Origin of the sequence: Halocatena marina (genome assembly GCF_023276375.1) — an archaeon.
Taxonomy (GTDB): domain Archaea; phylum Halobacteriota; class Halobacteria; order Halobacteriales; family Haloarculaceae; genus Halocatena; species Halocatena marina.
On sequence record NZ_JALLPK010000001.1, the window covers coordinates 2,757,735 to 2,871,953 of the forward strand.

Sequence of the window (114,219 nt, forward strand, 5' to 3'; positions counted from 1 at the left end):
ACCGTGAGCAGACAAAACGAGCAGCACTCCGGGCGTTCCACGCATCGAACGCCTATCTCGGATTGGTTCTTATTGCTGTTGTCGTCGATATGATTGCACTCTGACACAGAGAGAGGCAACACAGGCATGAATACGAGTATAAACACCGTGTTCCGTGGGTTGGGGATCCGTCAGGAGACGATCATCGGTGGCGCCGCACTCGTGAACATCGAATTTCTGTTTGTCGCCATCTATCTTCTCGTTGCGCCGGTCACACCGACTGGAATCGCGGTGTACATCTACCCGTTTGTTTGGATCAATGTTGCGCTGTGGGCGCTGTGGCGGGTCGAATCGCCGCCTGCTCGCCTGAAACGGCGCTCCATTGCTGGGCTGATCGCAGTCGGATACATCCTCGTTCTTGGCTATCTCGGTGGGTTATACGGGTTCGGATCATCGGAGATAGCAACTGGACTCCGATTGGAGTTCGTGAGCCTTCCTCCGGGATGGGGACCAGCCCTCCTGTACAGTGGAGAATCAGTCAGGTTCGCACTGCTCCCATTCAAGGTCATCGGGTACGCAACGCTTGCGTATCTCGTCTACGTGACCATCCTCGACACCGCCACGAGTGCAGCGGCAGGGCTGCTCGGGCTCTTCTCCTGTGTCTCGTGTGTTCTTCCAATCATTGCGGCCGTTGTCAGCGGATTCATCGGTGCCGGTGGCGCGCTGGTCGCGGTCGCCTCGGGACAGTCGTACGCTCTTTCGACGGTCGTGTTCGTCATCACTGTCCTGTTGCTCGTGTGGCGACCGACGGCGGGGAGCTTTTCACGGCTGCGTGCCAAGCTCGGATCATGACAACAGTCAATATTGAGTACTGTGTTCCCTGTGGATTTCTCGAACGAGCAGAGGATATCCAACATCAGCTTCTATCGAGCTTCGGACAGCAACTCGACAGCGTTGCGCTCGTCACCGGCGACCACGGCGTGCTCACAGTGACAGTAAATGGTGAAACGATCTACGACAAACAAGAAGACGAATACGATGTCGACGAGATCGTTCGTTCCGTGCGTAACCACCTCTAACGTCACTTTTGCTGTGCGATTGATTTGTTGGCCATTACTCGGTGGTTCGGTCGGTTGAATCGAGTCTTGTGCTTCCAAATCCGAAGCCTTACGCAGGGACACACCGCAGTTCTGGTATGGTCCTGAAGGCCGAGAACGTCCGGCGGGAGTACGATGACACCGTCGCGCTGGACGGCGTCTCGCTGTCCGTCGAAGCGGGGACGGTGTTCGCGCTTATCGGTCCGAACGGCGCTGGAAAAACCACGCTTATCCGTTCGCTCACCGGCACGACCGACTACGAAGGCGACATCGAACTGTTCGGTACAGCTCCGGAGAAAACGGATGCACAGCGGATTGGCTTACTCCCCCAGTCGTTCTCCCCTCCGGCACGTCTCACTGCCCGCGAACTCCTCTCGTACTACGGTGGTCTGTACGATCACGCTCGGTCGGTCGATGCAGTACTGGAAGACGTCGGAATGGCAACGTCTGCCGACACGTGGTACGAGAATCTCTCAGGAGGGCAACAACGCCGGGTCTGCGTTGGAATCGCGCTCATTAACGATCCAGCGCTGCTCGTGCTCGATGAGCCAACAACAGGGATTGATCCTGCTGGTCGACGTGATCTCTGGCAGCTCCTCGAAGCCCTCACTACGGACGGAACAACCGTCTTCCTCACGACACACTACATGGAAGAAGCAGAGTATCTCGCAGACCGTGTTGGACTGCTCGCAGATGGTTCCCTCGTTGCAACGGGAGCACCCACAGACCTCATCAGCGAATACGGTGGAGAGAGCCGTCTGGAAGTCGACGTAACGGAGGACGTCGAACCAACCGAGGCAGCCCGCGCGGTCGAGTCGCTCGGAACAGTTGAGACGGCCGGGCGAATGGTCAGCATTCACGGAATCGCGCCTCGGGAGATCGGTGACGTACTCGATGCGCTCGACCTCGCAGGCATCGAATACGACGCGCTGTCGTGGCAACAACCAAATCTGGATTCAGTGTATCTCACACTGACAGGCACCGATGTGACCGGAAGCGAACAGAGCGAACCGGAAACGAGAGAGGCAGAGACCAAAGTTGAAACGGAAACAGAAACGGAAACTGAGGCCGAGGCCGAGGCTGAGACGGAGACGGAGGTTGCTCGACATCAATGACGACGATCGGCACAGGACGCATTCGTTCGGAAACTGAATCGGCGTTACGGTCGTTCCTTCGTCGACGGACGGCTGTCTTCTTCACGTTTTTCTTTCCGGTTATCATTATCCTCATTTTCGGTGCGCTTGTACAGACACAGCCAACTGGTGGTGGGCTGTTCGCCAGACAGCCTGCCTACTACGTGCCCGGGTATCTCGCGGTCGTTGTCTTGTTCACGCCGCTCTCTCGCGTTGGGAGCACCGTCGCGCGCCACCGCGAGGGGAATCGCTTTGAAAAACTAGCGACGACGCCCCTCTCACGCGCCGAGTGGCTGCTCGCACAGACGCTTGTCAATGTCGTTATTATCGGTGTTGCAAGTCTCATTATTCTCGCACTGGTGGTGCTGGTCACAGGGGCGAAAATCACGTTTTCGCCGCTGCTCGTCCCGTTCATTGGTCTCGCTGTCGCGTTGTTCTGTGGTCTCGGTGCGCTTCTCGGACGCATTGCCGATTCACAAGACGGCGTTATCGCCGCGAGTAACGCGATTGCTCTCCCGCTGCTGTTTCTCTCCGAAACGTTCGTCTCGCCGTCGTTGCTCCCGTCGTGGTTCCAACCCGCGCTTGCGTTCTCACCACTGACGTATTTCGCACGTGGTGTGCGGGCAGCGACGACAGGTGGTGGCGACGCGCTCTTCAATCTCCTCGTTCTCGCTGTGCTAACCGTTCTGTTCTTCGCTGCGGGTGCGGCCTCGATTCCACGGACGGATTAAACCGCGCTGGAACGCGCTCACCGGACGGGAACGTTCGGTCCTCGGCGGGGTGTCGGACGCGGGCGTTCTGCGAGTGTGACGTGCTCGGTCAGTGAGGCGCCGTCACGAATGATATCGACGGAGACCGTGTCGTTGGGTTGTGTTTCGAGTAAGAGATGGCGCATTAGCTCCTCGTGGGAATCGATTCGCCGGCTATCGATGTGCGTGATGACGTCACCGCCGACGGGAACCTGATGGCCATTCATCTGGCGCTGTCCACGACATCCGATCAATGCACCGCTCGCGGGACCAAGACTCACATCGACCACGAGCACCCCGCGCGATTCATCGAGACCGTTGGCCGCTGCGATCGTGGGAGAAATATCGATCGTCTGGATCTTCAGATACGAATGCCGGTACGAGCTGTGCTCGATGAGTGTCGGGACGACTCGGGCGGTGATCTCTGCAGAGATAGCAAAACCGATGTTATCTCCACCACGCGCGCGATTGACGCCCACGACTTTACCATCGGTCGTGACCAGTGGCCCGCCACTGTTCCCGGGATTGATCGGTGCGTCCGTCTGCACCGTATCTGGGATGGTGAAACCCTCTTGTGTCGGCATCGATCGGTTTGCTCCGCTGACGACGCCAGTTGTGAGTGATCCGTCGAGTCCCATCGGATTCCCGAGCGCAGCGACACGTTTTCCGGGAGCAGGATTCTCGCTCGCAAGGGAAAGCACCCGTGCGTACTCGGGCCGGTTCGCAACGCGAACAACAGCGAGGTCGGTGTATGCATCCGTGCCAACGATCTGACCGACACGCCAGTCGCCGTTACTGAACCGAATATCTACTTCATTGTCTGTCCTGACGACGTGCTCGTTCGTGACAATGTAGCCCGCTTCGGGAGACGCCGCTCCAGTATCGTAGACGAACCCTGAGCCCGCCCCACCCAGACGATCCGATGTCACATAGACTGAAACGACAGATGGGATCGTCGATTGATACAGCTCCTCGTAGATGTATTCTTCATTCATTGCGTGTTGCCCGGATCGGATCACACACTGTGTGAGCCCATCGGACTTACTCGAAGTTAGGGGATTGACGGATATAGGGTGTGCGGTGTTTTAGCAAGGTAACTATTGGCATGTTTGTTAGACACCGATGACACCATTAGTGTCTATCGGTGCGGTCGTCAGATTTCGCTGAGTACCAGAGCTGTCGCGCGGGAACCGCGAGGAACATCAGAAGGGCTTCTTCGCGTGGAACCCACCCGTACACGTGGTTCAGCAAGAGGTACGTGACGATTCCGAGGGCGAGGCTGATAGACCACGAAGCGACGGCGATCCGACCGACGCGAGCGTGGGCGGTTTCGGCGAGTTCGGTTGGCGTGTGCGTAAGCCCGAGGACGACTGCGTAGAGAACGACAGGCACCGCGAGAACAGAGAGTCCGATGTGAATTGCAAGCATGAGAAGATAGATTGGCTTGATGATAGATGCGAGGAACTGGCCATTCTCAACGACGAAGCTCTTCTCGAATCCACCGCCGACTTTCCACAAATACAGCACGAGGAAGACACAGATGAGCGCGAACGCAGTCAACATTGCCACGCGGTGCTTTTGCACTTCCCCGCGACGGATGAAGCGCCAGCCGATGAGAATGGCAAACAGCGCCAGCGAGTTCACGATCGCAATGAGATCGGAAAAGAGGATGACAGTCTGTTCAGAAAGTGGCGGGAACAACGGAATAACACCAGCGAATGCACCCAGAACGAGCGCATATCCCACGAGAGAGAGCACCCCAGTGATTGCTTTGGGATGCTCTTTCACGAGGCGACGCTGTGTCGTGGTAGCCATACTATCAGTTGCAGGAGCAAGGTTTTGGCCGCTTCGCTTTGCGTCGATCGTCACCAACGCTCGTGCGATCATCCAGGACGAAATCAGTGGGGATATGTGCGGTCTGGCAGTACTTGCCGCTATGCTCCCACCCGTAGCCAGACAATTTGTCGCTGGTGAAACCGAGGCGGAGGCGCTCGAACACGCTCGTCAACTGCGCGAACAGGGGGTGTACAGCATACTCAACGTACTCGGTGAACATTATGACGAACCGGATCCCGCTGCCGAGGACGCTGCTGCCTACCGCCAGCTTGTCCGTGACATCGGCGGGACCGACCTCGGAGCGTGTATTTCTGTCAAACCGTCACAGATCGGACTCGGACTCGACGGATCAACGTTCAGGGACAATCTTGGGACAATCGTGGAGACAGCGCGCGAGAACGACGTCTTCGTCTGGATTGATATGGAAGATAGGACAACAACGGACACGACTCTTGATGCGTTCGAGCAGCTCAATACGAGCTATCCGAAGATGGGTGTCTGTATTCAGGCGAATCTAAAGCGCACTGGCGAGGATCTTGAACGGCTTGCTTCACTTCCGGGGACAATCAGACTCGTGAAAGGTGCCTACGATGAACCCAGCGAGGTCGCACACACCGAACGATCAGCGGTCAACAACGCCTACGAGGACCATCTCGAATATCTGTTCACCGAGTCGGAAGGGGCGGTCGCCGTCGGGAGCCACGATCCACAGATGATCGACCGGGCGATTGCGTTTCACGAGCTGTACGGCACTGACTTCGAGATACAGATGCTCATGGGTGTCCGCGAGGACGCACAGATCGAACTCGCCCAAGAGTACGATGTCTATCAGTACATTCCCTACGGCAACAAGTGGCTCTCGTACTTCTCACGACGCGTGATCGAGCGCAGAGAAAATCTCGCATTCGCGATCCGAGCAGTTCTCGGACAGTAAAGAACGCTCGACGGCCAAACGAAGAGCGCAATCGAAGATTGGATCTCACGTTTTGCGAACCACAACGTACACCGTCTTCTCGTTCAAACGCTTGGTATGAAACTAGGTGTCGTTGGTCTCGGACGGATGGGACGAATCGTCGTCGATCGAGTCGTAGAAGGCGGCCACGACGTGGTGGCGTTCGACGTAGACGAAACAGCGGTTGCGGACGCGAGCGATGCTGGTGCGACTCCGGCTGACTCACTATCAGAGCTCGTCGAGCAGTTAGGAGCACAAAAGCGCATCTGGCTCATGGTTCCCGCTGGCGATGCGGTAGACGCTGCGCTCACTGAACTCGAACCGCATCTCGATAGCGAGGACATCGTCATCGACGGTGGAAACTCCCATTTTGAAGCGTCGCTTCGGCGCGAGCGGGAAACAGACGCTGCGTATCTCGACTGTGGAACAAGTGGTGGTCCGGCAGGAGCAGAGCATGGCTTCTCACTCATGATTGGCGGCCCAGAATGGGCGTATGAGACCTGTTCGCCAGTGTTCGATGCAGTCGCTACCGGACCCGATGGACACGGGCGAATGGGACCGGCTGGCTCCGGACACTATGTGAAAATGGTCCACAACGGCGTCGAATACGCGCTGATGCAAGCTTACGGGGAAGGGTTTGATCTGCTCGCAAACGGTCGCTACGATCTCGACCTCGAACAGGTGGCACGAACGTGGAACAACGGTGCTGTCATCCGCTCGTGGCTCCTCGAACTTTGTGAGGAGGCGTTCCGTGAAGAAGGCTCCAATCTGGGCACCGTCGCAGACTACGTCGCAGGGGGATCGACGGGAACGTGGACAGTCGAAGAGGCGCTCACACAGGAGGTTCCCGTACCGCTCATTTATGCAGCGCTGGCAGAACGATTCGGGAGTCGATCGGATCGGTTCTCACGACGGCTGGCGAACCGATTGCGGTACGGATTCGGTCGCCACGAAGTTGCACGGACCGAATAGCGCGAACAGAAACCAGACGTCTCGGAACGGTCGTGCTCGTCTATTTCTTTCCGACATTCTGCTAGCGCCGACCGCATCCGATCACCAATCCCATATAAAATCCACGTGTAGTACCCCAAGCAGACGAGGAGGATCTGGGGAGTCACAGCGCCGGCAGAGTAACAGTCTCGCCGAGTGAGCGATGCACCCAGCACATCCGAACGTGAAAAAGGTGGGTGGGCCGAATCACAACGCTGTTAAACGCTTGCTTCTAAGCGATTTGCATGGTAGATGCACTGGGTCTCGGGCTGGGGATCATGCTCACGCTCACCGTGGTCATACTGCATTTTTCGAAAGGGACAGCGTGGCAGCCCGCAGAGGACATCGTTGACGATGTGCTCGAACACCGCGCTGCCACGGTACCCGAAACGGACTTTCCCGAACCGATGAGTCGCTCCATCGGTGGCGGTGGAGGTGGCGTCGGGGCGGTTGTCAGCGGCGAAGCCGAAGCCGAAGGTGAACTCGAAGAAGGCGAAGAGACCGTAGATGAGGACGACCCATCCTCGATTCCCGACGACGAAGCCGACGTGTACGAAGTGGAGTTCGTCAAGGAAGGAGAGACGATCGAGGTCAAAGAAAACGAGACGCTCCTCGATGCTGGTGAGGACGAAGGATGGGACCTACCCTACGCGTGCCGTGAAGGACAATGTATCTCCTGTGGCGGACTCATCACCGACGGACACGCAGAAGAATACGTCGAACATCACACGAATCAAATGCTCGGTGAAGAAGAACTCAGCGACGGGTACACACTCACCTGCGTCGCCTACCCGGTCGCTGACCTTACCCTCGAAACCGGCGAATCACCCTAATCAAGTCAAAGCTAAGCTAAGCTAACCTGACCTGACCTGACCTGATCTAATTTTAATCTAATCGTTATTACTCTCTCAGTTCGAGTAGAACAACGAGAGACTCAAAACCGTTATATCCGCTGATGAAAAATGATATGTTGTGACGTGAGCCTGTAGCTCAGTGGACAGAGTCCTTGGTTCCGGACCAAGATGTCGCGGGTTCAAATCCCGTCGGGCTCGTTTCCTCACTTTTTACTCCGATCCGGCACGGCTCTCATCGCTGTTTGTCGAGCTATCGTGAGCGGTGTATGGATCAATCGGTTCGAGCCGAGTTGTTTCTCGAACTACGGGCAGCAAGTATTAGCTCATTCAACGACGGTGTCTGGTTCCCCACGTTTGGTCAAGGTTTGCCCGAAGCCGCGTGCGGCAGAGGGGAAAGCTTGGCGGGCTCGTTCCCCTACCCTTTTATTCGACTCAGCCGACTATTCGTAGGATGACCGGTCTCTACTACGAAGAGTTCGAGGTGGGAGAGACGATCGAACACGGAAAACGTCGCACGATTAGCGAAAGTGACAATCAGCGTTTCTGCGACATGACAATGAACCAGCAGCCGCTGCATCTCGATCAGGAATTTGCAGCTAAAACACAGTTTGACCGCCGGTTGGTCAACGGCCTGTACACCATGTCGCTCGCAGTGGGATTGACCATTCCAGATACCACCGACGGCACCATCGTCGCCAACCTCTCGTACGACAACGTCGAGCATCCGAACCCGGTGTTCCACGGGGACACTATTCGAGTACAGTCCACGGTCACTGACAAGCGCGAAACCTCTGATGGGGAACGTGGCATCGTCACGATGCACGTCGAAGTCTTCACAATCGATGGCGAAGACGAAACCCTCGTCTGTGAATTCGATCGGACGACGCTCTCGTTGAAAAAACAATAATAGTAGTTCGATATACACATCTAATAAAATATATTAATCAGCATCATATGATAGTTAGATGTGATTAGAAACAGGATATTTAGAGTAGGGTTATTCGGACTGATTGTAATTCTGGCTGTTGTGTACTGGATTCTGGAGAAGGTAGGGATTGTACTCGCGATCTCTCCCGCGCTTGAGGGATTGGCAGCAATACTATCGTTTCTCACTAATCCGTTTGCGCTAGCGATTTTTCTTTTAGTTATCGGCGGTGCTGCTGTTGCGGGGTGGTATCGAGTCGATGACGTTGGGACAGTAATCGTGGAAGGATTAGCACGGTGTAAGGAATGGCTCATCAAGAGCCCAGTCGTTGTGCGCGGGTCCCTCGAGCAGGGTGGTGTTCGTTGGGTTGGTCATCACACCCGCGATGGCGTGACGAATGTGGAACATCGAGCCTGTCTCCGCTGTGCCGTGGAACTTGAACAGGAACCGACTCCACACACGGAAGTCGACCGACCGAACACCCCAATCGAAGCCGACAAAGAGACACGAGAGCGCGAAACGAAGGCGTGGGAAAACGTATTCGAACAAGAAAAAGCCGATCCAGAGGAGTACATCGAAGCGCTCGTCTGTCCCCGCGAGACGTGTAGATTTTCGATACGGGGAGAGAAGTACGTTAAATCCGGTGAGAGCGCCGCGAGGAAACAGCTACGAGCGCATTTTGATCGGATGCGCGCTGGTGGCAGTGATCCGTTCGGGAAGTGGCACCGGCGCGCCGGTGAACGCCTCGACTACGACCTCGACCCGACGCCAGCAGATCTCTGGGACGCCTACGCACGCGAATGTAACGACGACGAGGCCGTGATGCAGAACCAATCGTTCGGACAGGGACTCCCGGACGCGGGCAAGAGCGTAACGTGTCCTGCACTCGAAAAGCACAAAGCAGACGCCGAGGGCGTCGATCAACTCATTGAACGAGCGCCGGACGGATTCGATAAGATACTCGCGTGGCTCGCTCGCTCCGGATATCTCGAAAAGAGGAGAGAGATAACGAGGAAGATGAACGAAGAGGAAGAGAAATGTTCGGAAAAGCTCCAATCCGTCGAACAGAACTACGGGACGACCATTGAACAGGTTTTGAACGATCGGTACAATCGAGAGGAGCCAGAGATTGATCTCAAATCGGCAGAGCACAGGCTAGACACGGCGAATGAGACCGTCCGTGAGCTACGCGATACGCTCGATTTCTACCACCTTTCCTCGGACAAACGCCGGTGGCTCTCGGCGAGTACGAACAGCGTTGCCGATGCGTTCGAATACGTCAGAGAACTGCGTGCGTTCAACCAACATCGTGGAGAGATCAAGCCGACGATCGATGGATTCGAGGAACGCTTCGAACCCTACAGCGAGGGTGAGAACTACATGATCACACCGGATCAGGAATTCCTCGAACAAGGATGTTCGACGATCTGTCAGCAGCTAACCGATCTCCACCGGGAGGTACAACTCGAACTGCTTCCACTGGAGATGACGGAGTGGGCCGAGAACGAGAAAGCCCGCTTCACCGAGCTCTCACGACGGCTGCCTGCCTATAACGAAGAATTCGTTGAGCGCGACCGTGAACGGTTCGCAGACCTTTTTGAAACCGAACATGGACCGCTGAACGACGAACAGCAAAAGGCCATCGTTCGCAACGACTTGCACAATCTCGTGGACGCAAGCGCCGGAACGGGAAAGACGCTTACGCTCACCTACCGCTTTCAGTACCTCTATCAACGGGGAATCCCCTTGGATGACATTGTCGCGATTACGTTCACAAACGACGCCACCAATGAGATGGAAAAACGCATCGCGGATGCACTCGACGGCGTCTCACGTGATGACCTGAATATTTCGACATTCCACTCCCTCGCACAGAGCATTGTTGAAGATTCGATAATTGGCTCCATCGATGACGATTGGGATGAAAAAGCAGCCAGAAAACGCTACGTTGAAGGATTCATCGATGGGTCACACGAACTCGAATCACGGCATCCGGAACCGATGGAGTCGTTCAAGTACCATCACGATAGATTCATCCGGTCTGATGAAGATTACATCAAAGATACGAAGTCGTCAAGGGAAACAAACTACGAATTCTTTGCCCGAAAATACGGAGAGTTCATAAAGAAAGCTCGTGATTTCGACCAGACGCCCGACGAGATACGCAAACAGCTCACGAAAGCGAACCGGACACAGTATCACTTTGGACAAGCAGGGTGTGCCATACTTGAGGCGTATATCGATCGTGCTCGATCGACCGACGAACCGGTTGACTATCACGATATGATAAAGAGTGCAACCCGACTCGGGCAGGAAAATCCCGAGTATTTCAGCGGGGAGTATCGGCACATTCTCTTCGATGAGTTCCAAGACGTTTCAGAGCCCATTCTCGAATTCATTGAAACGTTCCTCGAAGAGCCAGAAGACACCCACCTGTTCGCCGTTGGCGACGACTGGCAGAGCATCTATGGCTTCCGAGGATCTGACCCCCGGTATTTCACCGAGTTCGACGACCGTTTCGACGGGACGGAACACACACAACTCGCGATCAACTACCGCTGTCCGCCGACGATCGTGGAGGCTGGCGCGGAACTCATGGCACACAGCGAAGAACAGCAAAACGAGAAAGCCGTCGAGGCGTTTAGCGGTCTGCCGGAGATTCCCGTGATGCATAAATTGGGCGGTATTTCTGAGAGTCGCGTCGGCGCGCATGCCGCCGATCTGGTCGAGAAGACGCTCCACGAAGACGGCATCGACCCCGCAGACATCATGATCCTTTCGCGCACGAAGGACTCTCTATGGGACGTTACCTCCCCTCTCGACAAACGCGGGATTCTTCGGACAGAAGTAAATGAACCCGATGATGATGGCGTCCAACTACTGACAATTCACCAATCGAAGGGTACCGAAGCCGAATGCGTGATTCTCCTGAACGCAACCGATGGGACACCTAACGGATTGCCCTCCAGTGACAAGACAGACGAACTACTCGAACCAGCCATCGCAAACACGGTCGATTATTCTGCAGAGGAACGCCGTCTTTGCTATGTCGCACTAACCCGATCAGAGCGCTATTTCCATGCCATCACAGATGGCAACAACGTATCGAAGTATCTGAAAGACATAGATGAGTTCTTCGAAGAGCGTCGATCGAACGTGTGGACCCCTATAGGCATTCCCGGGCCGTGGGACCCTCCCGAGCCGGGCAGTGATCAACCATTCGAGACCACTTTCGCGTGCGAAGGATACACAGTGACACTCAAAACGTGGGACGAAGCGTTCACCCAGAAACTCGATCCGGGACAACGCTATCGGCTCTCGAACTTCGAGGCCACAAACGAGGGCTTTGGAGAAGAGATCAGACTCAACGAATCGGTCGAAGTCAAGCCACTCGACGCAGAGGAATCGAGCACTGCCGAATCATAGTGCGCGATTCAGCCCATCAGACAAACCGACGTTTGCCCCCTCATAGAGCCACCCAACAGTTACCAACCACGAAATAAATATCAGAGATATGAACACGCCACCAACCGATGGACAGTTCGAGTGGTTGACGCTCGATGAGGACGAGGAGATGTTGTGGGGAGAGACGCCACATCGATTCAGTCTCGTATCGTCGCTGGTCATCGGTATTCCGTTGTGTCTCGTTCTCGTCGGCATTCCGATTGTCGTCTCCGCGTATCTGCATCACACGAACACGAACTATGTCGTCACGACCGCTGCGGTGTATAAGAAGACCGGGATCTTCTCGCGGAACGTTCAGCGCATCGAATTCGATAAGGTGCAAAACACGTCCTACCAACAGTCGATGATGGGGTCGTATTTTGGCTACGGAACTGTCGATATCGCCACTGCTGGCACTGGTGGCGTCGAGATGCGTTTTCGAAGCGTCGCAGAACCGCGAGAGGTGCAGACGCTCATCAACGAGCGGAGTAGCGAGGCACACGGCGGATCGAGTGACGAAGCCGACGTTCTCGATGAGATTCTCGCGGAGCTACGGGCCATTCGCCGGACTGTCGAAACCAATGAGAGCGTTCCGCAAATCGAGCGTGGCCGCGACCGCGCTGATGAACGTATCCCGGAGAGTGAGAAGGAGAGTGAGAATCGAACGGAGAACGACAAAGAGCCATGAGTTCGAACGTGTTGGGACTCGCTCCTGACGAGGTGGTACACTGGTCGGGCCACCCGCGTCTGATGATCATTCTCCCAGACGCCGTGCTCGGGGTCCTTCTCATCGTGGTCGGCGTAACGAGTGTCGTCGCTCCGGGACTTGGAGACCAGTTTCTCCCGAGAGGAATCATGCTGTGGCTGGGCGTGTTAATTCCCATCGGAATTGCGATACCAGTGTGGACGTACCTCGTCATCACGAACACACAGTTTGTGATTACGAATCGGTCGCTGTACATCAAGCGGGGGATACTCGGTAGACGAGTTGAACAGGTCGATCTCAGCCGTGTCCAGAATAGTTCAGTTTCACAAGGTCTCCGAGGAACACTCCTCGGCTACGGGACGGTCTCCATCGACACAGCAGGCGTAAACAGCACCATTCAGTTCTCCACCATCGAGAACCCACAAGAGGTACGATCGATCATCAACCAACAAGCGTCCGAAGACGACAGTCCGGGCTCTCTCGAACAGTGGATGGCAGTACTAGCAGAGGTACGAGCACTCCGGGAGGCACTCGAAACAGCCCGCTGATTCGTAGACGCAGAATGGAAATTCATAACGACGGTACGAGCACTGCAGCGTAAGAGCCGGTTACAGCACTGTGCCGTGTTTTTTATCAGGAAGGCTTTTCTCGACGGTTTCGTAGAATGAGAATCTATTCGAAAGTTCCTCGCGGAGCATGCTTGGGGGGACGATCTCGTCGATGACCATCTCGCTCGCCATCCGATGAATGTCGATGTCTTCGCGGTATTCTTCGCGGAGTTCCTGTTCTCGTTCGGCCCGCTTTTCTGGATCGTCGATGGCGTTGAGTTTGTTCGCATAGACGGCGTTGATCGCCGCTTCGGGCCCCATAATCCCGATCTCTCCCGATGGGAGACCGATCGTCGACTCTGGACCGTACGCCGGACCGGACATGGCGTAAATGCCTGCGCCGTAGGCTTTTCGGACAACGACAGACTGTTTCGGAACCGTGGCTGATGAGGTCGCATAGATCATCTTCTTTCCCTGTTCGAGAATGCCCTCCTTCTCGACCTGTGAACCAGCCATGAATCCGGGCGTATCGCAGAGATACAACAGTGGGATATCGAATGCATCGCACTTCCAGATGAACCGGGCGGCCTTCTCTGCCGAATCAGGGAAGATTGCACCGGCGCGCTGGGTTGGCTGATTAGCGATAATGCCGATCGGCCGTCCGTCGATGCGCGCGAATGCTGAGATAATCTCCGAACCGAACTCCGGTTGGAGCTCGAAGAGGGAGTCCTCATCCACGACACAGTCGATGAGGTCGTGCATGTCGTATCCCTTGTTCGGATGCTCAGGAATGATCCGATCGATATTCGTCGGCGAGTTCCGAGGTGCGACTGAAGATGTTTTCGGCGGAGATTCATCACAGTTGTTCGGAAGGTACGAAATGAGCTGAGAGACGAGCTCACGGGCGTGTTCTTCATCTTCAGCGATGAGGTCGGCACTTCCCGATTGGGTCGTATGAACGTCTGGACCACCCAAATCTTGCATGTCGATCGTCTCGCCGGTAACCATTTCGACCATCCGTGGGCTGGCAATCGCCATCGCCGACATGTCCTTGACCATAATGGTGAAGTCGGCGAACACTGGCGTATACGCAGCACCGGCGATACAGGGACCGTAGAGCACACAGATCTGTGGAACCCGCCCCGAGAGCATCGAGTGGTTGTAGTAGTACTTCCCGATACCTTCGCGGTTGGCGAAAAATCCCGTCTGTTGGTCGATGCGCCCGCCGGAAGAGTCCATGAGATAAAGGACGGGACGGCCTGTTTCGAGGGCGCGTTGTTGCATCCGCAGGAACTTTTCGACGCCCTTCTCGGCCATACTCCCCGCTTTCACGGTGAAATCGTTGGCCATGAAGTGAACATCCCGGCCTTCGAACTCGGCAGCGCCGGTCAGGAGTCCATCAGCCGGAAGCCGATCGTCCGCGTCGAATTCAGCGAACTTCCCGTCTTCGAACAACACATTGGAAAACCAGAGATCGAGACGATCTCTGACGAAGAGCTTCCCTTGATCGGATAGTCGCTCCTTGTACTTCTCTGGCCCACCTTGCTTGATACGGGAGATTTCCTCGATGAGTGTGATTTCCCGTTCTGTTGGACCGATATCGTCACCGGGAACAGCATCACCAACCCGATCGCCGGTGTGAATGACGGCTGGTTCGTCCTCATCGCCGATGTACACCTCGACCTCCTCGACGGTGTGGCGGGCGAGTGCAGCAGCAGTGGCGCTGGCTTCGTCCTCGCTCGCGTCCGCATCGATCCGGACCTTCATACGGGGAATTCGCCAGACTGGGCTAATAGGACTTTCTAATAATTGCCTCAATCGTTACCATCTCGCTCGATGAATCTCTGCGACACCATAGATGTCTTCGATCTCCCGGTTGCCAATGGTTCCGTGCCAGCGACCGATCGGCATTCGTGTTTGGAGATCGAATGGCCCGAAATCGACATTCTGACAGCGGACTCCCTCGGTTGTGAGAGCGACAGAGAGTTCACCGTCTGCGGTTTCAATCCGCCACTCCGAATCGTCCTCGAACAGCGTGTGTGCGCTTTCGATCGCTCGGGGACTGCCGTCGATCCAGACGACGTTTTCCAGTCCCTCGTTGAATCCATCGACGACGTTGAAGCCGACTGACGTGCCGTCAGTGGCGTAGCCGCTTGCGATGGCCCAGCGCCACACCGTTTCGCGTCCCAACAACCCGTGAGAGTAATCGAGCATCCCAACGGCGTCCTCACCCAGTCGATGGCTCCTGTCACCAGCGTTGATCCACCCGGAAACCGGAAGGCAGGCCGATTTCTGTGTGATATTGACGCTTGCTACTGGTTTGGAGTCATCCTTCCGACCGGTATCGACCGGACAAACCGCCGTTATGGGGTCAGCCGCTGGAACCTCGTATCCGAGTGCGAATTTCGTCTCACCCAATCGGCTCGAAACGTGACGCCGATCACCACGCTGACCGACAGCAAATCGACAGTCTAAGAACCGCGCGGTTGCCGTCGTTGCCGCTGTTGGATTGTCGTCGATCCGGACAACAAACGGTGGGAGCATCGACGACGAATCGACTAACATCTCGCGCTCGACGCGGTCGAACGCCCAAAGCGAGGCGATTCCCGCAGGACCAGTGGCGATGAGTGCGCCACCGAGAGCGATCGCATCATCCGCCACCCAGAACCGCTGCCAGCGCTTTTCCCGACGGAGTCGGGTGAGTCGTCTGAGACGGGACTCGAAACCGAGATCCGTGGTCGCACACGAACCCCGATACGTACCGAAATCGATGTCTGCACTGGTCACAGGAGTAGCGGGAGCGGACCCGAGACTCATATTTCAATAGAGAACACACTATGAATTAGATGTTTTGCTCGAAGCTACCAGCCACACCATTAGTCGTAATCATCGAATCACATCGTAGCCACTACCGGCCAACATTGTTGTCGCCATCGCTCTACCAATCAATAGTCGTGTCACATCTCGATGGCTAACACACGTCGTCTCACTCTATGATAAGGAAGAAAACGGATTGCTATCCTATCCTTTCATTTCCGGCTCTGATTCCGGTTGCCGTACATCAGTTCGAACCGATGTGAGACACCAATGAAGTTCGATTACGTTCCCAGTGACTCTTCCAGTCGGGTTACGTATTCTGTGTTGCCGACGTGGACAGGAACACGCTGGTGAATTTCGGTTGCCTCAACATCGAGAAGCGAGCGCTCACCGTTCGAGGATTGTCCACCCGCATTTTCTACGATGTAAGCGATAGGAGCACCCTCGAAGAGCAGACGAAGTTTGCCCTCAGGACGGGATTCGAGCGCTGGATACGCGAAGATACCGCCGTAGGTCATAACTTGATTCACGTCCGCGATCATCGCGCCGCCGTAGCGCAACTTGAGTTCGTGTTCGACCTCGTGGACATAGTCTGTGAAATCATCGGTCCACGCCGGGACACGCCCACCGAATCCGTAGACGAGTGGATCATCGGGAAGCGTTATATCCTCCTGAACCAGTCGTCGAACACCGTCTTCGATGATGTACTCAGAGACCGTCGCATCGTGTGCGGTCACCATGGTTGTGAGCGGACCATAGAGAACGTACGCTGCTGCTATGAGAGATCGGCCAGTGGTCGGGAGCGGGTCGTCGTAAACGCCGACGATGGTTCCCATCGCATTGTTCGATTTTACGTTCGAGGAGCCATCGAGCGGATCGACAGCAATTGAATACCCGTCTCCGTTGCTATCAGCACTATTGTCGACGATATCGTCGCGCTCTTCGCTTGCGTATGCGCTAACAGCGTCGATGGCGAGGAGTCGTTCTTCGAGCAACTGGTCGGCGTACACGTCTGCTTCGAGTTGCTGTTCGCCGCTCGGATTCTCCTCGTCTTCGTATGTGCGGCGGCCGACAAGGCTGTCGCGGATGTCGCGCGCGCTCGCCGCGACGACATCGAAGACCTCCTCAACTGCGCTCATTTTTCGAGTGCAGTGTCGACGGACGCACCCTCGTAGATCACTTTCTCGAGTGCATCGAGGATTTGTTCCGGATTCTCGCGCTGCCAGACGTTTCGGCCGACAGCGAGACCCTTCCCGCCCGCGTCCATGACGGCTTTAACGCTCTCTAAGAAGTCGCGGTCGGAGCGCTTTGACCCACCGCTCATGATGACCTTCGTTTTTCCAGCCATTCGAACAGCGTCCTTCATTCCCTCTTTCGAGCCGGGGTATTTCACCTTGGCCACGTCAGCCCCGAGTTCGAGCGCAAGACGAGACGCGTAGGCGATGACGTTCGACTTCGTATCGTTCTTCAGCCCCTGACCACGCGGGTAGGACCACATAACGACAGGGAGGTCGTATTCGCGCGCGCGTTCCTGCGCTCTGCGGAACTCTTCTGCCATTTCGATCTCGTAGTTCGAACCACCGTACAGCGTGAAGCCGACTGAGCTCGCGCCAATTTCGTGTGCATAGTCGACAGAGCAGTTGACAGCGGTGTCTGGCTCGCCCATCCACAGATTGGACGTCCCGTTGAGCTTCAGCAGAAGGTCAACGTCGTCCGAGTAAGACGGGTAGTACGCTTCAGCGATCCCCTTCTGGACGGCAAGTGATGTGACCGCCGGATGGGTCGCCGCCTCGAACGTTCGCGTGGGATCAGCGCTCTCCGGGATGCCGGTGAAATCGCTTGGACCGTGTTCAAGCCCGTGATCGTACGCGAGGACAAGCACCTTACCATCCCGTGTAAGTGGCGAATCGTTGATCGGGATCATAGGTCGAATGTCGACAAGGGCAGTAATTAGTGTAACGACCTACGATTTGAAAATATTTATTCGAATTTGAGTAACATTCCCCCAGAAAGTTGCATATTACTCTCACTATCTTCTCCCGGCAGGTTTAGGCTTCCTGACAGCGCAACGGTGTATATGCGTGAATTCGACTGTATCGACAGCATCGGTGTAGTGGGAGCAGGAACGATGGGCAATGGTATTGCACAGGTTGCAGCGACAGCAGGGTACGACGTGATCATGCACGACATCGAACAAGATATCGTCGATCACGGGTACGAGACTGTCGAGGACAGTCTCTCTCGACTCGTTAGTAAAGAGGCAATGACCGAGTCGGAAGCAGACGACATTCGCGACCGCATCACGGGAACAACCGAGTTTGACGATCTTTGTGGGTGTGATTTTGCCATCGAAGCAGCTGTCGAGGACATGGATATCAAACAAGATATCTTCGAGGATCTCGATGAGACCGTCGACGATGAAGTCGTGCTTGCGACGAACACGAGTACACTTTCGATTACTACAATCGCCAGCGCGACCGAGCGAGCAGAACTCGTTGTCGGGATGCACTTCATGAATCCAGTTCCGCTCATGAAAGGTGTCGAAGTTGTCGTCGGAGAGAAGACCACAGCCGATGTTGTGTCTCTCGCCCATGATCTTGCAGAGTGTTTCGGAAAGGAGACGTGGACCTCGGACGATAAGCCTGGGTTCGTCTCTAATCGCATACTCATGCCGTGGATTAACGAGGGAATCCGCGCCTACGACGAAGGTGTCGCTTCGATGCAAGACATCGACCGAGGGATGAAGCTCGGTACAAACGTTCCGATGGGGCCACTCGAACTCGCAGATCACATCGGACTCGATGTCTGTTTGGATGCAACAGAGACCCTCTACGAGGAACTCGGTGATCGTTACAAACCGGCGTATCTTCTGAAGCGAAAAGTGGCAACCGGCGACCTCGGAAAGAAAACCGAGGCAGGGTTCTATCGATACGACTGAACCCGTCCAAATCACGTACTGAATAACGCGGCTGCGTACATCGCGGCAGATTCACTCGACGAGCGTTTCGGATCGATATTTCAGCGGGACAACTGACAGCATATGCTAACAATCAAGGTCGGGTAGTACCCACATCGATCATGGACTTTAGCCTCACGGCAGAACAAAAACAGATCCGTGGGATGGTTTCCGAGTTCGTTGACGAGGAAGTCGTGCCCGTTGCAGCGGAGATTGACGCCGAGGATGAGTTCCCTGCTGATCTCGTGCGAGAGATGGGGGAATTGGGTCTGATGGGAATGCCGTTTCCCGAAGCGTACGGAGGGGCGGGGCTCGATTATCATTCGTATGCGATCGGTTTAGCGGAGATCAGTCGTGGGAGCGGTGGACTTGGGACCATCGTGGCCGCGCACACTTCGCTCGCGGGGAATATGCTCTATGCGTTCGGGAATGAACAGCAAAAGGAGGCGTATCTGACGCCACTCGCAGAAGGGCGAGATATCGGAGCGTTTGCGCTCTCAGAACCACAGGCCGGAAGCGACGTGCCCGCAATGGAAACGACTGCCGAGCGTGATGGAGATGAGTACGTTATCAACGGTGGCAAACTCTGGATTTCGAACGGGTCGGTTGCTGACACCGTCACGCTGTTCGCCAAGACTGACCCAGAAGCCGGATCGAAGGGAATTTCCTCGTTTGTTGTCCGTCCGGACGAGGACGAGGGTTTTCACGTCGAAGGAACCGAGCACAAACTCGGTGACAAGGGCTGTCCGACAGCCGAGCTCCGATTTTCAGATATGCGGCTCCCGGAAGAACGATTGCTGGACGAAGAGGGTGATGGATTCATCCACGCGCTCAAAACGCTCAACGGTGGACGAATTACGATCGCCGCAAGAGGGGTTGGGATCGCACAAGCCGCACTCGATGAAGCACTGCAGTATTCTCAGGAACGTGAGCAGTTTGATCAGTCTATCTCCGAGTTCCAATCAATCCAGCACAAGCTGGCGGATATGGACACGAAAGTAAACGCTGCTCGGCTGTTGATGCACAAGGCTGCCGATCTGAAAATCAGAGGCGATTCATTCATCAAAGAAGCCGCACAGGCGAAACTGTACGCGAGTGAAGTGTCCCGCGAAGTCGCCAACGAGGGAATACAAATTCACGGCGGATACGGCTACACAAAGGACTTTCCTGCCGAGCGGTTCTATCGAGATGCCAAACTCAACGAAATCTACGAGGGAACGAGCGAAGTCCTCCGGAATACGATCGCACAACAGCTCCTCGACTGATATATATTCGTAGCAGTTTCACTTTCACCTTACACACTAGGATTCAGCATTTATCCACACAGGTCGTTTCTCCGATGAGGTACGTGAGATGATACCGGACGTAACACACGTGACGGTTCTTGTCGACGACCAGTACGAAGCGCTTCCGTTCTATACAGAGACTCTCGGATTCGAGATCAGAGAGGATATTGGAACAGGTGACGATCCTCGGTGGGTGACTGTCGCTCCTGCTGGCGCGGCATTCCCACAGATCGCGCTGATCGAGGCAGGCACCGCACGAGAGCGAGTACGGGTTGGAACACAGGCTGCCGATCACACAGTACTCGTCCTCAGAACTGAGGATTGTCAGCAGGCGTACGAACGATTACGAAACCGTGGAGTGACATTTCGAGACAAACCAGCCGAAAAGCCATGGGGAACGGAAGCGACGCTCGAAGATCCATCCGGAAACGTGCTCGGTCTCTTCGAACCGAAGACAGTGATTGGTGGTTCGAACGCAGGGTAACAATCCAACAATCGGAGAAATCGTTTTGTTGTTATTCTCCAAGATGGGACCTAATGTCAGAAGACTCACTCGCTGAGGCCCAACAGTCGCTTGGTAATCCGGAAACGACGTATCCGCTGTGGCCGCCCCAGACGCTTGGCTGTCCCGAAACCAGTACCGAGGAGGTGCAGTATCCGCTCGAAGTGACGTACGACTACGAGAGCGTCGATCGTGGATTGTTCGAGAGCGAACTGACGAAATTCGATCGATGGAGTCCTCTGTTGCCCCCGCTCGCGGATATTGGACTCGGAGAGGGACAGACACCACTGATCGAAATGCCATCGATTGGTGACTGGCTCGATCTCGATACGCCGGTATTCGTCAAGGACGAGAGTCAAAATCCGACGTGGAGCCACAAGGATCGCTTGAATCGGTGTGTTGTCAGTGCTGCCGTTCAGACGGACGCGCGTGGGCTCGTTGTTTCCTCCTCGGGTAATCATGGCGCATCCACCGCGGCGTACGCAGCGCGTGCTGGTCTTCCTTGTATCGTACTGACGGCCCCCGAAACGCCACCAGTAGTTCAGCGGTTTCTCCGTGCGTACGACGCGGCAGTGATTGCAATGGACGACTGGCACGACCGACAGGAAATACTCGATCTCATCACCGAGCGACTCGGTTACCATCCGGCGAGCACTCGGACGGCAATTCACACGGGCCACCCGTTCGGGCCGGAAGGCTACAAAACAATCGCCTATGAGATAGTGACACAGTTGAACCGATCGCCAGGAACGGTATTCGTCCCAACCGGTCACGCAGAGCTTCTTTACGGCGTCTGGAAGGGGTTTCGTGAGCTTGGTGATCTGGGTGTCATCGAGGGGACACCACGGATGATTGCTTGCGAGCCAGCAGCCCGTGGCCCGTTAGCGACAGCACTCGAAACCGATCGTGAAATTGCCACAGTCAAGGCAAATCCGACAACGGCGTCTGCGATCAAGACGCAAACGAGCACCGTTCGCGGCCGGCGAGCAATCGAAGAAAGCGACGGTGCAGCGTGGACGTTCACCGAAGAGCAACTCAGTGCTGCCCAGACGCGGACCGCTCGCGGGGGACTATGGCAAGAACACTCCGGTGTGGCAGGCATTGCGGGCCTTCTCGCTGCTATCGATGCCGGACAGACTGTCGATGGCCCGATCGTCTGTCTCGCAACCTCAAGCGGGTTCAAAGACGGCGAAACGTGGACAGCTCCGAGGGTCGATCCTCCATCGATCTCTGAGTCGGATTCGAATTCGAGTCAAGCTCCGATGACAGCACGTTGGGCAGCGGTGCGAGAAATACTCTCGACACAGTACGGACTCGATGTTTGAGAATCCGACGGTAGTAACCGATAGTTACGACAGGTTACCGTTCCAATGAGGTGTATGAGTGATACAAAGAAGGGTATTGCTGGAATCACGGCTCGATATTACGAGACCGAAAACGAACGCGTCCTCACGTTCGAACGCGAGGAAACAACAGCAGCCATCACACAGAATATCGACGGCTACGCGATGGTAACGGTTCGAAGGACAGTCGAGAGCGAAGAACTAGAGCGATACTACGGCTTCGATATGGCGCTTGATCACGCCGCCGAACGACTCGATATCTCAATGAACGAGCTACCGATACCCGAACAAGCGAAAGATATGGGGATGTGAACGTTCGCCACCCAGTTGATATATTGGTGATAATACTTGTCTCTCGCTATCGGAGGTCCGCGAGAACAAATGGGGAGTTCTCTTTATCGAATGATGAGCAATGTTCATATTATTGTTGGCTAAAATTTCATTCAACAATGTACGACAGTTCGAGACGGAATCCGACAATCCTGCAGCGATTTCAATAATTAAATATTTCATCCTGATTTGATACCAACTGGATACAAGTAAATACCCAAACGTTATCCCGATGTGCAATATTGCCCCAATATGAATATTCGTCGAATAACTACGCTTGTACTGGTACTTTCGATCTTACTCGCCGGTTGTAGCGCGATCGATCCGCCAGTCGATCCTGGAAAACCAACGGCGACACAAACAGACGCAAACGAGACACCAGCAGAGAATGAGGATGAGTCGACACCAACAGCAACGTCATCCGATGAATCAGAGGATTCGGATGATCCGGAAGATTCGGAGGAATCGACGACGACTACGACGACAAGTGCTGAGACTACCACGACTACGACAACCACCGAAACGACGGTGAGTATTGAGGGAACATCGACAGTAGCCAGCAGCTCAACGGCAGCACAGAACACGTCTACGCAGGCGGATTGGCCGAAGCCGAAGCCACCGACACGGCCGACAGAGTCAAAGATCGAACAGCGCATCACGAATACGAAGTTCATCAACAAAGAACAAGCCACGAGCAGTAGCGGGTACAGCAATTTCGACGTTCAGATTTTCGCAGACACCCGCCTCAAGAACGTTGACCCAGAGGGAGACGTAGACGGTGAGCCCTACTTCATCATCGAGATCAACAACAAACTGGTCGCACGCGCATCAGTGACTTACGAAAAGAATGGATCGTTCGCCATTGAGGTTCCAACAGCGGCGCTCAAACAGTTCGCTTCCGGAACGCTTAACGTTCGGGTCTCGTTCCTCGATCAGGACAGCCAGTCAGATGATCTCTACGACACGTGGTCGGGGACCATCGAATACAGCGCCTCTTAAAACCGGATCTGACGAGGGCAATGACTCGTACATTTCGATGAAATACGGCTACTGCTCATAACTCGCTACCCTGTTCGCTTGCTGTGGAACAAATCGTGCGCTATTGGATCGGTGAGCTGCTGGCCGAGGTAACCAACTGATCCTCGCACTTTTCGATAGAGGCCTAAGCTTCTTTCCAGTGAAGTCCACTCCGTCTAATCCTCGTTCATTTCTATACGAATCGCATACGAACTCATGTGGGTTCGACCATGCTTTCTTTGAATACGAATGTGAACCCCTCTTCGGAGCGTCCACTCGATCTTCGTGATGACAAGAAACACGTGTACTAAGAGTCGATGCCAAGAGGTGACAATACTGTCGGGCTCACACTGATAGAACATCTCGCTCCTCTGCGTACTCAGGAGTGCCACGATACTCATCTAGTGGGACATGATACAGTAGATCAACTCACACCGTATTCGTCGTTCGAAAGGCGTGTCAGCCGATACACGCCAACAAATCATCCTACTAAGGGAAATGAGACGCACGATGTATGACTCGGTACACTGTACACGATCGGTCCCAGACTAGATCACACATCAGATTGGCAATCTAGCAAGACAGGAATACGTGTAACCGACACCGCTACTCGATGGCTAAAAAATAACGTGTCCTGAAGACGAGCGTGAATTAAACTGCGATGAATTAGATTGTGGTGGTATCACCGGCGGCACGCACGTGCTGCAGAGAGCTGGTGACTACTAATCTCTGTGTTCTGTTGCTTCTTATCAGAGTCCTTGCTCGCCTTGACATCAAGGGTATTCGACTTGACCTCAGCGTTCAGCTCATCGAGATCGACAACCGAACCGTCGACGAGAACGTCAATCGGCTGGGAGAGGGAGAGATCAGTGACCTTCCCCGAGAACGTGTAGGTGTCCTTCCACGGACCGACGCCACCTTTGGCGGTGGAACCTGAGATCGAGTCTCCTTTGTCAATCGATGCGCTCATCGTGCGAGTCTGCTCGAATTCGCCCGACACCGTGAACTCATAGTGTGCCCAGCCCTTAGCCGAGCCTCCGTCGAACGTGATCGACGTTGTTGAGGAGCCTTCACTCGAGCCCTTAGCGCTCTCCGAGGAAGCATCGGACTTTTGCGTGTCTTCTGAGTCTTTCTGTGGCAGGTGCGAAACCGTCGACGAAAGGTTGCTGTCGACAAAGTCAAGGAGATTCTTGACCTCGTGACGCGGGTTGACGATCTTCTCGGCCATTGCCAACCGGGGCGTGTTCGGCACATCGAGCCCTCTCGCGATTTTCGTGGCTTGTTCGACGAGATCCGAGTATCGACCTTCTTCAACGCGTGCGAGGATCTCATCGCGGTCACTAACAGCTGCTTTCTTCATTCTGGACTCGAGGTCGTCCAGTGTTACTGTTCCCGAGGGGAGCTCGGAGAACATCGTGAAGAAGTACTGCCAGTACGAATCTGGATCGATTTCCCAAACAGCGAGCGAGGCTGCGCCGAGTCGGGGGTCACTAGATGAGATGAACACTCCTGACTGACCGTGCGTCGGGTTATCCGGATCCGGCTCGTAAGCGAGCGGAAGGTATCGGATGTTCATCTTGCCCTCATTGACGTAGTCATTGATGACATCTTGGAGGTTGTTGAACGCGAACTCCTGCGTAAACGGACACTTATCAGCCCCGATAAGTGACGCAGTCGGATTATCCGCCTTCGTCCCCATTGTGGGGAACATCATCGATGTATCATCTGGGACGGGTATGTCACTTGGAGAGATCGCGCTTGCACTAGCAGAACCAACTCCGGCTACACTCGCAACAGCCGCACTACCTGTCACTGTTAGGAATTTGCGACGTGATGGCTTCATCCGAATAGCATTGCATGGAACAGGGTTAAAAAGCAAGTTGGTCGTTCATGGAATCTCTCAAACCGTTTTGACTGTTGCAACTGTTTTACTGGACCGTTCAATCGCAATACGGAGGCGGTTTGATGCCTCCTAAATATCAGACCGTGCGGTATCATTGCACGGCTCGTGACGGAGGGAGTTCCGACGATAGCTACAATCTCCGTCATATTATTACTTTTGGTTACTATATTGAATGAATAGAATAGTGATATGGGAAAGTGTCGTGTTATGGTAATACATGACATGGGGTTATTCCGTTGCTCTTTGAGTTGACGTGTGCGCGAACAAGGACAATAGTGTAACAGTAAACTAAGAATCAGTACTCACTCCTACGTTTAGAAATTGTTGAGAAAGCGCCCGAGGCGGGATTTGAACCCGCGTCACGACCGTGACAGGGTCGTATGATGGGCCACTACACCACCCGGGCAAGCGACATCTGACTCTACTGGGGTATCACATTTAAGTCTTTCCAAACGTCACCCCAAAGGGTATGTTGTTGTATAGCGTATTGACGAGTATCGCTGTACCTTCACGATAGCATGCCCGCGGTCGCTGGGAGCAGCGCCGCCATTCGGTAGTAAATCTTATCAGGATAGACCGGCTACGAGACTGTAGTATCTCGTGACAACCTTCTCCACCACTGGCCAGATACACACATGGTAGACGCAACCGAACACGAGCTCGTCCCAGAGCATTCCATTGTCGACGAGGACAAACTCGAACGGGTGCTGGACGAGTACAATATTGACCGAACCGACCTACCGAAAATAAAACGAAAAGACCCGGCACTTGCTGCTCTCGATGTCGAGAGTGGCAATGTCGTTCGTATCGAACGCGATTCGCGAACCACAGATACGGCAGTTGTATACCGACTCGTGATAGAATGAACAGAGAAGACCGACGTACGATCTCTCGCGAGTATTTCTCCCGTGACCGCCTCGCTGCTCACCATTTCCGCTCATTCAATGGATTTCTTGAACGCGGGATGCAGAACGTCGTCGACGAAAAGGAGCGTATTAACACCGATATAGGCGACAAAGAGGGACAAGAGCCCGTGTGGGTAGAACTCGGCAACGTTCGAGTTACTACACCGCGGGTACGCGAAGCAGACGGAAGCGAAGAATTACAGTATCCACAAGAAGCCCGGCTCAGAAACATCACATACGCCGCCCCTGTGTTCATGGAAATGACTATCGTCCGCGGTGGCGTGGACGAAGAAGAACACATTGTCGACCAATCCGAGACGAAAGTCGGCCGGATGCCGATCATGGTCGGCTCGAATAAGTGCAATATCACCGGCTTCTCTGATGAGGAACTCATCGAGATCGGGGAAGATCCTGCTGATCCAGGCGGCTACTTCATCGTCAATGGTTCAGAGCGCGTGCTGATGACCTCAGAAGACCTCGCGCCCAATAAGATCCTCGCAGAGTACGATACGAAGTACGGCGATGAGATTCAAGTCGCAAAAACGTTCTCGCAACGCCGAGGATACAGAGCCCTCGTTCTCTGTGAACGAAACCGCGAAGGGCTGCTTGAAGTGTCCTTCCCGTCTGTCTCCGGTAGCATTAATTTTGTTACATTAGTTCGAGCACTTGGATTGGAGTCGGATGAAGAGATCGTCCACCGAGTGAGCGACGACCCCGAGGTCGTGAAGTTCATGCTCGAAAACTTAGAGGCCGCAGAGGTCCAATCGACGATCGAAGCCATCGAAGCGCTCGGTAAGCGTGTCGCGCAGGGACAGGGGAAAAACTACCAGCTCAAGCGTGCAAACTACGTCATCGATCGATATCTCCTCCCTCACCTTCACGAAGACGGTATCGAGGAAGAGGAGGTCCGATTGAACAAGGCATTTTACCTCTGTCGGATGGCTGAGGCGTGCTTCGAACTCGCGCTCAACCGACGCGAGGCTGACGATAAAGATCACTACGCGAACAAGCGACTCAAGGTGTCCGGCGACCTGATGCGCGATCTGTTCCGGACGGCGCTAAACAAGCTTGCTCGAGACGTGAAGTACCAACTCGAACGAGCAAACATGCGTAATCGAAGACTCTCAGTGAATACCGTCGTTCGATCTGATGTCCTTACTGAGCGGCTGGAGCATCCGATCGCAACGGGTAACTGGGTCGGTGGACGGTCGGGCGTCTCACAGCTCGTCGACCGAACAGATTACATGGGCGTTCTGTCACACCTTCGCCGACTTCGAAGTCCGCTTTCGCGGAGCCAGCCTCACTTCGAGGCGCGTGACCTGCACGCGACCCAGTGGGGACGTATCTGTCCCTCTGAGACACCAGAAGGACCGAACTGTGGACTCGTGAAGAACTTCGCGCAGGCGATGGAGCTCTCACAGGATATCGAAGACGAACGAACATTGAAGCGAGAACTTTCTGCAATGGGCGTACGAGGAATCGCTGGTCTCGATACGCTTGAGCGAACTGCTGGTGATTAAGATATGAGTCAAGGACGAAACGCCAAAGTTTACGTGAATGGAAGTTTGGTCGGGACACATCCCGAGCCTCAGAAGCTTGCAAGCGACATCCGAGAGGCGCGACAGCGTGGAGACGTCAGCCAGATGGTCAACGTCGCTGTCAAAGATCGCACAAGTGAGGTCATTGTCAACGCTGATGCTGGGCGTGCACGAAGACCACTCATCGTCGTCGAAAACGGGATTCCTCGAGTAGATGATGAGGATATCGAGGCAGTCAAACAGGGACAACTCGACTTCGAAGATCTTCTCGCAAAAGGTGCGATTGAGTTCATCGACGCCGAAGAGGAAGAAGATATCTACGTTGCTGTCGACGAAGACGATCTCAACCAAGAGCATACACACCTCGAAATCGACCCACAGCTGATATTCGGAATTGGAGCAGGAATGATCCCCTACCCAGAGCACAACGCGTCTCCGCGTATTACGATGGGATCGGGGATGATCAAACAGTCGTTGGGGTTGCCATCGGCGAACTACCGAATTCGACCGGATACGCGCCAACATCTGCTTCATTACCCGCAGCTTTCGATGGTCACAACCCAGACCACAAGCCAGATCGGCTACGACGACCGACCTGCCGCACAGAACTTCGTCGTCGCCGTGATGTCGTATGAAGGGTTCAACATCGAGGATGCGCTCGTACTGAACAAGGGAAGTGTTGACCGAGCGCTCGCACGGTCACACTTCTTCCGCACCTACGAAGGTGAAGAGCGTCGATATCCTGGTGGACAAGAAGACCACTTCGAGATACCGAACGACGAGGTCCGTGGTGCTCGCGGTGAGGAAGCCTACACCCACCTCGACGAAGATGGACTCGTCAACCCAGAGACCGACGTCGACGAAAACGACGTTCTGCTCGGAAAGACGAGCCCACCCCGGTTCCTCGAAGAACCCGACGACATGGGAGGACTGGGCCGCCAAAAGCGCCGTGAGACGAGTGTAACGATGCGCTCGGGCGAAAACGGCGTAGTCGACACTGTCACCCTGATGGAAGGGGAAGACGGCTCGAAACTCTCGAAAGTGAGCGTTCGTGACGAACGTATCCCTGAACTTGGCGATAAGTTCGCGTCACGACACGGTCAGAAAGGAGTCGTCGGTCACATCGCTCCACAGGAAGATATGCCCTTCACCCAAGAAGGAGTCGTCCCCGATCTTGTCATCAACCCACACGCCCTGCCGTCGCGGATGACCGTCGGTCACGTGCTAGAGATGCTCGGCGGAAAAGTCGGTGCGCTCGAAGGACGACGTGTCGACGGGACCGCATTCCAGGGTGAAGACGAAGACACACTTCGCTCGGCGCTTCAAGAGCACGGCTTCCAATCGAGTGGTAAGGAGATCATGTACTCGGGCGTGACTGGTGAGCAGATCGATGCCGAAATTTTCGTCGGCATCATCTTCTATCAGAAGCTCTACCACATGGTCTCGAACAAGATTCACGCGCGCTCGCGTGGACCAGTACAAGTGCTCACGCGCCAGCCGACCGAAGGCCGTGCTCGAGAAGGTGGTCTCCGTGTTGGTGAGATGGAGCGCGATGTGCTCATCGGCCACGGCGCAGCAATGGCACTGAAAGAACGACTACTGGACGAATCGGACCGAGAGCAAGTGTATGTGAGCGCTGAGACCGGGATGGTTGCTGTCAACGATGTCAACCAACGCCGGGTGTACGATCCGCTCACGAAAGATGAAGGCGACATTCACGAAGTCGAGATCAGCTACGCGTTCAAACTCCTGCTCGATGAGATGATGGCGCTCGGAATCAGGCCACGACTCAACCTAGAGGACGCAGTATAATGTCGATGCAAACACCCAAAGATATCAGTTCGATTAACTTCGGGCTGATGGACCCCGAGACGTATCGTGATATGTCAATAACAAAGGTGATCACAGCAGACACCTACGACGACGACGGGTTCCCCATTGATATGGGATTGATGGACCCTCGACTCGGAGTCATCGATCCCGGACTTGAGTGTCCGACGTGCGGTCAGCGATCAGGTTCCTGTCCCGGGCATTTCGGACATATCGAACTTGCGGCTCCAGTCATTCACGTCGGGTTTTCGAAGCTGATTCGCCGTCTGCTGCGCGGTACCTGCCGAGAGTGTTCGCATCTACTACTCACGACAGAAGAGCGAGGTGAGTTCCAAGATAGCCTCAAGCGAACCATCGAGCTGGGGGACGATCCAAGCGATGTGATGAAGTCCGCCATCCGACAGGCTCGAAAGAAAGACCGCTGTCCGAGCTGTGGTGAGAAGCAATTCGACGTCAAACACGAGAAGCCAACCACCTACTACGAGGTACAGGACGTTCTCACGAACGACTACCCAGAGCGGATCGCAACCGCGATGGAAGGAAAGGCGCTCGAAGACGAGGATCCCGATAGCGTCGATCGTGATCCGATGGCACCACAGGAACTCGCTAATAAGACCGGAATCGAACTCTCGCGCATCAACGAGATCATCTCCGGAACGTTCCGACCGCGCCAAGAGGACCGCGAGGCGATCGCGAAGGCACTTTCGGTCGATCTGACCGAGGAGGACATGAACAAGCTGATGGCCTCCGACATTCGGGATTGGTTCGAGGATATTCCGGATGAAGACCTCGACGTGTTGGGCATCGATCCCGACCATTCCCGTCCAGAGTGGATGATCCTCACAGTCCTCCCGGTTCCACCGGTAACAGCACGACCATCGATCACGTTGGACAACGGTCAGCGATCCGAGGACGACCTGACACACAAGCTGGTCGACATCATCCGCATCAACCAGCGGTTCATGGAGAACCGCGAGGCAGGTGCTCCACAGCTCATCATCGAGGACCTGTGGGAACTCCTCCAGTACCACGTGACGACGTTCATGGACAACGAAATTTCGGGCACACCCCCGGCCCGCCACCGTTCGGGACGACCGCTGAAGACGCTTTCACAGCGGCTCAAAGGCAAGGAAGGTCGCTTCCGAGGGAGCCTATCCGGGAAACGTGTGAACTTCTCGGCGCGGACTGTCATCAGTCCGGACCCGACGCTTTCGTTGAACGAGGTCGGCGTGCCGCGGCGTGTCGCTGCCGAGATGACACAGACGATGAACGTCACCGAGCGAAACGTAGAGGAAGCGCGCCAGTATGTCCGTAACGGACCGAACAGTCATCCCGGCGCGAACTACGTAAAGCGACCAGACGGACGTCGTCTCAAAGTGACAGAGAAGAACTGCGAGGAGCTCGCAGAGAAAGTCCAACCGAGCTGGGAAGTGAATCGTCACCTCGTTGACGGTGATATCGTTATCTTCAACCGCCAGCCGTCGCTGCACCGGATGTCCATCATGGCTCACGAAGTCGTGGTGATGCCGTATAAGACGTTCAGACTCAACACGACGGTCTGCCCGCCGTACAATGCAGACTTCGACGGAGACGAGATGAACATGCACGCACTCCAGAACGAGGAGGCACGCGCCGAGGCGCGCGTGCTCATGCGTGTCCAAGAACAGATCCTCAGCCCTCGCTTCGGTGAGAACATCATCGGGGCAATTCAGGATCACATTTCGGGAACGTATCTTCTCACCCACGAAAACCCCGAATTCAACGAGACACAAGCACTCGATCTGTTGCGTGCAACGCGTGTCGACGAGTTGCCTGCACCAGATCGAGTCGATGGAGAGACGGAGTACTGGACCGGACGAACCCTCTTTTCGGAGCTGCTTCCGAGCGAACTCAACCTCGAATTCACGAGTTCGACCGGCGATACGGTCGTCATTGTCGATGGGCAACTCATCGAGGGAACAGTCGATGAGGATGCAGTCGGTGCGTTCGGTGGTGAGGTCGTCGATACGATCTGCAAGCAGTACAGCACGACACGAGCTCGGATGTTCATCAACGAAGTCTCCGCGCTTGCAATGCGTGCGATCATGCACTTCGGATTCTCACTCGGCATTGACGACGAGTCGATCCCGACCGAAGCCGAAGAGGAGATCGACGAAACCATCGATAACGCCTACGACCGCGTCGAGGAACTCATCGAAGTGTACGAGAACGGTGATCTCGAATCGCTGCCGGGCCGAACAGTCCACGAGACGCTGGAGATGAAGATCATGCAGGCACTCGGGAAGGTTCGTGACACTGCTGGTGACATCGTCGGGGAACACTTTGGAAGCGACAACCCTGCAGTCGTTATGGCAAAATCCGGCGCACGTGGGTCAATGCTGAACCTGACGCAGATGGCCGGGTGTGTCGGACAGCAGGCAGTTCGTGGCGAACGAATCAATCGTGGATATGAGGGACGCACGCTGAGTCACTACCAAGCGGACGATCTGGGTGCAGACGCCCACGGGTTCGTCGAATCGTCCTACCGGAGTGGCCTCACGCCGCGTGAGTTCTTCTTCCACGCTGTGAGTGGTCGTGAAGGACTGGTCGATACAGCAGTTCGGACGTCGAAATCTGGATATCTACAGCGTCGCCTCATCAACGCACTTTCAGAGCTCGAAACGCAGTACGACGGAACAGTCCGAGACACGAAAGACACGATCGTGCAGTTCGAGTTCGGCGAAGACGGCACCAGCCCCGTGAAGGTTTCTTCCTCGGAAGATGTCGAAATCGATGTCGAGGAGATCGCCGAGTCGGTTCTGTCTGCCGAATTCGAGGACGAAGGCACTACGTTCCTCGATCGGGACACCCAGACGAATCTCTCAGAGCGCATGGACAGCATGATGGTCGAAGGTGATGACTAATGGCAGTGAGTGATGACATCGAAGTCGTCGTCGAAGATACGAGACTTCCACGGCGGCTCAAAGACGAAGTGTACCGCGTTATCAACGAAAAGGGAGTAGGCGACATCGAAACCGCCGACCAAATTGCGAATCAGGTCGAACGGAAGTACCTCGATACGCGCGTTGACCCGCTCGACCCAGTCGGGACGGTCAGTGCACAAAGCATCGGTGAGCCGGGGACGCAGATGACCATGAACACGTTCCACTATGCGGGCGTTGCAGAAATCGACGTCACGCAGGGACTACCGCGTCTCATTGAACTGGTTGATGCCCGGAAGACGCCCGACACGCCGACGATGCAGGTCCATCTCGAAGACGAGTATGCAACTGATCGTGAGCGGGCTCACGAAGTCGTCTGGAAGATCGAGGCGACGCGCATTCTCGCGCTTGGTGATGTCTCGACGAACGTAGCGGACATGCTCGTCAGCATCGACCTCAACGAGGAAACGCTCCGCGAACGGTGGCCAACAACTGGATCTCTCGAAGCGATCGTCTCCGAGATCGCAGATACCATCGAGAGCAAGCTCGGCGTCGAGACGTATCACAATAATACGACAGTCGAGTTTGGTCCCGAGGAGCCGAGCTACCGTGATCTCCTCCAACTCGTCGAGGAGCTCCGTGATATCGTGTTCAAGGGTATTGGTGACGTTTCTCGTGTCGTTATCCGGAAAGAGGATATCGACGAGAGCGAAGAACAAGAGTTCGTGTTGTACACCGAAGGAGCAGCGTTCGGGAAGGTACTCGAAATTGAAGGTGTCGATGCCTCGCGGACGACCAGCAACAACATTCACGAAGTGTATCGTGTGCTCGGTGTCGAGGCAGCCCGCGAGCGCATCATCGAAGAAACGATGAACACCCTCGAAGAGCAGGGGCTGGGAGATGTGAATATCCGCCATCTGATGTTGGTCGCAGACATCATGACGAACCGCGGAACGATCGAGTCGATCGGTCGCCACGGCATCTCAGGGAACAAAGAGAGCGTTCTGGCCCGCGCAGCGTTCGAAGTTACGGTGAACCACCTCCTCGATGCCGCCATTCACGGTGAATCGGACGCACTGGACGGTGTGACCGAGAACGTCATTGTTGGCAAACCAATTAAGCTCGGAACGGGTGATGTCACACTCAGGATGGGGTCAAATACAAGCAGAGAGTAAAATACAGACACATAACACATCCCATATAGATCAAAATAGTCTGATTGGAGTCGGATAGATTGAAATATGATAAGCATAAAGTAGGGACAAATGTCTGTCGAGTTCTCCGATGAAGCGCGCCGATATCTTGCGCTATTCGACAGGGAGACCGGCGTTCCTGCCCGTGATTGTCTCATCGATGATGAGGACGATCGGATCATCTTTCTCATTCCACCAGGAGAGATGGCTGATGCGATCGGTCCCGGCGGTCGAACCATTCGAGCCTTCGAATCCCTCGTCGATCGTCGGGTCGAACTCGTTGAGGACGCGGATACACCAGAGGATTTCGTTGCGAATTCACTTGCTCCCGCTGCAGTCTACAACGTCACAATAAGTGAAAATCAGGACGTCGTCGCCTACGCCGAAGTTGCACACGAAGACCGAGGGATTGCTATCGGTTCGGATGGGCGAACGATCCGTCGCGCTCGTCGCCTTGCCAAACGACACTTCAATATCGATGGTGTCGAGTTAGCTTGACACTCGTTACCGTTACTGTCGTCCCGTATCCAACACAAAATGTCAATTTTTCACTCTGTGACTTATTTGATGGCTAAGACAACTGCCACGATAGCACCAACGAGGACAATGACTCCTGCGAGACTGTAGGACATACCGACAATGACACTCATCATCGCTGTATCAGGGGTGGCAGCATCGACAAGAGTGCCGAAAACGAGCAGACCGACGATAAGTAAGAGCGTTTTCCCGACGACACCGGTAAGCAGTCGCTTGATTCGGAAACCGCTCTGTCCATCGGTTTCAAGCGTGTTCTCGGTCTTCGAAGCGTTGACCATACCGGGCCAATAGTGAGTCATCAAGTATGAACGTTTGGTGATTGGCTGGCAGACACACTTGATAGGGCTAACGTGTGAGAAACGAGGGTAAAAAGGGAGCCTTAAGTAGCTTGGTCGGGTAAACGGTCCTACTATGGCGAACGGCAAGTATGCCGCGCGGAAGTTAAAGAAGGACCGCCAGCACCATCGGTGGTCCGACTCCAAGTACGCGCGACGCGCTCGCGGACTCGGGGAGAAGTCCGATCCGCTAGAAGGCGCTCCTCAGGGTCGTGGTATCGTTCTCGAAAAGGTTGGAATCGAAGCCAAACAGCCGAATTCGGCGATTCGAAAGTGTGTTCGAGTCCAGCTCATCAAAAACGGAAAGCAGGTAACCGCGTTCTGTCCGGGTGACGGCGCGATCTCGTTCATTGACGAACACGACGAGGTCACCATTGCCGGGATCGGTGGTGCAAAGGGACGCGCGATGGGTGACATTTCGGGTGTGAACTACAAAGTCGAGAAGGTGAACGGCGTTAGTCTGATCGAACTCGTCCGCGGGAACGCGGAGAAGCCAGTGCGGTGATACAATGAGCGAATCAGACGCACCCGAACCGGACCAGCCTGCCGGTAGTGACGATGTCGACGTCGATGCGCTGCTTTTCACGCGGTGGGACGCCTCCGATATCGTCTACTCAGATCCGTCCACCGAACGATACATCAACACGACCCCGGTCGCTCACACGATGGGACGACACTCCTCGAAGCAGTTCAAAAAGAGTGAAATCAGTATCGTTGAGCGGCTCATCAATCGGTTGATGCGAACCGAAGAGAACACCGGGAAGAAGCAGATGACGACGAAGATCGTCCGCAATGCGTTCGAAATCGTCAACGACCGCACTGACGAGAATCCAGTTCAGGTTCTCGTCGAAGCAGTTGAGAACGCTGCCCCACGCGAAGAAACGGTCCGGCTCAAGTACGGTGGAATCTCTGTTCCGAAGGCGGTTGACGTTGCTCCACAGCGCCGTGTTGATCAGGCGCTCAAATTCCTTGCCGAAGGAACGTATCAGGGATCGTTCAAGACATCGACGCCCGTCGAAGAGGCGCTTGCCAAGCAGCTCATCGGCGCAGCGAACTACGATGTCCAGGCCTATGCCGTCAATCAGAAAGAAGAGAAAGAACGCGTCGCGGCAGCAGCACGTTAAAGTCTCACTTGCCGCCTCGATTTCGAGATACTGGAGATACTGATCATTTCTGTGACTGTCTGCGACAGTATCACCGTACTCGAAATGATACGAGAGTAAGAGAGGATACGAAGTACTGTTTAATCGGCCGCCCACGTCGTGTTTAGTGCGTATCTTCGAGTAATGTCAACGAGCGCCTTTCGGTACTCAGTTTCGTCCGGGTCGGTAGTGAGTGTCCGAAACTGTGATTTGAACGCATCCAATCGGACGTTGGGAGCGTCCTTCGCTGCTGCGTGTGCGAGGTCATAGAGTTGGTGATCCTCGCCGACGAGATCGTGTCGCTCGCACAGCGCGAGTGCGAACGCCGCATTAACGGCGGTGATCTCTGGATCAGCGGTTGCAGTGAGCTGTCGCCACGTGTTCGGAGCGGTACTCGGGCGATTCACGATCGCACTGGCGAGACTCGATTCGAGAAAAGAGACGAGCTTATTCGACGGCGTGACGGTGAGCGTGATGTCATCCGCATAGATATCTTTCATGTGGTTTGCGATCTGATAGCAGTGAGTGAGCGTCCGCTGCTCAACAGTCCGGCCAGAGAATGCGAGACAGATCGCTTCTGTCGTCGATTGTGTGTGTGAGGGATGTTCCTGCTCGTTGCGATGCATATGCGAGTACTCATGAAGCACCAGCTCTCGGGCCATCGCGCTCGTGGCCGCTGCTGTCGATATGTTCAGTAGGTGATGATCGTCGTAGTGAGCTGTCCACGTTCGCTCGTCCGGATCTGGTCGGACCTGTACGCAGACTTCTTTTTCGAGATCGTACTCCGTTTCGAACACATCCCGAGCGCTCAAAAACGGACCTGTCGGTCCACCACCCTGCACTCGTATGTCCATGCGTGTGTATATCACGCTTCGAACGAGTATGACTCTTATGACGGTAACGAGACCAACTATTTGCCAGTGAGAGAGCTCGTGCGAAGGGACAAGACACACACAACGGAGCTCATTTCGTTGTTTTATTCGTTCAAATCGTTTCGGTGTTATGTTGCGCCCATCGGAAACACTATGCTTTTCACTCCGCTGCCGATATAGCGCGTTAATGGGCCGACGTAAAAAGATCGTACAAGAGTGCGAGCGGCTGATGGATCACCCGGAGAACATCCGGAATATTGCTATTGCCGCCCACATCGATCACGGTAAGACGACGTTGACGGACAACTTGTTGGCTGGAGCGGGGATGATTTCCGAAGACCTCGCGGGCCAGCAGTTGGCGATGGATACAGAAGAGGACGAGCAAGAGCGCGGTATCACCATCGACGCCGCAAATGTCTCGATGACACACGAGTGGGAGGAGACGAACCACCTCATCAACCTCATCGATACACCGGGCCACGTCGACTTCGGTGGCGACGTAACCCGCGCGATGCGTGCCGTTGATGGTGCGCTCGTGGTCGTCGACGCTGTCGAAGGGACGATGCCACAGACCGAAACCGTCCTTCGGCAGGCGCTGCGCGAAGGCGTCAAGCCAGCACTGTTCATCAACAAGGTCGACCGCCTCATCAACGAGCTGCAGGAGGGACCGCAGGAGATGCAAGAGCGCCTCCAGCATGTCATTCGTGATGTGAACGAGCTGATTCGTGGGATGGCAGAAGAGAAGTACGAGGAAGAAGGCTGGCGGGTCAGCGTCGAGGACGGAACCGTCGCCTTCGGATCGGCACTGTACAACTGGGCAGTCTCCCTGCCATCGATGCAAGAGACCGGCATCGACTTCGGTGACATCATCGAGTACAACAGACGTGGTGAGGACGGTATTGCAGAACTCAAACAGCAGTCACCGCTGTCTGACGTCGTGCTCGATATGGTCGCCGAGCACTTCCCTAACCCGCTCGTGGCCCAGCCCGACCGTGTCTCGACCGTCTGGCGAGGTGACGACGAGAGCAACATTGCGATGACGATGCGCGATGTCGACGAGGAAGGCGAAGTCGTGTTCATGGTCACCGACATCGCTATGGACCCCCACGCTGGTGAAATCGCCACTGGACGGCTGTTCTCTGGCACGCTCGAACGCGGTCAGGACCTGTATGTCTCCGGTACCGCCGGGACGAACCGCATCCAGTCAGTCGGGATCTTCATGGGTGGCGAGCGTGAGGAGGTCGAACGCGTTCCCGCAGGTAACATCGCTAGTGTGACTGGTCTACGCGACGCTATCGCCGGATCGACAGTTTCCAGCGTCGAAATGACGCCATTCGAGTCCATCGAACACATCTCCGAGCCGGTCATCACGAAATCTGTCGAGGCACAGCACATGGACGACCTCCCGAAGCTAATCGAGACGCTTCGGCAAGTCTCCAAGGAAGACCCAACGATCAAGATCGAAATCAACGAGGACACAGGCGAGCACCTGATCAGCGGACAGGGCGAGCTCCACCTCGAAGTCATCACCCAGCGTATCGAGCGCAATCAGGGCATTCCGGTCACGACTGGTGAACCGATCGTTGTCTTCCGCGAGTATCCACGGCGGGAAAGCGAGGTTGTCGAAGGCATCTCACCGAATCGGCACAACCGATTCTACATCCACGTCGAGCCGCTTTCGGACGACATCGTCGAGCTGCTGAAGATGGGCGAGGCGACGATGGACATGCCGGAACTGGAGCGACGAGAGGCGCTCATGGACGTCGGGATGGACAAAGACACTGCTCAAAACATAGAGCACATCTACGGGACGAACATCCTCATCGACGATACGAAGGGTATCCAGCACCTCAACGAGACGATGGAGCTCGTCATCGAAGGAATCGAAGAAGCGCTCGATGACGGACCGCTCGCAGCCGAGCCCGTTCAAGGTGCGCTCATTCGCCTCGAAGACGCTCGACTCCACGAAGACGCTATTCACCGCGGACCCGCACAGGTCATTCCCGCTGTTCGTCAGGCAGCCCACAACGCCCTCATCCGTGGGAAGATCTCGCTCCTCGAACCGATTCAGGACGTCCGTATTGACATTCCCAACGAACACATGGGATCTGCATCCGGCGAGATTCAGGGCCGACGTGGTCGTGTCGACGACATGTACCAAGAAGGCGACCTGATGGTCGTCGAAGGTGTCGCACCCGTGGATGAGATGATCGGCTTTGCGAGCGATATCCGCTCTGCAACGGAAGGCCGAGCCTCGTGGAACACCGAGAACGCAGGCTTCCAAGTTATGGCAGACAGTCTGCAGAGCGAAACGATCATGGAAATCCGAGAACGCAAAGGCATGAAGCTAGAGCTTCCACCGGGTGTGGAGTACTTCTAAGCCAGACTGCCGAAATTTCGTAGTATGCGGCGCTGAAGTTATCAACAGACGGTGCATGCCGTCGTTCTTCGCGGATCTCTTTCTCTCTTTACGACGAAGTCGACACGGTACAGTACAAACAGAGAACGAGCGGAAAACGACGAGAGACAATTCACCATTCGTCTATCATATACACTAACAAACACACATTCCGTGTATTCGGATGATGGACTCGGAGAAGCGTTGTCCGGACTGTGGTGTATCGATGGAAGCAATGAAACTACGAACTGAAGGATATAGTAGCAAGCTCTCATTGATCACTAATGAGTCGCGGGAAGGGTTATTCGGTAGTCTAGGAATGAAAGAAAGGCTCGATGTTTCCCCATACGTCTGTCCAGAGTGTATGCTTACACGGCTGTACGCCACCCCGTAATGTCGTACACGGATGGTATCGGTACAGACTACCTTGCGCACCGAATTCTTGTATCAATGACGCTCGACGAACGATCAGAGATAGAGAGACATTTCGGTAGCTCATCAGAGAACCGAGAAACAGCCACCAGCAAACAAACGTTGACAAACACCACCAAAAGGAACGTACTATACTGGATTCGGTCGCTGGCTGCGCCACCGGCAAACATGCGTGGGGAACGAGTCGGTTAAGACGCTATCGTGGTTGTTCACGACAATGCGAACTTCCGTCTGTCCGTGGAGGTGGTGTGTCGATGAGCGACCATGAAGTGGTACGAGCGTACACTGTGCGCCTCGAACTCGTCGATGAGCCGGGCGAACTCCTGAACGCGCTCGATCCGATCGCCGAGCATGGTGGGAATCTCTTATCGATATTCCACGAGCGTGGAAACCGCACGCCGCGGGGACGGATCCCCGTCGAAGTGGACGTAGAAGCGACGCCTGAGCGCTTCGACCGGATTGTCGAATCACTCCGGGAGACGGGCGTCAACGTCGTTCAAGCTGGCGCTGAGCGGTACAGTGAGGAGCTGACCGTGCTTCTCATCGGTCATCTCGTCGAGACCGATTTCTCGGATACACTCAGTCGGCTGGAGACCTGCGCGAGTGCATCAGTTGCGGATGTCTCACTCACGGTCGCCGACGATCCTGAGGATGTCTCCAGCGCTCGGCTTCGCTTGGCAACACACGCAGGCGAAGCCGAACGGACGCTCGACACTCTCCGAGACGTAGCGGCAGAGAAAGATCTCACAGTCATCGAGCCACTCACGGCGGGTGAGGGCCGATGAAACTCGCAATCATGGGATGTGGTGCGGTCGGGACGTCGGTCGCCGAGCTGGCTGGTGAGTACGGACACACAGTGACAGCGATCTCCGACTCGACCGGCGCAGCAATCGACTCGACGGGACTCGACATCGAAACGGTGCTCTCGGAAAAGCGAAGTTCGGGAACCGTCGGAGAGAACGATCCAAACAGCGCACTCGAATCCGAATACGACGTTCTCATCGAGGCAACGCCGACGACGCTCAACGACGCTGAGCCGGGATATGGCCACGTTGTCGGTGCACTCGAACGCGACCGGCACGTCGTGCTGGCGAACAAGGGACCGGTTGCAGAGCGTTACGACGATCTGCGCGAACACGAGACCGAAAGCGATGGGCGAGTGCTGTTCGACGCCGCCGTCGGAGGAGCGATTCCGGTCCTCACGACCATTGACAACCTCGGTCGAGACAACGTCACTGCCGTCCGCGGCGTCCTGAACGGCACAGCGAACTTCATCCTCTCACGGATGGGTGCCGAGGGACTCGATTACGAACACGTTCTCGCCGAAGCACAGGACCTCGGCGTGGCAGAAACCGATCCGACGTTCGATGTCGATGGAACCGACGCCGCACTAAAATGTGTCATTCTCGCAAACGTGCTCTTTGACGGCGGATACGCTCTGTCCGATGCATCAGTCGATGGCATCCAAGACATTCCCGGGCCGGCGCTCCATCTCGCTGCCGAGGATGGGCGCACGATCCGTCTCATCGGAGAAGTCATCAACGAAGAGGTTCGCATCGGACCACGACTCGTGCCAGACAACGGAACGCTCGCCGTTTCTGGGACACAGAACATCGTCCAGATCGAAACCGAACACGCAGGCCGACTGAACATCAGTGGACGCGGAGCAGGTGGTCCCGAGACAGCAACCGCAGTTCTGGCTGACATCGGACGGTTGGAGTAAAAGCGCAAGCCGGAATCGATCAAGGAAATAGAGTCTGGAGTCTGAGAGGTTTCGGAGATTTGAAACACTCTCTCAGAGACGACCGCCACTCCACCGTCAGTGTCATAGTGAAATCGTGGTACAACCTATCAAACCGCTGTACGTGAAGGCGATCGTTGGATTGAGCTTTCGAAATCGTTTTATGAGTTTCACCCGGTAGTAACCCCTACAGCGCTTTGCGCGTGAGATATCAATGGCAGACAAACCGCACCAAAACCTAGCGATTATCGGACACGTCGATCACGGGAAAAGTACGCTCGTCGGTCGATTGCTGTTCGAGACGGGGAGTGTCCCCGAGCACGTCATCGAGCAGTATCGTGAAGAAGCAGAAGAGAAGGGCAAAGGCGGCTTCGAGTTCGCCTACGTGATGGATAACCTCGCCGAAGAACGCGAGCGCGGTGTAACCATCGACATCGCCCACCAAGAGTTCGACACGGATGATTACTACTTCACGATCGTGGACACGCCGGGTCACCGCGACTTCGTGAAGAACATGATCACCGGCGCGAGCCAAGCCGACAACGCTGTGCTCGTCGTCGCGGCTGATGACGGCGTCCAGCCTCAGACACAAGAGCACGTCTTCCTCTCGCGAACCCTCGGCATCGGCGAACTCATCATCGCCGTCAACAAAATGGACCTCGTCGATTACGACGAAGACGACTACGAGAGCGTCAAAGACGAAGTCTCCCAGCTTCTCAAGCAGGTCCGATTCGACGCCAGCAACACGACGTTCGTCCCAACATCGGCGTTCGAGGGCGACAACATTTCGGACCGCTCGGACGAGACCTCGTGGTACGATGGACCGACGCTGTTGGATGCACTCAACGACCTGCCGGAGGTCGAGCCACCGACCGACGCGCCGCTGCGCGTCCCCATCCAAGACGTCTACACCATCTCGGGCATCGGCACTGTCCCCGTCGGACGCGTCGAAACCGGTCTCCTCGAGACGGGCGCAAACGTCTCCTTCCAGCCAAGTGACGCTGCAGGCGAGGTCAAGTCGGTCGAAATGCACCACGAAGAGGTGCCACAAGCCGGCCCAGGTGACAACGTTGGATTCAACGTCCGCGGCATCGGCAAGGACGACATCCGTCGCGGTGACGTCTGTGGCCCAGCTGAGGAACCACCGACGGTCGCCGAAACCTTCCAAGCACAGGTCGTCGTGATGCAGCACCCGAGCGTCATCACCGCCGGCTACACCCCTGTCTTCCACGCACACACCGCACAGGTCGCGTGTACCATCGAATCGATCGATACCAAACTCGACCCCGCAAGCGGTGATGTCAAAGAAGAAAATCCCGACTTCATCAAAAGCGGCGACGCTGCTGTCGTCACCATCCGTCCGCAGAAACCGCTCTCGATCGAACCATCCTCGGAAATCCCCGAACTCGGGAGCTTCGCCATCCGCGACATGGGTCAGACCATCGCCGCCGGCAAAGTCCTGAGCGTCGACGGGCGGTAATATAGATGCAACAAGCACGCGTTCGGTTGGCGGGAACCAGCCCCGACGATCTGGACACCATCTGTGACGATGTCCGGGACATCGCAGAGAAGACCGGCGTCAGTCTGTCCGGCCCAGTGCCGCTCCCAACGAAAAAGCTCGGCGTTCCGTGTCGGAAGTCACCCGACGGCGAAGGCACGGCAACATGGGAACACTGGGAGATGCGCGTTCACAAACGGCTCATCGATATCGACGCCGACGAACGCGCGCTTCGACAGCTGATGCGGATTCAGGTCCCAAACGACGTCAGCATCGAGATCGTACTCGAAGACTGACTGGGACGAGTTCGAAAGACGATCGAGTCGTTCAAAACGACCACCAACAATCTCACGCGTCGATTTTACGCGTGAACGGAAACGGTTAAAAGCAACCAAAGGCTTGGTCGTAGTAGCGGGCTCGTAGATCAGTGGCAGATCGCTTCCTTCGCAAGGAAGAGGCCCTGGGTTCAAATCCCAGCGAGTCCAGTTTTGTTCTGTTTCGTTTGCTGAATGTGGATCACACCATTATCCGGCAAAGAACTTTACCAGAGACAGACCCATCTCCGTCGATGTCTGATACTGCGGTCGCTTCGGACGAAGCTGAGTTTTGGGAGCGACGCCACGAATTGGTTCTTTCTCCGACGACGGCTGAAGACGTAGAACGACGGTCAACTGAATCTGCCCGTCATCTCGTCCTTCTCGCTCACATCACGGACGAGGCAATCATTCGCTGTTTCGAATCTATCGTAGCAGACCTCGACGAGTTCGACTGCATTGTGCCAATACCAGTGAGAGATCTCCACATTACTGTCAAAGTGTTTGGAAATGTTGTGGAAGAACCGGACGGTAACGCTGAATTTTCTCAACAGGATGAAAAAGAACTAGCCACGTCGCTTCGGTCTGCTCTCGGTGCGGTGCCGTCGTTCCCGGTTCGCTTCCCACGATTCAATCTCTTTCCCAGCGTAGTCTACGCTGAGGTGACGGACGACGGTCGCTTCTCGCAATTGAATCAGCGTGTTTGTGCCATCCCCGACGTACCCGTCTGGGACCGTGACGGAGATGGCTTCATACCACATCTAACGCTTGGCGAGTTCACCCAACGAGATGGCTACGAGCAGCTTCTTCAGTATCTCGAAGATAATCACTCGTTGGATATCCCACCTACAACCATCTCGGAGCTCGAATTCGTCGCTTTGGACCTCTCTAACGGGCGGTTCCCACCGTACGAAACGATAGAGACGTATAGCCTCGCACGACGATCCGACTAGTACGCCGTCCGACTTGGAGCCTCGCGGTGGGTACTCCATTCAACGCTGATGGAGCGGAGGCAGTCGCAATCGAACCCACGTTAGCCGGTCATGGTGACCGCATCAACGCACTTGACATCCTCCGCCGAATAAACGGACGTGAGTACCAGAGACGGACACAGCTATCCGTCTATCAGACAGTTATTCCCAGATGATGTCTGTTCCGCCCTCGTGGCCGTGGATAGACTGCACATCATTGATATTGTCGTACACGCTGATACTGCCAACATCGGTAACCCATGCGACGACACACTTCCCGTTTGGCGGTGGGAACTGGACACCGTAGGCAACGACACCCGTTCCGGATACCCCCGAAGCGTCCTCGTGACGATAGAGGGCGAACTTCCGGAAGTTTGGGTTCTGAACGAAGGGATCAGGCATACTGTCCTCCAGTCACTGTCACCATCATATCCGAAGTGATACCGGCGCGAACAAGCCCCTTGCGTTGTTCGACGTCAGATTCCACCGTACAGCAGGCACAACATGATTCACTACACTCGTGAGCTGTGCTCACCTCAGTCTCCGAACGCTCTAGCTACACAACAGAGCCGCAGAATCAGAGATCAGCACAGATGCCAGTACTCATCTATCACACATCACACGATCAGTCTCGCTTCCATACACCCTCCCACTTTCACTCGTTTGCGAGCCGATGACTCCAAACCACCTCTTCCAGCGTTTCTGCGCTCTCATCGTCGTACAGAAGCGGAACTGTCGGTGCCCCCGTGTTCTCAGTGTCGGTATATCGCTCCATTGTGATCTACTCCGCGCCGCTCTCGGCGCGTACTGTTGCAACGTCGCTCCCCACCATAAACATAATTATTAATAATACTAAATACGCTAAATCCCCTAAAGGATCGGTGAAAAACAGAGAAGGAGTTGACAACGGTGACCACCTGATAACTGATTCGCCGCGTGAAGTCCCGGACAGTGTCCTGTCCTCGGTCTCTTCCGTCGGTTTCGACCGCCACTCCTTTATGAACCCACACGAGAGATCGGGTAGTATGGCGAACCGCAAGGGGGAACGTCGAGAACGCGAACTCGTTAATCTCCTCGACGAGCGTGGATTCGCGGTCATGCGCGCGCCAGCGAGCGGGAGCGCAACAGAGCGCGAGCTGCCGGATGTGCTGGCTGGGAATGGTGAAATATTCTATGCTATCGAGGCAAAATCGAGTGCCGGAGATCCGATCTATCTCACTGGTGAGGAAGTCGAGAGTCTCGTCTTTTTCGCACAAAACTTCGGCGCGAAGCCTCGGATTGGCGTGCGATTTGACCGCGAAGATTGGTACTTCTTCCATCCCGGCGATTTATACGTCACCGACGGTGGGAACTACCGGGTGAAGCTGGAGACAGCGCTTGCGAGCGGTACTGATATTGCCGAACTCACCGGTGCATCGAAAAAGACCAATCTCGGCGAATACGCTACTGAGTGAGCGTCGTCTGGTGTGCAGGCCGTGCTGGGCGCCACTCGCGTTCGAGACGTGAATGAGGGAACGCGTATCGGCGCCGTTCTTCGAAGGGTAGATCCGCCGATCCAGAAAACGGATAGACGCATCTGACGACAGGATCGCCGTGAGGATAGCCGGTATTGGTCGGATACTCCGCGACTGTACTGTCCTGAATGAGAATACAGTCGGCTCGCTGTCCGGTCTGTTCGACTACGACGAGTAGATCTCCTGTTTCCTGGTCACGGACCGTTGTGCCCGGTGTGAATCGACACGATTCACACACGGCTGGTTCCTCGTCGCGAACAAACGAGCGCTCGCCACAGGCCATACACGTAACTGCTCGATAGTCAGGAGCAGGAATTCTGCCCCCGGTTATTTCGAGTGCAACTCTGCGAATGTGCTTACACCGCTCACCGCGGTACGTGTGATCAGGACAGCTACACTGACCCGCTGTAAGGTCAACGTCGTATATCGTCCCGCCTTGACCAAATACGACGTATTCTCCATCTCCAATCGCTGTGACAGCCATCTTCTCGGTCCATGCTCTCGCGGCACGTGGATCGAGTCGACTCACATCTGGTGCAAGAGCGGTTGGCGATGACGCTGGTGTGTGTGCTAGGTGCGTCATGATGATTCTGGAACGTCCTGTTCCACACGAAACATAGGTTCTGCAAGAGTATGAGTCCCACGCTCGTTCAAGAATTAATACCACGACCCGCGAAAGATGGGGTATGACTATCGAACGAGAGATGGTGGTCCAGATCGCCGTCTCCACGACCATCGTTGTGCTGTTCTCGCTCGCTATCGTTGCTGTTGGGGTGCTATATTACTCCGATGGGTTCACGTCGCAAGGAGCGATCGCTCTTGTCGGCACGATCGCAGGCTTTATTGTCATTATGTCACTCGCTAGCTACTTCATCATCGGAAGATAACCGAGATGCGTACTCTTCGAGTGGATGGGCGTGATCGTGATCTTCTGCACAGATGCCGTAGGTTTTCATCGTCTCAAAGCTCGGCGGCGGGTACGGAGATCCATTACCGGTGAGGCGCTCTGTGGTGTACGTGAACTGGTCACCGTGCTTCGAGCAGAGATCTTGGATGTCATCAGCATCCATTCCGACAGCGGCAAGGAATGAGATGAGCGTAAACTGTTCTGTTGATTCGAGGGGGTCACCATCTCTTGATTGCTCAATCAGAGCAGTGACACAGTCGGGAAACTCCTCTGGTTCGATTCGGTCGATGTTCTGTGGATACTCGACGCTTGCCAGCACGCTTTGAATCTCTCTGACCACAGGAAAGAGCGGTTCCGAAATTTCGTCTGGGACCTCGAACGGTAGTCCGGCAACAACGCGCTGTTCAATCGCTTCACAGAGCAACTCGATCACTTCAGACCGACTCACAGGCACGTATCCGTCCGCTAGCTCACGAGTAACGAGCGTCCAGTTCTCACCAGCGGGAGCGAACCGGAGATAGGGGCCAACTGCAATACGGTAACTGTCGTCCGTTTCTTCTACATCGGAATCCAGACCGAACTCCTGTAACAACGGATCGAGTGCTGCGTGCTCTCGGGTCTGTCCATCGATGTCTTCCTCGAACTCTTCAGCCAATCGGACGTGAGCCGACTCAGCCTCGGCAGCAGCGTACTTTTCGATTGCACCCGGTGTATCGAGCAGCGAGACGAGCACTCGTGCGATCGGATACGACAACAGTTCGGTGCGAGGAGACACGCGCTGGTTAGTCCCGACCGTTCCCTCGGTGAGTGCGCTCTCGACGCGCGCCCGTCCTCGCTCAATCGCCGTGTGATCGCTCGTCACGAGCGTCACGAGATCCACGTCCGCTGCTTCGACTGTCGCCCGAGCCTCATCGAGGAACGGGTAGCGGGCGTGGTACGCGTCCATGTCACTGTCTCCCCGCGCTGGTGAATAAGCCCGGCGGTCTGACGACAGAGTGTGGGCGAAAGCGTTTAACCCGTTGTGTCTCAGAGTGACGGCTGAGAACAAGCGATCTGATCCGCACTTTGAGTTGGTCTTCTGCGAACTGGAGGATTTTCAGAGCGGGACGTGTTCGATGAGTCTGCCATCTCCCTCATCATTCCTCACGAACATCCGAGCGACCCCCAACACGTTGTGCAAGGCGTAGAACAAGTTCATCAAAATTTAGTGGAACTCAAAAATATCGAAAGTATTCCGATCTCCCTGAACCCGAACGGACTAGTATACATCGCCCCAATTCGTCGTTTGTGGTGCAGTTTCACTATCCCTGCCCCGACTGTCGGACGACCACGAGCCTACACGCACCCGATTGTCGCTTTGACGGGACGCCGTGGCACGAGATCGAGCTAGCGTACACCAACATCCTCAGTACGCTTGCGACGGGGGCAAAGCGCGAGGGGCATCTCCGCGAGCAGTCGCCTGACCGGTGGGACCGCCTGCACTCGGCCGCACTCAGTCGACTCCGACACGATCAACGCGTCCGTGAAACGGCCAGCGGTGCGCTCGAACTGCTCTCGCCCGCGGCATTCAGAGAACAGGTCGCAGTCCCAACACAAGAGCCACTGCAAACAATCTACGAAGAGGGGAGTGTCCCGGGCTGTCACGATCACGCGCTCTTTGCGCTCATCGCGTACTACGAGATGGTTGGATTTTCGTGGGGCGATACGCGCGAACGGGTCGTCGATTGGCTCCGCGAATCGGGAACGTGGGACCGGGGTGGATTCGAAGAAGGCTCACCAGAAGCGGTGGTTGACAGCAAACGCCACGTCTACATCCGTGGATACGGCTGGCGGCAAGCAGCCGAGGAAGCAGCCGCTGTGATCCGACGGAGAAGATGAAACCGAACCAAGCTAACAGACCGGAGCAGATCAGAAAAGACAACGCATCGACCGGCAAACGTTGCCTCTGTGTTAATCGGGACCGAAAAACTACGCTCCAGAACCAATTTCATGCATTCACGAGCGAATCAGTCGGTTCGCTGTTTCGAGATCATCAGGCGTATTGACGTTCACGACCCAGTCATCGCACTCGACGGCAACCAACCGCCGTTCGCTTGCAATCAGGATATCGATCGTATCGCTAAGTTCGTACTCACCACGTTCAGATCGTTGAACGAGTCTCGAAGCATCGAACGCTGCTGGTGTGAACGTGTGAAATCCTGCGGCGACAAAACTCTGTTCGGGCGGATCGTCGGGTTTGTTCAGTATTCCCGTGATCGTTCCGTCGGCGTCGATATCGACGATCGCCTTCTTCTTCGCGGCTGCTCGTGAGACCTCATGAACAAGGAGTACTCCATCGACATCGTCCGCTTGGTGACATCGAACGATTTCTTCGAGATGTGTCGACATAACGTTGTCACAGTCCATGAGCATGAAATCGTCATCAACAGCGTCCTCGGCCGCTAACAGTGCGTGTGCCATCCCAAGTCGTTTCTCTTGAACTCGGTATTCGATTGGGACGCCGGCGAATTCGTCGCCGTAGAAGTCCATAATCTGCTCTCGTCGATATCCAACGACGACCACCAACCGATCCACATCGAGCGTGCAAAGCTGTTCAAAGCAGTGAGACAGCATCGGAATGTCTCCGACTTCGACCATCGCTTTCGGTCTCGTCTCTGTAAGCGGTTTGAGTCGACTCCCTCGACCGGCTGCAAGTACGACGCCATCCATACCGAAAGTGGATGGCGTCGAGTGATGTGAAAATTGGTGTATGAAAACGTACACCATCGATTTTATTATGGCAAACTGCTGGTGTATCCCGGCGTATTTCCCCGCTCGCCGTCTACGAGAGGTATGCATCAGTTCGTGGACGGTGAGTGGGTGCCCGGCTACGAAGCGACGAACGAGAACGGTGAGTTCGACCGTCAAGTGACGACGTTTCGAGATCGGATCGGAGACGAAGGCACAGACGCCGAAGCTGGTCGGTATCACTTGTACGTCTCATTTGCGTGCCCGTGGGCGCACCGGACGCTCATCACACGTGCGCTGAAGGGTCTCGAAGAGGCGATCAGCGTCGATGTGGTCGATCCGTATCGAGATGAGAATGGCTGGCAGTTCACGCCCGAGAAGGCTGGCTGTACGCCCGATACGATCAACGGATTCGACTACCTCCGAGAGGCGTACACCGAGGCAGATCCGAACTACACCGGGCGCGTGACCGTCCCCGTGCTGTGGGATAAAGAACAAGAGACGATCGTGAACAACGAATCAGCGGAGATCATGCGAATGCTCGACACCGCCTTCGACGAATTCTCGACGCAGGATGTCGACCTCTATCCCGCTGGCTACCGAGAAGAAGTCGATCGGATTATCGATTCAATCTACGAGCCGATCAACAACGGGGTCTACCGCGCTGGGTTCGCAGAGACCCAAGACGCCTACGAGCAAGCAGTCAACGAGCTGTTCGACGCACTCGATCACTGGAACGAAGTGCTCTCCGAGCAGCGGTTCCTCGCTGGTGACAGGCTCACAGAAGCGGACATTGCGATGTTCACAACGCTCATTCGCTTCGATGATGTGTACCACACGCATTTTAAGTGTAACCGACGGAAGGTGAGCGAGTATCCCGCGCTCTGGAATTACCTGAAAGAACTCTATCAACTTTCAGGCGTCGCGGAAACAGTGAATTTCGCACATATCCGCGAGCACTACTACACGACACACACGGACGTCAATCCAAAGCAAATCGTCGCTGTCGGGCCAAACCACGCGTTCGATGCGCGCCACGACCGCGATAGGCTGTCCGGCAATCTCCCCGAAGGACTCATCGGATCGTCCGATGGCTACGAAGACGAGTAGTCCATCGGTATCGGTGTGTTGATGAAGCAGCACCGAATACGTCCAGCTATGAACAACCTCGGACGTGCTAGCGCCGGGTCTGCGCCAATCTTAGAAATGTATCGAAGCAATGAGTGATAATCGTTCGACACTCAATAGAGACCACCTCCGAAAGAGGATCGATAATGAGACGCGTAGTCGGGTTGCGAGCCGTGTCCGCACGGATCCGGGGATCCATTTCAACGAGCTCGTTCGAACGCTTGATCTCGCACCAGGACAGGTGCAGTATCACACACGAAAGCTCGTCAGTCGGGAGATACTCGTCGAGGCACCACTGTACGGCAAAACCCACTACTTTCCCCCGGAGTACGACGGGTGGGAACGCCAAGCAATTGCTCTCCTCCGGCGAGAAACCGCAGCGGACATCGTCGCTTGTCTCATGGAGGACGGTCCACTGAGTCCGGTTGCTGTGACTGAACGGATCGGAATCGCTCGAAGCACGCTCTCATGGCACGTCGACCGACTCGTTGCTGCCAACATCGTCGAAAAACAACGGGACGAAACGCACCTCCTCGTGCTTGTCTATCCAGAGCGAACGGCCAGACTCGTCCGCGAAGCTGACCCGTCGCTGTCGGCTCGGCTTGTCGATCGCTTTACTCGCCTTGTTGACAATCTCCTCGCGGAGTAAGAGCACCCTAAGCTTATGTTCCGTGCTGCCAGCTATTCGTGTACTCGTCCTGCTCGTCGGTCAGTTCGTCGATCGTAATCCCTTCTGCGTCCAGTTTGATGCTCGCAACCTCGCGATCAAGCGCGTCGGGGACCTCATTGACACCCGCTTTGTAGCCACGGTCGGCAACGACTCGTGGGCCATCGGCCTGACCGATTCGATTCCGGATCGTTGATAGGAGTCGATCCGGGAGTCCTGTCGAGTGAGCCCCGACGAGTTCACGGACACAGACGGCCTGCACGCCGAAACTCTGGTCCATCACTTCGACAGGATGTCCGAGCGAAAGTGGTCCTGCGAGGTTGACGAGTCGTCCCTCCGCAAGGACGTTCAGGCGGCGGCCGTCTTGTAGTTCGTACTCACGAACGCCATCGCGGACCGTACTGACATTCGTTGCGAGGTCGGAGAGCTCATCGAGATTCACTTCCACATCGAAATGGCCCGCGTTAGCGAGCAAGACGCCATCGTGCATCTGTTCGAAGTCCTCACGTGTGATGACATCCTTATTACCAGTGACGGTGATGAACACATCGCCTTTCGGAGCGGCTTCGCGCATCGACATGACCTCGTATCCCTCCATGTGTGCCTCAAGCGCGCGGCGGGGATCGACTTCACAGACGATGACGTGTGCGTTCTGACCGGCTGCCTTCTTTGCGATTCCACGACCACAGTCGCCATATCCTGCTACGACCACGGTTTTACCGGCAAACGAGAGATTCGTCGTCATGGCGATGTTAGCAAGCGAGGACTCGCCCGTTCCGTGGACGTTGTCGAACAGTCGCTTCATCGGCGTGTCGTTCACCGCAAAAACAGGGTACTCAAGCGCGCCGTCGGCATCCATCGAACGCAGCCGGTGAACACCAGTCGTCGTCTCCTCACAGCCACCGATGATATTCTCGATGAGATCAGGGTGTTTGTCGTGGATACGGAACACGAGATCGCCGCCGTCATCGACAGTGATGGTTGGTTCGATGGCGATGACGGTCTCGATCGCGTCGTAATACTCCTGGTCAGAGATGTCGTGTTTGGCGTACGACGTGATGTTTGGTTGCGCATCGAGTGCGGCGCTCACATCGTCGTGAGTCGATAGCGGATTGCAGCCAGTGATAGCGATCTCCGCGCCGCCAGCAGCGAGCGTCTCGACGAGTGCGGCCGTCTTCGCCTCGACGTGCATCGCCATTCCGATTCGTTGTTCGTCGAATGGGCTGCTCTCCTCGAACTCTTCTCGAAGCGTTTCGAGGATGGGCATGTGCTGGCGCGCCCAGTCAATCTTTCGTCGACCTTCTTCTCGGGCCGTTTCCGGGTCATCAAGCTGTTTGCTGATCCGAGGATACGTAGCGCTCATCGGCGTTCGTTGGCCAAGGAGTCAGAAAACGGTATCGAAGACGCCAGTGCTGGATCAGTGCTCTGTGGTCTCGAGATCGTAGGTCACACCGGTCAGTTCCTCCGAAATTTCCCACAGACGCTCGGCGGCCTTCTCGTCGTGCGATCGATCGGTAGAAGACTGTGGTTTTGGAGGACCGCGCATGTTCATGAATCCGCCGGGACCGATGTACTCACCGCCAGTTATGTCCGGCGCGGTAGCGGCATAGAGAAGGGGGAGTGCACCCGTCTCGGCATCTTGGGCGATAATCGTGTTCGCGATTTTCGTCATCCACAACCGAAGCGTCGAACCGGACAGTTCGGGCCCCCGCCGCTGGAGATTCGTTGCCGCATAACCCGGATGACACGCAACACTCAGCACGTCGCTGCCAGCACTACTGAGACGTCGCTGGAGTTCGTAGGCAAAGAGGAGGTTGGCAAGCTTGCTCTGGCTGTAGGCGTCCCACTCGTCGTAGGAGTACTCTCCTTGAAGATCGTCGAAATTGATCTCACCGCGTTCGTGAAGACCGCTGCTCTGTGTCACGACGCGCGTCTCGCCATCGGTCTTGCGGAGAACATCCAGAAGATTGCCTGTGAGTACGAAATGGCCGAGATGGTTGACGCCAAACTGCGTTTCGAAGCCGTCGACCGTCTCGCTCCGTGGAAGTGCCATCACACCTGCGTTATTACAGAGGATGTGCAATGCATCGTGTGATTCTTTGAACGCCGTTGTGAACTCTTCTATCGACGTGAGATCCGCGAGATCGAGTTCTAATACCGTTGTGGATGCGTCAGGGGATGTCTCCTGAATGCGCTCGATCGCCTCGTGGCCCCGGCCAGTGCTTCGACAAGCGAGAACGACGTGTGCACCGTGATGAGCGAACGCCCGCGCTGCCTCGTAGCCGAGTCCGCTGTTGGCTCCAGTTACGACGATCGTCGTTCCACTCAGATCGCCCATCTGCTTGGCGCGCCATCCCGAATCCTTCATGTGAAGAACGTATGGTTGGCTGATACAGAAGCGTACCGGGATCCCCACTCACACAGATGGTCGTCACATTATTACTGGGTCGAGGATCGATCAATCCGATAGCAACAGCAACGACTACTCGGCTCTGGCGACGAGGTCGGCCGCTCTCGTTGCTGCCTCTGCTCTGACTGTGGCTGCATCGATGGTGAGCAGTTCGCGCTCGCGCATGAGGACGCGTCCGTCGCAGACAGTGTGGCGTACATCTGCGCCAGTCGCGGCGTACGCGAGGTGACTCACGAGATCGTGTGCGGGCGTGAGGTGTGGACGGTCGAGGTCGAGGACGGCAAGATCGGCGGGGGCACCGGGTTCGATCTGTCCGCTCTCGAAGCCGACACAGTCGGCACTCCCTTGGGTTGCCATCCGCACAACATCGGGAGCGGCGACAGCACTTGCATCGTCGGCAGCGATCTTTCCGACCATCGCTGCGTCGCGCATCTCACCAAACATATCGAGGTCGTTGTTCGCAGCCACGCCGTCGGTTCCGAGTCCAACTGTAACGCCAGCGTCGAGCATCGCCTGCACGGGAGCCATTCCGCTTGCGAGCTTCATGTTCGAAGCCGGACAGTGGACGACACCGGCACCAGTCTCTGCGAGGATATCGATTTCGGACGTATTGAGGTGAACGCCGTGTGCGATGTAGTCCTCTGAATGAAAGAGACCGCACGAACGAGCGTACTCGACCGGACGAACGCCCTGTTCCTCGACGATCGGTTCGACCTCGTCTTTCGTCTCGTTGACGTGGGTGTGAATCGGAACACCGATATCGCGGGCGCGAGCAGCCATCTCGGACAGCGATGACTCCGAGACAGTCGTAAGACTATGTGGCATGACCGCTGTCGAGATGCGATCACTATCAGCGACATCGCGCGCAACGCGAAGGCCCTCCTCGATATCAGCTTCGACCGCAGCGTCAGCCTTTCCGACAGTAACGACGCCGTGACCGAGCCGTGCACGCATTCCCGCTGCTTCGACGGCAGCGGCGACCTCGGGCACGTAAAAATACATGTCGGTGAAGCCAGTTGTTCCAGAGCGGATCATTTCCGCCATCCCGAGTTGGGTTCCGACTCGGACATCTTCGGGCGTGAGTTCAGACTCAATGGGCCAGATATCCTCACGGAGCCACGTTTCGAGCGGTTTGTCGTCCGCGTAGCCACGCAAAAGCGTCATTGCGAGGTGGGTGTGTGCGTTGATCAACCCGGGAATGACGAGCGAATCCGTTGCGTCCAGTTGCTCGTCGCCACTCATCCCGATCTCTCGATCGACATCGATTATCTCGCCGGTTGATTGATCGATGAGTACGTCCGCCTCAGAGACGGACATATCGGGGTGAAGGACGTTTCCGTCGGTGATACCGAGCGTGGTCATAAACGCCGGTTTTCCCCGGAACAGTGTCAATCCATCGGGTCAACCCGATCGTGAGAGTGTGCTCTATTGATGGGTGAAGAAATCACCGAGACGATGGACATCTCGGCTCTCTCAATCGAGATATCCGTCTTGATCACCGTCCTCTTTGATGAACGTCGAGCCGAGCCATGCAGCCAGCGCGAAGATCGCATAAATAGCCATATCCGAGCGAGCGCCTTTGAGGACGATCTGAATGGCGACACCGATTCCCAGCGCAGGAATGACGAGGAGAGCGGTTCGGATCACACGGGGCAGTCCGCGTTCTTCAGGAAGCGGTGAGAGCACGCTGAATCCGATACCGAGCCACGTGCCAGCGAACACGAGACCAAGGATCGTGACGATATCACTGGGCGTGAGAAACCGATAGCGCCCGAGGACGTGCAACGAGAGGTAGAATGCGAACAACACAATCGAGACACCGAGTGCTCTCCGGACAGAGAGGATCACGAGTTCGCGCGGTTCTGGCCGCTTCATTGACTCGAAATTCCTCCGTCTCGATATTCAGTCGTCACTCGTCGTTTCGGAGCCACCGTCGGCCGCAATGGCCTCTCGGGAGCCGCGCGGGTATCGGATCTCCTCAACCAGTTCGATGACATCGTCGGGTGGGGCGGGAGTGAACCGTGAGATGATGAGCGCAACCGCGAAATTGAGGATCGAACCGTAGAGTCCAATTCCGAGCGCACCGAGTCCGAGGAAGCTATCGAGCAGCGGTTCCTCGAATCCGAGCACCACGTTGGCACGCATCAAGACCACCATGACGAGGGTGAAGATCAGGCCAACGAGCAGACCGGTAATCGCGCCCTCCCGGTTCATCCGGCGGTCGAAGATCCCGAGTAGTATAGGTGGGAAGAGACTCGCAGCCGCGAGACCGAACGCAATCGCAACCACCTCTGCAACGAATCCTGGCGGATTGATACCGAGATACGCCGCGACAACGGCCGCAGCGAGAATGACGATCCGTGCAACGAGGAGCCGTTTGCGCTGGGAGGCCTCCTCATTGAAGATCTTGTAGTAGATGTCGTGGCTGACCGCACTGGACATTGCGATGAGGAGTCCGTCGGCGGTCGAAAGCGCCGCGGCGAGACCGCCTGCGGCAACCAGTCCGATGACGATAGGAGCGAGACCCGCAACCTCGGGCGTCGCAAGCACGATGATATCTGGATCGATGAAAACCTCACTGGCTTCCGAGGTTAAGCTCTGGGTCATCTGGATGACGCCGTCGCCGTTCTTATCATTTATCGTGAGTAAGCCAGTCTGGGACCATCGTTCAACCCATGGAATGTTCTGAGCCGTTGAGACTGACTCGCCGTTGAGCGTCTGAATCAGGTTGAACTTCGCGAAGATCGCAAGCACCGGAGCGCTGAGGTAGAGCAGCGAGATGAAAAACAGCGCGTATCCGGCCGATCGACGTGCGTCTGATGCGCTCGGGACCGTGTAAAAGCGCATGATGACGTGGGGAAGCCCAGCCGTTCCGATCATGAGCGTGAGCGCGATGGCAAAGACCTGTAGCTGAGAGTATTCACGGAACGGAACAATATATCGTCCCATCTGAATATCGGCTTGAAGCTGTGTTAGCCGTGCACCGATGTCGCTCGTGACGAGCGCCATCTGTGGGAACGGATTGCCCGTGAGGTCAAGTGAGATTGCCGCAGTCACGATCAAGAAGGCGAGTATCAACACCGTGTATTGGATCGCCTGCGTCCACGTAATCGCCTCCATCCCGCCGATCACACCGATGAGAGCGACGAGACCGAGCGCGACGATGATCCCAATCGTGATGTCCAATCCTAAAAATCGACTGAGAACGATCCCGACACCGCGCATCTGTCCGGCGATGTAGGTGAGCGAGACGAACAGGGTCGCAAGCGCGGCCACACCACGCGCCGTATCCGAATAGTATCGATCACCAATGAAATCCGGAATCGTATACTTGCCGTACTTTCGCAGGTAGGGCGCGATCAGCAGGGCGAGTACCACGTACCCACCAGTCCATCCCATCAGGTAGATGGTTCCGTCGTACCCGAGGAACGAGACGAGACCTGCTAATGAGATGAACGACGCTGCAGACATCCAGTCAGCAGCGACCGCAGCACCATTTACGATCGCCGGAATCGATCGGTCTGCGACGTAGAACTCGTCGGTATCGGTGACGTGGGTTGCGATTGCGACGACGAAGTAGACGATCACTGTGCCGACGATCAGGATCAGACTCCACGCATCGACACCAAGTCCGAGTTGTGCAATGACGGGCGCAAAAAGAGCGAGCATCGTTTCGAGCATCATGTTAGTCCTCCACCCCAAATTCGCGGTCTAATTTGTTCATTTGTCGTGCATAGACGAAAATTAGGATGACAAACACGATAATTGAACCCTGCTGGGCGAACCAGAAGGGGACCGGGATGTTTCCGATGTAAACGTTCGACAACGGCTCTGCCAAGATGATCCCAAAGAGAAACGAGACGATGAACCAGATGACGAACAGTCCAGCAATGAGCTTGAGGTTTCGTCGCCAGTACTCTTTCAGATCAGATTGTGTAGGTGTTGAATCCGACTCCGATGTCTCACTTGTCTGATTCGACGCTTTCGCTTTTCCCGCACTCATCTGCGCATACACCTCTTGTATGCGGTACAATTACTGTCAGTATATTCCCAGGGATATTTGTTACCCACAATCATGATAGTCACGGTGTAGGCAACATTAATAAACTTTCCGCATGTTAAACAGATGATTCACAAATTGATGTGGATTGCGGAGAACGAGGACAAAAGCAAAAGCAATTCATTCGTGGGCGTGAAGTGCCCGTAATGCGTATTGCCGTGCCCAACAAGGGACGATTGCACCAGCCAACCATCGACCTCTTAGAGCGGGCCGGCCTGCATCTTATCGACGGGGCGGACCGGAAGCTGTATGCAGAAACCGTCGATCCCGATGTGACCGTTCTTTTTGCGCGTGCAGCCGATATCCCGGAATACGTCGCTGATGGCGCAGCTTCAGTGGGTATAACAGGTTTCGATCAAGCACGCGAATCTGGGACTGACCTCGTTGATCTGCTCGATCTCGGCTTCGGTCGCTGTCGCCTCGTTCTCGCTGCTCCCGAAGACGGCAACATCGAGTGTGTTGAAGATCTCGCCGGAGGAACAGTCGCAACCGAGTTCCCAGAAATTGCCCGTTCGTATTTTGCCGAGACTAGTGTTAGCCCGACCATCGCTGAAGTGTCAGGGGCAACAGAGCTGACACCGCACGTAGACATCGCCGATGCGATCATCGATATTACCAGCACAGGCACGACTCTTCGAATGAACCGACTTGCGACTATTGAAGAGGTAATGGAAAGCTCGGTCCGGCTGTTCGCCCGTCCGGACACCGCCGAGGATCAGAAAGTCAATCAGATTCAGACCGCGATCCAGTCCGTTCTCGCCGCCGATGGAAAGCGCTACTTGATGATGAACGTCCCTCATGAGCAGCTTGAGGACGTGAGAAGCGTCATTCCCGGTCTCGGTGGCCCGACTGTGATGGACATCGCCGGACAGGACGCGCTTGCTGTCCACGCTGTCGTCGACGAGGGTGACGTATTCGAGACGATCTCGAAGCTACGCGAACAGGGTGCAAGCGACATCCTCGTCACTGAAATCGAACGGCTTGTGGCATGACTGGTGGAACCTGAATCACCGCTCGTAATCAAACAGACGAACGGTAATCGAGAGAAAGCGGGATCATCAGGTGAGAGCGAGGAGGGTAATGATGTTATACAGCGCGAACCCGATGATGGCGGCGATGGCGTAGTGAGCAAGTGTGAGAACGAGCGTCATCCGCGCGTACAGCTGGTAGACGAAGTGGATAGCGACGGCGTCAGTGAGAAACAGAATCGGAATGACGACGAGCGGTTCGTACTGCTGTATAAAGAGAGAAACGAATGCAGGAACCGCCGCGGCGAGCGTCGCGCGCTGGTGTGGCGTATCACCGATGACGTACAGAGCGGCGAGATGCAGCGTTGCGGCGTAGAACACCCACGCGATCAGGAACGTAACGAGATACGCCAACAGTCCAGCGCCACTCGCATCAGCCTGCATCGGAAGACCCATACAATTCGTTGATCCGTCGGGTGCTTGTACGCTACGAAGAGAGTGAACTACAATTAATCCAGCAGTCCGAGTTCGGACAAGCGAGAAACGATCTTATCGACTGCTTCTTCTGCGTCTTTTGGCTGTTTGCCGCCCGTGATGACGAGCTTGCCCGAGCCAAAGAGCAGCGCGACGACATCCGGCGCATCGAGCCGGTAGACGAGACCGGGGAACTGTTCTGGCTCGTATTCGATGTTCTCAAGACCGAGACCGATCGCAATTGCGTTCAAATTGAGCGTGCGTCCGAGGTCGGCGCTCGTAACGATATTCTGAACGACGATCTCCGGACTTTCGTCCACCTGAATATTGAGATCACGAAGTTTGTCGAAAACGATACGAAGACTTTCATGAACGTCGTCTGTTGATTTTGCGCCCGTGCAGACAATCTTTCCAGAACGGAAGATGAGTGCCGCAGATTTCGGGTTCTGTGTGCGGTACACCAGCCCCGGGAACTGCTCCGGATCGTAATCAGCCCCCTCCAAATCCATCGCGACGCTTTGTAAGTCGAGCTCTTGGCCGATGCCCGTGGAAGCAACGACGTTCTCGATGTTGATTGTTTCCTTTGGATCGGTCATCGTTCGACTTAAAGATCGTATTTAAGGCTTATAAAGGTACGGGGGTTGAACTGATAGGTCGATACATCGATCAATCGGTAGGCTCATTGGTCGTGGCTGGTGAATCTGTGTGTGTACGTCCTGGAGCTGGCCGGCGAGGACGACGCGTTTGCCGCACGCGAGGCAGCGAGTAGCTGTTCAGGAGTCTCAGAACTCGCACCGGGGCTTGTGAGTGCTCGTAGTGTCTCTCAGATCGAATCCCTCGCGCTTACTCGGCGCGCAAGCGTGCTCATCGGCCACACCACAGCAACTGTTGCGGACGCGCGATCACTCCTCGAACAGGCATCCATTGATCGTACGGGGACGGTTGCGGTTCGTGCGCGCGATGTTCGCGGAACATCAGAGGTCGATACACAACGCATAGAGCGTGCACTTGGGCGTGTTCTCACACGCCGAGGCTTTGCCGTCGATCTCGATGCACCGGATCACGAGCTGCGAGCGCTATTTTCGGCAGACACCTGCGCGCTCGGCTGGCTCACCGCACGAAGCGTCCGCAACTTCGGGGATCGAATGCCCACGAAGCGACCGTTCTTCCAACCGGGAAGTATGGATCCATTGCTTGCTCGCGCACTCGTTAATATCGCTGGCGCTCGACCCGGCGTCCGTATCCTCGATCCGATGTGCGGAACCGGTGGTATTCTCGTTGAAGCTGGACTGGTTGGTGCGGACGTGATTGGCCTTGACGTTCAGCCGAAGATGGTCCATGGCGCGGACAAAAACCTCAATCGTTATCTCGACACTGGCTCAGACTCCGATACAGAGACTGGATCCGGCGATATCCTTCAAGGAAATGCAACGCGATTGCCGTTTCGGGACGGTGAGATCGACGCTATCGTGTTCGACGCTCCCTATGGCCGTCAATCAAAGATTGTTTCCAGTGAAGACGAAGGGAACGCGAACGAAAACGGCCTCCCATCGCTCGTGAGTGCGTCGCTCGACGAGGCGAGGCGCGTCGCCTCTCGAACGGTGCTCGTTGCTGATCGTCAGTGGGACGAGGTGGCAGAAGCGACTGGTTGGACCATCGAGGGCTCCTTCGAACGGCGCGTCCACAAATCATTGACGCGATACATCCTCGTCTTAGAATAGAGACGCCAATAGTCAACAAATCCCTACAGCTATATTTCATGTGCAGTGGTAACACTTATCATCAGTTATCTCGTGTTATCTATCATGCCACACGACCCTGCCTCAAAGAGTAAGCCGTATTATGAGTGTGTTGACTGTGGCAAGCGCGTGATGACAGACGAGGACGGACGGCTCTGTTCTCGGTGCGGTGGGTACCTCCAAAACATCGGCGTACCGCGACAACAGTAATCAGTCATTCATTCGCCTGTTACAGCGTCTATCATCGCTAGCTACAGTACCTACACATCATTTTATTTTTATTTTTACATCTACTTTTATTTGATGACTATCCTCAAGCTGCGACGGGGCCGTCTGCTATTAAATAAGTGTTGTGCGTGATTGCCGTCTCAGCGACCGTGCTGTTTGCATTTTGAACAAACGGGGCCACAGATGTAGACAGAGGTTGTATGAAACTACAAGACGTGAATAGACGACAGATCTCGTTTGTGTTCAGCTTAGTGTATGTGTGGGTAGTACTGCTTCATCTCGGTGCCCTCGTCTTCGAGACGTTGATCATCTACCCAGACATTTTCCACGATGTCCCTCACTCCCTCGAAGTTGCGATGGAGTTCATGGTCATCAGAGGTCCAGGAGACTTCTTCCCTCCCGTCGGTATGCTTGGGTTGCTCTCTGGCGTTGCGACCCTGATCTTCGGCTGGCGAGTGAAGTCGGCTCGTTACTGGATACTGGGGAGCGTATTGCTCATGGTAGTAGGCGAATTTCTCCTTTCTGTCATTTATTTCTGGCCCCGCAACACGATTATGTTCACAGAGGGAACGGCTGTTCACTCCGCCGCATACCTACAGCAGACTGCTCAGGAGTTTCAGATGGGTCATTGGCTTCGGGTTGGAGCGAGTGCAGTCGCTTCGATGCTAGCATTCACCGGCTTCTTACGCCTCTATCGAGATCGGATTTCAGCACGTATCCGTAGAGAGATCTCACCGACCGATTTCCGCGAGGAGCCGTGAGAGATGGAGACGGTCACTCGTTCCCTCGGTGAGATTCATGTCGACCTCGCCAGCGAGACGGTGGAACGATGCGAGCTTTCGACCCGAGTAGCGCGAGCGTGCAACCGCAAGGAGATCGGTCAACACTTCGGCTCCGCTGTAGCCTTCTTCGATGAGAAGCTCATCAAGCGTCTTCCGTGCATCCGAGAATTCACCGTCTTCGGCAGCGGTGAGCATTTCCTCAGTCGCATCCGTCAGCTTGATCGTCCCGAGTGCTTCGTAGGCAGCAGACATCGTCACCTCCCCTGTGTCCTCGTATGTCGTTTGTGCACCGAGCATTGCTCGGCGGAGATCGCCACCAGCATAGCCTGCGACGTACTCGACACCCTCATCATTGTAGTCGACGCCTTCCGCGTCGAGTACTCGCACGAGTGCCGTCACAATCTCGTCGTGGCTTGGCGCGCGGACCGGCACGGTGAAACACCGCGAACGGATCGGCGCGATTAGTTTCGAGGGCTGGCGCGTGGCGATGACGAACTGTGTTGTCCGATAGTATTGCTCCATGACCCGGCGGAGCGCTTGCTGAAAGTCTTCGCGGATGGATTCGGCGTTATCGAGCAGTATGGTCTTGTACGTGCCCGAAACGGGAGCATAACCCGCAGATTCCTTGATCACGTGGTTGATCATGTCACGCTTTGAGAGCCGGCTCCGTCCGACGAGAAATGGGGCGAACCGGGGATCATTCTTGATCTCCGTTTTCGTCCGGGAAAACACGTCATCGATGTTCAGCTCAATGAGATCATTCTCCGGGTCGTTGTGTGCTTTTTGAGCGAGCGCGCGGACAGCAGCGGTCTTGCCAGCACCCTGTGGACCAGCAAGGATGAGGTTCATCGGCTCGTCAACAGCGAGCGTGAGCGCATCGCGTACCTGTTGCTGTGGAAGCTCCTCTACTGTCGGTAAATGCGATTCAATCCACAGCGGGGCGTCCATACACACACCTCGAACCAAACGGGTAAGAATCGGTCGGTTCTTCGTCTCTCCATCTCACTCCAGACCGACCAGCACCCATCTGACGCTCACTCAAACTCAGTTTCAGTTTCGGTTTCAGTTTTGTCTTCGATATCACGCGTTGTTCGTTTGCGCCACTCGGCCGCGGTTTCGGGCGTCTCTGTTTCGAGAAGTCGATCGAGCTTTCGTTCGAACTGTTCGTCGGTGAGATCACCACGTGCGTAGCGCTCGCGGAGCGTGGAGAGAGCGTCGGTCGTCGTTGTCGAGGATTGTTGATCGGTCGCGGGACGCTCGTGTTCTGTTTCGTCCTGTGCGTCCGAGCCATTCCAATCAGAGTCATCCGTATCCGCTTCGCCCGTGAGAATAGAGATAATCGGGAGGAGAACGACGTATCCGATAATCCAAATGAGAAAGAAGTAATCGAATCCTGCAAACAGAGCGACGAATCCGCCACCGAGGATGAGGAGAGACACGATACGCGTCACATTGTCCGAAACACGTCTACGGAGGGTACTGTCCATGCTTATCCTGTTGTATCCACACGAATCGAGAAAAACCTTCGCTGGTGTTTCGAAGCGGATATCCGACCAGCACGGGGAATAGGAATATGCACGTGACGTTTCTCGGGACGAGTGGTGCCATCCCGACGACCGAACGCAACACCAGCGCAGTGTTCCTCCGACGGGCTGGCAAGCGGTTTCTCTTCGATTGCGGTGAGGGCACCCAGCGCCAGATGATGCGGTACGGGACCGGGTTCGACGTTTCGCACGTTTTTCTCACACATCTTCACGGCGATCACGTCCTCGGTCTCCCCGGACTGTGCCAGACGTGGGATTTCAACGAACGGGAGCTGCCGCTCGCAATCCACACGGCACCAGGAACGAAATCGCAGGTTGAGGCTCTCATCGGCGTCATCGGCACGCGACCCTCGTATACAGTCGCTGTTCACGAGGCCCGTCCAGGATCAGTCGTCGTTCGCGGTGACGGGTACGAAATCCGCGCGTTCGAAACTGAGCACCGGACTCGATCGGTCGGCTACGCTCTCATCGAAGACGATCGAAAGGGACGATTTGACCGTGAAAAAGCAGAGAAGCTCGGCGTTCCTGTTGGGCCGAAGTTCAGCCAACTTCACCGCGGCGAGTCTGTCGAACTGGACGACGGGAGCGTTGTCCATCCAGAGCAGGTCGTCGGTCCGTCCCGTCCGGGGCGGCGATTCGTCTACACAGGTGACACGAGACCGACAGACACGACTGTCGAAATCGCACAGGACGCCGACCTGTTGATACACGATGCGACGTTCGGGGACGACAACGCCGAGCGAGCACGACCCACAGGCCACTCAACTGCAGCCGAGGCGGCGACAGTGGCAGATCGGGCCGGAGCGAGACGACTTGCGCTCACGCACGTTTCAACCCGGTACGGCGGTCACGTCGCTCCGCTCGAACGCGAGGCTCGTGAGGTGTTCGACGGTGAACTCTACACCCCAGACGACGGAGACGAATTCGACATCCCGTTCCCTGACGAGTAACGCTCATTTCCCCATCAAAGACGTGTGATCATTTCACACGGTTCGCCAATGCTTTTCATAGCTCGTAGAGAGGGCATTGTATGCGCTTTCACTTGGTTGACGTGTTCGCAGAACGCGCGTACGCCGGAAACCAGCTTGCGGTCGTCGAGAGTCTCGGAGAACTGACAGAGGAGAAGATGCAGCAGATTGCTGCTGAGATGAATTACTCCGAGACGACGTTTATCGAGTCGTTCGACGAGCGAGATGTGCGAATTTTCACGCCAAACGAAGAAATTCCGTTCGCCGGACATCCGACGCTCGGAACAGCCTCGGTAATTCAAGAGCAAACTGATGTGGACAACGAAATCGACCTTCGGCTTCCTGTTGGACGAATACCGGTGCGAGCCGAGCGTGATGGCGATCGAGAGCACCTTTGGATGACACAACAATCACCCGAGTTCGGCGAGCGCCTCGATCCTGAAACGCTCACAGAAGTCCTCTCGCTCACGGCGGATGATCTCGGTGATGATGAAGAATATCCCATACAGGTCGTCTCGACAGGACTCCCGACGATCATTGTTCCCCTCGCACATCGAAGCGCGCTCGAACGGATCGAAATCGATCGACAAGCCTACGATTCGATGGTCGAAGACCGAGAGGCAAAGAACGTGCTCGCCTTCTGTACCGAACCGAGCGACGACGCCGACCTCGCAGTGCGTGTGTTCGCGCCATACTACGGTGTTCCCGAGGATCCGGCGACGGGAAGCTCAAACGGCTGTCTCGCAGGCTATCTCGCTTCCCACGGCGACAGCGAACGCGTGGATCTCCGTGTAAACCAAGGGCACGAGATGGGCCGCCCGTCCCGGCTCCATCTGCGTGCAGACAGCTCAGGAACCGTCGAGATCGGTGGACGAGTGATTCCGGTCGCTCGTGGGGAGTTGGTGTAGAACCAATTTCCAGACATTTCTATCGTGATAGTGGCATGATCGAATGTGCGTACCGGGAGCGATGTCGACCGACACGATCCCGTATTCATCACAAGAGAGAAACGAGACGGCAAGCGCGTTTCAGTGGGGTAGTCCTGCAATTACTCTGCAACGACGCCTGTTTGCACAGGTACATCGAGGCTGAGGAGTGTACGGGGTGTCGTGCGAACTCGACAGGAAAGAATCATCCATTCGATTCAATTATATATCAATCGTCCAGTTCGCAGTCCACCACACAGACTGATACCCGATGACGCCATGGATTTATGCCCGTCGTATACCTAGCAAACGGTGTGAATACCCGCGCGGATGCACTTGATGCGGTCGTGTTCGGGGTTGACATCCAGAGTGGCGACGTGCGTGGGGATGCCCCATCCTACGCGGTTGTCGCATTCGACGGCGAGCAAATTGACCGTGATGTCGTCTCGTTTCGCAAGCTCCGTCGACTCATCGAACGCGAAGAGCCAGCACTGATCGCGACGGACAACATGTACGAACTCGCGTCCGATAAGGACGCGCTCATTCGGTTTCTCCGCGAGCTACCCGCAGGCACGAGGCTCGTACAAGTAACGGGCGCACAGCGCCCCGAGCCACTCTCTCGGGTTGCCTCTCGTCATGGGGTTTCGTACGGAAAGCAGCCCATGAAAGAAGCCGAGGCTGCAGCCCGTCTTGCTGCCGCGAACGTCGGCTACGTGGTGAGTGCGTTTTCGGATACGACGACTGTAAAGGTCGCTCGTGGCCGCTCGACCGGTAAGGGAGGCTGGAGTGAGGACCGCTATACGCGACGCATTCATGGCGCAGTCAAGACCACGTCTCGGGAGGTCGAAACGAGCCTGAAAGAGGCCGGACTCGACTTCGAGGTCGAACGGACCGAAAAGTATGGGGGCCTGTCTCGTGCGATGTTTGCCGTCGAAGCACCACCAGCAAAAATTCCGGTCTCACGGATGCGTTCGGGCGATGTGCGCATCGAAATCGAACGCGAACAGCGCGATGGAATCGAGTTCCAGCCGCTTGCAAAGCGGCGCGATCACATTCTCGTCGGAATCGATCCCGGAACGACAACCGCAGTGGCCATCGTCGACCTCGGTGGAACAGTGCTCGACGTGCTTTCGACACGCACTGCAGACACTGCAAGCGTCACCAAGTGGATCATCGAACGCGGCCAACCAATCGTCGTTGCAGCGGACGTGACGCCCATTCCCGAGACGGTCGAGAAGATCCGCCGGAGCTTCGATGCCGCTGCGTGGACTCCCGAGCGTGATCTTCCGATTGACAGAAAACAGCATCGCACACGAGAAGCGGGCTACGACAACGATCACGAACGGGACGCAATGGCGGCTGCGCTGTTTGCGTTCGACGACCACGAGGACCAGTTCGAACGCATCGCAAAGAAAGTGCCACCGCAACTGAATCGTGGCGAGGTGACCGCACGAGTCGTCGCAGGCGATGAGTCTGTCGAAGCAGTCGTCTCGGATCTGACCGAAGACGATGATACCGAATCTGAGTCCGAAACACACGAACCGCGCGAACCGTCTCCCGAAGAGAAGCAGATTAAACGACTGAAAGAGCGTATTACTCGGCTCGAATCGCACATCGAGACGCTCGAAGAAACGATCTCATCGAAGGATGAGCGCATCGACGAGTACGAACAAGAGCTGAGCGATGCCCGACGGGAGGAGCGACGAGAAGCAAGAGAGCGACGCGAGGTCGTCAGACTCGAACGGAAAACAAAGCAGTTCGAGCGAACGATCGAAGAACAGCGCGAATCGATTCAGTCACTAGAAGATAAACTCGAACGACTCAAAGAACTCTGGAAAATCGATCACTCGAACTTCGCCGATGTCTCGGAAGAAAAGAAAGGTCTCGTTCCGGTGAAGGTAATTGAGCAGTTCACGAGCCGATCGATCGAAGACGCTGATGATCGCTTCGGACTCGTTTCTGGTGACGTCATTCTCCTCCGAGACGCAAGCGGTGCGGGAAAGAGTACCGCAGAACTGCTTGCTGCGTGCGACCCTCGCGTCGTCCTCCGGAAAGGTGGGCTGAGCGATATCGCTGACGATGTACTATTCGAACACGAAATTCCGATCGCACCGGCCGACGGTGTGACGATCCAAGAGATAGACGAACTCGCTGTTGCACGAGAACGCGAAGTCGAATCGGCTATCGATGGTTGGCGTGAACGGGCAGCAGAACGCCGGCGTGACCAGAAATCGGAACTAGTCGATAAGCTCATCAGCGAACACCGTGCAGACCACGATCCCGAGCGCGGCGAATCGACCAGCGGATAAATTTCAGAGCATCCCACCCATTCCTAGTGCGTTCAGTGCGAATTTGAGCAGGCTATGAACGATGAGACCAACGCCAACAAGCACGAGCACGAGACCACCAGCGATCATCGGATTGGCGAGTGCGATCAGCGCAAGTCCACTAAGTATCACAAGCACACCGACGATACCGCTACGGCCGAGTTTGTCGATCATACCACACGTACTAATGAAATTCGGATAAAACCTGAGAAACGACTCGGAGAAATCCCAGAACTGCCTTAGAACTCAGTACAGACAGGGATACCGACAGTGTCGTACTCACCCATCGAAGCGACCATGTCCGGCACGTCCTCGAGTGAAATTGTTTCGCTGACGATCTTCCCGGGATTGATCGTCCCTGCTTCCATCATACTGAAAATCTCGTCGTATTCGTGCGGTGGCATTCCATACGACCCGTAGAACTCCCGTTCATCGTAGACCATCGTATCGACGGGCAGCGATACCTCGCCTTCCTCTTCGGAGGTCGTGAGCCCGATCTGGAGGTGTTGACCACCCTTACAGAGAGAGTTAACCGAGTTTCGACAAGTTTCGGCGATACCGAGCGCATCGACGCTCACCTCAACGCCACGGCTGTTTGGGGTGAACGCTTTGACCGACTGTGGCACGTCCTTAACTTCAGAGACGTTGACTGTTTCCTCCGCACCGAGTTCTTCGGCCATCTCAAGGCTGCGATCGTCGAGATCGATCGCAATGACCCGACCACCGAGCGCGTTCGCGGTCATGATCGCTGAGAGACCAACACCACCACAGCCGTGCACTGCAACCGTATCGCCGGGATCGACACTGACTCGATGGGCAATACCATGGAAGGCGGTCGCAAATCGGCAGCCGAGACCGGCAACGTCGACTGCATCAAGCCCATCGGGTACCGCGATAGCGTTCTGGTCTGCAACACGCACCGGGAACTCTTCTGCGTATGCCCCAGACTGAAACGGGAGAAAACCCATCGGAACTGACCGCTTGCAGATGTTCGCACGGCCGCTCATGCAGTGACGGCACGTCCCGTCGCTCATGTTGAACGGAGCGGTAATACGATCGCCTTCTCGAACGTTCTCGACCTCATCACCGACTTCGACGACAGTCCCACACGGCTCGTGTCCAAAAACGAGTCCGGGTGTCATCATCAGGCCGATCCAGCTCCAATCACCCTTCCATGCGTGCCAATCAGAGCGACAGACACCACACGCCTCTGTTTCGACGACGATGCCGTCGTCGTCGCAGTCGGGACGGTCGACTTCCTCGACCGTCATCGGTTCCTCAGGACCCTGAAAGACCACTGCTTTCATTGCGGACGTATTCACCACGTACATCCGTATAAATCATTGGTGTAGAATATCATACACCGTGCTGCTCCGGTCGAGCGTTTATGCGATTATTGAAGCGAGCGCTGGGACATTCCAGAGACGTTCGCCGCGCGACCCACGTAACTACAGCAGTCGATATCGCCCACCACTCTCGGTTACCTCCCCGTATCGGACGAGTTTATCGATGCTCTTCTCGACGTAATCGGCAGATACGCCCGCGCTGTCTGCGTATTCGGCGATCTCCTCTCGTGTCGGGTGATCGAGTTCACGGAGCGCATCGAGGACAACTTCCTTCTGACTCCTGCTTGCTCCGGTTCCAGTTGTGAGTCGTTCGCCCGCGTCCGCGATCGATGCAGGATCGAGACCCGCGTGTTCGAGATACTCTTCTGTACCCACGACCGCCTCGTCGGTTTCGAGTTCGGCGAATTCATCGATCTCAGCGTACGCTTCCCCGTGACCGCTTTGCTCGGCGAACAGCCGGGCACGAATCTCGCGGGCAGCGTCGATCTCCTCGGACTGGTAGAACGTCCGCAGCTTCTTGAATTTCGTTTGGCGACCACAACGGGGACACTGTGTCGTCTCCGGTCGGTCCTCGACAATCTTGAGCGCCGAACACTCCGGACAGCCGACCACGCTGTACATACCCTCACGTTCGAGAATCCAGTACTTAAATCATCGAATCGTGCGACAGCATCACGTCCTATCTATGAGACGAGGAGAGTCGAAGTACTAAAAGAGAGAAAAGGGAGAGGGAGAAAGATGATTCCAAGTTGAGAGATGATGGGTGGAATCAATAGAGTGTTGACTTATTCGTAGATCGCCTCTACGCGAGATCGTGAATCTTCTCGGCGACGTGTCCCGCGAAGTCGCTCGTCGAGAGTTTGGTTCCGCCGCTGATCTGGCGTTCGATGTCGTAGGTGACTTGTTTGGAAGCGATCGTCTCCTCAAGCGCGTCACGGACGAGGTCGGCAGCGTCGTTCCAGCCGAGGTATTCGAGCATGATCCGTCCGGAGAGAATCATAGCCGTCGGGTTGACCTTGTCTTGTCCGGCGTACTTCGGTGCGGAGCCGTGAACGGGTTCGGCAAGGAACAGGCCGTCACCGATGTTCGCGCCGGGAGCAATGCCCAGCCCACCGATCTGTGCTCCACAGGCATCAGAGAGGTAATCACCGTTGAGGTTCGGAAGCGCAAGCACGTCGTACTGAGCGGTGCGAGTGAGGATCTGCTGGAGCATGTTGTCGGCTATGCGGTCGTTGACAACGACAGCGTCTTCTGGTGGCTCACCGTCGCGTTCCTCCCAGAGCGTATCCTCAGTGATGACTTCGTTTCCGTACTCCTCGTCAGCGACCTCATAGCCCCAGTCGCGGAACGCGCCTTCGGTGAACTTCATGATGTTCCCCTTGTGGACGAGCGTCACCGAGTCGCGGTCGTTTTCGAGCGCGTAGTCGATGGCCTTCCGGACCAGCCGCTTGGTTCCAAATTCGGTGATCGGCTTGATACCGATACCGACCGGTCCGTCGTGGATGGTGTCTCCGTAGCCCATCTCCTCCTCGATGAATTCACGAACTGCTTCGACTTCATCAGAACCAGACTCCCACTCGATGCCCGCATACACGTCCTCTGTGTTCTCCCGGAACGACACCATATCCATCTGGTCGGGTCTGCTGACCGGTGACGGGACGCCCTCTAGGTGGAACGTCGGTCGCATGTTCGTATAGAGGTCGAGTCGCTTGCGCAGCGCGACGTTCAGACTCCGGAATCCAGCTCCGACCGGCGTCGTCAGTGGCCCCTTGATTGACACCTTGAACTCTTTCATCGCCTCGATGGTGTCTGCCGGAAGATTCTCGTCGTACATCTCTCGGGCCGATTCACCGGCGTAGACGCGCATCCAGTGGATCTCACGTCCGGTTGCCTTCGCTGCTGCCTGCAGGACGGTTTGTGCGGCAGGTCCAACATCCTGCCCGATTCCATCACCGTGAATAATTGGAATGATCGGATCCTCGGGAACGTCTAGCTCGTCGGACTCGGGATCGACTACGTCAATAGCTGCACCTCCCTCCGGTACGTCGACTCTATCGTAAACGAAAGACATATAGAAAAATTTCGTCGTCGGGCTAAAAGTTCTGCCGTTATTAACCCACAAACGTGGATGAACGATGAAGAACAATATTCTATGAGATATATATTCATCCGTCGAGATTAAATAACGAACTGTTGTAACTTCTAATCGCTGCGTAGTACCATCAATTGTAGGGAAAGTAATATGCTTCTGAATGTTGAGGGAGGGATAGCTGATCCTAAACGAGGCGTAATTGGTTGTTCTGTCTACGATTATTGTCGTGAGGAATTCCGTTGGTCCGCTCGTTCAATGTGATGAAGAGAGGACAGACGAAGATTCGCTTCTTAGTGAGGACATCTACGTCGACGCTGACGGTGACGGTGTGAGGTCCGGTTTACGATTTGTTCGACGACGCGGCGCTGGATGATCGCGGGCCGTACACGAATATGGAATGAACGAGCCCGATCATGGAGAACAGAAGGGCGAACAGCATACTCCACGTAAGGATATCTCCTGTGCAATGGTCGAACAGATCGTGCTGCGCTATTACAGTGAAGAATGTCGCTAGCCCCGAAAAGAGGTTTATGCGGCCGAATGTATCCATCACTTTCTGTTTATATACGATCACGAGAATGAGAAATGAACTGCCAACGAGTGCAAACAGCGTGATCATATCGGTGGACGCAACAATGGACGCTGCATCACAAGGATTTCCACTCATCGAATTTTTCTCTCGTAATACGGAGATGTCTACAGTCCTAACTCTTCTGGCACCTAGCACTTGGCGGTGGGATACCTCATTCTCCGGTTCTGTAACTGCACCGAGTGCAGTTTGGGCCTCATTGAAAACCAAAACGGAGTACACAGGATACATCGACACACGTGCCGAGGTCGTGGAGGAAGTACCTGTTCTCCGGCAGGCACCTCTGATCGGAAAGTGTGAATGTGTCGAAAATTGCCATTGTGGCTGCTGGCAGCATCATACAGTATGCACGGATAGCGATTCAACAGTTCACAGGTCAACCCGGGAAAACCACCAATATCCAACAGAGACTGGAACGACTGCCCACACGATGAGAATCAGCGACATCATCGGGGGTGCAAGGAGTGGCCCAGAGACGGATTCGGCGTAGATCGCCCGAGGCGGGGTGACGATCTGACTGTACGCACCGAACGGACTCAGTGTCCCGACGAAGTGAGCGATCCGCTCAAGAGTCGTTAGTTCTCCGTACGGCGGTCCTTCTGACTCAGCGATCGTACTGACAATGTGCGGCCAGAGAGCCGCCCAGACGTAGAAGCCGAGAGCCACCCCAACTGCCCGCAATCGGGTCGAGGAGACGGCCGATACAGCGATGCCAACTGAGGTGTACGCCACACAGAGCAGGAGTGTGAACGCGGCGAGGCCAAACAGCGAGCTCGGACTCACATCGGCAGGGAGCAACAACACGATCAAACCAACCAGCACGAATCCAACGACGACCGACGCAGAGACGGTGACGACACGGGAGGCGAGTGTCCCCACGTAGACGTCTGTTTTCGTCAGCGGCGTTCCAAACAGAAGCCTGAGACGACCGGAGTCGCGGTCGGCGGCGATCGTCACTGCGGTGGTCAGCAACGCACCGAACGGGACTACTGTCCCGACAATGAGCCATAGCGATAATGCAAGAAAGTCAGCGGTCAGTGGCCCGTTCGACAGCACGTGTCCGGCGATGATGCCACCGAACATCGCGCCGAGCGATAGGGCAAGCAGGAGTTTGCCGGCGATCGTCCGTCGAACCACGGTGAGATCGTGACGCAAAACATCGATGGTCGTCATTCGACAGCCTCCGTGGCGTCGCCCGTCATATCGTCGCTTGATCGATCGTGTTCGACTGTTGCATCAAACACGGTCTCTAAGTCCGTCCCATCGAGTTCGAAGTCACGGACTGAGCAAGTGTGGTTGACGAGCTCAATCACGTCGGCTTTCGCCGCCGGAGCGGTGCAGTCCAGCGACAATGTATGACCGTCCTCGGTGACGTTCCTGACGTCATCGACTGATCGCACTCGTTCGAGGAGCTTCGCAGCCGGTGCATCATCGACGAACAATCGAAGCCGTTCCGAGCCACTGGACCGGTCGGCGAGCGCATCGACATCATCGATTGAAACGAGACGACCGTCGTTGACGATTCCAACGCGATCACAGACTGCCTCGACCTCAGCGAGCCGGTGGCTAGAGAAAAAGATCGTTGTGCCATCGGCGGCACGGTCGCGGATACACTCTCGAACGAGCGCAATTCCCTCCGGATCTAATCCTGATGTCGGCTCATCGAGGATCAGGAGATCAGGATCACCAGCGAGTGCCGTCGCCAGCACGAGCCGTTGTTGCATCCCCTTCGAGTAGTCGCCGGCAGGTCTGTCACACGCTTTTCCACTGAGACCCACTGCATCGCAGAGTCGCTCTGGATCATCGTCAGCGTCCTTCAATCGCAGGAACGTACGGATATGCTCTCGCCCGCTCATCCCATCGTACACGTCGTACTGTTCCGGCAGGACGCCGATCCGGTGGCGGGCTGGCCGCGGATCGCTCGTCATGTTCGTCCCGAAGACGGATACCTGACCCTCAGTCGGCGTCTTTAACCCGAGGACGAGATCAATCATCGTCGATTTGCCGGCACCATTCGGGCCGAGGAGTCCGAACACCGATCCAGACCGGACAGCGAGGTCGACCCCATCAACGGCAGTCACCGAGCCAAACCGCTTTGTCAAGGCCACCATCTCAATAGCGTTCTGTGTACTCACAGTGCTACGTCCGTATATCACTCCGTAAATTTGTCTGATATATTCTTTAATATCGGATGATGAATTGGAGAGACGGCACTGTCTCGATGAACAATTCAGCTTCGATAATCACCGACTGCTCAACCTGATAGTGTGTTCTGATGCAACGTTCCAGACAACGGTTAAATAATCGTGAGAACAAGTCGTTTTTATTACCTACCTGAACACATATTAGATGTCGAACTTGTTAGAAGAATTCCAAGCGCCGGATCTCTCTTGAACGACACGTGTTGGTAGAACACCAGCCACAAGGAGTGAAATTCCAGTCCCCGTAACCACCACAAACGAACGACAGTTTCAATCCGTATTCAATCGACAAACACCACAATGACTGCAGCGGTGCACAAAGCGAACCCGTGGGTACTCATCATCGGAGGAAGTGCTGTCATCGCCGCCGTACTCGGTCAGGCAGCGATCCTCGGCCTGATTCTCTCACCAGAGAGCCAAGGAAAGTGGATTCTCTTCGCGATCTCTGCACTCGGCCTGCTCGGATTCGTAGGCGTCGGGACGATACTCACAGGATTCCTCGATCGGTGATGTTATGCGTCGACGACCGCATCCGCTTCGATCTCAACGCACAACGCTGGATCGATGAGGCGATCGACTTCGACCATCGAGGCCGCTGGTCGAACGTCGCCGAACACCGCTTCGTGTGCGCGACCGATGGCTTCCCAGTCGTCGATGTCGGTGACGAACAGTCGCGTTCGGGTTACGTCCTCGATTCCCGCACCAACCGCTTCGAGCGTGCTCGCAATGGTCGCAAGTGCCTGCTCGGTCTGTTCGTACGGTCCCCCATCGATTGGGTCTCCGTTCTCGTCCGTTGCGGTCGTTCCTGCGACGTGGATGATATTCCCAGCACGGACAGCACGCGAGTAACCAACCTTCGATTCCCACGCCGTACCACTCGAAACGGTTCGTCGTCGCATACCCGACACTCTGTGGGAGATGCGATAACTGCTCGGGAGTGAAACTCCTGAGGAGAGAAGAATTAGCTTCCAGCGTAGTGTTTTCCAGTGCCCTCGAGATCCGCACCGCCAACCGACGAACGAAGGCTGTGCATGCCATCATCGTCCGTAACGCCGAAATTCGTCTCGGTGAGTCCCTGAACGCGTTCTTCTTCCTCGGGGCTGAGTGGCGGAGTATCCGGGGCTGTTGCCCACTCGTCGATGTCGTCTGTCGTACGGAACGTCGGCGTAACAGCTGCCACCTCATCGTGGCTGAGAAGCCACTGAATGGCTGCTTGGCCCATCGTGCGCTCGCCATCGCGTTCGAGGAATCGCAGCGATTCGACTTTCTCCCAGCCGGTTTCGTACCATTCGTCGGGCCGGTACGCGCGGTGGTCGTCTGAATCGAGTTCGATATCCGGTGTGACCTGCTCGTTCAAAAGGCCCGAGGAGTGTGGAACGCGAGCAACAATGCTCGTGGCAGCGTCGTGTTCTCGGATCGTATCGATGAAGTGCTGTCCAGGCACCTGCTCGAAAACGTTGAAGACGGTCTGGATCGCGTCGAACTCGTTCTCGATGGCGCTATCACCGTCTGCGAGCCATCCGATAGACGGCCCGAGCGCCCAGCCGACGGCCCCGATTCGACCCTCTTCGCGGAGTTCATCGATCGTTTCGAGCACGTCGGGCGTGACTTCATCGACGTTCGCGTTGTGCAGTTGGAGGAGATCGACGTACTCGACACCGAGACGATCGAGCGATCGTTCGACGGCAGTACGGAGATACTCGGGCGAAAGCTCTTTTGGGAGTTCGCCGTGACCGGCCTGCGGGTTGTTGTAGAAATCGTAGCCGACTTTCGTTCCGAGCGTGATCTCATCGCGGACCTCATCGAGCGCACGCCCCACGAGTTCCTCGCTATTCCCGTGACCGTAGACGTCACCAGTGTCAAAGAACGTAATACCGCGATCAACGGCGTGCTGGACCATCTCAATCGCTTGTTCCTCAGTCCGGTCACCCCACCAGTCGGTGCCGACGACCCACGCCCCGAAGCCGACTTCACTGACCTCGATACCGCTGTCACCGAGCGTTCGATACTGCATAGTTCGACTAGTGTGTCGGGTCACTTATCGAACGCGGTCTGCCGACACTACACCGACAGCATGGCTGATGATGGTCGAATGGATCAAACGACGCTGGTTCGGATCAACCACCGCGTAGAGCGGTCCGTGACGGATATTCCTCTTGAGCTGAAAATTGTGGCACGACGGAAACTCCTATAGTTGACCCACACGAACAGCGGGCCATGACGAAACGTCACGTGTCGCTTCCCACGGGTGCAGAGAGTGGGTTGCGCGCGTTTATCAGCGAAGTTGATGAGCGCTTATCAGGTCCGGAGGAAACCTGTGATGTCGTCGAAGACGTTCTCATCGACTTGTACGGGGACCGTCAAGCCTACGAACGGTGGCAGTCTGGAGAGTCAGTTTCGGCCGCGACTCGGGTTCGATTACAGGGCTACGATCCGTGTAACTCGACGCTGGAGAGCGAATACTACGCGGAAAAAGATGAAGAGAAATTTGAGCGATCGAAACACCTCCAGTGGCTCTGGCGGCAGTTCGACGCGACCCCGATGGCCGACAACATCGAATTTGCGCTGCGTTTCCGGCAGATGCTTGCAAACCATCTCTTCGAGGATGCTGGGGACAATCTCCGCATTTTCAAAGGGGTGACGTTCTCCTATGGACACAATATCTCCGTCGGTGATAGCACCGTCATTCACGACGACGTTCACCTCGACGATCGCGGCAAGCTCACCATCGGCGACCGCGTGAGTATCTCGGATGACGCTCACATCTACTCGCACGATCACGACGTTACCGACCAGACTGATGTCACAAATTTCCACACGATCATCGAGGACGACGCCCGTGTCACCTATGACTCGATGATCCGTGCAGGCGTAAAGATCGGTGAAAACAGTATCGTTGCAGCGAAGAGCGTCGCACAGCGCGACGTGCCTGCACATCACATCGCAGCAGGGACGCCTGCAAAGAGCATTGCAGTGAAACCCGACTGGGAAGATGTCGCAAAGCCGGTCGGAGAAGGGGCCGACAACCGCGAAGATCGGATGATTCCTTACGAGCTACCAGACGACCTTGATCCATTCGACGAGTTCGAACGCGAGCGTTCAGCCGACGAACAGTAGGTCTGTACTCTCCCCGATTCTCGAACGGACCGATGGTTTTTCCATGGTCACACCAATCGTTGGTCAATGAAGCGACGGACCTATCTCGGGCGTGTGGCGGTCGGTGTGGGTATTTGTGGTGGACTATCTGGGTGTATGGAAGACCGCGCTGGCGATGAAACCCAAACACCTGACGCTGGCCAGTCCGAAGCAACGGCGACACAGAACGGCTCGATTACTGAATCAACGTCCAACGGATCACAGTCCATCGCGGTCGAGACTGTCGTCGAGAATCTCGAAGTTCCGTGGGGGGCCGCGTACCGGGGTGGGACGCTCTATCTGACCGAGCGACCGGGACGAGTCGTGCGCGTTGTCGATGGAGCGAGCGAGGTTGTTGCTGACTTCACCGGAAGCACGCAGACTGGTGGCGAAGGGGGACTCCTCGGACTCGTTTTTCATCCCAACGATTCCGCCATTGCCTTCACGTATCAGACCTACGACGACGGGAGCGGCCGACAGAACCGTATCGTTCGTCACAACGTTGCGAACGGCTGGACGCGCGAGCCTCTTCTCGACGGGATTCCAGGAGGAACGATTCACGACGGGGGCCGCCTGTTCATTCACAACGGATCACTTTTTGCCACGACCGGTGATGCAAGCGAGTCAGAAGACGCACAGGATACGAGCGTGTTAAACGGCAAGGTGCTCCGGCTAACCCTCGATGGACGTCCACATCCGGACAACCCGTTTGGGAACGCTGTTTTCACGTACGGTCACCGGAATCCGGAGGGTCTTGCCACCCGTGATGGAGCGCTGTACGCGATTGAACACGGTCCGAGCAGTGATGACGAGGTCAATCGACTAGAAAAGGGAGGAAACTACGGCTGGCCCGAGGTAACCGGCCCGAGCGACAATCCCGAGTTTGTGGACCCAGTCCAGACGTACGAGGATATCATCGCGCCCGGTGGTGGCGTGTTCTACGCCGGTCCCATCGAACAGTGGCAGGGCGATCTCTTCATCGGGACGCTCGCCGGGGAGCATCTCCGGCGCGTGCGGATACGCAACGGAACTGTCACCGAAGACGAGCCGCTGTACGATGAGTATGGTCGTCTGCGCACGACGTTCGTCGGACCCGATAACCATCTCTACGCGACGACGAGTAACCGCGACGGCCGCGGCACGCCGGAATCAGGAGACGATAAAGTCCTCCGGTTCCGCCCAGCATGAGAGCCATTGCGATCAACGTTGGCGCGAACACGAACACACCGGGATTTCGCGGGCCAGTGTATCCGAACGGAGAGTTTGAGTACATCCCGATTCCGGAGTCGAAGCCGACGAGGACTCAGATTCCGACGTACGGCGATCTCGATCTCAGAAGTGCCATTCCCGACGATCTCCGGGATGTGTCGGTGCATCTCGATCCGGAGTTTGCCGAGTACTCCTGTTGTGAGAGGTACACGTACGGCGACGATCACGGGGTGAAGGCTGGACCACTCTCGACACTCGAGTCGGGAGATTGGTTGCTGTTCTACGCGACGCTCTCGACGGCCGACGCACCGGCACCAGAGCAGCCACCCGGGTGGGGCGCATACTGTATCGGTGGGTTTCGTGTTCAGAGTGTTGTGAGTGGACAGGAGTACGCGACGGTATCCGAGACCGAACGGGCACCGTTCCAGAACAACGCGCACGTCAAACGCGAGGAGTTCGACGCGCGTGTGCTCGTGTTGGGTGATCCGGAGGATTCGAGATTGTTCGAGCGAGCAGTCCCGTTGAGCGGATCAAAAGGGACGGCTCCGAATGAAATTGTGACTGAACTGTCGAACGACTCCGGAAAGGGTCCGTGGTGGCGACGGCCGTTGCGATTCGATGACGGAGCGTGTGAGGAACTGCTGGAGATCATCGAAGATGAGAATGTGGAGTAGGAGTTTATCAGACAGCCAATATTTGAGATAAGAGTGTGAAGACGGAGTCTCATTCAGAAGTCGTCGCTGGCCACATATATAAGATTAAAAACATTTATTGCACTTCTATGATGAGGTAATACATGCGTTTTAAACTTCTTCAATTCTCAATAGAGAGTCGACTATCTGAACAGACTACGCGTTCCAGTGTCGTATCCAACTACGATATCAAGGTAATTATGAGCTTGTATAGATATGTCTGTAAGAAGAGGTATATCCCCCTCTTCGGCAACCTCCCCTAGCTCAATATTCCGCCTCATTTTTGCTTCACCCTTTGTAATCGAGATTGTTTCTTCAGAATTGTTTTTCTCGATAGTTATTTTCACGTTGTTATACGAAACACCATCTATTGTCTCAAACGACCGCTCAGAATCGTTGAACCATGCTTCAAGTTCGTTCACATCAACATCCATATCGCCCCCATCCTGCGGACGAAACTCGATCACTTGCTTCATTTCGTCATCGTCAAAGACTGGGTCGAATTCATCATGAACCTGATCTGGTAACCCATCTTTTTCAAGTCGAAATCGAACAGTTCTATCAGCTTCTCGAAGCTTCGGAAAGATGTCGCTCGTCTTGACTCGATCTATCTCCACAATAACATTGGCTGAATATCTTTGTACCCAACTCTGTAGCACGACTTTGAATGGCTTTTTCGCACCGTATCGCTGAGAATGCTCTAGCAGAAGATATGCCTCAGAAGCATTCCCCGATGGCATATAGATCAGAAAATAGAGAGGTCTTTCTTCTGAATCGTCGAGATCTCGTCCTCGCTCTTGTCGCTTACCATCCTGTGTATCGACGATGTTTCGAACGACTCCAAAGTTACCGAGATAAAGATTCCCTTCGACAATCCTCTCTGAAGGCTTCCAGTCTGGACTGAGAGCAAAGGTCACATTCGCCAACTGATCATCCTTATCCTCTAACTTTTCAAGATTGGATTCATAATGTTTGCAGAATTTGCAGAGGAGGTCCATGAAAGTATCAGAATCCGATATTTTTACTTCGGCACTTAATTGTCCGATTCGACTCTGAACAGAGTCGATATATTTCTGAAATTCTGACAAATTCCAACGATCGGCTTCGCTAGCTTCTCCCTTCGGATGAATTCGAATCGTGTACGGCATGAGTTTTATTGCAGACATTTTCTATTTACCATTTTTATCTTCAATTGTAATATGATAAGGATTATATTAAATGTAATGATTGAGAGAGTATGGGAAAGTAGGTTGACTATGTACGCAATAATGTATACAATCCTTGAGCCGGCTGCGGCCACCACAGAAATATCGTCTGTCCTATCTGAGCAAAATAGTAAATAGTGCAATTAATAGAAATATTGGAAATGTATGCGCCGACCGGGAATTGAACCCGGGCTATGAGCTTGGGAAGCTCATGTCCTACCACTAGACCACCGGCGCATGCCAGCAGTTCTCTTTCTCTCGTCGTCCCACTTGAACGTAGCGACTTGTCGGTTCAGCCGGGGACTCTCCCAATTGCTGCTGTACATTCCGTTGGGATGAGCTGCAACTCAGCCAAAAAATTATTCGCTCGATTCCCGTTCGTCGTGTATGGAACCGGTTAACGAGTCGGAACTGGATTGGACCGAGTACGAACACGGGAAAGCAGCATTCAAACGGAAGCAGTTGGGGGAAGCTGCTGGTGGCGACCGTCTCGGCTGCAGTCTGTACGAGCTACCAGCCGGTCGTCGATCGTGGCCGTATCACTACCATACTGCGAACGAAGAAGCGATCTACGTGCTCTCTGGACGTGGAACGGTCAAACTCGGCGGTGAGACGCAGCCACTCCGCGAAGGCGACTACGTCGCGTTACCAGCGGACGAATCCGGTGGCCATCGTGTGATCAACGATTCCGACGCGCCACTCCAGTACCTCGTCGTTTCGACGATGAACGAGCCAGACGTTTCAGTCTATCCCGAGTCGAACAAGCTGGGGGTGTTCGCCGGTGCTCCACCCGGCAGTCGAGACGAACGGTCCATCCATGGATACTACACGATCGACGACGATGTCGACTACTGGGACGGCGAATGAGTTATGATCCAGAAAAGGCTCGTTGAGCCATCGATATGCGTATGAGAAAATAGTCGAATGAGCGTTATCAGAGGCGACTTCGATTGGTGGACGTGCCCAGCTCGAACGTTACAGTAATCGGACACTCGTCCATCTCTCGAATACAGCCGGGCAGCTATTTGTCGCCAGCGAACCATGGTTTCACCATGAGTGATGTCACGACGCTTCCTGACGAAGGACTCCCGATCGAAATCCACCTTTCGGACGATGAACTCGACGCTCACCGAGAGCATATCACGACCTTCATCGAAGAAACGATCGACGACGCCGGGGTCGATGGCGCTGTCATCGGTCTCTCAGGTGGAATTGACAGTACTCTGACTGCGTATCTCGCTACGGAAGCGCTTGGGACGGATCGTGTCTACGGGTTGGTGTTACCGAGCACAGTGAATCCGGATGAGAGCATGAGCGACGCAGAGCGTGTCGCAGAGACACTCGACATCGGATACGACGTGATCGAGATTAGCCCCATCGTGGACGCATTCTTCACGGCCTATCCGACTGGTGAGGATGACCAGATGGCGGCTGGGAACGTTCGGGTGCGAACGCGTGCGGTCCTGAACTATTTTGTCGCCAATACGAGGAACGCTATTGTACTCGGAACCGGCAATCGAAGCGAAGGACTGACAGGCTATTTCACCAAGTATGGTGATCAGGCAGTTGATTGTAATCCCATCGGGAATCTCTACAAGCGGCAAGTCAGACAGTTGGCGCGGCATATCGGAGTTCCGGACGATCTCGTCGAGAAAGCGCCGAGCGCGGAGATGTGGACGGGACAAACTGATGAAACGGAAATGGGTGTGACGTACGATCTCCTTGATGCAGTGCTCGTCTTACACATCGATGGACCACTCTCGAAACACGCAACAGCAACGACGCTCGCTATCGAGGTATCGGCAATCGAGCGTGTCGAGGAACTGTACCAACAGAGCGAACACAAACGACACATGCCGCCCGCACCCGAGCCGCTCTGAGTCGAATCTGATACGAATTCGATTAGGAAACTGAGTTTTACTTCGAGTTCGAACTGGCAGGTCGGTCAACTGTGTCGACTATTTTCCGCGATCGCTGAGCGACTCTGCGTGCGTCTCGACGAGCGCTGCGAACGCTTCGGCTTCCCGTTTTTCTTGACTTCTGATGGTCTCTGTCGCCGTTCCAGCAGCACTCATGAGCGAATTCAGTTGTGAGAGCGTTTCCCGATCTGCTGTTGCGATTTGCTCACAGACCGACCGAGGCGTCTCGACGACGCGAGAGACGAGACCCATACGGAGTGCTTCTTCGCTATTGATCACCCGTCCAGAGAGCGTGAGGTCAGCCGCGTAGCTTTGGCCGATGATGGCAGGAAGACGGTGTGTGCCACCCCACGCTCCGAATAGCCCAAACGTGACGCCCGGTTCGCCGAACGACGCAGCAGGCGTGGCTACTCGAATGTCACACGCGAGTGCAAGTTCCAATCCTCCACCACGAGCAGGGCCGTCGATTCCCGCAACGACAACCGCATCACTCGCTTCGATAGCACGGGCAACGCGCTGGCCGTGGCGGGCAAATGCAGCCGCTGGTTCGGAATCACCCGCCATCGCTTGGGTTGCAAGATCGGCAACGGCATCAAGATCGGCACCAGCACAGAATGCGCTGCCCGCGCCGTGGAGATACACAACCGGACAGTCGGCTTCACTCACCGCTGTTTCGAGCGCATCGAGTGCGGTAGGTGTGAGGGCGTTGCGCCGCTCCGGTCGATCGATCGTTACTGTGCGAATAGCATCACCATCAGTCGTCCGAATCACGGTCACGGGACGTCGGGCGTTTCCAAAGGTCTTTGCCCATTGCGAGTAAACCTTTCAATGATGGAGGAAGCCGCTGCCGTGCGCCGGGCCGCGCGGGCAACAGTTGATGATATCGAGCCCGCGCGACTACGAGACGACCTGTTGGCGTTCATCGACGACGTCTCGCTGGCACCGGGGGTGCTGACGCTCTTTACTGCCCGGATCTGTTCTGGATCGACCGATGGTCTCGAAAAGCGTGCTGCCGGTGTGCAACTCATCTACAACGGACTCCGACTCACCCGACAACTGGCTCGAGAGGAGCCGTGGGAGGATAGCGATCGAACGAGCGCAGACATGCACATTCTCGCAGCCGACGTTCTCGTCGCGCGTGGCTTCTATCTCCTCGCACGTACTGAAGCCGCCGAAACTGCCGTCGATGTGGTGCGCGCGTTCGGGCAACATCAGACCAATCGACGTGAGCAGAACGACTCATCTCTCGATGCACAACTCGAACACGACGTGCTCGAACTCGCGCTGGCCACAGGCGCAAGCGTAGCCAATGCTGAGGGCGAACCCGAAGCAGACGTCGATGGAGGCACTAATGCTGGTACTGGTACTGATGCTGATGCTGTTGGCATTACGCCAGGGCTTCGTGCTATCGCTGATGATCTCGCGGCTGTCTGTGGCGATACGACCGGATTTCCAGCACCCGAAACGTTCCTCTCGGAGGCAGTTACGACCCAACTCACTCGATCGGTCGCGGAAGCCTCACCCGACTCGTGAATCGAAACGCCTAAAGACAAATCGCGGATAGAGTGAGGTACGCAACGCACCAAGCGCACTGCGCCTGGGTAGCTTAGCGGTAAAGCGCGTCCTTGGTAAGGACGAGAGCCCGGGTTCAAATCCCGGCCTAGGCTGTCAACTTTTTGTTCACAATCCCATAGAAAAAAGTATCAAAACCACCAGACAGCGGAGGTGGTGGCGTGATCCACTGCATTCGGTGCCGTTCCTGCGGCAAACTGTCGAAGTGGAGTAATCGACGCTCCGAGTGTGATTTCGACCTCGCCGATCTAAATCGGGGCGCCGGTGATCGCGGTGGTCAACAATGACACCCACACCCACGCGGGCAGAGTGTCCTTGCCCGAGCTGCGGTCGGATCACGACCGCCCGCAATACGCTCGAAGGGACGGAACAAACGCGTGAGTGTCCCCGCCGTCGTTGTGGATGTCTCTTCTCGGCAGTATTGGAAGCGACGCAAACTCAGCGCAGTGGAAACAGAGGGGTGATTGTGGATGACTGACGCACAGTTCGAGTGGATGCTCGGGATGGCTGCCGCTTATCGGCCGACACCAGAGGACGAGGCCGATGATCCGGATCCGGTGACGGGGCTCATCGAGGAAGTCCGTGACGACTCTCCCACGCCGAGCGAGCAACACGTCCGCGTTGTCCTCGAGACGGATGACGGACTCGTTGATATTGGCCACGATCGCGTGGAGGTGGTCTGAATGGCCGACACCGAACTCGGCGCGCGGCTTGAGGCGTTGGAGACACGCGTTCACGAGCTGGAACAGCAATTGGGTGAGCAGTCGGCTGGCAACCATAGATGGCCCAAGAGGGACGACAACACTGTCGTTACAGAAGAATTCGGCCCCGAGGATGCGATTGCAGCCACCGAACGGAGATCTATCACGAGACAAACGGTGGATTGCATCAAACACTTCGAATCCGCGTATGGTGCTCCTGCATCGATCGAACACATTCTCGAAGAGCTGACCGAACGGGGCTACGAGACCGGTGACATCCTGGACGTGATCGATACCCTTCAACGACAGGGCAACATCTACGAACCCGAATCGGATCACGTGAGGGTGGTGTGATGAGTACCGATCACTCCCATCCAGATGCGGCAGGCAACCGGACCATCCCTGTCGAACTACGTGGCGTTGACGCTCTCGAGGAGGTTTCGTTAGGTGACATTTGGGTGGCGGGGCAGCCGATCGGCATTCTCGTCGAGAAAAGTCTGGAACGGTCAAAGGAGCTCGAACAACGATACGAAGAACTCGAAGCCGAGAACCAGCGACTGCGCGAACGAATCGCTACGCTTGAAGGCCGCGTTGTGCCCGATCCCACCACGAAGGACTACGAGGAGAAAACGCGTGATGAGAAAGTCCGTGAAGTGCGGCTCTCGTGTGCTCGAAAGGCGACGAACAACAGCGGCAAGGCGTCGATCGATTACAACGACGTGATGACGCTGTTTGATCACCATCCCTCCGTCGGACACACCTACACACTTCTCAAACGCGCCGCTACACTCGACGGATTCGACTACGAAAAACGAGACGATGGAAACGATCGGTTGTGTGTGAATCTCGACGACGTGAAGGACGAGTCGGTGTTTCACGCCGTGAATAAACCAAACGGAGGTGACCCCCGCTAACCATGGATTTCCACGCACTCACTAAACCACCACCCTTTCACTAACACTCTCTAACAGCAAGTGTAGTTGTGTAAGTAAGAAAGCGTTAGCGACGGGTACGCTGCCTCAACGCTGCCTCCGCAGGCGTTAGGGAGCGTGAAGAGCGCGATATCGTTTATTCACGCCGTGAAACACTCCCTGATGGGGCCTGGTGGTACCCTCATCTGAGACAATCGCACGACGCAGCGGTTATTCACGGTGTGAAAGACTCCATGCCAAAGCAAACGACGATCAAGATGTTAAAGCACGAGATCGAGATGGACGAGGGGTTCTGTGACGAATGGAGGAAAGCGATCGGTGGTGAGCCGCTCGTTACTGTCTGGGAATGTGACAATGACGTTCTTTCGATTTGGCCAGCCACGTCGGCGTGGATACCGTCGATGGGAGATATCAGTTCACGATTCTAACCAATGAGTAGCACCGATCCAACTGATGTAACACCGCTCATGAGCCCAGCGGTTCGTGATCTCCCGCCGAGCTGCAAACTCATCTGGTTCGTACTAGATCGTGAGGGTGAGGTCACCCAACAGGCCCTCATCGAAGCGACGGAGATGAGTCCACGCACGGTCCGTTATGCACTGAACCGACTTCGCGAGAACGGGTTGGTCAGTGTCCGTCCATATCCAATGGATGCTCGCCAATGTGTCTATTCTCTCTAGGAATGTGTCATAGAACGGTTCCCATACCTCTACCGCAACCACCGAACGAGACGTACAGAGGATATATCCAGTGTCCTTTGTTCCATGGTGGCATTTAACACAGTTTGAGTAGTAGATCAGGTAACGCTCTCTGTGCTCGGAGTTGGAAACGCAGGGGGGTCGAGAGAGATACAAGACGGAGGCTACAATGACACCAACGGAAAGAGACGCTGATCGAACAGTCGTCGAAGATTTCCGAGAAACGCTCCGGGGCGATCTGATCCAGCCAGACGACGAGGGCTACGACGAGGCTCGTACGGTCTGGAACGGAATGATCGACAAGTATCCGACCCTCATCGCCGGGTGTTCCGGTGCCGCCGATGTCGCGAGTGCAGTCCGCTTCGCCCGCGAGCACAACCTCGAAATCGCAGTGCGCGGCGGCGGCCATAACGTCGCCGGCACCGCCGTCTGCGACGACGGCATCGTCATCGACCTCTCAGCGATGCGGGCCGTGTGGGTCGATCCGCGTGCGCGGACCGTCCGGGTACAGGGCGGTGCCCTGTGGAGTGACGTTGACCACGAGACCCAGGCCCACGGACTTGCGACTCCGGGCGGCATCGTCAGCCACACCGGCGTCGCCGGGCTCACCCTCGGCGGCGGAATCGGCTGGCTGATGCGCAAACACGGCCTCACCGTCGACAACCTGCTCTCCGCCGATGTGGTGACCGCCGATGGCGAGTTCATCCGCGCCTCGGAAAACGAGCACTCGGACCTGTTTTGGGCGTTGCGGGGCGGTGGTGGAAACTTCGGGATCGTGACCTCCTTCGAGTTCGCTCTCCATCCGATCGGTCCCACTGTACTCGCCGGCCCCGTGTTCTGGGCGGCGGACGACGCTGCCGACGCGCTGCGCTTCTATCGCGACTTCGTACGGGATGCACCCGACGAGCTTGGCACCGTCGTCAGGCTCGGAACCATCCCCCCCCCCCCTCCCGGTCGTCCCCGAGGAGCTTCACTGGCGACCCGCCGTGGCCATCAATACCTGCTACGCGGGTCCGGTTGAGCAGGGTGAACGCATCCTCCGCCCGCTACGCGAGCACGGCACACCACTTCTCGACCTGATCTCCCCCACGCCGTATGTGGCGCACCAGAGCGGGCTCGACAGCACCGTTCTCCATGGATGGCACTACTACTGGAAGTCGATCGACCTCCCCGAGCTGTCCGACGACTTGGTTGCAGTTCTCGTCGACCATGCCTTCTCGGCGGAGTCACCCCGCTCGTACGCAGTGATATTCCACCTCGGCGGAGCGGTGAGCCGTGTCCCTGGCGACGCCACCGCCTACACCGGTCGGAACGCATCACACAACATCAACATCAACGGCGTGTGGCGTCCCAACGAAGAATTCGCCGAGTCGGAGATCGCGTGGACCCGTCGATTCTTCGATACCCTCAAACCCTATCGAGAGGGTGTCTACGTGAACTTCCTTGACGTCGACGACGGCACTCGACGGGTCCGTGAAGCCTATGGTGAGCAGACCTACCAGCGACTCGCCGAGATCAAAGCCGAATACGACCCCGACAACGTGTTTCACCTCAACCAGAATATCGAGCCGACAGGCTGAACATCTCTCTTTATTCGTCGAAATGGCCGTTCGTTGTTCGTGAACGGCGATAACGCGAAGGTTACGATCGATTCGAAAGCGTGTGGAGTGTTCAGATGAATCTGACGGATATGCAGAACTACGTGCCAGTAGATCCATCAGAAATTCTTGTGCAAACAAGACTGTAGTACGAGTTCTATGACACGCTCTCTAGTTGAGATAGATAGCGACAAGATCGCAGGCTACCACTTCGTTTATCCATCTCATCGAACGAATATCGAGTATCCTTCACCCGCTGCTGGAGCGGACGGGGTCCCGTGTACCAGCGGCGCGTCTCGAAGCGCTTCTTCAACTCTTTACATCACTCATGAGCCAGAGCGATCACCATTCACACACCGAAAAGCCGTGGGTACAGCGACCGTATCGATGGGCACCTGACGACCGAGATACATCGAATCCCTACGTCCCGATCGACACCGATCGACCGTTCGACGACGATCCAGAGCGACCGGACCATCCTCACGCCGAGGACGACGAGCAACTCGACTCATCGCTGTTCAAGGAAGAGATCCAGCGTGATCCGGAGATCTGTTCATCGTGTTTTCTGAAGAATTACGATGTCGTCCATCCGTACAGTCATCGCACATCGCTCCGTCGTCGATTCGTACGCTACTTCGTTCCGTCAGGAGATACGACGCAGGCGATACCACAGGCAGGAATCCCGACGCGAAACCCGCCACGAGCCTGCGAATGTGGTCGTCTTGGCCCACTGCGGTCTCGTCCTTTATCCAAAGAGCACGCAATCGAAGCGGCGTGGCACCTCTCACGGACACTCGCCCAGAAAGGGATCGAACATGACCCACTACTCTTGGTCGCGACCGTTCTCTCTCGGAAGACTGCTGGCGGGAACCAGTCGATGCGAGATGATTCCAATTTCGCTGTCGCGGTAGAACGGTCACTGCTCCATACCGAGTACTCGATGGACGACTGGCTAACTGAGTCAGGCACACAGCCAGCATTACCATCCGGAGAGTAGCCCCATGACTGATTCCATCAGCCTCGACGATCTCCCGCAATCCGAGTGGGAGGGAACCGTCCCCCCAGATGATCTCTCCGTCGATGGGGACAACCCCAACGAACAGTCTGAGGAGATGTTCGGCCTGCTGTGTGAGAATCTCCGATCTCACGGTTGGCTCGGTAACGCGATCGTCGTCGACGAGGACTACACGATCGCCGACGGCGAGCACCGGTGGCGGGCTGCTCAGGAGATTGGACTCGACGAAGTCCCGGTCAAGCAATACGATCTCGACGAGCCAACGCGCCGGTTGTGGCGACAAGAGCTAAACAAAATCTCTGGTGAACACGATACCAAGCGGGATGCGCTCGAGTACGATTATCTCCTCTCGAACGGGAAGGCTGACGACGTCCAGGCGCTCACGAACGCGGCTGGCGAAGACCTCGACGAATTGCTCGCAGAAATTACACTCAATCAGGAGCAGCGCGTTCCCTACGAGTACGACACGGAGCATACCATCTATTTCGAGGACTGTGTCGAAGGGATGCGTGAACGGATTGCCGATAATAGCATCGACTGTGTGATTACGGATCCGCCGTATGGCTTCGACTATAGCGCTCGTGGCGAGCAAGACTTTGACAGTTTAGCGAATTTCGATGACTGGGAGTTGTTCGAAGAAGCGCTCGATGAGCTTCGCCGCGTTGCCACGGAGAGCGCCCACGTGTACGTGTGGTGGGGATGGCAGTTCTACGGGTGGATGGAGTCGATGTTCCGCAATCGCTTTGATCATCTCGATACGCTTGTCTGGGTAAAAGACAACTTCGGGCTCAACGCAAATCATCGGGATCGGTATCGACCACAGTACGAAGTCTGCTTTCACGGAACGCAGGGTGATGATGCGCGGGAGTTGAACAACGCGAATGCGCTCTCGAATGTACTGGAATATCCCAGAGATGCAACCGCAGAATACGAGCATCCGACCCAGAAGCCGGTCGCTCTTCTGTCGGAGTTGATCTACAATAGTACCAAACCCGGCGATGTCGTCCTCGATGCGTTCGTTGGGAGTGGTTCGACTGCCGTCGCAGCAATCCAGTCGAACCGCGATATCATCGGCTTCGAGATCGATGAGGAGTATCGACCGGTCATCGAACGGCGGATCAGCGAGGCACAACGGCAGGTTGAGAGTGATGCCAATAGCAATAGTTAGTAATACGATTTCTATTCAGAATAAGTGTAAGAATCAGATCCTTATCCAAATTACCATATTTGATCTTTTACTATGTAGGATTATGGTAAAAGTGGACTCGAAAGGGCGAATCGTTCTCCCACAGGGGATACGGGAGGACCTCGGTATCACCCCCGGAACTGAAGTCGAAATCTATGAAAAAGACGGGAAAGCCATCGTTGAACCGGAAGACGACCCCGAACAAATTATCGAACGAATGGAAGAACTCATCGCGGGAATATCCGCTGACAGACAACCCATACCATACGACGAACTCGACCCGCAATCGAAAGACCACGTAGATACGATTTGCAGACGACAAAGATGAGCAGTGCAAATCAAGCGAAATGAGGGTTCCGATGGGTTCCGATATAGACTACGGCGCCGTTGATCCACCTCCAGAAAAGTCACCGACGGAGTACAGTTACGTCGAACGGCGAGCCGAGATAGCGAAACTCATCGAACAACAGGGTCATCCGCACGGCTTCAACAAGGCAGAACTCGGTCGTCGGTATGGCGTCTCGCGGACACAAATCCGGAAAGATCTCGATCGGCTGAAGGACTACTATACTGATCGACTTGGGATCGACGCAAAGGTTGAAAGCGAACTCGCGTATCGCAAGATCGTCCGCGAACATCTCGATAATGGCGACTACGAGAAAGCTCGTCGAGCGCTGGATTCTTGGAATGGATGGCTGTTCGACGTTGGCGCACAGGAGAAGGCACCCGACAAACACGAGCATCAGCATGGGAGCCTCGAAGAGGCATTCATGGCCGATCTCCGGAACGCCGCAGGTAAAGACGAGTGAGTACAACGAAGCCATCCAGATCGGTGTCGTCACCGAAACCCCCGTCGCACTACTACGACCGGGCAACCAGCGGCGACGTCACGTGGCTCGAGGACGCCATCGAGGACTACCTCGGGCTGTTCGTTACGCCCGCCCAACAACAGATTTGCCGGGCTCTCCTCCAGAACGAGAATCTCCTCGTGATCACCGCAAATGGGCTCGGCAAATCATACATTCTCGCCGCCATCACGAACGTCTGGCTGTGTTGTCTCTACCCAGCGGTCGCGTTTGCGACGTCGGGGACCGAGAAAAAGATGCGCCGGACGTACTGCCGGCCTGTCGAGTCCCTCCATGACAACGCTCGGATCCCGCTACCGGGGACGTATAAGAAACAGCCTGACCGAATCGATTTCGAGGAGGATCCGGAACAGTACTTCGAGGCCAGCTCGCCAAAGGATGCTGGCGAGCTCGAAGGTGTCCACTCGGCGTATACCCTCGCGATCATCGAGGAGGCCGACAAGGACGACGTCGACCACGACGTGATCGAGGCGATGGAATCGCTGGTCACGGATGAGCGCGACCGGATCATTGCGATCGCCAACCCTCCCGATGATGAGATCAACTGTGTGTACGATCTGATGCAGGATCCGGAATGGGAGACGGTCCAGTTCAGTTCCTTCGAGAGCCATAACGTACAGGTCGAGGTCGGGGAGACCGATGGTGAGATGATTGACGGGCTCGCGACGTTGCACAAGATCAAGAAAGACTGGCGGAGGTACAACACGCGGCCTTGGCCAGGCGTCGACGAAGCTCGCCACTCCTACGGTGAGACTGGTCTCGGAAAGTGCTGGTATAAGCGCAGGCTCGGTCGCATCCCTCCGGGCAACGCAGCTGTTCACCGTCCGTTTGATCGCGATGCAATCGAGGCGGCATTCGATCGCGATGACGTTGAACCCATGGGCCCGCCGCTCGGGATTGGCGTCGACGTCGCTCGGAAAGGTGGAGATAAGAACGTCATCGCACTCGCCTACGAGAACCAAGTGAGCATTCTTGATTTTTGGCAAGGTCTCGATCACAACGAGAACGAGGCCCGGATTCGTCGACGGCTCAAGGACAACTGGGAGCCACGGCTCGCGATCGACTCGACCGGCGAGGGCTCGGGGCTGGCAGACCGTGTTGACAATTTCTATCCCAACATGTACCGATTCGACGCCGGTCGCAACGCCACGCAGGAAACCAAATGGGACGACTGCTGGGCAGAGGGGCTCAACATGCTCGGGTCGTTCATGAAAGAAGGTGGATCGATCTCGAACCGGCTACTGCGAGAGGAATTATTCGCAGCTGCTCGGACCGTCGAGTACTCACAGAAGTTTATTGGATCTCGCGGAGCGGATGGCGCGACGGTCTACACAGCGACGTCGAAGGAGGCAGTCAAGGATCATCTCGAGCGGTCGCCGGACTATCTCGACGCTGCCTACATGGCTGTCTGGGCACGAGACGCGGAGCCGGAGCAAAACGAGATCTCCGGAACATGGGGAGGTACCTGGTCTAGCTTTTAGTCATGAGTGACAATACCGAGGTCGTCGACGAACCAGAACCGGAAACGTACGAGCTGACCGCTGGTCAGATCGAGGATATGGGGGCCCGGTTCGCGATCATGGGAGCGCTCGGGCAGCAGTTCGGTGGCGATCGCGACCTCTACGATACCTTCGGGTGGATCAAAGATCCCGACATCGACGACTTTTATGCCAACTATCTTAGGAACCCGTACGCCCGTGCCGTCGTCGATGCACCGGTCGCGACGTCATGGCGGGGCGCTCCGGAGATCTTCGATGATGCCGAGACCGACGAACAAACCGAATTCGAGAGCGAGCTCGAAACGCTCGTAGACGAGCATCGACTCTGGCACTATGGAGAGCGCTCCGACAAGCTCTCAGGGATCGGAGAGTACGGAATCCTCATCATCGGGTTTGATGACGGTGCTTCTAACTTTGCTGAACCGGTTCAACAGTCGAATATCGACGTCGGAGGGCTCAACTGGCTTCGTCCTCTGAGTCAGAAATCTGTAAAGAAAATCCGATTCGGCGAAATGGGATCGGGTCGGTGGGGACGTCCGATCGCCTATAAAATCGATCTAACAGATGAAAACGACGAGGAGGCGGTCTGGGTCGACGATAAGGAGCGCTGGATTCACTGGTCTCGGGTAGCTCATATGGCTGAGGAGCTCCTGGACGACGAAGTCCGAGGGACGCCCCGACAGGAGCCAGTTTTAAATCCGCTAACTGACATCGAAAAGACGCTCGGCAGCGCAGCGGAGCTCGCCTATCGCGGGGCGGACTACGGTCTCCATGCGAACGTCGATCCTCAATACAAGCTTGAAGACGGGGGCGAGAATCTCGATGCGGAGCTGTTCAAGTTCGTTCACGATCTACAGCCCGTTATCCGGACGGAAGGCGTCGACATCGAAAAGCTCGAAGGGGCGGACATCGATCCTTCGCCGATCATCAACGCCGAGATCGAGGCGATCAGCGCTCAGACCGGTCTCCCTCAGTCGGTGCTGAAAGGCAACGAGACTGGCGAGCGTGCCACAACGCAAGATCTCAAGGAGTGGTACGGGAAGATCTCCGAGCGTCGCGAGCAGTTCGTCACGCCTACGATCGTCCGCCAGCTCATCGATCGACTCGTGAAATTTGGGGTGTTGCCAGCACCGCAAGGGGGCCAGCGCGCCTACACGGTCGAGTGGCCTCCGCTCGAGGAGGACAGCGCTCAGGAGATCGCAGACGTGCAGGTCTCGCGAGCGGAGGTCATCGATTACATCGCAAACTACGTGCCCTCGATGGACTCCGGTGATATCGTCGAATTCGTCGAGGAGGGTGACTTTCCCGAGATTGAGTCGGAGGAGGTGGTCACGGATGTCGACGAGAGCGACCCACAAGTGCAGCAGTTTATGCAGCAGGCATTCGGGCCCCAGGAACCGCAACAGAACGGCGAAGGGCAGCAGCCGGTGGAGGCTGATGATTGATGTCCAGTAGCACATACGCTGGCAATGAATCCCAAGACTTGACAAAAACCACTACATTGCACAGACGGGAATTTGCCCCCGCACTGACCAAGCGATTCCGACGGCTGAAGGGACTGATCCTCGCGACGATCGGCTACGAGTATGACGCCCTCCGACTCAAGCAATCCGAGGTCGGATCAGTCACCGCGGCAGAGCCGGCTCGATCGTTCAACTTCTCATCACGCGCCGAGGCAGAGGAGGAGTTCATGCGGTGGCTGCAGCAGGCGATCGATGAGGACGTCGTCGAGCGCCTTGATCAGGCACAGATCCGTGACGGTCAGCACTACACAGCTCGCTATATCCGGAGCGCATACGATCGCGGTCTCGACGACGCAGCTCGCCGGCTGCAGGAGGCTGGCTACAATGTCGACACAGAGCAACTCCAACAGACATTCCAGATGCCGATCCACGAGGAGGCTGTCCGCGATCTCTACACGCGCACGTTCAACGAGTTGGAGGGGATCACGGACGACATGCAAGAGGAGATCCGCGAGACGCTATCGGAGGCGTTCGTTGATGGCTGGAATCCCAAGAAAGCGGCCTCAGAGATCAACCAAAATGTCGATAATATTGGTCTCACCCGCGCGCGTACCTTATCCAGGACGGAGCTCTCGAATTCCTATAACACGGCCTCAGCGAAGCGATATCAACGTATGGGAATCCGACAGGTCCGAGTGCTAACCAAGAATCCGTGTCTGCTCTGTACTGCAGTCGCTGCAGACGGGCCCTATTCGGTGCAGGAGGCTGTAGGGCTCATTCCCATACATCCGAACTGCGTATGCACCATAGCTCCACTCCCGCTTGAGGCTCGTGCCAGCTGGAATCCTCGGCTCGTCAGTCGTCATGGCCGACTTAAAGCTCGTCTGTGCCGCCATAATCACGTGAATGAACTGGATTCACGTCAAAATCGCACCATAGTATAAATGTAGAGGCGTTTCGGAGGGGTGCAACGTGGTGATGCCGTGGAATCCGTGGAATCGGTGGCTCTGTTGAAATCCTATTTATTCAATTTGTTATATGGTGGATTATTCAGGAAGTATTGTGCCTAATTATCGATACTCTCGGCTTCGTGAGCTTGGCCGTGTGGACCTCACAATTTGGTTTCCGGAGATCAGCGAAAATTATCGAAGTTGGTGAGTTAGATCCGAAGAAAGTAGCCCACCGGCAGACTTATCTATACATGCAACCGTCTAGTTGCATGTTGTCCCATGACCTCTAACGACGACGTGTTCCGGGCGCTCGCCGACAGTACCCGGCGGTTGATCTTGGTGGAGCTGACGGACAACAGTGAACAGACGCTTTACGAACTCTGTACGCGCCTGACCATGAAGCACGACGTCGATATGTCTCGGCAAGGAGTGAGCAAGCACCTCGACGTTCTCATTGAGGCCGGGCTGGTCGCCTCAACCCGGCGGGGCAAGTACAAGGTCCTGGAGTTCGCGGGCGCAGACCAGCTCAAGACGGTAGCAACCTGGCTGGACCGCCTGGCCGAGAACAACACAGACACGGAAACTGAGAAGAGATAAAAAATGGAAATCACCGTAACAAGCGTACCCGTAGACGACCAGCAGAAGGCCTTGGAATTCTACACGAATGTCCTCGGCTTCGAAAAGAAGACCGACGAACCAGTAGGCGAGGCGAGCTGGCTGACCGTTGTCGGACCTAACTCGCACGATGGCGTTGAGCTGCTCCTAGAACCCACACAGAACCCGATAGTAGCAGAGGAGCTTGAGGCCTACCGCGAGGCACTCGTCACCAACGGCATACCCTGGACCACGTTCGGCTGTGAGGACGTAGAGGCCGAATACGAACGCCTGAGCGAGCAAGGCGTCGAGTTTACACAGGAACCGATGACCGCTGGGGGCGTCACGACGGCCGTCTTCGACGATACGTGCGGGAACCTTATCCAGATCCACCAGCAGTGAGATGGACGTGGTGGATCACGCCAACCACCCGATGCCGACAGTGGCACGAAACTTCTAATGGTATCAACAATATCACTCATTTCAGTTTCCCCTCATCTGGGTGATACGTATTTATGCGGGCGCTCCTGAGAGGCTGGTTGGTACTGAGATTTCAATAGAGACGTTCGATCAAATGATCCTGACCGAACAATGCGGTGCGAGCCCGCATGCGCCCCCCGTGTCGCTACTACCGTTGAGGGCCAACATAGAGGCTCGAAAGCCCCCGAGGTTCATCATCTCTCTTTGACCTCTTTACTCCCAATGACCCGCGGTGGCGAGGGTCCATTTTCGTACGATTTAATCATGACAACAGACATTCGCGTACCGACACGTGCGTTTTCGTTGCAAGCAAGCGACAGCTTTGATCCCGATGACGGGCCCTGGACGGTCTCCGGGGTCGCAGTCGGCCCGGGTGACATCCTCCACATGGACGACGGGACGCCCGTCCTCATGACGGAAGATGAACTTCGCAAAGCCGCACAGACACAAGCCGGACAGCCACTCTCAGTCGACCATCCAACGGATGAGAGCGGGAAGCCGCTCTACCCGCCACCGACAGACGAGACGGCGGGGAAAGTACCAAAGGCTGGCTATGTCGATGGTCGGGGATTGGCCTATGAGGCTAACGTCCACGATCCAGAGGTCGCTCGCGGACTTCACGCCGAGAACCTCGAGGTATCGGTCCATCCGCAGTTTAAAAACGGCGGAAACGACCCCGACACCGGTGCGATCATCGCCAAAGACATTCAGTTCAAAGATCTGAGTGTCGTCAGCAAGGGCGATTCGCCGAGCAACCAAGCTCGGTGGGGAGCCAGTCACGAGCTCGCAGCATGGGTGCATTCGGGAGCCCTTGACAACGAACTCGCAGACGCCAGCGATGGGGTCGATCCAGTCGACCCGGAGGGCTTCGCCCAGCGCTTTTTCGGTGAGCTTCGCTCGCTGTTCGCGAACGAAAACGGCGGAGAGCAATCTGACGAGTCGGCGGAAGCGGAATCCGACACTGGGACAGACCCAGACCCAACAGACGATTCAGGTAATATGACTAACAGAAAACAGTTCATTGAGACGCTCGTCGAGAGCCACGGCTTCGGAGAGGACTTTTTCGAGGACATGGACGACGATCGGATCGGTCAGATGCACAGCAACCTCGTCGACTCGGATGATCCGAGTGACGGTGATGGGGGCAAGAACAAGGAGCAGAAAACGGAGAACAACGTCGTCGAGCTCGATATCGGCGATCACGACAGTGTTGACGACTATATCGGTACGAAGGTCGAGGACGCGGTCGAGGCGACGGCAAGCCGCAATCAGCGGACCGCCATGATCGACGAGATCGTGGCAGCGAAGGACGACGTCGACGCGGACGATCTCAAGGACACGCCCGAGAGCGTGCTCGAGGAGATGCACGCCAGTATCGCGATGTCGCCCGAACTGCCGGGAGCGACCGGTCGACACACGGCGATGGCCGGTGCATCAGACGATGACGACGATCTCGACGCCTACGGAACGGGCGTCTACTGATTTCTGAGATGAAATTATGGCAAATTCCATCATTGCGAGCCTTGAGGACGGCGAAGCGTACGAGGAGTTCCCCGCCGCGTCGGTTATCACACCCGGGGAAGGTCTCGAATTGGTCGTTAACGGCGGCGAGGAACAGGTTCAGCCTGTCTCGACGGCGGGACAGCCCGGGACATGGGTTGCTCGCGAACAGCGAAATCCGCCACGAGCAGGCACTGGCAACCCGATCGACCAGAACTATGTGGTTGGTCGGAACGTCGAGGTTATGAAATTCAATCGCAACAGCGAAGGACGAACGCGTCTCGCCTCGGGAGCCGATCTCGCGACGGCAGCGAATGCGAATGTCTCAGAGGGTGATCTACTCGAATGGTATTCTGACGGAACGCTCAAGACGGGCGTCTCCGGGACGGCGGTCGCACGAGCTCGTGAAGCAATCGATAACTCTGGCGCGGCGGCGGGCGAGAATCCGGTCATCCTCGCGGAGTTTCTCTAGGTGATTTAAATGTCAACTGCAGATACCGCAACTATCTCTGACCCGCAGGTATTCGAGGCAGGAGCATCGCTAACGGCGCAGCGAGCGCTGTTCAATCCGGTCCGCACAGTTCGCGAGCATGCACTCAAGCAACTCCGAGCACAGTCCGTCTTCTCCGCCGAGCAGTGGGAGCACATGGACAAGGCGGTCTTTGGAACGAACGAGGAGGGCGAGCTGACGGCCGACTCGACGCTTCAGATCGATAGCTGGACCGACTACAGCGGCGAGATTCGAGGAGACCAGGATGTCCCTGCGATGACGATCGACCGACTCCTGTCAGCAGGGTTCGGAGTTCCGACGAGCCTCAACCGCTATATCTACGTCTCGCAGATGCGGAATGTGGACTTCGAGGCAGAGGTGTCGATGAATGGCCGGTCACGTGGTCGCCAGGACATGCCGGCGATCGGCCTCGATGGCGTCCCGCTGCCGATCTTCCACGCCGACTATGAGATCGACGCGCGTGAGTATCAGAATGCTCTGCAGTTCGGCGAGCCGTTCGACACCTCTGTAGGGACAGAGGCCCGCCGAGCTGTCAACCGAAAGGAGGAGGAAGTCCTCTGGGACGGCTGGGGCGGCAACATCGAGACCGATCGCGGCGTGTTCAGCCTTGACGGTCTCGACGAGGACAACGGGAAGGTCTTGACCGGCACGAGTGCTGGCTGGTCGACGGATGCAGCCAATGTCCTCGCGGACATGAAGACGATGATCGACGACCTTGAGCAGCAGGGAGCGAATAACAACAACGGGCCCATGCCGTCGGAGCTCGGTGCGATGATGTTCGTGCCAACCCAGCAGTGGGGTATCGTGACGCGGGCTGACTACGAGACGAGCGCGACGGATGAGCCGATCATCGACCGGGTGGAGCGAAAATACCCGTACGTGACGCTCGTGCCCGCGCCGCGGCTTACCGCCGGGCACATCATCATGCTCGTACGTGACACGCGCTACTTCGGCATCGCCAACGCGCAGGGCATCACCAACACGAGTTGGGAAGTCGACGGCGGGATGGCACTCCGGAACAAGGTGATCAGCTCGCGCGTCCCATACGTCAAAGAGCAGCCGGACAGCATCTACGGGATCGTCCGCTACACCGGCGCGGAGGCCTAGAATGACGGGCGAGACAATCACATTCGACGATATTGATGTCGCCGACGTCCGGTATGCAGTCCTTGCACTCGACAAGCACGCAAACCATCGCGAACAGAAGGGGCACGAGGCTGCGGCGCGGAAATATCGCGACGCGACCGACGAGTTCCGTCGGCGAGCGGAGCAGGTCATTGAAGGCGGTCTCTTTGGAGGACAGGACGAGGACGACGTTGTTCTCCCCCAGATATCGAGGCTTTCATCGAGCGCACGGTCGAGAAGAAATTCGCTGAGTACGAAGACAAGCGAGAACGCAGCATTCGAGAGACTTCCACAGAGCAATGAGTAACGACACAATCACGTATCGCGTCGAGTGGGGGCGCTTCAGGCACAAGGGAACTCGCTACGAGGTGGGCGAGATATTCGAAGCCGATCCCTCGCTAGCCGAGGACTGGCCTCATACCCTCACTGCTGTCGTCGACGGCGGTGAGAAGCAGACGGATGGACAGCAGACGTTCGAGCGGATGGAGCCGAGCCAGTCTGAGAGTGAATTCGATGCGAGCGAATTCGTCGATCGCAGTCCGATGGATCCCGTCCTTGAGGACATTGAGGCGGGCATGGTCGACGAGCATCTCGATACGGTGCTCGAAGCAGAAAAGGGAGGTCGCGACCGGGACGGTGTGAGGGACGCGATCGCCGATCGTCGCGAAGAGCTGAACGAGGAGTAAAATGCCGATCACCATCTCTCCGGACGACGTCCGCGGTGCGCTCAATGCCGATCAGAGTGACTACAGCGATGATGATCTCGCGTTTGAGATCAAAGTCGCCGAGGAGATTGTCAACGACGATCTCGCACCACACTCGAACGACACTAGTCGTCTGGAGCTCGTCGGCGCGCTCATCGCGGCAGCATACGTTCATGATGATGGTGAGGGATCGGTCTCGTCAGTACAGCAGGCTAGTCGGCAGATCTCGTTCGATTCCGAGAATGCACTCTCATACTGGCGGCGAGCTGTCCAGCTCGATCCCACCGGGAAACTCGCCCAACTTGAGCAGCAGACAGCCACAGTCTCAGTTCCGGACGCACGGGGGATCGACTACTAATGCCCAAGCCCGGTGCTCAAATGACGGGAGTTGGGAGCCTCCTAAACACAGTCAACGACATCAAAGAGCGCTGGTTCACGACGACGACCTATATTGTCGCGACGAACATAGAATACGGAATTTACGTCGAATTTGGAACATATAAAATGGCGGCTCAGCCGTATCTGCGACCGGCGGCCGATCACGCTCGTCGGAATATCGACCGGTGGGCTGCGAACGCCGACTCGATCGACGAGCTCGTCCGTGACGTCGCACTCGAAATCGAGCGATACGCGAAGGAAGTCGTGCCCGTCGATGAGGGCACTCTCCGAGGGAGTATCCGAGCAGAGGAGGCTGACGGCTCGGTTGCTGTCTCGACTTCGATCGGCGATGGACCATTACCAGCGTAATCATGGCACGCACAGGAGACATTCTGAACAACTACGACGACTTGTTTTCCGATCTGTTCGAGGATCCGGTTGAGGTCTACAACTATCTCGAAGGACCAGAAGACGAGTATGGTGATCATGAGAGAAATCCGTACCCGTCGAACCCGATATCGACGACCGGACAGATCGAATACCCGACCGAGCCGGTCGTCGTCTCTAGCCCCAGTGGGCAGGAAACGACGCTCGATGCGGTGATCTATCTTCCGGACGACACGCTCGTCACTGACGGGGGTACGACAGACGATCAAGACAGGGAGCTCCCGTGGCCATCCGAGGTTGTCGATGCCGGCGATCGGCGGCACACGGTGGTGAACGTCGTCGACGAGGGCAATGGTCGCCTCCGCTGCGATGCGATCGACACCGAAGAAGGATCCTGAGTATCCTGAGCAGAGAGTGTCATAGAACTATTCACAAGGGCTTGATTTCACTCGGCTTTCGGTGAATCAGCTGGCAGATAGAGCGTGCGCATATATCGATTGGCCCCCTCCCAATCCGACCTGAAGTGAAGCAACGGTTCAAATGACTCTTCCATTAGACACTGAAGCGACACTCCTTTTTGTGCTCTCTGCGCGCTGGAATCGTATGCCCGACGATATCGACGACATCCAGCAGGAGTATATCGAGTTCCTCGAAGAGCGAGAATGGAACCAATATCACACACCACAGAACGTTGCCCAGGCAATCTCAGTCGAGGCTGCGGAGCTACTCGAACTGTTCCTCTGGCACGATAATATCGAAAGTGAACAAATCGCCAACTACGACGACTTCGTTGAGGAAGTACGAATGGAAATTGCAGACATTCTCATTTACAGCATGAGCATGGCTCATCAACTCGATATTGATCTTACTGAAGCGGTCACTACGAAACTCGAACAGAACAAAGATCGATTCGATATGGAGGTTTCTAAGAAGATTCGGGAAGAGAAAGACGAGTGGCAACGGAAATGAAGAATCGGTCGACATCTCAACTATGACGTTCGTAACGTAGTGGATAACCCTACTTCGAATTCGTTGAAGAATTACCGCACCGAATTGATTACTGCATCTTCTGTGTCTACCGGTCGATGAATGAGGACAGCACAGTATGCGAACAGTTCTATGACACCCTCTAAACAACCTAAGCATCCTCAGTATGGATCCGACAAAGAAAATCTGGCAACTCATCGAAGACAACTGGGATAACTCCCAGACATCACTGGCATCCGAGCCAGAGTTCCAGACTGGCTGGTACTCGCGGGATCAGAAGCTCCCAGCGATTACTGTCACGGGCAAGAATGAGGGCGTGCTTCGTGGCGGGGAGACGGGATTCACTGCGACCCACAGCATCACCGGCAAAGCGATGCAGCGATGGAGCGGATTCGTCCTCGTCGACGCGGTCGCCGGGACACACTCTGACTGTGAGGGGATCGGGGTCGGTGGAGACGATCTCAATCCGAAGCTCGTTCGGCAAGAGCTGAAGCAGCACGCCCAGCAGATCATCATCGACACTCAGCGGACGTCGGATTTTCGCGCGACTGCGCCGGATGGTGGCCGCGATGTCGAGGACACATCCGATCAGGCGGATGTGAAACCTGTCTTCAGGCATCAGTTTCAGGCGCGATTCATCTACGACAAACTTCCAAATCCGTGACTCAGTCACGGCAGTCGCGGTATCGATCCATCGCGGCTGACTTTTGTTCCGCGTCGCTCGGTCGATCGAGCGTCGCATGCAGACGCATGATCACAGCCAGCCCGCTAGCGGAATGACCTCGCAGACGACGATCAGCGAGTGACCGCTCTGGGTCTGGGTAGGCCGTCACTGACGGCCAGTTCACAAATGCGATTAACAGTAAACCAAACCGATTCGACCGGGAAGCCGACGGTATCGGCGTTCACCGTCACGATCGACGACGAACGTCACGAAATCGACGTCGCGTCGACGGGGACATTCAACGTCTCGCAAGATGTCGGCGAGTGGTTGCTCGATAGCGACCGCTACGACGTTTCTCGTTACGAGGACGAGGAGGATGAAGGTGAAGAGAACGACGACGTCGACGGGGCTACCGAGGAAGAGAATACTGACCAATCAGAGCCAGACGGCTTCAACTATCATAGCTAAATATGTCAAGTGAAAGCGCAGTTAGACGCATCGAGACGTACTACTCTCGCGAGACACTCGACTCGCGAGGGCGACCACAGACAACGACCGATCCGGAGTGGCGACTCTACTCCTCGGTTGTCAACACGACCGAGCCATCACCGGAGAAGGATTTCGGCCTTCGTCGTGGGCTCGGCCACGACAATCCGCACGATAAAAATCAAGCGCAGGAAACGCACGAGCTCACCGTTGAATACGAGCTTGAACGGTTCCCACACGACGCGGGGGGCAACTCGGTCGATCCGATCGGAGACGCGGCAGCGAGAACGGCCGATAACGAGCTGCAGTATACGCACTCGTTCTTGCAGATCACACAGAAAGATCAGATCCTTACTCGGAACACGGTTCATCGAAAGTGGTTCGACCGGCCGGATATCGATCCGACGAGCCATCCGTCCGGGTCAGATCCGGGCGCTGAGTCGCGCGATACGCGCAAGTATATCTATGGGCGCGGAGGCCGGCCGGAGGAGGCCGTGCTTGGTATCGATGCGAGTGACAACGCACTCTGTGTCGTCGAGTGTCCCTATCAGTTCCAGATGGTCCGGCCATACCAGTGGGATCAGCCCATAAACGGATTTTTGCACGTTGTGTCGACCGATCCCTCGGATACGGACCTCTCGGTTGAACTGGAAAATGTCGATGCAAGCGAGACGGCCTCGGTGACGACTGACGCAGCAGATGCGACCACCGCAGTCGCGAGCTCGTCCGAACTCAGCTCTCTCGGGACGATCTGGGTGCCGGACGAACACGTGGGCTCAATCCTCGTCTATGACGATGATGGATCGGGGGCGGGATCGGCAGGCGAGCCCGCTCAGCTGCTTGGGGTTGTGAAAGGCACCTCCCTCTATGATGGCATCGACTACGATAGCGGAACTCCACCGCTCGGTTCCGGGTCCTTCGACGACGGGACATCCCTCGAGGGCAAGCAGTACGCGATCGGCGCAGAAGTGCTCTGGAACGGGCGGGCGATCGCCGACTATCATCAGGGCTCTAGCCTCACGATCTCGAACGACATGGGCGAGGAGGCCGCGACTGACACCGGATTCGAAATTGCCCGGCAGGTCGGCACACAAGAGGTCACATCGGAGACGACCGCGTTTGGTGAGACCGCATCGAATGACAACTTCGAGGACTTCGTCGAGGGCCGTGAGGGAGAGTATCAGATCCAGCTCACTGACGGGAATATCACGCTCTCGAAGGCGTTCCTGTCGGAGGGCACACCGGCTAGCAGTGAATCCGGTGAGGCGTTCCTTCTGCCCGAATCGACGTTCACCGCACTCGAAGATATCGACAACAGCCGTGAGGCGATCGAGTTCAGCCACACATAGATTTCGGACTACCAGACACCAGAACCAGATCCATGTCTAACAATTCAGACGACGACTCAAGAACGATTGTCGAATCTCCAGCAGACACGGTCAACCCCGACTATATCGAGGAGGACGAGGGAGAATATCCATCATTCGAGGCGGTCACTCGACAGCGCGATGCTGACGGCGAACTGCTCCCCAAGGACGTCTATGTCGAGGAGTTCGGGCAGTTAGGGATTGATCCACATACGGATCATAGGAGACAGCGTCCTCAACGACATCTTGGAGTGCCGTGAACACGGTCATTCCCTCGACGGAATGGACACCGAGTTTCGTTGCTGCAGTCCGCTGTGTGAGCTCACCAGCCATAATCCGGAGTGTGTAGTGGAGTGCAGCAGCTAATTTCGCGATTCCGTGTCGTTCGACGAACACTCGGATATCCTCTGACTCAAGTTGCCGTCCGATTGCGTCGATCAGCGTGGGTGTTGCAAGAACGTCGCCGTGCTTGGTGTCGAACTGCAGACGAATTAGAACGACCGAGACCGTCGTTGGTGTCGCGTCCTCATTTCGAGAGAGGAGTCCCATCTCCTCAAGCTGGCCGATATATTTGTAGGTCGTGGAATGGGCCATATCGAGCTCTCGCTTGATGATCTCGATCTCCACAGGGCTGGTCTGAAGAATATAGATGTAGAGGCGAGCCAACCGTGGTGTATTCAAGAGTTCAGCGTACGTGAGGAGGTCGTTGAACGTCTTCTCGGGGTTCGACGCTGTCCGTATTCTATCATCCGTCGACATCACAATACATGTTCTATGTACAGTGTATTGACTCTTGTTGAACTCAAGAAGCGATAGCGCGGAGTCACCTACCTTAAGCACGAGTGAACGGTAAGGTGGAGAGGAGCACGTTCGTAACAGCGACAGTATCTCAACTTGGAAGAATGGAGTGTCACAGAAAGCACACTCACTGCCTGTGACGGCGAGTACCTCATGCAGTTCGGATTTTGCCGATATAAGAACAACACCGAACGGAACACCGCTGAGGACGGAACGGTTCTTGGAGCCAACCTCGGGATCGAACACCTCGTAGTTCCCACCTTTTTTGTCAGCAGGTGGGGGTTGACCCACACCTCCGCGAGTTCGAGAGGTAAGTGCCGACTTCAACAGACTGGAACACGAAGCGCCCACCGGACTCTCGATACCTAAACACAGCATGGCAAACGGAACGACGAATACTGAACCATTCACCAAAGAGTGTCTGTCAGTAATTCCCCAGCTATCACAGGGTAATTTCCGACGGGTTCTCTCGGTATGTACCCGGGTACCCGATGAGGTAGTCGACGAGAAACGACCGGATCGACGGCGATCTCGTACAAGAAGTAATATGATGAATGCCAAGCGGGGGAGCTGAACCTAGTCTGTCATCAACCCAACTGTTAACGCTAACGAAATTCGAACATATCAGATTTGTAGTCTACTCCACGTCTTCAGAAATACACGCCCACTGTCGGTTATCGAGACGTTCTTCGACCGTCCTTCCTTCGTAGTCGAAACGAGTTTTTCAGATTCCAAACTACTGACGTGGCGAGCTATTGTACTTTTTGACTTGCCCAATTTATTTGCTATCTGACTGATGGAAAGTGGTGTATCCAGAGCGTCCAGATCTGCCAGTAATCTTGCTTCGGCGTCCGAAACATTCCCTCGGAGATTCAACTGAGGAATCCGACGAACGCTGCTGTCGATATCTCCCACCTGCAGGATAGTGTCCACGTAGTCCGTACTTGTGAACGTCGCGACGGTCAGAGGCAGGAGTAATTCTCGAGCACCCCCACCGAGAATTACGATAGTTTCACCGTCCGACGCCCGAATGAGATCGGCACAGTACAGCGTTGTTTCTACAAAATCCGAGTACGGCAGAGTCTCGGTCCATAGGTCGAGACCGGGAACCACCTGTGTAAGAACGTCTTCTACCTCGCTGAACGCGTCGTCCCCTTGCTCGGATTCGGTAGCAGGTTGTAGTAACAAGACGTGATCGCCAGAATCGAGACCTTCACTTAGAACTGGTCGTACCACGCGACGACTGTCGAAACCCAGTGGCGCTAGATAGGTACGCATACATTTGACATCCCCTCCGATGATCCTTATTGTTCCGACTCAGTGCAACAGTCGGCACGATATTCGCACAGAACTGGGTCAGATTCTTCACCAAATGGACCAATTGGCCCAATTTCGCTGATTCGTCGTTCCAAATCACTGCAATTGACTCGCATTTGTTGCACTACCGATAGTTACTTGATGCTTTCCATGTTATTGCTAAGTTGTTCACACGTCCGTTTCCGGGCGATGGGATTGCCCGGAGCGGGGAGTGACATCTGTATAAAATAAAATATAAATAAATCGATATATTTATATCAAATACGATCTGAATAGTACGTGCCGTATTCCGTTCGAGGAGGCCTGAAACGGCCGAATCGTCCTGTAGCCACGCCTTCAGTCATCGGATACGAACGAACGGCGTCCATCCCACATCGACGCCAGACAAACTCCCAAGACACCCAGACGATGACAGACTCACCCGATACCGATACGCCCGCGTTAGCAGAGTTCATCGGCACGCGAGATTCGTTTCTCGTGATCCGAGATCCGCAACTCGCCAAAACTGGAACGCAAGCACGAGCGCAACTCCGGACGCTGCCGTTGCTGGCAGAGTTCGGCCTCGACACAGTCGCTTATCCCGGAATCTACGACAACGGATTGCGACTCGTTGAGTACGACATGATCGCGAACGAGTCATTGCGAGAGAGCGGCGTGGAGGAAGTCGAGTTTCCCCTCGTTCACTACGTCAGTCAGGAAATGCTGACCGGTGAACTGCGCGACGAGGAGCGTACCTTTGACGACCAGGACATTGTCCGCCAATTGCTGCGGGGCCGACCCTCGGGTGTCCCCTACGTGTTCGTCACCGACACGAACACGCCCACGATGCCCAAGCACACGAAGAAACCAGGTAAATCGTTTATCGATGAGTTCGAATGTACGGTCGCCGATCATAAGGCGCTTCTGAAGCGCTACCTGCAGTACAACCTTGACTCAGACCTATCGCTGTCAACGACGCAGAACCTGTATTTCCATCAGGTTTCTGCCCATCACAAGGCGGCGGAATTAAACGCAGACACCATCCCAGAGTTGTTCGACTACACGCAGATTCCTGCTGATAGTCCGGCCTGGGACCCGCTGTACTATCTCATCCGTGAGGACGTCGAAAACGTCCTCGAAGATTACTCTGAGCGTATCAGGGAAGCACTCCGGTCGTGGACCGAAAGCGGCCCGACCCAGCAGGTCGCCAATCGCATGCTAGACATGCTTGAGTTGGTGGAATTCGAGGGAGAACGACTCGACAACTATCGCTACCGCCATCAGGAGGATAAATGAACACCACATACACGCCGGCAAACAATAAGCCGGACAAGTTACTCACCGGGTTTATCTCGGTGCGAGCACCGGAACTCAAACACGTCTATCGTTCCCTCCAAGGAGCGACCAGCGTCTCCGAAGTCACGGGTAAGTTCGGACGCCCGACAGCGAAGGGGTTGAAGACGGAACATGTCGAGGACACGATTCGCTTCCTCAACGCAGTCGACCTCATAGAGAGCCCAAGCGGCGACATCAGGGACACAGTCGAGCGAATAAACGAGAGTCACTTCGAGAACCTCCCGTTCGAAATTCGCTTGCTGTACCACTGCAACCAGCAGGAAGACCGCCAGCGCCACTTTGCTGACGTCCACCGAGTCCTGATGAGTGAGGAGAGTCGAACTGTCGACTCCAGCCGTGACGACCTTCGGACAATTCTGAAGCGTGAGACGGAGTATGACTTCAGCTGGACCGACGAGAAGATAGATATGTGGGTTATCATGTGCGAAGGACTGGGCCTTATATCCGAAACCGAAGACGGGATCGTGCTGAGTCCCTGCCGAGTCTTGGTACACGATGCACTTGTGCTCGCGCCGATGAGTTCGAGTGATGATCCCAGCTACGGCGACGCGACGCTCGACGATGGCGAATTCCGTTTCGCACTCGACTGGATCCACGAGAACCTGTTCACCGTCTACTTGAACCGGTCCGGAACCCCGCGGGTACATCCTGCGATTGCAGACGTCCTCCGGAACATGGAGGATGACAAAGTCTTGTCCCTTTTAGCTCTCGGTGACGCGAAAAACGAGGTGAAACTGCCCCCGGCGAACCTCGGCGAGGACAACCGTGGGAACCGGCGGAGCGTAACCCACGTCTCTCTCCGCCCGCGTCCACATGCAATGGCGTACCAATACCCACTCAATCAGTCCTCGACCCATCAATGAACCAGCAAACCACTACATCGGCGGCCCCCGGTGACATGCCCCGTTACTGGGATGACGACCAAGTTGACCACTTCATCACCTCGGAAGCCCATACAAAGAAGAAGACGCCTGAGCAATTCAAGGAGACTCACGTCGACATCGACCGGATCTACGCCGACACGCTGACGCCGCTCGGTGTCTCGGGCAGCTTCGTCACGCAGGAGAATGTTCTTGACTCCATCACGGCCTCAACGGTTGGCGGTCCTGATAGCGAAGATGACCCGGATCCGAATCGGATTTTCATCCTGCGCGGTGAACCCGGTTCGGGGAAGAGCCAACTGTGCGAGTGGACAAAGTACCAGATCAACGGCTACGGTGCGGATGACGGAATTGAAGACTACGTAGCTCTACACGTCTCACGAAGCCAGACCCGGATGGATCAGATCGTTAAGACCCTGACCGAACCCCTAGACGTCGACCCCGATGTCGGAAATATTGACGATCTGAATCCCAAGGATGCTGCCAGCGCTATCGTAGAGTACCTGCGTGGCATCTGGTCGACAGAACACTTCACCGACTACGAGATACGGGAACTGACGGAACCGCGTGGAGACTCAAGCGACTTGCGGGAGATTTTCGCCAAAAACATTTGGGAGTACCAGGAAGCGCTCAACTCCCGGGATCAGAATCCAGACTTCAATCTTCTGACACGCAGCGACTTTCGCGCCCTGCGACTCCAGTTGAGTTTCAGTACCAAACTCACCGAGAACAAAGACCTACTCTACCCGGTCCTTAAAAACGAGGCCCACGAGTACCTTTCTCGTAACCTCGTTGGCGACTTCCAGGAGCAACTCCAGGAATACTCGGATCTGTATCTGGAACAAGGTATCCGTCCGGTGCTCATCTGTGAGGATCTTACAACGTTCAGCGTCCTGAAGGAGCAACTCTTGGACCACATCTTCGAGCTCGGCAGCAGCAACTACGATATCGTCCTTGGGTGGACAATCGGCTGGGAGCAGGACAACATCGACGACGCGCTCGCACGTAGTGACGCGGCGACGTACATGAAAGGTCGCTCGGAAGGGTATCTGACGATGTCCAACGAGGACGGTGAGGCGTACTTCCTCGATGATGACGCCTCAGTCGCTCTCGCTCGCTCGTATCTGGACGCTATTAAGCGAAACTCCGAAACAAACCGTATTACCGAAGAGGTTGAGGCGGCGTTTGACGGTCTGTACCCGTTCAACGAACGCTTCGTCCACGTCGCCTATAGACAGTTGAGCGATGAGGGCAGTAATCGAAAGACGCCACGACTGCTCCTCTTGCGGGTGGTGAAACATTGCCTCAAGTCAACCTGGCCACCATTCGAGGCGATGAAGTCGAACTCGTTCGTCAACACGCCAACCTTCGATATCGACATGAAGTACGACCAGATCTACCAAGACGTCAGCCGCTGGTACGGCGTTCCAGTCGAAGGCGGAATTGGCGTGAAGCTCGGTATATTCGAGACGTTCGGTATCGGCCTCCCCGATAGCGACGACGCATCCGTAAAGGGCGAGTACGTCGTGTTTGACAGGGGTAGGGGAAGCGCTGTCTTGGACAAGATCAAGAATCCTCCGACCCCGAATCGAGATGTCGACACGGACGATGAGGAAGCTGAGGAAGACAACGAAATCGATGAGAGCGAGGAGGAAGAGGGAGTAGGTCAGACCGGGGAGGAGGTAGATGATGTTGCTGTATTCAAGTATCCTGATCTCTCCGAGAAAGAACGTGAACAACAGCGTAAGTATCAGGAATTTCAGGACTGGGTGACCAGTGGCGAAGAATATCCCAGTTCGGACACACTTCACGATGGAGCTGTTACGGTCCTCGAACGCTGGCACGAGCCCACCCGGCTCAGTAATCACGAAGCTCCAGTTGATTCATCGGAAGACAGAGCGGCCGGGGCAATCTACTATACGAGTGGTGACAATATTCCTGTATCAATTCAGGGAGATCAGCAACGTCAGGCAAGCGTAGACATCGAACTCGAGTGGGGGATGGAGCACGAAGACCTCTACACTCCCATGCTGGAGTATGGACTATTCGACGTTTTCGATTCCGAGACGACGAACTTCGACCAACTTCGGGCGTGGACGGATACCAACGTCACCACGTTCAAGCGAGAGATGCGGGGGGAGATCGAGGCATGCCTCCCCGAAGAACTTACCATCGAAAAGACCCTCGTGCTGGCGCAATTCTTCCTCGTGAATGCCGCTCGCGGGTACGAAGTCAAGGACGAGTCGATTCCAACTGAAGTCGTCTTCGAGGAGTACAACAGCGACCAGTCCTACGGAAAGCCACTCATCGACCACTTCGACTCGAACAGTTCATTCGGGGAAGCGTTCGCGAAGCTGGCGATGTCATCAAGCCATATCGATGAACTTGTTCAAGGATTTTTCCTCCTCAAATCAGGTGTCGTCGACTACGAACGCCTATCGAAGGCTCGCAGTGCAGTGGCAGAGAACCTCGAGACCCATGTCGACGCTGCTATGATGATCGACATGGGCGACCTCGCCGATGCCTACAAGATTGGAACGACCAGAAACAAGGCTAGTAGAGGGATTACGGTCGCAACGCTTTTCGACCGCATCTCCGACTATGCGACCGAACTCCAGCGGCTCACCACCGATGAAGACGCTGACCACATCCATAGGTCACTTGCCCCCGTCGGAAGGTGGTACGACAGCGTCCACACTGCCGCCGACTTAGTCGACTGGTTCGAGACGCTGGAGGCCTGTCGCGGCGTGATGGACGTTGGCGACAAGAAATCCTACGAGGAAGCCCGCGAACTGCTCGGTCTCGAGGAGGTCGATGGCTCTCCGAGAGATCTGGGTCTCGCCTTGTTCCGCGAGGATGTCGAGCAGTTCCGGGACATCGATGACACGAATGGAGTGACACTCCTCGCCACGCTCCACGATTTTGCACGAAGTCGTCACGAGCAGGCCGCTTGGAAAGTCTACGAAGCGTTCGATGAACTCATCGACGACCTTCAGGACGGCGAACACGCCACCGGGGTAAACCTCGAACACCGCATCAAGCAACTTGAGGAGTACAGCAACTACGAGGAGAAACGTCAGACGATCCGCTCTTTAACGGAGGATCTCTAATATGTCCCGTTCACAATCGCTACCGACAGCTGTCGAGGCACTTGAAGGGAAGGCAAAAGAACACAAGCAAGCACAAAACACCCAGCATCACCTCTCGATTGCAGAGTTCAATATCCGCGAGCTGAATGGGGAACTCGATGAGCTTGCAGACCGTCTTCGCGACCTACGGTATTATAAGACGGTACTGGAGCAGGCCTTCGGCGGCTCGACCCCAACGATGACTGTCGATGCCATACAGATGGCGGAAAAGGCCACCGACGTCACTCAAGACGATCTACTGGAAAACGTTCAGAGTGACGACGTTAGCCAAGAAGAGCCTGTTCTCGACGAGACGGGTGTTGACAGCAGTGGTCGAGTAGAGGTGCAACTGACCGCCGAAGTCGAAACACAAATCTCCCAGATCAAGACGGCGAAACGCCAGATCAAAATGGCGACTGACAAGATCCAGACGCTGATCGAAAACGGAGACGAAGACACGAGTTGGCGTAATAGCAACGAGTGGAAGGAGAAGGTACGCGCCGCCGAAGAACTCCAGTCGATCCTCGGCAGCCAGAACAAGAAATTCAACCAGACGCTCAATCAAATCCGGCGGTTGCTCAACCGGGACTTGATGGATTCGAGCGATAGGGCGACGAAGTTCGTCCACCAATGGGAGCGAGCCACCAGCAATTGGGAAAAACACCAATCACTACAGAGTTTTGACGCATTTCAGGAGGAACATGATCTCTCGGACTCGACAGTCGAAGAAATCCGAAAGCTCAGCAAGTCGGAGCAAGTCACGCTGGCCGATGTTGCACTTGACTCCCTAGAGGAGATGAAGAGCGTCGACGAACTCGAATCAGCGGTCAAGCTCAGCCTCTAAACATGGATGATCCTGTCACCCGCGCGGAGGAGATGAAGGCGGCCTACCGCGACTACTTCATCGGCCGCGGTGGGCGTGCCGCACGGAGCATTGAGAACCGACTCGCAAACGGTGAGGACGGCATAACGGGAATGCGTGGCCCGTACCTCCAGGCGCTCGATATCCCGAATTGGAGCGACCGATCGTGGGACACGTTCGCCCAGTCGTCTCGGCTGGAACCTCACATCCGGCGTGCGTTCTCACAGATCGGCTTTGAGCGGCTCTACGATTTTCAGGAGCGAAGTATCGAGGCGATCCTCGAAGGTGACGACACCGTTATTACTGCCGCGACTGGGCGGGGTAAAACTGAGGCATGGCTAATTCCGATTCTCAATCGGATTCTGGAGACGAAGCGTCGTGGCGACGATGAGGAAGACCTTAGCGTCAAGGCCACACTCATCTACCCGACGAAGGCCCTCGCACAGGATCAGTTGAAGCGACTTCTACAGTACCTCTACCTCATCAACAAGCAACTGAAGTCCAAACACCGTATCACCGTCGGGATCTACGACGGTGACACCCCGCGTAACGTCAGCGAGTCCGGAGCTGAGGGATACCTCAATGCCACGTTCCGCCACTTCGAGTGTCCCGGGTACAACGACGACTTGGCGAAGTGCCGGGACTGCGGTGGCGGAGTCCGGATTCGGAACATGGGTACTCGCTTCAAACTGATTCCGGAGAAGGCTGACTGCGAGGATGACACCCCCAACGACGTGCCCCTGGACTTCCTCCGGTTGACGAAACACGACATCCTCGAGAACGGTGTCGACATTCTGCTCACGAATCCAGACACGATCAACTACCGACTCATCAACACCAACGCGGAGGACGAACACGAGCGCTTCGTCTACGAACCTGAATTCCTCGTGTTCGATGAGGTTCACACCTACGACGGTCTGTTTGGGAGTTATACGTCGATGCTGATGAAGCGAGTGCAGGAGTTACGCGAAGCCCGCGGGACCGACGACCTGCAACTCGTCGCGAGCAGCGCGACCGTCGAGAACGACGTCGAGTTGTTCCAGAAGGTGAGCGGCGCAGTGGATGTCACGCAAGTCAGCGAGTCGCCACGGGAACTTGAGAGAGTGATACCCTCAACCGTGCCGGATCTATTGCTCACCGACACGCTATCAGTCGAGCGAATCCTCAAGGCAACGGCTGACCCCAACGACGGCGTTCCAGGGCTGAATTCGTTCGACTACGCGTTGGAGAATGCGTCACAGTACGACCGCGACCGGCGTGAGACGCTCGTGACCGACGCCCTTTTCGGTCACCTGACCGACGAGAGCGACGATCCCACTGTACAGTTGGTCCAGTACGTCCACCAGTTGTTGTGCGACGAACCGTTGACTCGGCAGGAACTCCACAACACATTGGCGACCACACTGAGTCTCGACGAGGACGAGACGGAGACGCTGCTCGCTAACGTTCGCACCCTAGGGGAGTTTTCGGGGATTCTTGAGAACCGGAGTCACGTGTTCTCTTGGCCTATCGACGGCTTCTACGCGTGTTCGGCCTGCGACGCAGTCTACCGGTCGCCGCAGGATGACTGTCGCGAGTGTGGCTTCGGTTTCGTCACCCGATCGACCTACTGCCGACACTGTAGCGACGAGCACCTCGTCGCTTGGTATTGTCCGGAGTGCGACCAACTGGAGCCGTACACCCCTACCGAACATGGATCGGTCGGTCGGGATGAGGTTCACGTATGCCAGCGCTGCGAGGCTACCCGCGAAGAAGAGGTGGGAATGGTCCGATCGACGTTCCGACCTTTCCTCCAATGTCGCAATTGCGACCGGGTTACTGAGCGGACGACGACCCGCGAGTGCGACGATTGTGAAGCACGAACCGTCAGGACGGATCCGGAGATCTATACCTGCGTCAACCCAGCGTGCGAGTTGGCCCATCAGGCCGAGCGCATGTGCCCGTCTTGTAACGGAACCGACTTCCGTGTTGTTAGCTGTGACGCCCGATTCGACTGCCCTGACTGTGGGACAACCTACGAGCAACCCGACGAGGCTCCCGACCAATGCGTCCAGTGTGGTTTGGCCCTGAGTCCGAGTCGATACGTCCCTTGGGTCTGTACGAACGATGGATGTAGTCGGATCCATTTCGAGGCCGAACCCGAGCAGTGTGACTGCGGTGCTAACCAGTTCGTGAAACGGGGACTATTCGAGGTACGTCACGACCAGCACTGCCAGTTATGTGACACCATGTTCCTCGGTGATGAAGGATGTAATTGTGAGGATCCCGATGTTCATTCACGGACCGGTTCCCATCAGGCGTACAAGACCATCGACACGCAGGGGTGGATTCGTACGATGAGCGATCAACCGTCGGCGGTCCCCTGCCCCCATTCGTACGCGCGATACGAGATTGATCGTCGGTTCGACGAACTGATGCGAAGCCCGAATAACCTGGCGGCGACGACTTCGCAGTATCTGTTGCGGGCGGTTGCCGATGACGAGG

121 protein-coding genes, 5 tRNA genes and 1 pseudogene (2 of these 127 running past the window's edge) are annotated in these 114,219 nt (G+C 55.8%); 88 read left to right on the forward strand and 39 right to left on the reverse strand.

What is annotated here, in order from left to right; all coding sequences use genetic code 11:
- The 5 genes from MW898_RS12795 to MW898_RS12815 form a co-directional block, all read left to right on the forward strand.
- A protein-coding gene (locus tag MW898_RS12795) for a heme o synthase (RefSeq protein WP_248909768.1) crosses the window boundary here: on the forward strand, positions 1-104 show its 3' end. 1,348 nt of this gene lie to the left of the window's left edge; only the last 104 of its 1,452 coding nucleotides appear in the window; the start codon falls outside the window, past its left edge; the stop codon is at positions 102-104.
- A gap of 22 nt (positions 105-126) precedes the next feature.
- Positions 127-831 (forward strand): DUF7546 family protein, encoded by a 705-nt coding sequence (locus MW898_RS12800; RefSeq protein WP_248907918.1) that lies wholly within the window; start codon positions 127-129, stop codon positions 829-831.
- Positions 828-1,058, forward strand: coding sequence for an Rdx family protein (locus tag MW898_RS12805; protein WP_248907919.1), 231 nt, complete (start codon positions 828-830; stop codon positions 1,056-1,058). The genes MW898_RS12800 and MW898_RS12805 overlap by 4 nt, the downstream gene beginning before the upstream one ends.
- Positions 1,059-1,174: 116 nt before the next feature.
- The gene (locus tag MW898_RS12810) at positions 1,175-2,191 is read left to right on the forward strand and encodes an ABC transporter ATP-binding protein (RefSeq protein WP_248907920.1); all 1,017 of its coding nucleotides are present in this window, start codon (positions 1,175-1,177) and stop codon (positions 2,189-2,191) included.
- Entirely contained in the window at positions 2,188-2,940 is a 753-nt protein-coding gene (locus tag MW898_RS12815) for an ABC transporter permease (RefSeq protein WP_248907921.1), read from the forward strand. The genes MW898_RS12810 and MW898_RS12815 overlap by 4 nt, the downstream gene beginning before the upstream one ends.
- A gap of 17 nt (positions 2,941-2,957) precedes the next feature.
- Here the strand turns inward: MW898_RS12815 and MW898_RS12820 are convergent, their stop codons facing one another.
- Both MW898_RS12820 and MW898_RS12825 read right to left on the reverse strand, forming a co-directional pair.
- A complete protein-coding gene (locus MW898_RS12820; RefSeq protein ID WP_248907923.1) occupies positions 2,958-3,953 on the reverse strand; it encodes a S1C family serine protease in 996 nt (331 codons plus the stop codon).
- Between the two features lie 136 nt (positions 3,954-4,089).
- Positions 4,090-4,773: a DUF420 domain-containing protein gene (locus MW898_RS12825; RefSeq protein WP_248907925.1), complete on the reverse strand. Its 684-nt coding sequence runs from the start codon at positions 4,771-4,773 to the stop codon at positions 4,090-4,092.
- A gap of 121 nt (positions 4,774-4,894) precedes the next feature.
- On the opposite strand from MW898_RS12825, the gene MW898_RS12830 reads away from it, so the two are divergent.
- The 8 genes from MW898_RS12830 to MW898_RS12865 all read left to right on the forward strand — a co-directional run bounded on the left by MW898_RS12830 (position 4,895) and on the right by MW898_RS12865 (position 13,213).
- The gene (locus MW898_RS12830; protein WP_248909769.1) at positions 4,895-5,728 is read left to right on the forward strand and encodes a proline dehydrogenase family protein; all 834 of its coding nucleotides are present in this window, start codon (positions 4,895-4,897) and stop codon (positions 5,726-5,728) included.
- A gap of 96 nt (positions 5,729-5,824) precedes the next feature.
- Complete coding sequence (gnd, locus tag MW898_RS12835) at positions 5,825-6,718, forward strand: phosphogluconate dehydrogenase (NAD(+)-dependent, decarboxylating) (protein ID WP_248907933.1); 894 nt, start codon at positions 5,825-5,827, stop codon at positions 6,716-6,718.
- Between the two features lie 263 nt (positions 6,719-6,981).
- Positions 6,982-7,569, forward strand: a complete 588-nt coding sequence (locus tag MW898_RS12840) for a 2Fe-2S iron-sulfur cluster-binding protein (protein WP_248907934.1) — start codon at positions 6,982-6,984, stop codon at positions 7,567-7,569.
- Positions 7,570-7,715: 146 nt separating this feature from the next.
- Positions 7,716-7,788, forward strand: a tRNA-Arg gene (locus MW898_RS12845).
- Between the two features lie 253 nt (positions 7,789-8,041).
- Complete coding sequence (locus tag MW898_RS12850) at positions 8,042-8,497, forward strand: MaoC family dehydratase (protein ID WP_248907936.1); 456 nt, start codon at positions 8,042-8,044, stop codon at positions 8,495-8,497.
- A gap of 120 nt (positions 8,498-8,617) precedes the next feature.
- A complete protein-coding gene (locus MW898_RS26020) occupies positions 8,618-11,941 on the forward strand; it encodes a UvrD-helicase domain-containing protein (protein ID WP_248907938.1) in 3,324 nt (1,107 codons plus the stop codon).
- Positions 11,942-12,029: 88 nt separating this feature from the next.
- A complete protein-coding gene (locus MW898_RS12860; protein WP_248907946.1) occupies positions 12,030-12,647 on the forward strand; it encodes a PH domain-containing protein in 618 nt (205 codons plus the stop codon).
- On the forward strand, positions 12,644-13,213 hold the full coding sequence (locus tag MW898_RS12865) for a PH domain-containing protein (protein WP_248907949.1): 570 nt from the start codon (positions 12,644-12,646) through the stop codon (positions 13,211-13,213). The genes MW898_RS12860 and MW898_RS12865 overlap by 4 nt, the downstream gene beginning before the upstream one ends.
- A gap of 60 nt (positions 13,214-13,273) precedes the next feature.
- Here MW898_RS12865 and MW898_RS12870 read toward each other — a convergent pair whose 3' ends face one another.
- The 4 genes from MW898_RS12870 to MW898_RS12885 form a co-directional block, all read right to left on the reverse strand.
- Positions 13,274-14,980 carry an acyl-CoA carboxylase subunit beta gene (locus MW898_RS12870; RefSeq protein ID WP_248907951.1) on the reverse strand — a complete coding sequence of 569 codons (1,707 nt, stop codon included), beginning with the start codon at positions 14,978-14,980 and terminating at the stop codon, positions 13,274-13,276.
- 54 nt (positions 14,981-15,034) lie between these two features.
- Positions 15,035-16,030: a DUF2804 family protein gene (locus MW898_RS12875; protein WP_248907953.1), complete on the reverse strand. Its 996-nt coding sequence runs from the start codon at positions 16,028-16,030 to the stop codon at positions 15,035-15,037.
- A 281-nt stretch (positions 16,031-16,311) separates the two neighbouring features.
- Complete coding sequence (locus MW898_RS12880; RefSeq protein WP_248907955.1) at positions 16,312-17,169, reverse strand: class 1 fructose-bisphosphatase; 858 nt, start codon at positions 17,167-17,169, stop codon at positions 16,312-16,314.
- The gene (locus MW898_RS12885; RefSeq protein ID WP_248907957.1) at positions 17,166-17,954 is read right to left on the reverse strand and encodes a class I fructose-bisphosphate aldolase; all 789 of its coding nucleotides are present in this window, start codon (positions 17,952-17,954) and stop codon (positions 17,166-17,168) included. Before MW898_RS12885 ends, MW898_RS12880 begins: the two co-directional genes overlap by 4 nt.
- A 153-nt stretch (positions 17,955-18,107) precedes the next feature.
- Here MW898_RS12885 and MW898_RS12890 point away from each other — a divergent pair, with 153 nt between their 5' ends.
- The 6 genes from MW898_RS12890 to MW898_RS12915 all read left to right on the forward strand — a co-directional run bounded on the left by MW898_RS12890 (position 18,108) and on the right by MW898_RS12915 (position 23,446).
- Positions 18,108-18,968 (forward strand): 3-hydroxyacyl-CoA dehydrogenase family protein, encoded by an 861-nt coding sequence (locus MW898_RS12890; protein WP_248907959.1) that lies wholly within the window; start codon positions 18,108-18,110, stop codon positions 18,966-18,968.
- A 140-nt stretch (positions 18,969-19,108) separates the two neighbouring features.
- Positions 19,109-20,251, forward strand: coding sequence for an acyl-CoA dehydrogenase (locus MW898_RS12895; RefSeq protein WP_248907960.1), 1,143 nt, complete (start codon positions 19,109-19,111; stop codon positions 20,249-20,251).
- An 88-nt stretch (positions 20,252-20,339) separates the two neighbouring features.
- The gene (locus MW898_RS12900) at positions 20,340-20,756 is read left to right on the forward strand and encodes a VOC family protein (RefSeq protein ID WP_248907962.1); all 417 of its coding nucleotides are present in this window, start codon (positions 20,340-20,342) and stop codon (positions 20,754-20,756) included.
- Positions 20,757-20,809: 53 nt separating this feature from the next.
- Complete coding sequence (locus MW898_RS12905; protein ID WP_248907964.1) at positions 20,810-22,099, forward strand: threonine synthase; 1,290 nt, start codon at positions 20,810-20,812, stop codon at positions 22,097-22,099.
- Positions 22,100-22,153: 54 nt separating this feature from the next.
- Positions 22,154-22,429: a DUF7111 family protein gene (locus tag MW898_RS12910; RefSeq protein WP_248907967.1), complete on the forward strand. Its 276-nt coding sequence runs from the start codon at positions 22,154-22,156 to the stop codon at positions 22,427-22,429.
- Between the two features lie 270 nt (positions 22,430-22,699).
- On the forward strand, positions 22,700-23,446 hold the full coding sequence (locus MW898_RS12915; protein WP_248907968.1) for a hypothetical protein: 747 nt from the start codon (positions 22,700-22,702) through the stop codon (positions 23,444-23,446).
- A gap of 700 nt (positions 23,447-24,146) precedes the next feature.
- Here MW898_RS12915 and MW898_RS12920 read toward each other — a convergent pair.
- Both MW898_RS12920 and MW898_RS12925 read right to left on the reverse strand, forming a co-directional pair.
- Entirely contained in the window at positions 24,147-25,178 is a 1,032-nt protein-coding gene (locus tag MW898_RS12920; protein WP_248907970.1) for a thioredoxin domain-containing protein, read from the reverse strand.
- Between the two features lie 522 nt (positions 25,179-25,700).
- A tRNA-Asp gene (locus MW898_RS12925) sits at positions 25,701-25,773 on the reverse strand.
- 229 nt (positions 25,774-26,002) lie between these two features.
- Between MW898_RS12925 and MW898_RS12930 the strand changes: the two genes are divergently transcribed.
- The 6 genes from MW898_RS12930 (at position 26,003) to MW898_RS12955 (ending at position 34,252) form a co-directional block, all read left to right on the forward strand.
- On the forward strand, positions 26,003-26,233 hold the full coding sequence (locus MW898_RS12930) for a DNA-directed RNA polymerase subunit H (RefSeq protein ID WP_248907972.1): 231 nt from the start codon (positions 26,003-26,005) through the stop codon (positions 26,231-26,233).
- Complete coding sequence (locus MW898_RS12935; protein ID WP_248907974.1) at positions 26,230-27,792, forward strand: DNA-directed RNA polymerase subunit B''; 1,563 nt, start codon at positions 26,230-26,232, stop codon at positions 27,790-27,792. Before MW898_RS12930 ends, MW898_RS12935 begins: the two co-directional genes overlap by 4 nt.
- Positions 27,793-27,795: 3 nt before the next feature.
- Positions 27,796-29,622: a DNA-directed RNA polymerase subunit B gene (gene rpoB, locus MW898_RS12940; RefSeq protein ID WP_248907975.1), complete on the forward strand. Its 1,827-nt coding sequence runs from the start codon at positions 27,796-27,798 to the stop codon at positions 29,620-29,622.
- Between the two features lie 5 nt (positions 29,623-29,627).
- Entirely contained in the window at positions 29,628-32,543 is a 2,916-nt protein-coding gene (locus MW898_RS12945; RefSeq protein ID WP_368409177.1) for a DNA-directed RNA polymerase subunit A', read from the forward strand.
- Positions 32,543-33,736, forward strand: coding sequence for a DNA-directed RNA polymerase subunit A'' (rpoA2, locus tag MW898_RS12950; RefSeq protein WP_248907977.1), 1,194 nt, complete (start codon positions 32,543-32,545; stop codon positions 33,734-33,736). The genes MW898_RS12945 and rpoA2 overlap by 1 nt, the downstream gene beginning before the upstream one ends.
- Before the next feature lie 90 nt (positions 33,737-33,826).
- The gene (locus MW898_RS12955) at positions 33,827-34,252 is read left to right on the forward strand and encodes a NusA-like transcription termination signal-binding factor (RefSeq protein ID WP_248907979.1); all 426 of its coding nucleotides are present in this window, start codon (positions 33,827-33,829) and stop codon (positions 34,250-34,252) included.
- A 62-nt stretch (positions 34,253-34,314) separates the two neighbouring features.
- On the opposite strand, the gene MW898_RS12960 is transcribed toward MW898_RS12955, so the two are convergent.
- The gene (locus MW898_RS12960; RefSeq protein WP_248907982.1) at positions 34,315-34,569 is read right to left on the reverse strand and encodes a hypothetical protein; all 255 of its coding nucleotides are present in this window, start codon (positions 34,567-34,569) and stop codon (positions 34,315-34,317) included.
- A 133-nt stretch (positions 34,570-34,702) separates the two neighbouring features.
- Between MW898_RS12960 and MW898_RS12965 the strand changes: the two genes are divergently transcribed.
- Positions 34,703-35,131 (forward strand): 30S ribosomal protein S12, encoded by a 429-nt coding sequence (locus MW898_RS12965; RefSeq protein WP_248907983.1) that lies wholly within the window; start codon positions 34,703-34,705, stop codon positions 35,129-35,131.
- A 4-nt stretch (positions 35,132-35,135) separates the two neighbouring features.
- On the forward strand, positions 35,136-35,750 hold the full coding sequence (locus tag MW898_RS12970) for a 30S ribosomal protein S7 (RefSeq protein WP_248907985.1): 615 nt from the start codon (positions 35,136-35,138) through the stop codon (positions 35,748-35,750).
- A 119-nt stretch (positions 35,751-35,869) separates the two neighbouring features.
- On the opposite strand, the gene MW898_RS12975 is transcribed toward MW898_RS12970, so the two are convergent.
- Positions 35,870-36,622, reverse strand: a complete 753-nt coding sequence (locus MW898_RS12975; RefSeq protein WP_248907987.1) for a DUF5781 family protein — start codon at positions 36,620-36,622, stop codon at positions 35,870-35,872.
- A gap of 205 nt (positions 36,623-36,827) precedes the next feature.
- Here MW898_RS12975 and MW898_RS12980 point away from each other — a divergent pair, with 205 nt between their 5' ends.
- From MW898_RS12980 to MW898_RS13015, 8 genes are all read left to right on the forward strand, one after another.
- Positions 36,828-39,020 carry an elongation factor EF-2 gene (locus MW898_RS12980; RefSeq protein WP_248907989.1) on the forward strand — a complete coding sequence of 731 codons (2,193 nt, stop codon included), beginning with the start codon at positions 36,828-36,830 and terminating at the stop codon, positions 39,018-39,020.
- Between the two features lie 704 nt (positions 39,021-39,724).
- Positions 39,725-40,255: an amino acid-binding protein gene (locus tag MW898_RS12985; protein WP_248907991.1), complete on the forward strand. Its 531-nt coding sequence runs from the start codon at positions 39,725-39,727 to the stop codon at positions 40,253-40,255.
- Positions 40,252-41,193, forward strand: coding sequence for a homoserine dehydrogenase (locus tag MW898_RS12990; protein WP_248907993.1), 942 nt, complete (start codon positions 40,252-40,254; stop codon positions 41,191-41,193). Before MW898_RS12985 ends, MW898_RS12990 begins: the two co-directional genes overlap by 4 nt.
- Positions 41,194-41,425: 232 nt before the next feature.
- Positions 41,426-42,691 carry a translation elongation factor EF-1 subunit alpha gene (gene tuf / locus MW898_RS12995; protein WP_248907995.1) on the forward strand — a complete coding sequence of 422 codons (1,266 nt, stop codon included), beginning with the start codon at positions 41,426-41,428 and terminating at the stop codon, positions 42,689-42,691.
- Positions 42,692-42,696: 5 nt separating this feature from the next.
- Positions 42,697-43,005, forward strand: coding sequence for a 30S ribosomal protein S10 (gene rpsJ, locus MW898_RS13000; RefSeq protein WP_248907997.1), 309 nt, complete (start codon positions 42,697-42,699; stop codon positions 43,003-43,005).
- A 117-nt stretch (positions 43,006-43,122) separates the two neighbouring features.
- Positions 43,123-43,194, forward strand: a tRNA-Ala gene (locus tag MW898_RS13005).
- Positions 43,195-43,277: 83 nt separating this feature from the next.
- The gene (locus tag MW898_RS13010; RefSeq protein ID WP_248907999.1) at positions 43,278-43,976 is read left to right on the forward strand and encodes a 2'-5' RNA ligase family protein; all 699 of its coding nucleotides are present in this window, start codon (positions 43,278-43,280) and stop codon (positions 43,974-43,976) included.
- 26 nt (positions 43,977-44,002) lie between these two features.
- Positions 44,003-44,170, forward strand: coding sequence for a hypothetical protein (locus MW898_RS13015; RefSeq protein ID WP_248908001.1), 168 nt, complete (start codon positions 44,003-44,005; stop codon positions 44,168-44,170).
- Here the strand turns inward: MW898_RS13015 and MW898_RS13020 are convergent.
- Complete coding sequence (locus tag MW898_RS13020) at positions 44,157-44,396, reverse strand: hypothetical protein (protein WP_248908003.1); 240 nt, start codon at positions 44,394-44,396, stop codon at positions 44,157-44,159. The two genes, MW898_RS13015 and MW898_RS13020, sit on opposite strands and share 14 nt — an antisense overlap.
- Before the next feature lie 623 nt (positions 44,397-45,019).
- Here MW898_RS13020 and hjc point away from each other — a divergent pair.
- The gene (gene hjc / locus MW898_RS13025; protein WP_248908005.1) at positions 45,020-45,448 is read left to right on the forward strand and encodes a Holliday junction resolvase Hjc; all 429 of its coding nucleotides are present in this window, start codon (positions 45,020-45,022) and stop codon (positions 45,446-45,448) included.
- Here the strand turns inward: hjc and MW898_RS13030 are convergent.
- Positions 45,438-46,091, reverse strand: a complete 654-nt coding sequence (locus MW898_RS13030) for an SWIM zinc finger family protein (RefSeq protein ID WP_248908007.1) — start codon at positions 46,089-46,091, stop codon at positions 45,438-45,440. The genes hjc and MW898_RS13030 overlap by 11 nt on opposite strands.
- A 103-nt stretch (positions 46,092-46,194) precedes the next feature.
- Here MW898_RS13030 and MW898_RS13035 point away from each other — a divergent pair, with 103 nt between their 5' ends.
- On the forward strand, positions 46,195-46,395 hold the full coding sequence (locus MW898_RS13035) for a DUF7472 family protein (RefSeq protein WP_248908009.1): 201 nt from the start codon (positions 46,195-46,197) through the stop codon (positions 46,393-46,395).
- On the opposite strand, the gene MW898_RS13040 is transcribed toward MW898_RS13035, so the two are convergent.
- The gene (locus tag MW898_RS13040; protein WP_248908016.1) at positions 46,363-47,361 is read right to left on the reverse strand and encodes a DNA primase regulatory subunit PriL; all 999 of its coding nucleotides are present in this window, start codon (positions 47,359-47,361) and stop codon (positions 46,363-46,365) included. The genes MW898_RS13035 and MW898_RS13040 overlap by 33 nt on opposite strands.
- A 341-nt stretch (positions 47,362-47,702) precedes the next feature.
- Here MW898_RS13040 and MW898_RS13045 point away from each other — a divergent pair, with 341 nt between their 5' ends.
- The gene (locus MW898_RS13045) at positions 47,703-48,293 is read left to right on the forward strand and encodes a DUF7474 family protein (RefSeq protein ID WP_248908017.1); all 591 of its coding nucleotides are present in this window, start codon (positions 47,703-47,705) and stop codon (positions 48,291-48,293) included.
- 117 nt (positions 48,294-48,410) lie between these two features.
- Here MW898_RS13045 and MW898_RS13050 read toward each other — a convergent pair whose 3' ends face one another.
- Positions 48,411-49,124 (reverse strand): nucleotidyltransferase family protein, encoded by a 714-nt coding sequence (locus tag MW898_RS13050; RefSeq protein ID WP_248908018.1) that lies wholly within the window; start codon positions 49,122-49,124, stop codon positions 48,411-48,413.
- 123 nt (positions 49,125-49,247) lie between these two features.
- Between MW898_RS13050 and MW898_RS13055 the strand changes: the two genes are divergently transcribed.
- Entirely contained in the window at positions 49,248-50,252 is a 1,005-nt protein-coding gene (locus tag MW898_RS13055; RefSeq protein ID WP_248908019.1) for a glutathione S-transferase family protein, read from the forward strand.
- Positions 50,253-50,361: 109 nt separating this feature from the next.
- On the forward strand, positions 50,362-50,919 hold the full coding sequence (locus MW898_RS13060; RefSeq protein WP_248908020.1) for a winged helix-turn-helix transcriptional regulator: 558 nt from the start codon (positions 50,362-50,364) through the stop codon (positions 50,917-50,919).
- Positions 50,920-50,932: 13 nt separating this feature from the next.
- Here the strand turns inward: MW898_RS13060 and MW898_RS13065 are convergent, their stop codons facing one another.
- From MW898_RS13065 to MW898_RS13090, 6 genes are all read right to left on the reverse strand, one after another.
- A complete protein-coding gene (locus tag MW898_RS13065) occupies positions 50,933-52,300 on the reverse strand; it encodes an adenosylhomocysteinase (RefSeq protein ID WP_248908021.1) in 1,368 nt (455 codons plus the stop codon).
- Positions 52,301-52,354: 54 nt separating this feature from the next.
- Positions 52,355-53,305: an oxidoreductase gene (locus MW898_RS13070; protein WP_248908022.1), complete on the reverse strand. Its 951-nt coding sequence runs from the start codon at positions 53,303-53,305 to the stop codon at positions 52,355-52,357.
- Positions 53,306-53,419: 114 nt separating this feature from the next.
- A complete protein-coding gene (locus MW898_RS13075) occupies positions 53,420-54,709 on the reverse strand; it encodes an amidohydrolase (protein WP_248908029.1) in 1,290 nt (429 codons plus the stop codon).
- 111 nt (positions 54,710-54,820) lie between these two features.
- Positions 54,821-55,222 carry a hypothetical protein gene (locus MW898_RS13080; RefSeq protein WP_248908031.1) on the reverse strand — a complete coding sequence of 134 codons (402 nt, stop codon included), beginning with the start codon at positions 55,220-55,222 and terminating at the stop codon, positions 54,821-54,823.
- Positions 55,223-55,249: 27 nt separating this feature from the next.
- Positions 55,250-57,031 (reverse strand): sodium:solute symporter family protein, encoded by a 1,782-nt coding sequence (locus tag MW898_RS13085; RefSeq protein ID WP_248908033.1) that lies wholly within the window; start codon positions 57,029-57,031, stop codon positions 55,250-55,252.
- A 1-nt stretch (position 57,032) separates the two neighbouring features.
- Positions 57,033-57,350, reverse strand: a complete 318-nt coding sequence (locus MW898_RS13090) for a DUF4212 domain-containing protein (RefSeq protein ID WP_248908035.1) — start codon at positions 57,348-57,350, stop codon at positions 57,033-57,035.
- 203 nt (positions 57,351-57,553) lie between these two features.
- Between MW898_RS13090 and hisG the strand changes: the two genes are divergently transcribed.
- Entirely contained in the window at positions 57,554-58,399 is an 846-nt protein-coding gene (gene hisG, locus MW898_RS13095; RefSeq protein ID WP_248908042.1) for an ATP phosphoribosyltransferase, read from the forward strand.
- 66 nt (positions 58,400-58,465) lie between these two features.
- Here hisG and MW898_RS13100 read toward each other — a convergent pair whose 3' ends face one another.
- Together MW898_RS13100 and MW898_RS13105 are read right to left on the reverse strand one after the other, a co-directional pair.
- Complete coding sequence (locus tag MW898_RS13100; RefSeq protein WP_248908044.1) at positions 58,466-58,831, reverse strand: DUF7473 family protein; 366 nt, start codon at positions 58,829-58,831, stop codon at positions 58,466-58,468.
- A 53-nt stretch (positions 58,832-58,884) separates the two neighbouring features.
- Positions 58,885-59,445, reverse strand: a complete 561-nt coding sequence (locus MW898_RS13105) for a TATA-box-binding protein (RefSeq protein ID WP_248908052.1) — start codon at positions 59,443-59,445, stop codon at positions 58,885-58,887.
- Positions 59,446-59,556: 111 nt separating this feature from the next.
- Here MW898_RS13105 and MW898_RS13110 point away from each other — a divergent pair, with 111 nt between their 5' ends.
- The 3 genes from MW898_RS13110 (at position 59,557) to MW898_RS13120 (ending at position 61,577) form a co-directional block, all read left to right on the forward strand.
- A complete protein-coding gene (locus tag MW898_RS13110; protein WP_248908054.1) occupies positions 59,557-60,570 on the forward strand; it encodes a methyltransferase domain-containing protein in 1,014 nt (337 codons plus the stop codon).
- An 84-nt stretch (positions 60,571-60,654) separates the two neighbouring features.
- The gene (locus MW898_RS13115; protein ID WP_248908063.1) at positions 60,655-60,798 is read left to right on the forward strand and encodes a rubrerythrin-like domain-containing protein; all 144 of its coding nucleotides are present in this window, start codon (positions 60,655-60,657) and stop codon (positions 60,796-60,798) included.
- 218 nt (positions 60,799-61,016) lie between these two features.
- Positions 61,017-61,577 (forward strand): DUF1772 domain-containing protein, encoded by a 561-nt coding sequence (locus MW898_RS13120; protein ID WP_248908064.1) that lies wholly within the window; start codon positions 61,017-61,019, stop codon positions 61,575-61,577.
- Here the strand turns inward: MW898_RS13120 and MW898_RS13125 are convergent.
- Both MW898_RS13125 and MW898_RS13130 read right to left on the reverse strand, forming a co-directional pair.
- Entirely contained in the window at positions 61,548-62,546 is a 999-nt protein-coding gene (locus MW898_RS13125) for an AAA family ATPase (RefSeq protein ID WP_248908066.1), read from the reverse strand. The genes MW898_RS13120 and MW898_RS13125 overlap by 30 nt on opposite strands.
- Before the next feature lie 86 nt (positions 62,547-62,632).
- Positions 62,633-63,085 (reverse strand): SHOCT domain-containing protein, encoded by a 453-nt coding sequence (locus MW898_RS13130; RefSeq protein WP_248908068.1) that lies wholly within the window; start codon positions 63,083-63,085, stop codon positions 62,633-62,635.
- A gap of 86 nt (positions 63,086-63,171) precedes the next feature.
- Here MW898_RS13130 and rnz point away from each other — a divergent pair, with 86 nt between their 5' ends.
- From rnz to MW898_RS13145, 3 genes are all read left to right on the forward strand, one after another.
- Positions 63,172-64,092, forward strand: a complete 921-nt coding sequence (gene rnz, locus MW898_RS13135; RefSeq protein WP_248908071.1) for a ribonuclease Z — start codon at positions 63,172-63,174, stop codon at positions 64,090-64,092.
- An 80-nt stretch (positions 64,093-64,172) separates the two neighbouring features.
- On the forward strand, positions 64,173-65,018 hold the full coding sequence (locus tag MW898_RS13140; RefSeq protein ID WP_248908073.1) for a PhzF family phenazine biosynthesis protein: 846 nt from the start codon (positions 64,173-64,175) through the stop codon (positions 65,016-65,018).
- Between the two features lie 332 nt (positions 65,019-65,350).
- The gene (locus MW898_RS13145; RefSeq protein ID WP_248908075.1) at positions 65,351-67,345 is read left to right on the forward strand and encodes a DUF460 domain-containing protein; all 1,995 of its coding nucleotides are present in this window, start codon (positions 65,351-65,353) and stop codon (positions 67,343-67,345) included.
- A 3-nt stretch (positions 67,346-67,348) separates the two neighbouring features.
- On the opposite strand, the gene MW898_RS13150 is transcribed toward MW898_RS13145, so the two are convergent.
- The 7 genes from MW898_RS13150 to MW898_RS13180 form a co-directional block, all read right to left on the reverse strand.
- A complete protein-coding gene (locus MW898_RS13150) occupies positions 67,349-67,537 on the reverse strand; it encodes a DUF7470 family protein (RefSeq protein ID WP_248908077.1) in 189 nt (62 codons plus the stop codon).
- A gap of 65 nt (positions 67,538-67,602) precedes the next feature.
- Positions 67,603-68,670, reverse strand: coding sequence for a zinc-dependent alcohol dehydrogenase family protein (locus MW898_RS13155; protein WP_248908079.1), 1,068 nt, complete (start codon positions 68,668-68,670; stop codon positions 67,603-67,605).
- Positions 68,671-68,811: 141 nt separating this feature from the next.
- Positions 68,812-69,330, reverse strand: a complete 519-nt coding sequence (locus MW898_RS13160) for a DUF5817 domain-containing protein (RefSeq protein ID WP_248908088.1) — start codon at positions 69,328-69,330, stop codon at positions 68,812-68,814.
- Positions 69,331-69,511: 181 nt separating this feature from the next.
- Positions 69,512-70,780, reverse strand: a complete 1,269-nt coding sequence (gene icd / locus MW898_RS13165) for an isocitrate dehydrogenase (NADP(+)) (protein ID WP_248908104.1) — start codon at positions 70,778-70,780, stop codon at positions 69,512-69,514.
- A gap of 361 nt (positions 70,781-71,141) precedes the next feature.
- Positions 71,142-71,468 (reverse strand): hypothetical protein, encoded by a 327-nt coding sequence (locus MW898_RS13170; RefSeq protein WP_248908106.1) that lies wholly within the window; start codon positions 71,466-71,468, stop codon positions 71,142-71,144.
- A gap of 291 nt (positions 71,469-71,759) precedes the next feature.
- Positions 71,760-72,563, reverse strand: coding sequence for an ABC transporter permease subunit (locus MW898_RS13175; protein WP_248908108.1), 804 nt, complete (start codon positions 72,561-72,563; stop codon positions 71,760-71,762).
- The gene (locus tag MW898_RS13180; RefSeq protein ID WP_248908116.1) at positions 72,560-73,525 is read right to left on the reverse strand and encodes an ABC transporter ATP-binding protein; all 966 of its coding nucleotides are present in this window, start codon (positions 73,523-73,525) and stop codon (positions 72,560-72,562) included. Before MW898_RS13180 ends, MW898_RS13175 begins: the two co-directional genes overlap by 4 nt.
- Positions 73,526-73,891: 366 nt before the next feature.
- Between MW898_RS13180 and MW898_RS13185 the strand changes: the two genes are divergently transcribed.
- Positions 73,892-74,101, forward strand: coding sequence for a hypothetical protein (locus MW898_RS13185; RefSeq protein ID WP_248908117.1), 210 nt, complete (start codon positions 73,892-73,894; stop codon positions 74,099-74,101).
- Between the two features lie 2 nt (positions 74,102-74,103).
- On the opposite strand, the gene MW898_RS13190 is transcribed toward MW898_RS13185, so the two are convergent.
- Positions 74,104-74,490 carry a RidA family protein gene (locus MW898_RS13190; RefSeq protein ID WP_248908118.1) on the reverse strand — a complete coding sequence of 129 codons (387 nt, stop codon included), beginning with the start codon at positions 74,488-74,490 and terminating at the stop codon, positions 74,104-74,106.
- A 62-nt stretch (positions 74,491-74,552) separates the two neighbouring features.
- Complete coding sequence (locus MW898_RS13195) at positions 74,553-75,605, reverse strand: aldo/keto reductase (protein ID WP_248908119.1); 1,053 nt, start codon at positions 75,603-75,605, stop codon at positions 74,553-74,555.
- A 203-nt stretch (positions 75,606-75,808) separates the two neighbouring features.
- Here MW898_RS13195 and MW898_RS13200 point away from each other — a divergent pair, with 203 nt between their 5' ends.
- From MW898_RS13200 to MW898_RS13210, 3 genes are all read left to right on the forward strand, one after another.
- Complete coding sequence (locus MW898_RS13200) at positions 75,809-76,708, forward strand: acyltransferase (protein WP_248908120.1); 900 nt, start codon at positions 75,809-75,811, stop codon at positions 76,706-76,708.
- Positions 76,709-76,774: 66 nt separating this feature from the next.
- Positions 76,775-77,914: a PQQ-dependent sugar dehydrogenase gene (locus MW898_RS13205; RefSeq protein ID WP_248908121.1), complete on the forward strand. Its 1,140-nt coding sequence runs from the start codon at positions 76,775-76,777 to the stop codon at positions 77,912-77,914.
- A complete protein-coding gene (locus MW898_RS13210) occupies positions 77,911-78,609 on the forward strand; it encodes an Nmad3 family putative nucleotide modification protein (protein WP_248908122.1) in 699 nt (232 codons plus the stop codon). Before MW898_RS13205 ends, MW898_RS13210 begins: the two co-directional genes overlap by 4 nt.
- 161 nt (positions 78,610-78,770) lie before the next feature.
- Here the strand turns inward: MW898_RS13210 and MW898_RS13215 are convergent, their stop codons facing one another.
- Complete coding sequence (locus MW898_RS13215; protein ID WP_248908123.1) at positions 78,771-79,775, reverse strand: hypothetical protein; 1,005 nt, start codon at positions 79,773-79,775, stop codon at positions 78,771-78,773.
- 223 nt (positions 79,776-79,998) lie between these two features.
- Positions 79,999-80,069: transfer RNA gene (locus MW898_RS13220), tRNA-Gly, on the reverse strand.
- Between the two features lie 150 nt (positions 80,070-80,219).
- Here MW898_RS13220 and MW898_RS13225 point away from each other — a divergent pair.
- On the forward strand, positions 80,220-80,699 hold the full coding sequence (locus MW898_RS13225) for a cupin domain-containing protein (protein ID WP_248908124.1): 480 nt from the start codon (positions 80,220-80,222) through the stop codon (positions 80,697-80,699).
- Between the two features lie 185 nt (positions 80,700-80,884).
- Positions 80,885-81,712, forward strand: a complete 828-nt coding sequence (locus MW898_RS13230) for an NAD+ synthase (RefSeq protein ID WP_248908125.1) — start codon at positions 80,885-80,887, stop codon at positions 81,710-81,712.
- A 78-nt stretch (positions 81,713-81,790) separates the two neighbouring features.
- Here MW898_RS13230 and MW898_RS13235 read toward each other — a convergent pair whose 3' ends face one another.
- Complete coding sequence (locus MW898_RS13235) at positions 81,791-82,522, reverse strand: enoyl-CoA hydratase/isomerase family protein (protein WP_248908126.1); 732 nt, start codon at positions 82,520-82,522, stop codon at positions 81,791-81,793.
- A 57-nt stretch (positions 82,523-82,579) separates the two neighbouring features.
- Between MW898_RS13235 and MW898_RS13240 the strand changes: the two genes are divergently transcribed.
- The 27 genes and pseudogenes from MW898_RS13240 to MW898_RS13375 all read left to right on the forward strand — a co-directional run bounded on the left by MW898_RS13240 (position 82,580) and on the right by MW898_RS13375 (position 101,561).
- A complete protein-coding gene (locus tag MW898_RS13240; RefSeq protein WP_248908127.1) occupies positions 82,580-83,284 on the forward strand; it encodes a DUF7114 family protein in 705 nt (234 codons plus the stop codon).
- A 62-nt stretch (positions 83,285-83,346) separates the two neighbouring features.
- A tRNA-Thr gene (locus MW898_RS13245) sits at positions 83,347-83,418 on the forward strand.
- A gap of 375 nt (positions 83,419-83,793) precedes the next feature.
- Complete coding sequence (locus tag MW898_RS13250; protein ID WP_248908128.1) at positions 83,794-84,006, forward strand: hypothetical protein; 213 nt, start codon at positions 83,794-83,796, stop codon at positions 84,004-84,006.
- Positions 84,007-84,378, forward strand: coding sequence for a hypothetical protein (locus MW898_RS13255; protein WP_248908129.1), 372 nt, complete (start codon positions 84,007-84,009; stop codon positions 84,376-84,378).
- Positions 84,378-84,938, forward strand: a complete 561-nt coding sequence (locus MW898_RS13260; RefSeq protein ID WP_248908130.1) for a bZIP transcription factor — start codon at positions 84,378-84,380, stop codon at positions 84,936-84,938. Before MW898_RS13255 ends, MW898_RS13260 begins: the two co-directional genes overlap by 1 nt.
- Before the next feature lie 251 nt (positions 84,939-85,189).
- Entirely contained in the window at positions 85,190-85,384 is a 195-nt protein-coding gene (locus tag MW898_RS13265; RefSeq protein ID WP_248908131.1) for a hypothetical protein, read from the forward strand.
- 3 nt (positions 85,385-85,387) lie between these two features.
- Positions 85,388-85,636, forward strand: coding sequence for a MarR family transcriptional regulator (locus MW898_RS13270; protein WP_248908132.1), 249 nt, complete (start codon positions 85,388-85,390; stop codon positions 85,634-85,636).
- 187 nt (positions 85,637-85,823) lie between these two features.
- Positions 85,824-87,234, forward strand: a pseudogene (locus MW898_RS26200) (FAD-binding oxidoreductase).
- Positions 87,235-87,580: 346 nt separating this feature from the next.
- Positions 87,581-88,249, forward strand: coding sequence for a hypothetical protein (locus tag MW898_RS13285; protein ID WP_248908135.1), 669 nt, complete (start codon positions 87,581-87,583; stop codon positions 88,247-88,249).
- A 4-nt stretch (positions 88,250-88,253) separates the two neighbouring features.
- Positions 88,254-89,435, forward strand: a complete 1,182-nt coding sequence (locus MW898_RS13290) for a DNA methyltransferase (protein ID WP_248908136.1) — start codon at positions 88,254-88,256, stop codon at positions 89,433-89,435.
- 82 nt (positions 89,436-89,517) lie between these two features.
- Positions 89,518-89,781, forward strand: coding sequence for an AbrB/MazE/SpoVT family DNA-binding domain-containing protein (locus MW898_RS13295; RefSeq protein ID WP_248908137.1), 264 nt, complete (start codon positions 89,518-89,520; stop codon positions 89,779-89,781).
- 31 nt (positions 89,782-89,812) lie between these two features.
- Entirely contained in the window at positions 89,813-90,262 is a 450-nt protein-coding gene (locus MW898_RS13300) for a hypothetical protein (protein ID WP_248908138.1), read from the forward strand.
- On the forward strand, positions 90,259-91,800 hold the full coding sequence (locus tag MW898_RS13305) for a hypothetical protein (RefSeq protein WP_248908139.1): 1,542 nt from the start codon (positions 90,259-90,261) through the stop codon (positions 91,798-91,800). The genes MW898_RS13300 and MW898_RS13305 overlap by 4 nt, the downstream gene beginning before the upstream one ends.
- Before the next feature lie 2 nt (positions 91,801-91,802).
- Positions 91,803-93,263: an anti-CBASS protein Acb1 family protein gene (locus MW898_RS13310; protein ID WP_248908140.1), complete on the forward strand. Its 1,461-nt coding sequence runs from the start codon at positions 91,803-91,805 to the stop codon at positions 93,261-93,263.
- The gene (locus MW898_RS13315; RefSeq protein ID WP_248908141.1) at positions 93,263-94,225 is read left to right on the forward strand and encodes a putative phage head morphogenesis protein; all 963 of its coding nucleotides are present in this window, start codon (positions 93,263-93,265) and stop codon (positions 94,223-94,225) included. The genes MW898_RS13310 and MW898_RS13315 overlap by 1 nt, the downstream gene beginning before the upstream one ends.
- A gap of 285 nt (positions 94,226-94,510) precedes the next feature.
- Complete coding sequence (locus MW898_RS13320; RefSeq protein ID WP_248908142.1) at positions 94,511-94,828, forward strand: ArsR/SmtB family transcription factor; 318 nt, start codon at positions 94,511-94,513, stop codon at positions 94,826-94,828.
- Positions 94,829-94,831: 3 nt separating this feature from the next.
- Positions 94,832-95,227, forward strand: coding sequence for a VOC family protein (locus MW898_RS13325; RefSeq protein WP_248908143.1), 396 nt, complete (start codon positions 94,832-94,834; stop codon positions 95,225-95,227).
- Positions 95,228-95,569: 342 nt separating this feature from the next.
- Positions 95,570-96,787 (forward strand): hypothetical protein, encoded by a 1,218-nt coding sequence (locus MW898_RS13330; protein ID WP_248908144.1) that lies wholly within the window; start codon positions 95,570-95,572, stop codon positions 96,785-96,787.
- 16 nt (positions 96,788-96,803) lie between these two features.
- A complete protein-coding gene (locus MW898_RS13335) occupies positions 96,804-97,277 on the forward strand; it encodes a hypothetical protein (RefSeq protein WP_248908145.1) in 474 nt (157 codons plus the stop codon).
- 9 nt (positions 97,278-97,286) lie between these two features.
- Positions 97,287-98,423: a major capsid protein gene (locus MW898_RS13340; RefSeq protein WP_248908146.1), complete on the forward strand. Its 1,137-nt coding sequence runs from the start codon at positions 97,287-97,289 to the stop codon at positions 98,421-98,423.
- A gap of 1 nt (position 98,424) precedes the next feature.
- A complete protein-coding gene (locus tag MW898_RS13345; protein WP_248908147.1) occupies positions 98,425-98,748 on the forward strand; it encodes a hypothetical protein in 324 nt (107 codons plus the stop codon).
- Complete coding sequence (locus tag MW898_RS13350) at positions 98,741-99,127, forward strand: hypothetical protein (protein WP_248908148.1); 387 nt, start codon at positions 98,741-98,743, stop codon at positions 99,125-99,127. Before MW898_RS13345 ends, MW898_RS13350 begins: the two co-directional genes overlap by 8 nt.
- Before the next feature lies 1 nt (position 99,128).
- Positions 99,129-99,503 carry a hypothetical protein gene (locus tag MW898_RS13355; RefSeq protein ID WP_248908149.1) on the forward strand — a complete coding sequence of 125 codons (375 nt, stop codon included), beginning with the start codon at positions 99,129-99,131 and terminating at the stop codon, positions 99,501-99,503.
- Positions 99,503-99,892 (forward strand): HK97-gp10 family putative phage morphogenesis protein, encoded by a 390-nt coding sequence (locus tag MW898_RS13360; RefSeq protein WP_248908150.1) that lies wholly within the window; start codon positions 99,503-99,505, stop codon positions 99,890-99,892. The genes MW898_RS13355 and MW898_RS13360 overlap by 1 nt, the downstream gene beginning before the upstream one ends.
- A 2-nt stretch (positions 99,893-99,894) precedes the next feature.
- A complete protein-coding gene (locus MW898_RS13365; RefSeq protein ID WP_248908151.1) occupies positions 99,895-100,308 on the forward strand; it encodes a hypothetical protein in 414 nt (137 codons plus the stop codon).
- A gap of 142 nt (positions 100,309-100,450) precedes the next feature.
- Entirely contained in the window at positions 100,451-100,879 is a 429-nt protein-coding gene (locus tag MW898_RS13370; RefSeq protein ID WP_248908152.1) for a nucleotide pyrophosphohydrolase, read from the forward strand.
- 184 nt (positions 100,880-101,063) lie between these two features.
- The gene (locus MW898_RS13375; RefSeq protein WP_248908153.1) at positions 101,064-101,561 is read left to right on the forward strand and encodes a hypothetical protein; all 498 of its coding nucleotides are present in this window, start codon (positions 101,064-101,066) and stop codon (positions 101,559-101,561) included.
- A 1-nt stretch (position 101,562) separates the two neighbouring features.
- On the opposite strand, the gene MW898_RS13380 is transcribed toward MW898_RS13375, so the two are convergent.
- A complete protein-coding gene (locus MW898_RS13380) occupies positions 101,563-101,730 on the reverse strand; it encodes a hypothetical protein (RefSeq protein WP_248908154.1) in 168 nt (55 codons plus the stop codon).
- 17 nt (positions 101,731-101,747) lie between these two features.
- Here MW898_RS13380 and MW898_RS13385 point away from each other — a divergent pair, with 17 nt between their 5' ends.
- Both MW898_RS13385 and MW898_RS13390 read left to right on the forward strand, forming a co-directional pair.
- A complete protein-coding gene (locus MW898_RS13385; protein WP_248908155.1) occupies positions 101,748-102,029 on the forward strand; it encodes a hypothetical protein in 282 nt (93 codons plus the stop codon).
- A 2-nt stretch (positions 102,030-102,031) separates the two neighbouring features.
- Complete coding sequence (locus tag MW898_RS13390; RefSeq protein WP_248908156.1) at positions 102,032-103,396, forward strand: hypothetical protein; 1,365 nt, start codon at positions 102,032-102,034, stop codon at positions 103,394-103,396.
- Positions 103,397-103,540: 144 nt separating this feature from the next.
- Here the strand turns inward: MW898_RS13390 and MW898_RS13395 are convergent, their stop codons facing one another.
- Positions 103,541-104,173 carry a DUF7437 domain-containing protein gene (locus MW898_RS13395; RefSeq protein ID WP_248908157.1) on the reverse strand — a complete coding sequence of 211 codons (633 nt, stop codon included), beginning with the start codon at positions 104,171-104,173 and terminating at the stop codon, positions 103,541-103,543.
- Positions 104,174-104,308: 135 nt separating this feature from the next.
- On the opposite strand from MW898_RS13395, the gene MW898_RS13400 reads away from it, so the two are divergent.
- Complete coding sequence (locus MW898_RS13400) at positions 104,309-104,581, forward strand: hypothetical protein (RefSeq protein ID WP_248908158.1); 273 nt, start codon at positions 104,309-104,311, stop codon at positions 104,579-104,581.
- Positions 104,582-104,836: 255 nt separating this feature from the next.
- Here MW898_RS13400 and csa3 read toward each other — a convergent pair whose 3' ends face one another.
- A complete protein-coding gene (gene csa3 / locus MW898_RS13405) occupies positions 104,837-105,490 on the reverse strand; it encodes a CRISPR-associated CARF protein Csa3 (protein ID WP_248908159.1) in 654 nt (217 codons plus the stop codon).
- A gap of 318 nt (positions 105,491-105,808) precedes the next feature.
- Between csa3 and MW898_RS13410 the strand changes: the two genes are divergently transcribed.
- The 5 genes in view from MW898_RS13410 to MW898_RS13430 are tightly spaced (at most 2 nt apart) and all read left to right on the forward strand, a layout consistent with a single transcriptional unit that may run on beyond the window.
- Complete coding sequence (locus MW898_RS13410; protein WP_248908160.1) at positions 105,809-106,804, forward strand: hypothetical protein; 996 nt, start codon at positions 105,809-105,811, stop codon at positions 106,802-106,804.
- Positions 106,801-107,727 (forward strand): hypothetical protein, encoded by a 927-nt coding sequence (locus MW898_RS13415; protein WP_248908161.1) that lies wholly within the window; start codon positions 106,801-106,803, stop codon positions 107,725-107,727. Before MW898_RS13410 ends, MW898_RS13415 begins: the two co-directional genes overlap by 4 nt.
- Complete coding sequence (locus MW898_RS13420; protein WP_248908162.1) at positions 107,724-110,855, forward strand: hypothetical protein; 3,132 nt, start codon at positions 107,724-107,726, stop codon at positions 110,853-110,855. Before MW898_RS13415 ends, MW898_RS13420 begins: the two co-directional genes overlap by 4 nt.
- Position 110,856: 1 nt before the next feature.
- The gene (locus MW898_RS13425; RefSeq protein ID WP_248908163.1) at positions 110,857-111,717 is read left to right on the forward strand and encodes a hypothetical protein; all 861 of its coding nucleotides are present in this window, start codon (positions 110,857-110,859) and stop codon (positions 111,715-111,717) included.
- Positions 111,718-111,719: 2 nt separating this feature from the next.
- Positions 111,720-114,219 carry the 5' end (the start) of a DEAD/DEAH box helicase gene (locus tag MW898_RS13430; RefSeq protein WP_248908164.1) on the forward strand. The gene runs 3,032 nt beyond the window's last position, so 2,500 of the gene's 5,532 nt are visible here — the first part of the coding sequence; its start codon is at positions 111,720-111,722; the stop codon falls past the right edge of the window.

Coding starts and splice junctions, on each gene's coding strand:
- MW898_RS12800 (WP_248907918.1), top strand. CDS start 127: ATGAATACGAGTATAAACACCGTGTTCCGTGGGTTGGGGATCCGTCAG.
- MW898_RS12805 (WP_248907919.1), top strand. CDS start 828: ATGACAACAGTCAATATTGAGTACTGTGTTCCCTGTGGATTTCTCGAA.
- MW898_RS12810 (WP_248907920.1), top strand. CDS start 1,175: ATGGTCCTGAAGGCCGAGAACGTCCGGCGGGAGTACGATGACACCGTC.
- MW898_RS12815 (WP_248907921.1), top strand. CDS start 2,188: ATGACGACGATCGGCACAGGACGCATTCGTTCGGAAACTGAATCGGCG.
- MW898_RS12820 (WP_248907923.1), bottom strand. CDS start 3,953: ATGAATGAAGAATACATCTACGAGGAGCTGTATCAATCGACGATCCCA.
- MW898_RS12825 (WP_248907925.1), bottom strand. CDS start 4,773: ATGGCTACCACGACACAGCGTCGCCTCGTGAAAGAGCATCCCAAAGCA.
- MW898_RS12830 (WP_248909769.1), top strand. CDS start 4,895: ATGCTCCCACCCGTAGCCAGACAATTTGTCGCTGGTGAAACCGAGGCG.
- gnd (WP_248907933.1), top strand. CDS start 5,825: ATGAAACTAGGTGTCGTTGGTCTCGGACGGATGGGACGAATCGTCGTC.
- MW898_RS12840 (WP_248907934.1), top strand. CDS start 6,982: ATGGTAGATGCACTGGGTCTCGGGCTGGGGATCATGCTCACGCTCACC.
- MW898_RS12850 (WP_248907936.1), top strand. CDS start 8,042: ATGACCGGTCTCTACTACGAAGAGTTCGAGGTGGGAGAGACGATCGAA.
- MW898_RS12860 (WP_248907946.1), top strand. CDS start 12,030: ATGAACACGCCACCAACCGATGGACAGTTCGAGTGGTTGACGCTCGAT.
- MW898_RS12865 (WP_248907949.1), top strand. CDS start 12,644: ATGAGTTCGAACGTGTTGGGACTCGCTCCTGACGAGGTGGTACACTGG.
- MW898_RS12870 (WP_248907951.1), bottom strand. CDS start 14,980: ATGAAGGTCCGGATCGATGCGGACGCGAGCGAGGACGAAGCCAGCGCC.
- MW898_RS12875 (WP_248907953.1), bottom strand. CDS start 16,030: ATGAGTCTCGGGTCCGCTCCCGCTACTCCTGTGACCAGTGCAGACATC.
- MW898_RS12880 (WP_248907955.1), bottom strand. CDS start 17,169: ATGAGCGCAGTTGAGGAGGTCTTCGATGTCGTCGCGGCGAGCGCGCGC.
- MW898_RS12885 (WP_248907957.1), bottom strand. CDS start 17,954: ATGATCCCGATCAACGATTCGCCACTTACACGGGATGGTAAGGTGCTT.
- MW898_RS12890 (WP_248907959.1), top strand. CDS start 18,108: ATGCGTGAATTCGACTGTATCGACAGCATCGGTGTAGTGGGAGCAGGA.
- MW898_RS12895 (WP_248907960.1), top strand. CDS start 19,109: ATGGACTTTAGCCTCACGGCAGAACAAAAACAGATCCGTGGGATGGTT.
- MW898_RS12900 (WP_248907962.1), top strand. CDS start 20,340: ATGATACCGGACGTAACACACGTGACGGTTCTTGTCGACGACCAGTAC.
- MW898_RS12905 (WP_248907964.1), top strand. CDS start 20,810: ATGTCAGAAGACTCACTCGCTGAGGCCCAACAGTCGCTTGGTAATCCG.
- MW898_RS12910 (WP_248907967.1), top strand. CDS start 22,154: ATGAGTGATACAAAGAAGGGTATTGCTGGAATCACGGCTCGATATTAC.
- MW898_RS12915 (WP_248907968.1), top strand. CDS start 22,700: ATGAATATTCGTCGAATAACTACGCTTGTACTGGTACTTTCGATCTTA.
- MW898_RS12920 (WP_248907970.1), bottom strand. CDS start 25,178: ATGATGTTCCCCACAATGGGGACGAAGGCGGATAATCCGACTGCGTCA.
- MW898_RS12930 (WP_248907972.1), top strand. CDS start 26,003: ATGGTAGACGCAACCGAACACGAGCTCGTCCCAGAGCATTCCATTGTC.
- MW898_RS12935 (WP_248907974.1), top strand. CDS start 26,230: ATGAACAGAGAAGACCGACGTACGATCTCTCGCGAGTATTTCTCCCGT.
- rpoB (WP_248907975.1), top strand. CDS start 27,796: ATGAGTCAAGGACGAAACGCCAAAGTTTACGTGAATGGAAGTTTGGTC.
- MW898_RS12945 (WP_368409177.1), top strand. CDS start 29,628: ATGCAAACACCCAAAGATATCAGTTCGATTAACTTCGGGCTGATGGAC.
- rpoA2 (WP_248907977.1), top strand. CDS start 32,543: ATGGCAGTGAGTGATGACATCGAAGTCGTCGTCGAAGATACGAGACTT.
- MW898_RS12955 (WP_248907979.1), top strand. CDS start 33,827: ATGTCTGTCGAGTTCTCCGATGAAGCGCGCCGATATCTTGCGCTATTC.
- MW898_RS12960 (WP_248907982.1), bottom strand. CDS start 34,569: ATGGTCAACGCTTCGAAGACCGAGAACACGCTTGAAACCGATGGACAG.
- MW898_RS12965 (WP_248907983.1), top strand. CDS start 34,703: ATGGCGAACGGCAAGTATGCCGCGCGGAAGTTAAAGAAGGACCGCCAG.
- MW898_RS12970 (WP_248907985.1), top strand. CDS start 35,136: ATGAGCGAATCAGACGCACCCGAACCGGACCAGCCTGCCGGTAGTGAC.
- MW898_RS12975 (WP_248907987.1), bottom strand. CDS start 36,622: ATGGACATACGAGTGCAGGGTGGTGGACCGACAGGTCCGTTTTTGAGC.
- MW898_RS12980 (WP_248907989.1), top strand. CDS start 36,828: ATGGGCCGACGTAAAAAGATCGTACAAGAGTGCGAGCGGCTGATGGAT.
- MW898_RS12985 (WP_248907991.1), top strand. CDS start 39,725: ATGAGCGACCATGAAGTGGTACGAGCGTACACTGTGCGCCTCGAACTC.
- MW898_RS12990 (WP_248907993.1), top strand. CDS start 40,252: ATGAAACTCGCAATCATGGGATGTGGTGCGGTCGGGACGTCGGTCGCC.
- tuf (WP_248907995.1), top strand. CDS start 41,426: ATGGCAGACAAACCGCACCAAAACCTAGCGATTATCGGACACGTCGAT.
- rpsJ (WP_248907997.1), top strand. CDS start 42,697: ATGCAACAAGCACGCGTTCGGTTGGCGGGAACCAGCCCCGACGATCTG.
- MW898_RS13010 (WP_248907999.1), top strand. CDS start 43,278: ATGTCTGATACTGCGGTCGCTTCGGACGAAGCTGAGTTTTGGGAGCGA.
- MW898_RS13020 (WP_248908003.1), bottom strand. CDS start 44,396: ATGCCTGATCCCTTCGTTCAGAACCCAAACTTCCGGAAGTTCGCCCTC.
- hjc (WP_248908005.1), top strand. CDS start 45,020: ATGGCGAACCGCAAGGGGGAACGTCGAGAACGCGAACTCGTTAATCTC.
- MW898_RS13030 (WP_248908007.1), bottom strand. CDS start 46,091: ATGACGCACCTAGCACACACACCAGCGTCATCGCCAACCGCTCTTGCA.
- MW898_RS13035 (WP_248908009.1), top strand. CDS start 46,195: ATGACTATCGAACGAGAGATGGTGGTCCAGATCGCCGTCTCCACGACC.
- MW898_RS13040 (WP_248908016.1), bottom strand. CDS start 47,361: ATGGACGCGTACCACGCCCGCTACCCGTTCCTCGATGAGGCTCGGGCG.
- MW898_RS13050 (WP_248908018.1), bottom strand. CDS start 49,124: ATGGATGGCGTCGTACTTGCAGCCGGTCGAGGGAGTCGACTCAAACCG.
- MW898_RS13055 (WP_248908019.1), top strand. CDS start 49,248: ATGCATCAGTTCGTGGACGGTGAGTGGGTGCCCGGCTACGAAGCGACG.
- MW898_RS13060 (WP_248908020.1), top strand. CDS start 50,362: ATGAGTGATAATCGTTCGACACTCAATAGAGACCACCTCCGAAAGAGG.
- MW898_RS13065 (WP_248908021.1), bottom strand. CDS start 52,300: ATGAGCGCTACGTATCCTCGGATCAGCAAACAGCTTGATGACCCGGAA.
- MW898_RS13070 (WP_248908022.1), bottom strand. CDS start 53,305: ATGAAGGATTCGGGATGGCGCGCCAAGCAGATGGGCGATCTGAGTGGA.
- MW898_RS13075 (WP_248908029.1), bottom strand. CDS start 54,709: ATGACCACGCTCGGTATCACCGACGGAAACGTCCTTCACCCCGATATG.
- MW898_RS13080 (WP_248908031.1), bottom strand. CDS start 55,222: ATGAAGCGGCCAGAACCGCGCGAACTCGTGATCCTCTCTGTCCGGAGA.
- MW898_RS13085 (WP_248908033.1), bottom strand. CDS start 57,031: ATGATGCTCGAAACGATGCTCGCTCTTTTTGCGCCCGTCATTGCACAA.
- MW898_RS13090 (WP_248908035.1), bottom strand. CDS start 57,350: ATGAGTGCGGGAAAAGCGAAAGCGTCGAATCAGACAAGTGAGACATCG.
- hisG (WP_248908042.1), top strand. CDS start 57,554: ATGCGTATTGCCGTGCCCAACAAGGGACGATTGCACCAGCCAACCATC.
- MW898_RS13100 (WP_248908044.1), bottom strand. CDS start 58,831: ATGGGTCTTCCGATGCAGGCTGATGCGAGTGGCGCTGGACTGTTGGCG.
- MW898_RS13105 (WP_248908052.1), bottom strand. CDS start 59,445: ATGACCGATCCAAAGGAAACAATCAACATCGAGAACGTCGTTGCTTCC.
- MW898_RS13115 (WP_248908063.1), top strand. CDS start 60,655: ATGCCACACGACCCTGCCTCAAAGAGTAAGCCGTATTATGAGTGTGTT.
- MW898_RS13120 (WP_248908064.1), top strand. CDS start 61,017: ATGAAACTACAAGACGTGAATAGACGACAGATCTCGTTTGTGTTCAGC.
- MW898_RS13125 (WP_248908066.1), bottom strand. CDS start 62,546: ATGGACGCCCCGCTGTGGATTGAATCGCATTTACCGACAGTAGAGGAG.
- MW898_RS13130 (WP_248908068.1), bottom strand. CDS start 63,085: ATGGACAGTACCCTCCGTAGACGTGTTTCGGACAATGTGACGCGTATC.
- rnz (WP_248908071.1), top strand. CDS start 63,172: ATGCACGTGACGTTTCTCGGGACGAGTGGTGCCATCCCGACGACCGAA.
- MW898_RS13140 (WP_248908073.1), top strand. CDS start 64,173: ATGCGCTTTCACTTGGTTGACGTGTTCGCAGAACGCGCGTACGCCGGA.
- MW898_RS13150 (WP_248908077.1), bottom strand. CDS start 67,537: ATGATCGACAAACTCGGCCGTAGCGGTATCGTCGGTGTGCTTGTGATA.
- MW898_RS13155 (WP_248908079.1), bottom strand. CDS start 68,670: ATGAAAGCAGTGGTCTTTCAGGGTCCTGAGGAACCGATGACGGTCGAG.
- MW898_RS13160 (WP_248908088.1), bottom strand. CDS start 69,330: ATGTACAGCGTGGTCGGCTGTCCGGAGTGTTCGGCGCTCAAGATTGTC.
- icd (WP_248908104.1), bottom strand. CDS start 70,780: ATGTCTTTCGTTTACGATAGAGTCGACGTACCGGAGGGAGGTGCAGCT.
- MW898_RS13170 (WP_248908106.1), bottom strand. CDS start 71,468: ATGAGTGGAAATCCTTGTGATGCAGCGTCCATTGTTGCGTCCACCGAT.
- MW898_RS13175 (WP_248908108.1), bottom strand. CDS start 72,563: ATGACGACCATCGATGTTTTGCGTCACGATCTCACCGTGGTTCGACGG.
- MW898_RS13185 (WP_248908117.1), top strand. CDS start 73,892: ATGACTGCAGCGGTGCACAAAGCGAACCCGTGGGTACTCATCATCGGA.
- MW898_RS13190 (WP_248908118.1), bottom strand. CDS start 74,490: ATGCGACGACGAACCGTTTCGAGTGGTACGGCGTGGGAATCGAAGGTT.
- MW898_RS13195 (WP_248908119.1), bottom strand. CDS start 75,605: ATGCAGTATCGAACGCTCGGTGACAGCGGTATCGAGGTCAGTGAAGTC.
- MW898_RS13200 (WP_248908120.1), top strand. CDS start 75,809: ATGACGAAACGTCACGTGTCGCTTCCCACGGGTGCAGAGAGTGGGTTG.
- MW898_RS13205 (WP_248908121.1), top strand. CDS start 76,775: ATGAAGCGACGGACCTATCTCGGGCGTGTGGCGGTCGGTGTGGGTATT.
- MW898_RS13210 (WP_248908122.1), top strand. CDS start 77,911: ATGAGAGCCATTGCGATCAACGTTGGCGCGAACACGAACACACCGGGA.
- MW898_RS13215 (WP_248908123.1), bottom strand. CDS start 79,775: ATGCCGTACACGATTCGAATTCATCCGAAGGGAGAAGCTAGCGAAGCC.
- MW898_RS13225 (WP_248908124.1), top strand. CDS start 80,220: ATGGAACCGGTTAACGAGTCGGAACTGGATTGGACCGAGTACGAACAC.
- MW898_RS13230 (WP_248908125.1), top strand. CDS start 80,885: ATGAGTGATGTCACGACGCTTCCTGACGAAGGACTCCCGATCGAAATC.
- MW898_RS13240 (WP_248908127.1), top strand. CDS start 82,580: ATGATGGAGGAAGCCGCTGCCGTGCGCCGGGCCGCGCGGGCAACAGTT.
- MW898_RS13250 (WP_248908128.1), top strand. CDS start 83,794: ATGACTGACGCACAGTTCGAGTGGATGCTCGGGATGGCTGCCGCTTAT.
- MW898_RS13255 (WP_248908129.1), top strand. CDS start 84,007: ATGGCCGACACCGAACTCGGCGCGCGGCTTGAGGCGTTGGAGACACGC.
- MW898_RS13260 (WP_248908130.1), top strand. CDS start 84,378: ATGAGTACCGATCACTCCCATCCAGATGCGGCAGGCAACCGGACCATC.
- MW898_RS13265 (WP_248908131.1), top strand. CDS start 85,190: ATGCCAAAGCAAACGACGATCAAGATGTTAAAGCACGAGATCGAGATG.
- MW898_RS13270 (WP_248908132.1), top strand. CDS start 85,388: ATGAGTAGCACCGATCCAACTGATGTAACACCGCTCATGAGCCCAGCG.
- MW898_RS13285 (WP_248908135.1), top strand. CDS start 87,581: ATGAGCCAGAGCGATCACCATTCACACACCGAAAAGCCGTGGGTACAG.
- MW898_RS13290 (WP_248908136.1), top strand. CDS start 88,254: ATGACTGATTCCATCAGCCTCGACGATCTCCCGCAATCCGAGTGGGAG.
- MW898_RS13295 (WP_248908137.1), top strand. CDS start 89,518: ATGGTAAAAGTGGACTCGAAAGGGCGAATCGTTCTCCCACAGGGGATA.
- MW898_RS13300 (WP_248908138.1), top strand. CDS start 89,813: ATGGGTTCCGATATAGACTACGGCGCCGTTGATCCACCTCCAGAAAAG.
- MW898_RS13310 (WP_248908140.1), top strand. CDS start 91,803: ATGAGTGACAATACCGAGGTCGTCGACGAACCAGAACCGGAAACGTAC.
- MW898_RS13315 (WP_248908141.1), top strand. CDS start 93,263: ATGTCCAGTAGCACATACGCTGGCAATGAATCCCAAGACTTGACAAAA.
- MW898_RS13320 (WP_248908142.1), top strand. CDS start 94,511: ATGACCTCTAACGACGACGTGTTCCGGGCGCTCGCCGACAGTACCCGG.
- MW898_RS13325 (WP_248908143.1), top strand. CDS start 94,832: ATGGAAATCACCGTAACAAGCGTACCCGTAGACGACCAGCAGAAGGCC.
- MW898_RS13330 (WP_248908144.1), top strand. CDS start 95,570: ATGACAACAGACATTCGCGTACCGACACGTGCGTTTTCGTTGCAAGCA.
- MW898_RS13335 (WP_248908145.1), top strand. CDS start 96,804: ATGGCAAATTCCATCATTGCGAGCCTTGAGGACGGCGAAGCGTACGAG.
- MW898_RS13340 (WP_248908146.1), top strand. CDS start 97,287: ATGTCAACTGCAGATACCGCAACTATCTCTGACCCGCAGGTATTCGAG.
- MW898_RS13345 (WP_248908147.1), top strand. CDS start 98,425: ATGACGGGCGAGACAATCACATTCGACGATATTGATGTCGCCGACGTC.
- MW898_RS13350 (WP_248908148.1), top strand. CDS start 98,741: ATGAGTAACGACACAATCACGTATCGCGTCGAGTGGGGGCGCTTCAGG.
- MW898_RS13355 (WP_248908149.1), top strand. CDS start 99,129: ATGCCGATCACCATCTCTCCGGACGACGTCCGCGGTGCGCTCAATGCC.
- MW898_RS13360 (WP_248908150.1), top strand. CDS start 99,503: ATGCCCAAGCCCGGTGCTCAAATGACGGGAGTTGGGAGCCTCCTAAAC.
- MW898_RS13365 (WP_248908151.1), top strand. CDS start 99,895: ATGGCACGCACAGGAGACATTCTGAACAACTACGACGACTTGTTTTCC.
- MW898_RS13370 (WP_248908152.1), top strand. CDS start 100,451: ATGACTCTTCCATTAGACACTGAAGCGACACTCCTTTTTGTGCTCTCT.
- MW898_RS13375 (WP_248908153.1), top strand. CDS start 101,064: ATGGATCCGACAAAGAAAATCTGGCAACTCATCGAAGACAACTGGGAT.
- MW898_RS13385 (WP_248908155.1), top strand. CDS start 101,748: ATGCGATTAACAGTAAACCAAACCGATTCGACCGGGAAGCCGACGGTA.
- MW898_RS13390 (WP_248908156.1), top strand. CDS start 102,032: ATGTCAAGTGAAAGCGCAGTTAGACGCATCGAGACGTACTACTCTCGC.
- MW898_RS13395 (WP_248908157.1), bottom strand. CDS start 104,173: ATGTCGACGGATGATAGAATACGGACAGCGTCGAACCCCGAGAAGACG.
- csa3 (WP_248908159.1), bottom strand. CDS start 105,490: ATGCGTACCTATCTAGCGCCACTGGGTTTCGACAGTCGTCGCGTGGTA.
- MW898_RS13415 (WP_248908161.1), top strand. CDS start 106,801: ATGAACACCACATACACGCCGGCAAACAATAAGCCGGACAAGTTACTC.
- MW898_RS13420 (WP_248908162.1), top strand. CDS start 107,724: ATGAACCAGCAAACCACTACATCGGCGGCCCCCGGTGACATGCCCCGT.
- MW898_RS13425 (WP_248908163.1), top strand. CDS start 110,857: ATGTCCCGTTCACAATCGCTACCGACAGCTGTCGAGGCACTTGAAGGG.